Source organism: Rhizobium chutanense (assembly GCF_002531935.1).
GTDB classification, from domain to species: Bacteria; Pseudomonadota; Alphaproteobacteria; order Rhizobiales; family Rhizobiaceae; genus Rhizobium; species Rhizobium chutanense.
This window is the reverse complement of the sequence record NZ_NWSV01000009.1, coordinates 56,741-170,866: the sequence shown is the minus strand read 5'-3', so window position 1 is coordinate 170,866 and position 114,126 is coordinate 56,741. Positions and strand designations below refer to the sequence as shown.

The window sequence follows — 114,126 nt, the reverse complement described above, 5'->3', positions numbered from 1 at the left end:
TCCGCCAATCTGTCAGTCCTCGAGCGGCAGGATGGCGATTTCGAACCAGTATTCCTTCAGGCGCTGGATCGCGGCGAACAGCCCGTCGAGATCGACCGGCTTCTGCACATAGGTATTGGCGCCGAGCGCATAGCAGCCTTCGATGTCGCGTTCGTCGTCGGAGGTGGTGAGGATCACCACCGGGATCTTGCGCCAGCCGGCGTTCGATTTGATCGCCTCCAGCGTCTTACGGCCGTCAAGGCCCGGCATGTTGAGATCGAGCAGAATCAGCCCCGGCTTCGGCACCATCGCCGCGAGCATGTCGAGCGCTTCCTGCCCCGAGGCCGCCCAGCGGATCGAATTGCGCAGGTTGGTGCGTTTGAAGGCGCGCATCGTTGCTTCGAAATCGTCTTCACTGTCCTCGACGATCAGGATCGGTTGCGTGTCACGCTGCTGCATTCTGCCCCTCGCGCTTTTTTCCCAGGGTGAAATAGAATGTGGTGCCGGCGCCGACCTCCGATTCCAGCCAGATATCGCCATTGTGGCGTGCGATGATCTTGCGGACGAAGGTCAGGCCTGCTCCGGTGCCGTCGTCGGAATCCTGCGACTTTTCCAGCCGTTTGAAAATGCGGAAAATGTCCTCATGGAATTCCTGGGGAATGCCCTTGCCGTTATCCCTGACGAAAAACACGTTGCGGGCAACCGTGCCGTCCTTGCCGACGAACCGATCGAGATAGCCGATCGACACGAGCGGCGCCGGCTTGTCGTTGTATTTGATCGCATTGGTGATGAGATTGCGGAACACCTCGGTCAACCGCGGCGCGTCGCAGACCACATCCGGCAGTTGGCCGTCCATGATGACCTTGGCATGCCGCTCCTCCAGCAGGAGCTCCATCGTCGCGACTACATCCTTGACGATCAGGCCGATATCGGTGCGCTTGACCGCCAGCTGCTGCCGCCCGAGCCGGGAGAAATAAAGAAGGTCGTTGACGAGTTTCTCCATGCGCTGGCTGAGGCGCACCAGCCGGTTCAGCCGGCGCACGCCGTCGTCGTCGAGCTTGTCTTCGTAGTCCTCCAGCAGGAATCGGGAGTGGTTGTGCAGGCCGCGCAGCGGTTCCTTGAGGTCATGCGAGGCGATATAGGCGAATTCGTCGAGGTCGTGGTTGCTGCGCTCGAGTTCGGCCGTATAGGCCTCGAGCTGGGCCAGCGTCGTCTTCATCCGCTCTTCCTGCCGGGCGCGCTCGCTGATGTCGCGCACGATACCGACGAAGATCTTCGAATCGCCGGTGGCGACGGCGCTGATGGAAACGTCGATCGGAAAGACGATGCCGCTCTTGCGCCGTCCGGAAACCATGCGCGTCGTGCCGATGATGCGCTCCTCACCGGTCTGCCGGTAATGGGCGAGATAGCCGTCGTGCTCGGAATGGTAGGGTTCGGGCATCAGCATCTTGATATTCCGGCCGATCGTCTCCTGCGGGGCGTAACCGAACATGTTTTCGGCCGCCGGGTTGAAGCTCCTGATCGTTCCACTCTCGTCGATGACGATGACGGCATCGGGCGTTCCGCGCACCAGCGCGCCGAAGCGGACGCGCTCGGTTTCAAGGTTATGATTGTTGCGCATGAAATAGAAGACGAGGATGGCGATCAGCCAGAGCGTCGCCGCCGTAATCGTGCGGTTGGCGATCTCCTGCCAGAATGCCACCTCGTTGTGCCTGACGGCGAAAAAGCCGAGCATCAGGAGCACGGTGCAGACAAAGGCGAAGAAAAGCGGCGCGTTCCTGTTGCCGAACCAGAGCGCCGTCAAGACCAGCGGCACATAGAGAATGCCGTTGGCCACACCGAGCGGCGTGTAGAGATCGACGAGAAGGCCGGTGAAGCAGACCGCGGCCGGGATCCAGAGCGGAATCTCAGCCCGGTTTGCCGGCTGCCTCCACCAGGAGCGGGCGAGAAGCCCCGAGCCGAAGATCACCATGCCGACCGCCGTGTGCAGCGCCATCGCCGCATAGGGCCCCCAGCGGTAACCCTGTTCGGCATCGGTGACATAGCTGGCGAGCGCGATCATGCCGAGGGTGATGACGACGTAGCTCGTCAATTCCTGCACCACCTGGCTTTTCCGCTCCGCGTGGAGAGCGAGCAGCAGCGAAAGATTGGCGATCAGGAACACCAGCGCCGTGTTCGGCCCCATGCCGCCGCCGATCTCGGCGATGAATTCCGGTGGAACCAGGAACTGCGTGATCAACACGTCGACATTGTGGAAAGTCCGCCCGATGGTGATGATTTCCACCAGCCGGGCCGCGGCGAACGCCGCCGCAAGCCCTGCCATGATCGTTGCCGCCAACCGAAAGCGCCTGGCGGTCAGCGTCGAAGCTGCAAGCCCCAGGCCGGAAAGCACGAAGCAGAGCGCGGTGTTGAAGGCCATCGACGGGAAGCCGGGAACGAGCGAAATGATCACCTTGATCTGCAGCAACCAGCCGGCAATCGCGCTCAGCCCGAGAAGGACCATCAGGCAGCCGACCGCAATCGCAAAGCCGCGGTAGTGCTGCCGCCGCCGCTGGTCCTGAAGGTCCACGTTGCCCCTATCCTGCACCCGTCGTGTCCTCCTCGCTTCGCGTCGCCATTTTTTCCGAAATCGAGGAATACTCAATAGGCAGTGGAGGGCGGCGCCGCGCTTTTCGCGAAATGATTTTTCGATAAGATGGATCGAATTTTCGTGAAATCGCGATATCGTGACGTTGAAGGACAGCGAAGTTCATTCGAACAATATCCAATCACGGTGCTGAATGCCTACCATAATTTACGTCGATGACAGCAGGGATGATCTCTTCTATCTCGACTATATCCGCAGGAAGCAGCAGCTAGAGGTCGACCTATTCTGTTTTTCGACCGCCGAGACGGCGCTGGCGGCGCTGGAACAGCGCGCGGCGGAAGGCTGGGCTCTGCCGGAACTGCTGGTCGCCGATCTTTACATGCCGCTCGACAGCGGCATCGGTCTGGTGAGCAGGCTGCGCCTGGACGATCGTTTCAAAGCAATGCGGCTTGCCGTCTGCAGCGGATCGGATGCGGCCGAGGACCGAGCGCGCTCACTTGCCGCCGGCGCCGATGTCTATCTGGAAAAGCCGCTTGACCTTGCCGGCATTCTTCTCAATCTTGAGCTGTAGGAAACGGCGTAAGCCCGCCAAGCCGTTCCCTGTCCTTTGTCCCTGCCATATGACAAGCCGCGATTGACAAGGTCGAGGACGCATCACAAGATGCAACCGATGCGAAGGAAATGCGACGCAAAATAAGCGTTGAGAGAACCGATCAACCCGTGTTCGCCGCCACGAACATCAGCCAACCCCTTAGCTGAATGGGCTTGTCGGCTCTCTCTGGCGCTTACGTCTGGCACTGCCTTCGCGCATTCATGGATGTTGAATGCGCGAAGAATACGACACCCAGGTAAGAACTACTGCCCTCAGTAAATTAAACCCGTGCATCACCTGTAGTTGAGATAATTGATGATTTCCGCCTTAGATATCGAAAGTCCCCGTTTTCGATCTCCGTCATCAATCGTCTCGCAATTTTTGTAGCTCTTCGCGTTTAAGACGTATATCCCAAGATTTCGGGATTGGAGGCATTGGCGGAGGAGAGGACGAGTGGGAATGAATAATGCCCCGGCAATTCCCTTTCATGCCGGACCGGAGCTCAGCCGGGCGATCAACCGCACCGATTTTTTCCGGCTGCTGAAGTCGGCGGCGCAGCACTACAATTTCGATAATTTCGTGCTGGCCCGCATTTCCGAGGCTTCGGCGCCTTTCGGTGAACGCGATATCGTCATCACCAATGTCGCCGAACGGCGTGTCGGCCTTTTCATTGCGACGTTGAAGGAAACACTCGGCACTGTCCGGGCAAAATCGGCCCAGTTTCTGGCAACGCCGGTTCATGGCAGGGGCGCACGGCCGGAAGATTATCGGTCCGATCTCGTATTCAACGAGTTCCTGAGCGGCGTCTTTCTGTTCATCCCGTTGTTCACTCCGGAGGGGCGGCGCTATTGCCTGGTGCTCAGCGGCGAGCGTCAGGAGCCGGATCAGAGCGAAATCGCCGACATGCTTCTCGACGCCATGCGCATTTTCGACAAGCTTTACGAGGAAATCCTGACGCCGGAAATGTCCGGGCGGCTGACCCAGCGCGAATCGGAAATCGTCAAATGGACGAGCGAAGGCAAGACGTCGGCTGAGATCGCGATCATTCTCGGTCTTTCCGAACATACGGTCAATTCGCACATCACCGCGGCCGCGCGCAAACTTGACGCTGTCAACCGCGTTCATATGGTGGCGATCGCCTTGAGAAACGGTTTGGTTACGTGAAGCTGGTTTCGGGATTGGGGAATTAAGACGATGATCACCGAAGCGGGCCGAAGGAACGCCGTGAAGGTTCTTTTTGTCGACGACGAATTCATCGAATTCCGTGCGCTCAAGAAGAAGATCGCCGATCTCTCCGAGCCGGCCGTCGAGGTTGAATATTCACCATCGATCGGTGACGCGCTGGAAAAGATCCGCCTGGCGCGTTTCGATCTCATCCTGCTCGACAACCGCCTTCTGCCGAACGCCGATTTCCGCGAAACGGTGCCGGAACTGCGCGGTATCGGCTATACCGGCCCGATCGGCGTCGTCTCGACCGATATATCGGGCGGCTATTTCCAGGAATTCCCCGATTACGGCGTCGATTTCCGCATCGGCAAGGATGAAATCGATGCCCAGACGCTGCAGCACATCATCCGCGAATATGTGAATTATGACGTCCCGGATTTCTGGAAGGACGATTACAGCATCTAAAGCGCGACGGCAAAGGCTCAAGCCTTTCCCGAGGGAAAGGCTTGAGCCTCAGGCAATCGGAAGGCGGATGATGAAACGGCTGCCGCTTGCATCCGAATCTTCCAGGCCGATATCGCCGCCAAGCGCGGTCAGAAATTCCCGCGCCGTCGTCAATCCGAGGCCCGCGCCCTGGATCGTTCCCGCCTTCGGCAATTTCCAGAACGGCTCGAATATCCGCTCGCGATAGGCGGGATCGATGCCCGTCCCATTGTCGGAAATCCGGATGAACCAATCCGTTCCCTTTCGCTCCGCCGCAATCGCTACATGCAGCGGCGATTCGCTGCGAAAGGTCAGCGCGTTGGCCAGCACATGTCTCAGCACCAGGCCGAGCAGGGCAGGGTCGGTGCGGATGGAGGGCAGGCCCTCGCTTTCAAGCGTCGCATCGCCGATCTCGATTTCATCGGTCAGCTCGCCCCAGACATTTTCGGAGAGCGCTTGCAGATCTACCTCTTCGGGTGCCACCTGAGGAGCTCCGCCGGCAAGGCTCATCAATGCCTTGGTGAGGCGTTGCGCGGTTTGCGCTTTCTCCATGATCATCCTGAGGCTCTGAAGCTGTTCGCCATCGAGCGTTTCCCCGAGGTCGTCGAGCAACAGCTCGGCATACATGGCGATATGGCGCAGCGGCGATTGCAGGTCGTGCGAGGCGGTCGCGAGAAATCGTTTGATGCGCTCCTCGCTGTCGCCGGCAATATTGGGTTCCGATTGTCTCTTCGGGTCGGATGACATCTTACGGGTTCCCGATCTCTGTGGCAGCGCCGCGTTTCTTTTCAGACGCGCAAGGGACGCTGTAATCCTTTGAAAGGCTGCATGATTTTATCCTTGCAGTCACCGACAATAGAAAGAGGGCGCCGGCTCTGCAACCGGCGCCCTCTTCAAGCATGCGTCAACAGCAAATTTTAGCTTGCCGACTTGCGGGAGCGCCCCTGTTCCGGCGGGATGATTTCAACGGCCGTATCGTCTCCCGATGCCGCCTTGGCGTGGCGGCGGCGCCAGTCGCCGAGGAAGAGCAGGATCGGGGCTGCGATGAAGATCGAAGAGGCGCCGGCGACGAGAATGCCGAAGACCATCGGGATGGCGAAGCTCGAGACGGCGCTGCCGCCCCAGATCGCCATCGGCACCAGGGCGAGGAAGGCCGTCGCATTGGTGTAGAGGCTTCGTGCCAGGGTTTCGTTGATCGACTTGTCGATGATTTCGCGCAGCGGCATCGATTTGTAGAGGCGCATGTTTTCGCGCATACGGTCGTAGACCACCACCTTGTCGTTCACCGAATAACCGACGAGCGTCAGGACGGCGGCGATGGCCGTCAGGTTGAAGTCGAGGCCGGTGATCGCGAAGAAGCCGATCGCCTTGGTGACGTCGAGCACCAGCGTGACGATGGCGCCGACGGCAAACGGCCATTCGAACCGCACCCAGATATAGATGAGCATCGCCAGGCTGGCGATCAGGACCGATTTGATGCCGGCCGAGGCAAGTTCGCCGCTGACCTTCGGACCGATGACGTCGGTGCCTTCGACAGTGGCGTTCGGGTCGATCTTGGCGACTTCGGCCTTCAGCTTGGTCACCGCCGCAGTCTGTGCCTCTTCGCCGCCTTCCTGCCGTTGGGCGCGCACAAGAATGCTGCTGTTGTCGCCGAAGGTCTGCAGCGTGATTTCGCCGAGGCCGAGACTATCAAGACCCTCGCGGAACTTCGCAAGATCGGCCGCCCCTTGAGTCTTGACGGACATCTGGATGCCGCCGCGGAAGTCGACGCCATAGTTGAGGCCGGGATGGATGAAGAGCACGATGGAGGCGATCGACAGCAGCGCCGAAACGGTGACGCCGAAGAAGCGCGCCTTCATGAACTGGATGTGCTTGTCGTAAGGGCTGAAGGGGATCAGCGGCCGGATGTTCAGCACCTTGAACTTGCGGCGGCGGGTGATCTCGATCATCGCGACGCGAACGAAGGCGACCGAGGTGAACATCGAGATGATCAGGCCGAGCGCCATGGTCACGGCGAAGCCGCGAACCGGCCCGGAACCGAAGTAGAACAGGATGGCGGCCGCGATCAGGGCTGTCATGTTGCCGTCGATAATGGTCGAATAGGCACGGTTGAAGCCGGTATCGATGGCGGCAAAGGCGCTCTTGCCCTTGCGGGTTTCTTCACGAATACGCTCATTGATGAGGACGTTGGCATCGACCGCAAGGCCGATGCCGAGAACGACACCGGCAATGCCTGGCAGGGTCAGCGTCGCCCCCACCAGCGTCAGCGCCGAGAAGGTCAGGATCGTGTGGATCAAGAGCGCCACATTCGCCAGGATGCCCCAGGTGCCGTAGAGAACGAAGATGAAGAGTGCGACGAGCGCAAAGCCGACGAGGCCGGAATAAATACCCATCTTGATGGCATCGGCGCCGAGGTCGGCGCCGACGGTGCGTTCCTCGATGACCGTCAGTTTGGCGGGCAGGGCGCCGGCGCGCAGCATGGCGGCAAGCGTCGTTGCGCTGTCGGCCGAGAAGTTGCCGGAGATCTGGCCGGAACCGCCGGTGATCGGCTCGCGGATATTGGGGGCGCTCAACACCTTGTCGTCGAGGACGATGGCGAAGGGATTGCCGACATTCTGGCGGGTGATATCGGCAAAGCGGGTGGCGCCGGCGCTATCGAAGCGGAAGCTGACGACCGGCTCATGCGTGTTCGGATCGAAGCTGACGCGGGCGTCCGAAAGGCGGTCGCCGGAGATTTCGACACGGTCGAGAACAGCATAGGACCGGCCTTCTTCGTCCTGCATCATGGTGATGCCCGGGCCGGGCTGATTGTTCGGCGCCACCATGTGGAACGACATCTTCGCCGTGGAGCCCAGAAGCTGGCGCAGGCGCGACGGGTCCTGCGTACCCGGAAGCTGGACGAGCACGCGGTTGGCGCCGATGCGCTGGATGGTCGGTTCGGAGACGCCGACCTGGTCGACGCGCTGGCGAATGACTTCAAGGCTCTGCTGGACGGCGTTGTCGACATTGGCGGAGACGCCGGCCGGCGAGAAGCCGATGGTGATGGTGGCGCCGTTGGCGGTGACATCCAGATCCGCCTGACCGGCGCTGAGGCCGGTGCTGATCGGATTGGCGAGCGTCTTGAGGTCGGTGACGGCGGCATCGCTCTGGGTGGCATCGGCGAGCGTCACGACGATCTGGTTCTGGTTGCGCACGACGGCCTTCGGCTGGATGCCCTTTTCGCGCAGCACGCGGCGTGCGTCCTGCAGCAGCGATTGCAGCCGCTCCTTGGTCAGATCCGCTTCGTCGACTTCCAGAACGAGATGCGAGCCGCCGCGAAGGTCGAGGCCGAGCGACACCTGTTCATGCGGCAGCCATGCCGGGATGCGCTGGAGGGTGGATTGCGGCAGGACGTTCGGCAGGGCGATCAATAGGCCGAGAAAGATGATCACCGTATAGGTGAACACCAGCCATGGTGAAGTACGCATGTTGTATTCCTTAGATAATCGGGGGCCGGCGTTCGGGCGCTGGCGGCATGTCGTCAAATGTCGGAAGCGCGCTCGGCGCAGACGTCAGGCAGCCGGCGGCGCGCGCGGCTGATGGGCCTTGGAGACCGCGGCATGAAGCAGAACTTCGGATGCCGGAAAAGCGGCTGACGTGTTCCAGCCGGCGAAATCGAGAGCCGGGGCGGCCGCGAGGGCGGGCGATCCGCTGTCGTGAGCGGCCTGCTTTGGCGCAAGCTTGCGCTCGGTGGCAAGCAACCCGCGCACGGCGTCGCGCGCAGTCAGCTGCGGCGGCTGCGGATCCCGGCCGGAAGAGGACAGCGTATTGACGGCAGCAGTCGGTGAGATGATCAGATTGCCGCCGAAAAGCAGGCCGAGATAGGCAAGGATGGCGATGAGCAGGGCGGCGGCGACACGGTTGGTCAGACGGTGCTGGTCCAGCTCCATCTTCTCCGTCCCGGCGATGTCACTCCCGTATCGGCTCAAAAGCGCGCCAATCTCTCATTCTCTTTGCGGCGGAGGTTCATCCGCAGGCATAATTGTATCAGGCCCATGCCCGTCTTCATAGGGCACACTCTCATGATGCACTTGGGCGAGCCGGTCAACCATGCCAAGCGCGATTTCACGCTCACCCATGATGACGGTGTCGGCGCCATAGTGCTTCAATTCATCGACCTCGGCGTCGGAATGGGCGCGGGCGACGATGAGGATCGACGGATTGACGCTGCGCGCCTGCTCGGTGATGCGGCAGGCCTCGAAGGCGTTCGGAATGGCGATGGCAATGCTGCGGGCGCCGGCAAGATTGGCGAGGTCGAGCGTTTCCCGCATCACCGCATTGCCCATCAGGGTTTCGACGCCCTGCGCCTTCAGCTCGCCGATGCGCTTGTCGGAATCCTCGATGACCAGAAATGGTGTGGCCGAGGATTTGAGATTCTGTCCGACGATGCTGCCGACCCGCCCGTAGCCGACGAGAATGGCGTGGCCGCTGAGCGCCGTCGGGTGCACCTCGTCGTCTTCGGGCGGCGTCTCCTCCTGCGCCGCGATCGCGTCTGCAGCGGCAGGATCCGCCACGACATCTTCACGCTTTGCGCCTTCGAAAAACGGACGCATGCGGTCGCAGAGGAAGAACAGCAGCGGATTGAGGATGATCGAGATGATGGCGCCGGCAAGGATCAGATCGCGGCCTTCCCCCGGCAGCAGCCCGAGTTCGACGCCGAGGGCGGCGAGGATGAAGGAGAATTCGCCGATCTGGCCGAGGCTGGCCGAAATCGTCAGCGCCGTGCCGAGCGGCTTCTTGAAGGCGAGCACGATCAGCAGCGCTGCGACGGACTTGCCGATGACGATGATGAAGATGGTGGCCAGAATCGGCAGCGGCTTGTCGATCAGGATGTTCGGATCGAACAGCATGCCGACCGAGACGAAGAACAGCACGGCGAAGGCGTCGCGCAGCGGCAGGCTTTCCTGCGCGGCGCGATGGCTGAGCTCGCTTTCGGCCAGCACCATGCCGGCAAAGAAGGCGCCGAGCGCCAGTGACACGCCGAAGAGCTTTGCCGCCCCGAAAGCGACGCCGAGGGCGATCGCCAGCACGCCGAGCCGGAACAGCTCGCGCGACCCGGTATGGGCGATGCGGTGCATTGTCCACGGAATGAGCTTGCGGCCGAAGACCAGCATCAGCGCCACGAACAGCGCCACCTTCACCAGCGTCATGGCGATCATGCCGCCGATGCCGAGATCGAGCCCGAACAGGCGGTTGAGCCCGGCCGAGAGCGGCTCGACAGGCGCGTGACCCTCACCGCCGATGCTGGCGGCGGCCGGGATCAGCACCAGCGCCAGCACCATGGCGAGATCTTCGACGATCAGCCAGCCGACGGCGATCCGGCCGCGCTCCGTCTCGACCAGGCGCCGCTCCTGCAGCGCCTTCAACAGCACCACGGTGGAGGCGACCGAAAGCGCCAGGCCGAAGACCAGGCTGCCGCCGGTCGGCCAGCCCATGAAGGCGCCGAGCCCCCAGCCGAGCAGGGTGGCAAAGGCGATCTGGGCGATGGCGCCGGGCACTGCGATGCCGCGCACCGACAGCAGGTCTTTCAGGGAGAAGTGCAGCCCGACACCGAACATCAGCAGGATGACGCCGATTTCGGCAAGCTCCGGCGCCAGGCTCTGATCGGCCACATATCCCGGCGTATGCGGCCCGACCAGCACGCCGGCGATCAGATAGCCCACCAGCGGCGGCATGCGCAGCCGATGGGCGAAGGCGCCGAAGATGAATGCCAGCACGAGGCCGCCGACGATTGTTGAAATCAAGGGCGTGTCGTGTGGCATAATCGTCTCCCGATCTGGAAACCCCGGTCGTAACGTGACATATATGGTCTATATCGGCCAATATGGGTGAGTTGAAATCATGGGTCAAGGCGCCAGGGAAACAATTCTGAGTCCCGCTCTCTGCCGCGCGGCACGCGGGCTGCTCGACTGGACTCAGACCGATCTTGCCGAAAGGGCAGCCGTCTCGCGCAGCACCATCCGCGATTACGAGGGTCGCCACCACGACATCCACCGCGCCACGGAGGCGCAGCTGCGCCTCGCCTTCGAGGAAGGCGGCGTCAAATTCGTCGAGATCGAAGGGGCGGGCACCGGCCTCTGCTTAATTCCTTAAATCGGAATCGATCGGCTCAGGGCGCCAGGCAGGCAGCGGAGACCTTGTAGAGGGAGAGCGCCTTGCCCTTGTAGTAGCCTTCGGTCGGCTGCCAGTTCTTCACCACCTCGGGCGTCTCGGTGGCGCAGCTGAAGGACCCGAGCGTCAGGTAAAGCACCTTGCCGGTAATGTCGGCCGGCAGGGCGAATTCCTGCTCGTAATAGCTCTCGGGAAGGCCCGCCGGCGCGCGCGCATAGATCCTGTAGGATGTGTCGCGCAGCGTATAAAAAAGATCGGCGACCATGTCGCGATCGTTGGTGACGATGATGTCGGTGCCGGCCTGGCCGGCAAGGGCTGCGGCCTGGCGGCTGACCTCGGCGCGGCCGAGATAGCGCTTCATTATCTCGTCGCCGTTCGGCAGAAGCAATTGGTGCGGAAAGATTGTCGCCAGCGGAAAGAGCAGGCTGGCGATGCCGTTGATGGCGAGCGACAGCCTGAGCCCTTTCGGCCAGAACCGATGGAGCAGCCAGACGGCAAGGATGGTGCCTGCGACATAGGCGGTTACGGCCCAGTTGGCATAGGCCTTGGCGACCGTTGCCTGCAGGGTGATCAGCAGCACCACCGGTATCGACAGCCAGACCAGCAGCTTTTCCCGGTCGTCACTCCTGCCCTTGATCATGCGATAGACCGCCCAGAGCATTGCGAAGAAGACGATCGGCCCGACGACGCCGAATTGGGCAGAGAAGAATTCAAGCCCGCGACGGAGATTGATGCCAAGTTCGCTCCAATGGGCGATGTCCTGCGTATGCCGCACGGTCGTATTGTCGTGCTGCAGGTTCCACCAGAGATTCGGCAAGGCGACAATCGCGGCGACCGCGACCGCGATGATGAAATCCCGAATGGCGATGCGCGCGGCCGGAACAAGCAGGAGGGCAAGCGCGCCGCCCGGAACGACGAACAGCACGGCATATTTCGTCAGGAAGGCGAGGCCGACGCCAAGGCCCATGACCAGCGCCAGCCCGACCGAGCGCCGCTGCGTCAGGCCGAAATAGGCAAGCAGGGCGATCGCGATGAAGAACAGCAGGATCACGTCTGTCGAGAAGAACACCGAAGACAGCGCGACGCCCGGCAGCGTGATATAGGTGGCGCCCGTCCAGCCTTCGATCTCCGGCCCGACGAAACGTTTTGCAACCTTCATCAGCACCAGCGCCGCCGCCATGTGGATCAGCGGTCCGGCGAGCCTGATCCAGTAGATGGCGTCGGAACCGGAAAGCTCGGTCATTGCCCGGATCACCCAGGCAATCATCGGCGGCTTGGAATAATAGCCGAGATCGAGATTCTGCGACCAGAACCAGTACTGCGCCTCGTCGACGAAAAGGTCGGTCGCATCGAAATGCAGCGTAACGACACGCCAGAGCGTGAAGCCGAGAACGATGAGGAGACCTGATCTGGGGGACATGAATCGACTGTTCCGCTGACATGAAAAGCGCGAGTGCGATAACACCAAAGGCGCCGGGCTGCCAACGGGAAAGGGCGAAGATGCGCTTTAGAACACCCGAAGCCCGCGGATATCGCGGTTTGCGGCGAGAAAATCGAGACGGGCGACGGCGGCAAGCAGCGTCATTGCAATCAAGCAGGAACCCAATCCGAGAACAATCATTGCTCTGTCCTTGTCGACGTCATGTCTTGGTTATCGACCGGCCTATAACACGGAGCTTGCGTGTGCCTTGTAGCAGCCGTGCAACTCCGCAGCAGTATTTTTTGCCAACGGCCTTGAATTGCTTCAAAAGCCGGCACTGCGAAAAGGCTTATTAACCTTCAGGCAAGGAATTAACCATAAACATTGGTTTACACGTCGGAATGGGAAGATGCACTCGTTCCCACCAGGCATGACGCCGTCCCGCCGTACCGGGTTGATCCGGTATCCATCTCTTCAGACAGCTCCGAAACATAGCTGATCAGGGGGCTCGACCCACCGGTTGTCACCGGTGGCAAGGACCGTCTCCACGCTTGGTTCTATCGGATGCTGCGAAAGTTTTTAGCCGGGCATCGCCTGGAAAGCGGGTTGGGGACAGGTGTTGAGGCAGGACATGCCATCAGATCAGGCTCGTGGAGCGCAGGCAGGCAGCTTGCGCGACCGCCTGCGCTTTGCCGGTCTCGATGCCGAGCAGTGCGAACTGGTGCGCCGCAATCGCCCGGCCCTCGAAGTCCATCTGAAGGCGGGCCTCAGGGATCTCTTCCACCGGTTCCAGTCGTTCCCCGACGCTTCGCGCAATTTCGAGAGCGAGCGCCAGGTCGAACGCCTGCATGATCTGCAGTCCTCGCATTGGGACGTGCTGACCGATGCGCGGTTCGACAGCCTCTATGCCGAGCGCGTCAAGGTTCTCTCCGATACCGAAAGCAAGATCGGCCTCGACCCGCGCTGGCACGTGGCCGGCCATGGCGTCATGCTGGAGCATGTCGTTTCCGGTCTCGCCGAGGAAATTGCCGGCCGTCCGCTGCTGCCGTCTGCCAAGCGCCGCGCCCGCGAAATCTCCGATCTGATCACGGCGATCATCCGCATCGTCATGGTCGATGTGGAAATCGCCGTCTCGCTCCGTTTCAACGCGCAGCGCGCCGGACAGAGCCGTGCGCTCGCCAGTCAGCGCGCCGACAACGAGGCCGAGATCGCCAGGATCTTCGGCGATGTCATCGAGGGCCTGTCCGCCCGCGACCTGACGCGGCGCGCCCCCGTCGACGGCGACCATGCCGGGATCGCCGCCGCGCTGAACGGCGCGCTGGATGGTCTCCAGGCCGAATTCACAGCCATAACAGAGCGCACGCTGAAGGCCGAAGCGGCGACTGGCTCGCTTGCCGGCCTGTCACGCCAGTTCGCCGGCACGGCGTCCGGCCATGCCGACCGGCTGCAGCTTTCCGCCGCCGCCCTTGCCGGCATCGCCGGCAGCGTGCGTGACGGTGCAGCCGAAAGCCGCGCTGCCGAACAGGCGGCCGCTTCGACGCGCGCCGCAGTCGAGGAAAGCGGCGAGGTCGTCGGCCGCGCCATCAGCGCCATGGCCGATATCGAGCAGTCGGCCGAAAAAATCGGCCAGATCATCGGCGCGATCGACGAGATCGCCTTCCAGACCAATCTCCTGGCGCTGAACGCCGGCATCGAGGCCGCCCGCGCCGGAGATTCCGGCCGCGGTTTTGCCGTCGTTGCTCAGGAAGTCCGCGCGCTGGCCCAGCGCTCGGCCGAAGCCGCCCGCGAGATCAAGACGCTGGTGACGGTGACCAAGGCGCAGGTTGATGCCGGCGTGCAGATGGTCGGCCGTACGCAGGATTCGATCGGCAGCATCGTGCGCCAGGTCACCGACATCAACGCCGCCATATCAGGCATCGCCACCCGAACCGGCGAACATGCCGAAAGCCTCGACAGCGTCACTTCTGACGTCAAGAGCCTGGGCGGCGAGGTGGCCGGCAGCGCCGGCTTTGCCGAGCGCTCCGCCGAAGGTGCCGATCACCTGCACACCGTTATTGTCGAGCTCGGCCAGACGATTCGCGAATTTCGCATCGCCCGGGAAAATGCCCATACAGGGCGCTTGGGCCCGGCGCGCGTGACGCCGCGCGCCATCGAGGCCGCCGCCCGTCCGGCACCGGCCGAGAACGAATATGAAAATGATGATTTTAGCCTTCCGCAGCCTCTCGCAAGCGTCGGAGGTGGGCGGAATGTTTACTAACCTATCGGATGATTGCCTCAGCCCGTCTTCTCGGGCCGGGGACAAGGGGACAAGGAAAAGCTGATGGTAGCAAAGAAGAGTGGCAAGACGCTGGATCTGACAGCGGTGCTCGACCTCAACGAGGCTTCCGCCTTGCGCGATAAACTCCTCTCCCTCAGGGGCAGCGGTCTGTCGATCGACGCTTCCGGCGTCGAACGGATCGGTGCCCTTTGTGCCCAGGTTCTGATGTCCGCCGAGAAGACCTGGGAGCAGGACAAGCAGCCATTCACCTTTTCCAAGGTGTCCGACGCATTTCAGAAAACCATGCAGCTGGTGGGCGTCAATATTGATCACCTGCTTGCCAAGGAGATTCGGCAATGAAGAAAAAAGTTCTTACCGTGGATGATTCCCGCACCATCCGAAACATGCTTCTCGTGACGCTGAACAATGCCGGCTTCGAGACGATTCAGGCGGAAGACGGCGTCGAGGGCCTCGAGGTTCTCGAAGAGTCCAATCCCGACGTCATCGTCACCGACATCAACATGCCGCGCCTCGACGGTTTCGGCTTCATCGAAGGTGTCCGCCGCAACGAGAAATATCGGGCGATCCCGATCCTGGTCCTCACCACCGAAAGCGACGCGGAAAAGAAGAACCGCGCCCGCCAGGCTGGCGCCACGGGCTGGATCGTCAAGCCTTTCGACCCGGCCAAGCTGATCGATGCCATTGAGCGTGTAACCGCTTAAACCCAGGATTTTCTCCTATGGATATGAACGAAATCAAAGAGATCTTTTTCCAGGAGTGCGAGGAACAGCTCGCCGAGCTGGAATCCGGTCTTCTGAAAATGAATGATGGCGATCGCGATCCGGAAACCGTCAATGCGGTGTTCCGTGCCGTGCATTCGATCAAGGGTGGCGCCGGCGCCTTCGGCCTTGATGATCTGGTTGCCTTCGCCCATGTTTTCGAGACCACTCTCGATTGCGTTCGATCCAACAAGCTCGAGCCGAACCAGGACGTCCTGAAGGTAATGCTGAAGTCGGCCGACGTGCTCGCCGACCTGACGAATGCTGCGCGCGACGGCGGCAGCGTCGATGAAAGCCGCAGCCGCGGCCTCGTCAAGGAGCTCGAGGCGCTGGCCAACGGCGAATTGCCGTCTCCCTCGGCCGAGGCGCCGGCGCCGAAGGCCGCCGCAAAGCCCGTGGCCAAGGCTGCTCCGGCCCCGGCCGTCAAGCCGACCGACGACAGCGGCTTCCAGCCGATCCCCTTTTCCTTCGACGATTTTGGTGGCGAGGGCGATGCGGGTGCTGAAATGCCGGCTTATGAAATCACCTTCAAGCCGCGCTACGAACTCTATTCCAAGGGCAATGACGCCACGCTGCTGCTGCGCGACCTCTCGCGCCTCGGCGAAATGACCATCTACTGCAATACGGATGCTCTGCCCGGCCTCGAGGAACTCGATCCGGAAGGCGCCTATTTCTTCTGGAACGTCACGCTCAAGACGGACAAGGGCGAGGACGCCATTCGCACCGTCTTCGAATTCGCCGAGTGGGATTGCGAACTGACGGTGAAGCCGATCGCCGACGCAAGGGCCGGCGCGACCAGCAACGAGGAACTGCCGATGGTGCCGGTTCCCTTCGATCTGTCGATCCTGGATGAGTCGGGCGCAGCGGAAGAGGTTTCCGGCGCCGCCGCCGAGACCGCCGCCGCCGTTGCCGCTGCCGAGACGGCCTCCAACGTCACGCAGATGGCTGCTGCCGCCGCCCGCGTCGAGAAGAAGGAATCGGCAGCTGCCGCAGCGGCCGCTGCAAGCGCCGCCGCCCAGAACAACGCCGCCGGCGCCGGCCAGACGATCCGCGTCGATCTCGACCGTGTCGACCGCCTCATCAACCTCGTCGGCGAACTGGTCATCAACCAGGCGATGCTGTCGCAGAGCGTCATCGAGAACGACACGACCGGCACCTCCTCGATCAACATGGGTCTGGAAGAGCTGCAGCAGCTCACCCGCGAGATCCAGGACTCGGTCATGGCGATCCGCGCGCAGCCGGTGAAGCCGGTGTTCCAGCGTATGTCGCGTATCGTCCGCGAAATCGCCGACATGACCGGCAAATCGATCCGTCTCATCACCGAAGGTGAAAATACCGAAGTCGACAAGACGGTCATCGACAAGCTGGCCGAGCCGCTGACCCACATGATCCGCAACGCCGTCGACCACGGCATCGAAACGCCGGAAAAGCGCGCAGCCGCCGGCAAGAACACCGAAGGCACGGTCCGTCTGACCGCCAAGCACCGTTCGGGACGCATCCTGATCGAGCTTGCCGACGACGGCGCCGGCATCAACCGCGAAAAGGTCCGCCAGAAGGCGATCGACAATGATCTCATCCCGGCCGATGCCAACCTGTCGGACGAGGAAATCGACAACCTGATCTTCCTGCCGGGCTTCTCGACGGCCGACAAGATCTCCGACATTTCGGGCCGCGGCGTCGGCATGGACGTCGTCAAGCGTTCGATCCAGGCGCTCGGCGGGCGCATCAACATCACCTCGAAGCCCGGCCACGGCTCGGTCTTCACCATGAGCCTGCCGCTGACGCTCGCCGTCCTCGACGGCATGGTGGTCACCGTCGCCGGCCAGACGCTGGTCGTGCCGCTGACGGCGATCGTCGAAACCCTGCAGCCGGAAGCTTCCGCGATCCATTCCTTCGGTGCGAACCACCGGCTGATCTCGATCCGCAATTCCTTCTGCCCGCTGGTCGATGTCGGCCGCATCCTGAACTTCCGCGCGACCCAGGCCAATCCGGTCGAGGGCGTGGCGCTTCTGGTGGAATCCGAAGGCGGCGGCCAGCGCGCCCTGATGGTCGATGCCATCCAGGGGCAGCGTCAGGTGGTCATCAAGAGCCTGGAAGCCAACTACACCCATGTGCCGGGGATTGCCGCCGCCACCATTCTCGGTGACGGGCGCGTCGCTCTCATCCTCGATGTCGACGCGGTCGTCGGCGCCTCGCGCGGCCAGTCGCTCAAAGCGGAAATGTCGTTGGCAGCGGTAGGATAAGGGCATGTCGTACGCCGTAAAAAATCTGAACGAGGGGGATCGCGAGCTGATCGCGTTCCGTATCGGGCATCAGGAATTTTGCGTGAACATCATGTCGGTTCGTGAGATCCGGGGCTGGACCCCGGCAACCGCGATGCCGCACTCGCCTGCCTATATGCTCGGTGTCATCAACCTGCGCGGCGCGGTGCTGCCGATCATCGATCTTTCGGCCCGGCTCGGCATGAAGCCGGCCGATCCGACGGCCCGCCACGTGATTATTGTCGCCCAGGTCCGGCGCAAGGTCGTCGGTCTCCTGGTCGACGCCGTGTCCGATATCCTGACGGTGACCGACGAGACAATCCAGCCGACGCCCGAAATCTCCTCCGAACTCGAGCGCCAATTTGCCCGCGGCATCCTTGCCATCGACAAACGCATGATCTGTCTGATCGAACTTGAAGCCCTCTTTCCCGAGACCGAAAGCGAAGCCGCATGAGTGCAATGGGCGCAAAAGATCAGAGGCAGGGAGCCGACGAGGTCCTGGCGAGCGGAGAATATCCGCTGACGCGCCGCGACCTGACCGAGATCGCCGCGATGATCTATTCGGATGCCGGCATCTTCCTCAATGAGACGAAGGCGTCGCTCGTCTATTCGCGCCTGTCGAAGCATATCCGCAGTCTCGGTCTCTCCGGCTTCCGCGAATATTGCGACCTCGTCGCTTCGCCGGCCGGTGCTGCGCCGCGCCGCGAGATGCTGTCGCATCTGACGACCAATTTCACCCGCTTCTTCCGCGAGAACCACCATTTCGAGCATCTGCGCGACCATGTCCTGCCGGAGCTTCTGCAGCGGGCGCGATCGGGCGGCCGGGTGCGCATCTGGTCGGCGGCCTCCTCCGACGGGCAGGAGCCTTACTCGATCGCGCTCACCGTGCTGTCGCTGATGCCGAATGTCGCCGACTACGACTTCAAGATCCTGGCGACCGACATCGACCCGAAGATCCTGGCGATCGCCCGGGCCGGCGCCTATGACGAGAACGCGCTCGAAACCGTTTCTCCGGCCATGCGCAAGCAGTGGTTCAGCGAAGTCGAGGTGCAGGGCCGCAGGAAGTTCCAGGTCGACCACCGCGTCAAGCGGCTGATCACCTACAACGAACTGAATCTGATGGCGCAGTGGCCGTTTAAGGGCAAGTTCGACGTCATCTTCTGCCGCAACGTCGTCATCTATTTCGACGAGCCGACGCAGATGAAGATCTGGCAGCGTTTCGCCGGCCTGCTGCCGGAGGGCGGCCATCTCTATATCGGCCACTCCGAGCGCGTGTCGGGCGAGGCGAAACACGTCTTCGACAATATCGGCATTACGACCTATCGCTATACGACCAAAGGTCTCGGGAGGAAGGCATGAGCGCTCCGGCAAGAGTTCTCGTTGTTGACGACTCGCCGACCATGCGAGGGCTGATCACGGCCGTCTTGAGCTCCGACCCGGAGGTCAATGTCATCGGCCAGGCCGGCGACGCGCTGGAAGCGCGTGAGGCGATCAAGCGGCTGAACCCCGACGTCGTGACGCTCGACATCGAGATGCCGAACATGAACGGTCTCGATTTCCTCGAAAAGATCATGACGCTGCGTCCGATGCCGGTCATCATGGTCTCCACCATGACCCATCGCGGCGCCGAGGCGACGCTTGCGGCGCTGGAGATCGGTGCTTTCGACTGCGTCGGCAAGCCGGGGCCGGGCGACCTGCGACCCTTCGGCGACCTCGCCGAGAAGGTCAAGGCCGCCGCGCGCACGCAGCGCCCGTTCTCGCAGCCGGTGACGGCCGCAGCGGCACCGCCGCCCTCCGTCGCCGATTTCCGTGTCGGCCGCAAGATCGTCGCGATCGGCTCGTCGACAGGCGGCGTCGAGGCGCTGATCGCCGTGCTGCAGAAGTTTCCGGCCAATTGCCCGCCGACGGTCATTACCCAGCATATGCCGCCGACCTTTACCAAGAGCTTCGCCGAACGGCTGAACCGCCTCTGTGCGCCGGTGGTGCAGGAAGCGACCGATGGTGCCCGCCTGGAAATCGGCAAGATCTATCTGGCGCCCGGCGGAGAGCGTCACCTCCAGGTCAGCGGCGCCTCGGCGCCCTGCTGCCGTCTCGTCGACCGCGCACCGGTCAACGGCCACCGGCCATCGGTCGACGTGCTGTTCGATTCGGTGGCGGAGTTGGCGGGCCGGAACGCCGTCGGCGTGATTTTGACCGGAATGGGCCGCGATGGCGCCGCCGGATTGTTGAAAATGCGCCACGCCGGCGCCAGAACACTCGGCCAGAACGAAAAAACCTGTGTCGTTTACGGAATGCCAAGGGTTGCCCACGAACTTGGCGCCGTTGAGCAGCAGTTGCCCCTGTCTGCCATCGGTGAAGAAATATTGAAAATGACAGCCGCCCGAAAGGAAGGGACCGAATAAATGTCGATCGCGGAGAAAATCAAAGTTCTGATCGTCGATGATCAGGTAACGAGCCGGTTGCTGCTCAGCGATGCGCTGACCCAGCTCGGTTTCAAGCAGATCACGTCCGCAGGCGACGGCGAGCAGGGCATGAAGATCATGGCCGAGCAGCCGCACCACCTGGTGATCTCGGACTTCAACATGCCGAAGATGGATGGCATCGGCTTCCTTCAGGCCGTGCGCACCAACCCGAACACCAAGAAGGCGGCCTTCATCATCCTGACTGCCCAGGGCGACCGCGCGCTGGTGCAGAAGGCAGCCCAGCTCGGCGCCAACAACGTGCTCGCCAAGCCGTTCACGATCGAAAAGATGAAAGCGGCTATCGAAGCCGTGTTTGGAGCCTTGAAATGACCAATGAGGGGGCAGCCCGCCGCGTGCACATCATTCAGGGCGAGTACAAGGTTCTGAGCGATCCGAATGCGGTCCTCTCGACCATTCTCGGTTCCTGCGTGGCTGCGTGCCTCCGGGACCCCGTCGCTGGCATCGGCGGCATGAACCACTTCCTGCTGCCCGGTTCGGCGACGTCGCCGACATCTGGCGGCGATGCCACGCGTTACGGCGTGCATCTGATGGAACTGCTGATCAACGGTCTTCTGAAGCAGGGCGCCCGGCGCGACCGGCTGGAGGCGAAGATCTTCGGCGGCGCGAAGACGATCTCGACATTCTCCAATGTCGGTGAGCAGAACGCGGCCTTCGCCATGCAGTTCCTGAGGGATGAAGGCATTCCGGTGGTCGGTTCCTCCACAGGCGGAGAGCATGGACGCAAGCTTGAATATTGGCCGGTCTCCGGTCGTGCCCGGCAATACCCCCTGACCGGTGCCGAAACGCAGAGAACCGTCGCTCTCGAGCAGCGCCCCGCCGCTCCGTCGAAGCCCGTCGAAACCAGTATCGAATTCTTTTGATGGTGAGGATTTTTATATGACATTTAACCCGGTGATGGAGCCGCCTGCGCCTGTCGAAGCGCTGAGCGACATCCTGATGCGCATCGTTTCCGAACTTCACGATGTTGCCTACCTCATCGAGCGCATCGAGCCGCAGCTTCTCGACCTCGGCGGCGCCGAAATCCTCAATTCGCCTGATGCCATGAAGGTCATGCAGGGCATCGATCTGGCCGTGCAGAAGTCCCGCGGCCTTGCCGAGTTCATCGACACCATCACCGGCGAAATCCCGCACGGCTGGGCAGTCGACGTCGCGACCGCGCTCAGCCTCGTCAAGCTGGCGGAGATGCAGAAGGCGTTGGGCGGCGCCACCCGCCACGGCCATTCCCAGCCGCTGAGCAAGGCGGCCGGCGACTTCGATTTCTTCTAATGCATGCCGCCGCGACGTGTGCCGCGGTGCCGGGATAACGACTGCATGAAACGGGGAGCCTTTCGCTCCCGCACGCGCTTTACGAAACGCTCGCACAAGTTTCGCCGATTATTCGTCAGATGAGGCAATAAGCCTGCTTTGTCTTTGACGGATCGCGCGAGAACAGAATGAATCTGTTAAATCAATTAGTTCAGATATTTAAGAACTTCGGTTCCCTTGGCCGAACACGCCTGATGATTCTCGGAGGCGTCGGCGCCGTCTCCATCGCAATCGTCCTTGCGGCCGCCCTTTTCGTCAACAAACCGGCACAGGAAACGCTCTATGTCGGTCTGGACCAGCCGGATCTCAACCAGATCAGCATGGCGCTTGCCGAAGCCAACATCAATTTCCAGGTCGGCACCGACGGCTCCAGCATCAGCGTCCCCGCGGGCATGACGGGCAAGGCTCGCCTGATGCTTGCCGAGCGCGGCCTGCCGAACAGCGCCAATGCCGGTTACGAACTTTTCGACAATGTCGGCTCGCTCGGCCTGACCTCCTTCATGCAGGAGGTAACGCGGGTTCGAGCGCTGGAAGGCGAAATCGCTCGCACCATCCAGTCGATCTCGGGTATCACAGCCGCGCGCGTGCATATCGTCATGCCGGAGGTCGGAAACTTCCGCAAGCAGGAGCAGAAGCCGACCGCCTCCGTCATGATTCGCGCCAGCGCCGCCACTGGGCGGAGTGCGGCGACTTCGATCCGCCACCTCGTCGCCTCGGCCGTGCCGGGGCTTGACGTCGATGACGTGACGATCCTCGATTCTGCCGGTCAGTTGCTCGCCTCCGGCGACGACGCGAGCAACAGTTCGTTGAACCGCTCGCTCGGCATCGTCCAGAACGTTCAGCAGGAAGTCGAATCCAACATCGACAAGGCCTTGGCCCCCTTCCTCGGCATGGACAACTTCCGCTCCAGCGTCACCGCCGATCTCAACACGGACGCGCAGCAGATCCAGGAAACGACCTACGATCCCGAATCCAAGGTCGAACGCTCGGTCCGCTCGACGAAGGAAGCCCAGCAGTCGCAGCAGAAGCAGTCCGATAGCGCCGCGACGGTCGAGCAGAACATTCCGCAGGCCGCTCCCGAGGCCGGTGGTTCCACCGGGCCGGCATCGGAGGACAAGTCCGACAAGCGCGAAGAGCAGACCAACTACGAAATCAACAGCAAGACGACGGCGACGACCCGCAACAGCTACAAGGTCGAGAAACTTTCGATCGCCGTGGTGGTCAACAAGGGCCGCATCGCCAAGATGGTTGGCGAACCCGCCGACCAGGCCAAGATCGACGCCTATGTTGCCGAGATGAAGAACATCGTCGCTTCGGCAGCCGGCATCGACGCCAAGCGCGGCGACGTCGTCACCGTCACGGCCATGGACTTCCTCGAAAACCAGCTTCTCGAAGACGCCACCGGCGGTGTCCGCGTCATGGACATGCTGAGCCGCAACCTTGCCGGCATCATCAACTCGCTGGCCTTCGTCGCGGTCGCCTTCGTGGTGGTCTGGATGGGCCTGCGGCCTCTGGTGCGCAGCGTCAGCGGCAATGGCGCCACCTCGGTTCTCGGCGACGCGACGCCGGAAGCGGCCGGCCTCGAGCTTCCGGACTTCGCGCCGGCGGCCGGCGCCCCTGGAGGCGCCCTCATGGACGGCTTCGGCTCCGACTTCGGCTTCGACAGCACCGAAGATCTGCTCAGCCTCGGCGACGACGACGGCAACTTCAACCGCCGCGTCAAGGAAGGCCCGGAACGCAAGCTCTCCCGCATGGTCGAGATCAACGAGGAGCGCGCCGCGAAAATCCTCCGGAAATGGGCGATCGACGACGCAGCATAAGAAAAGAGGCCGGGCAACCGGCCTTTTTTCTATCGGTGCCAGGTTTCATTTCCTGTAGCGTCGTCAGTGTCCGTGATTCCCCGCGCTGCCGGGAACTCGATGGGCGGACTCGCGTAAAAGGCGAATGAAGTTGCGAGACCGCCAGAATCATCTTAGCCTCCCCATATCTTGAGGGGTGGAATTGGTCATCGAATCAGTGCATGGGCGGCAGCGGAAGTAAATCCCTAGAAGTCGGAGATGGCGATTTGCATCGTCTCGCTTACCCTTAGGTGATTCGAAGTGGGATTCGAGCGGACTTGAATTGAATCCCTTACACAAAAATTGCTGTTGCACCGATTTTGATCGTTTCTCAGCCGCAGGACATTGCCGATGGATATGGACGTAATTCTGGCGAGCAAAGGCGAGAGGCAAATGTCGAATTTCGCGAGTGCGGTGGTGCCGGATCTGTTGCCGCGCGATGAACTGCTCCAGCGCCTGCACGGTGTCGCCGACACTGGCAGGTTGCAGTCCGGTCTGCGTGCGCTGACAGAGTATGTCGGTGCTTCGCACTACCTTCTGGCGCGCTGCGATCTTCTCCAGGAAAGCGGCCTCGATTTCATCGTTTCGTCCGATTGGCCCTTCGACCTGGTCAGGGATATCGCCAATGATCTGGTGCGCGGCTATGCCCGTTCGACGGAGCTGGAAAAATGCATGCAGGTCTTCCAGCCGAATTTTGCTCTCATGCCTGACAATGCCGACGTGCCGGACGGCGCCAGCCGCCAATATTGTTCGGTGACCTTCAATGTCGGCCGGTCGCGGCTGGCCCTGATGTTCCTGTTCGGCGAGGGGTTCATCCTTTCGCCGGAGCGCCTGCGGGATGTCGGCCTGCTTGCAGGTTATGTCGCGAGTTTCCTGCGCTGCGGTGGCACCAGGGTCGATCGCGATTTCGATTTGACGGATCGCGAGCTGGAATGCCTGTTCTGGATCGCCGAGGGCAAGACCAGCGACGAGATCGCGATGATCCTCGGAATTTCCCGCAACACCATCAACAACTACATCACCAGCGTGATGCGCAAGACGGCGACCAAGACCCGGTCAGAGGCCATTGCCTTCGCCGTCCGCAATAATCTCGTATAGGGGGATCTATGGGGCACCCATCAGCCAGGACGATGAGCAGCGCCGAGCAGCTGCGCATGGTGCGTGTGAACAGGATTTCCAGCCGCTCCGATCTTTTCCCGCGGCTGATTGCGATGCAGAAGCTTGCCGACGCGCAGGGGTTCGCGATCTTTCGTGTCAGCGGCTCGGGTATTCCGGCAAAACAGCGCCTGGTCTGCGAACTCGAGAACTGGGGTTCTGCCAATGCCGGTTTCGGCAAGGCTTTCACCGATGCCTACGGCGATATTCTTCTCGACCATATCGAAAAATCCTTGTTGCCGCTCTCATGGGCCGGCGGCTACGACCGTGCTGCGCCCGGTCCTGCCGACTTCGCGCCGTTCATGACGCGGCTGCAGGACGGTATTCTGCCTTTTTCCGGCCTTGCCTTCCCGGTGCGGCTCGGCGCCGTCGGCAACGGTTTCATCCTTTTCACCGGCGACGAGATCGACCCCTCGAGCGATACGATCGTCGAGCTGCACGGTCGCTGCTGCCATATCATGATGGACCTGCTGTCGCTCGACGAACGCCGCACGGCTGCCGCCGAGGCGCTCAGCGAACGCGAGATCGCCTGTCTCCAGCTTGCCGGCGACGGCCGCATCAGCGAAGAGATCGCCGAGAAGCTCGGCCTCTCCGTGCACACCGTCAACGCCTATCTCGGCTCGGCGACCATCAAGCTCGATTCCGTCAACCGCATCCAGGCGATCGCCAAGGCAATCCGGCTCGGCTATATCAGCTGAAGCCGACGGCGCAGGAGCCCGAAAATCGGTTCCGATTTCGGGGCCATTGTTTTTATGCATGTCGCGCGAAACCGCTGCACGGTTTGGCGCGACATGCTTTATGCGCTGTCGAAGGCGGATTCAGTTGTCCTGAGAGCAGACCTCAGCCGGCCAGCGCCCGTGGCGGCTGGTTGACGTTGTAACGCGATTCCCGAAGGCTCTTTTTCAGGAAGATGGTGTTCTCGTCGGGATCGGCCGAGGGATTTTGGAAGGCGATGTGGTTGATCTCGATGCCGGCATGGTCTTCGGCAAGCGTGAGCTGGGCATAGACGGTGACGCCGCGCGGCTTGATTTCCAGATCGAGCACGACTTCGGGTTTGCCGCCCCATTCCAGCGTATAGTTGCCGCCCAGGCCGAAATTTACCGTGCCGGGATGAAAGAAAAGCTCGGCTGCCGAGGCGACGAGATCGGAAAGATTGCCGTAATACTCGAAGCGCAGCAGTGAAATAAGGTCAGAGGCATCCAGAAGGCGCAGTTCGGTGGCGACCGGGCTGATCGCTTCTGCCAGGATTTTCTCACGCTGGGTAGAGTGGGGGCATTTTTTCATTCGGCTTATCTTACCCGTTTGTTCTTGGCGTCTGCGGCGTAGACCCGGTGGATCAGCTCCGCAACGGCCTTATAGAAGACTGACGGGATGACACTATCGACCGAGACTTGCGCAAACATGGAGCGCGCAAGCGGCGGATCTTCGAACACCGGGATACCGTTCTGCTCGGCGATCTCCCTGATCTTGAGGGCGATGAGGTCCTGGCCCTTGGCCAGCACCACCGGCGCGTCGTTCTCTTCGCGCGCGTAACGCAGCGCCACCGCATAGTGCGTCGGGTTGGCGATGACGAGCGTTGCGCGGTGCACGTCGGCGATCATGCGCCGGCGCGCGCGGTCGCGCATCAGCGAGCGCTGCCGGCCCTTGACGACAGGGTCGCCCTGCGCCTGCTTGTTTTCTTCCTTGACCTCGTGCCGCGTCATCTTCAGTTCGGTGAACCAGTGATGGCGCGTCCAGAAAACGTCGGCGATCGCCACGATCGCGGTCGCGATCAGCATGACGATGATGATCTTGCGCATCGCCGCGGTGATCCGCACGAGGATCGTCTGCGGGTCGGAGAACATTGCGTCGATCGAGCTGAAATATTCGCTCCGGAGCACGAAAAACAGGATCACGCCGACGACGACGACCTTGAACAGCGATTTTCCGAACTCGATGAGACCGGGCAGGCTGAACAGCCGTTCCCAGCCTTTGACGGGAGAGATGCGCGAGGCCTGCGGACGGATGCGTTCGAGCACCGGTGTCGGCAGGTTCTGGAAGATGGAGGAGGCGATGCCGAACACCATGAACAGGATGAGAGCCGGCGCCACCAACGCCGCGGTTGCCCAGCCGAGCCGGACGAATAGCGAAAGGATATCCGGCCCCGTCTCGATCTTCCATTGGTCTGGCTGCTCGAAGATGTCGCGCAGCGTCTCCGTCATGCGCCCGACGCCCTCGGGGAGGAAAAACACCAGGTAGATGTAAGTGGCAAGGATGGTCGAAAAGATCGACAGCTCGCGCGAAAACGGGACGTTGCCTTTCTCCGCGGCATCGGTTTGCTTTTTCGCGGTCGGGGCTTCTGTTTTGCTGTCCTTGTCATCGTCTGCCAAGTCGCAGCCCTCCATAAAAGAAACAGGCCGCACCCAGTGCATGACGCCGAAACTGCGAAGCGGTGTTCGGATGGCGATCTGCATCAGCGTGAAGAGCGAAAGCGCGTCGCGTGACCGAGGTCCGTGCGACGCGCTTTAGCGCAACCTATTGCTCGAAGGGTAGTCGCCTCAGGGATGGCGATCAACAGCCGCCGTTCGGCATGCCTGATTTGTCAACAGTCTCGCGGTGCCAAAGCATGTCGCCCGGAAGGGCCGAGCGCTTCCGGGCGACATGGATGAAACGAAGGTGCTGAAGCGTGCCGCGTGACTCCGATGCGATCCGCTTTACGCGGCTGCCGAAGCGTCGCCTTCCTTCTCCTTGAGCTCGATCTGGCCCGAGTTGGCCAGGCGAATCGCTTCCTGCGCCACGGCGCGCCGCGCAATGGCAATCTCGCGCGGATTGACGCCGCCCATGCCGCTCTGCAGATCCGATTCGATCATGCGGCGCTGACGCGGGCTGATGGCGGAGAGAACAGACTCGCGGATATCGGCCGGCGAGCCGCGCAGCGCGACGGTGAGCACATCCGTCGAGATGTCGTTGAGCAGCAGGACGCGGCTGCGCTGCGGCATGTACATGAGGTCTTCGAACAGGAAGATCTTCGGGCGGACCTTGTTGACCGATTCGCGGCTGATCGATTCGAGCGAAGTGAGCAGCGTATCGACCTGCGGCTTGTCGAGCTCGTTCATGAGATCGGCGACCTTCGTCGAGCCGGCGGCGTTGCGCTCTGCCTCGATCTCGGCAAGCAGCGTCATCACCTGGTTCTCGATGATCTGCGCAGCCTTCGGGCTGACGGTCTTCATATTGACCGTTCGGTTCATGATGTCGGCACGGCGATTGTCGGGAAGCTGCAGCAGCACCTTGGCGCCGAAGTTGGACGGCATCATCGAAAGAATATAGGCAACGGTCTGCGGATGTTCGCGCAGCAGGAACTGGGCCACGAATGTCGGCTCCGCCTCGCTGAGGCGATCCCAGATCGAGGTTTCGTAGGCCTGGAATGCCGTGCGGCGGCCGAGCAGGCTGTCGACTTCGTCGGGCGTCAGGCCTTCTTCCAGAATGGCTTCGATCGCCTTGGCGTTGTCCATCAGGCCGGCGCCCTCGGTGAAGAGGTCTTCGAACTCGCCGACGAGCGAGAGCAGCTCGTCCGGCGGAATGGCGCGCAGCGACTGAGCGGATGCAATAATGGTCTGCAATTCGGCCTGGGTGAAATATTTCAACAGCCGGCCGGCGACTCCCTTTCCCATAGCGAGAAGAACAGCCGCCGCCTTTTCAGCCTGGGTCAACGGTTTCCCGGCTAGCGCGCCGCCGAAATCGTCAAAGTCCATCATGGTCTAACCTCTCCGTCCCACACAGGGATCAGGCTTTTTTCGTACTCAAAACTTCTATCAGTTTCACACCGAATCGGGTGTCGTCGTTATCAAGCACCGTAATTTCACCGCGGGCAATCCTGCGGCCGTTCACCATAATCTCGACCGGTTCGCCGATTTTCTTGTCGAGGGCGATCGTCGCCCCTTCATTGAGGTTCATCAGGCCGGAGACCTGCATGCGGCTGGTGCCGAGCATGATCTGGACGTCGATCGGGATATCCATGATCAGTTCGAAGTTGGAATTCAAGGCGCTGCCGAGCGGAGCCGGAGAAGCCTCGAAGGAGGAACTGCTGCCGAAATCCATGCCCGCCGCCGCGCCGGCATTGCCGCCGCCGAAATCGCCACCGAAATCGCCGCCGCCGAACGGCGTTTCCGAAGCCTCGCCGCCGAAAGCCGCCAGGTCCGTTCCGGTTGCGAAGGGATCGTCCTGCAGGCCGCCGCCAAACTGCGACAGGTCGCCATCGGCATCCTGCTTCAGGACGCCGCGCAGATCGTCGATCGCCTGGTCGAGATCCGCTTCGCTGCCCGGAAGATCCAGGGAGAGGTCGCTGTTCTGCTGTGTTTTCTTCGTTGCCATGAAATCACTATTCCAGTTGAAACTTGCCTCAAACTGCCTTTGCAGCCCAAAAGCCAGAGAACCGATTAATTCATTAAATGACGGATGAGTTCGTCATCCGAGTTCATCGTATCCTTGACGCGGACCATGTAGTTTTCGCCTGAACGCCCGAACTCGCACACATACAATTCCTTGCTGTTGGCACTGACCTCGACGCGCACGTCGCCGCTGTCGTGGAACGGGATGACGTCGCCGACCATCAGCTTCGATATCGTGCGCAGCGTCAGGTCCTGCAGCCTGATCTTGGCCTCGAGCGTGACGTGCGAGCGGCGGACCTGGTCGCCGAGCTGCTCGGTCCATTCGGCCGATTGGCCGGTCTGGCGCTTCGGCTTCGGCGCCGTCACCTTGGTCTTGAGCAGCGCCGTCTGTGGAACGATCAACGAAAATTCCGAAACGATGCCGGCAAGCGTGATCGACATGTTGATAGCGGCGGCGAACTCATCCGGGCGGTCCTCCGGCGGTCGGGCGCGCATCTCAAGGGCGTGCGGGGCCGAAAGGCTCGGTTCGAAACCGCCGGGCGCGTTGACGGCCGAGCGCAGCACCTTGGCGATCTTGTCGAAAACCATCACCGCCAGATCGGTTTCGATGATCGACAGCAGCCGCTCGGCCGGCTCCTCGATCGTATCGGCGGTGGCGCCGAGCAGGTGCTCCATCAGCGTGATGACAAAGCCGTTGCCACAGGCAAGCGTGATATTCTGCGACCAGTTGCGCAGCGTCGCATCGACGAGCGTGACGTTGGCGCTCAGGTCGTCGATCAGGTGGTTTTTATAGCCGATCTCGCAGCCGAGATAGTTGACCGTCACCTCGAGGCCGGTCTCGCTCTTGATCACGTCGGGAAAGAATTCGCTGTAGATTTCCCCGAAGGAGCTGCAGATCTTGGCAACCCTGCCCCTGTCGCCAAGCCCGCCTGTGAGCTTGGCGAGAAGCGCGGGATCCATTGCCGGTTTGTCATGCGAAGCATTGCTCATGGTCATTTAAGCCGCCTTGGTTTCGCCGCCTGGGTTCATCATTTCCTGTTCGACCGCATCGATCGACGGACGCTCGTAAGCCGAGATCGTCTTGCGGCCGTATTCGAGAGCGACCTGCGGCACCGAGCCGTTCATGTAGGCAAGCAGCGTCTGCTTGACGATGACGTAGAGGCGGTGCTGCTTGTTGCGGACGACCTTGATCTGGGAGACCAGCGGCGAGCAGAGGCAGTAGGACAAGAGAATGCCGAGGAAGGTGCCGACGAGCGCCGAGCCGATCAGGTGACCGAGCACCTCGGGAGAGTCGTTGATGTGGGCCATCGCCTTGATGACGCCGAGAACGGCCGCGACGATACCGATCGCCGGGAAGGAGTCGCCCATGATCTGGATGGCGTGGTAGGGTTTCATCTTGTCGTGCATGATGGTGTTGAGTTCTTCGTCCATCAGCGCTTCGATCTCGTGGCTGCGGGCGTTGCCGATGATGATCAGGCGCACGTAGTCGCAGATGAACGCCGTCAGTTCCTTGTTCTTCAGAACGGTCGGAGCCGACTGGAAGATGGTCGATTCTGCGGGATTGTCGATATGGGCTTCGATTTCGTTTCGCGACTTGGTGCGCAGGTCGCGCATCAGCGAATAGAGCACACCGAGCGTATCGAGATAATTGCGTTCCTTGGGAACTGCGTGCTTGAAGGCTTCGCCGAGCGCCTTGCCGGAATCCTTCACCACCTTCATCGGGTTTGCCATGATGAAGCTGCCGAGACCGGCGCCGCCGATGATGACGAATTCGAAGGGCTGGAACAGGGCGTCCACGTGGCCGCCCATCGCCATGAAGCTGCCGATGACACAGCCGCAAACAACTACAAATCCAATAACAATGTTCATCGTCAGCCCAATCTGAACGTTACTTTTCTCTAGGACGGATAGGGTTTCTGCCTTGCGTGAGGCTGATGAAAGGCCGCCGGCAAGGCATTTTCGCGTGCCAGCTTCGCGCAAGCATCTGCCGTCAGTCTAAAGGCGACGAATGGGTGCCCGCGCCCGTTTCTGAGATGCCGCCTCAGCGAAATCCCGGCCGAACCAGACAGACGACGCCCGGCTTTTCGTTCCGTTCATCGCCAATGCTTGGAGCTTACCGACATGCAATCCGGTCTTTATGTTTCTCTGTCGTCGCAGATGGCGCTTGAAAAGCGCCTGACCACCATCGCAGACAACATGGCGAACGTGAACACGACCGGCTTTCGCGCCACCGAGGTGAAGTTCGACGAGATGGTGGCGGCGACCAAGAACAAGCTGAACACAAAGGTCGCCTTCGTTTCCCAGGGCAATGATTATCTGAACGAAAGCAACGGCGAACTGCAGCATACCGGCAACATGCTCGATTTCGCCATCAAGGGCGATGCCTGGTTTGCGCTCGATACGCCGGCCGGCCGGGTTCTGACGCGGGACGGCCGCTTCACGCTCAAGGATACCGGCGAACTCGTCTCGATCCGGGGATATCCGGTTCTCGACGCCGGCGGCGCGCCGATCCAGCTCGACACCAAAGGCGGCGAACCGGCTGTCGGCACCGACGGCATCATCTATCAGAACAGCCGCCAGGTTGCGTCGCTCGGCCTGTTCGAGGCCGATATCAGCAAGGGTTACCTGCGCTACGAAAACAGCGGTATCATGACCACCGAACAACCGCGCGCCGTCGTCGACCGTTTCAATGTCGGCGTCGAGCAGGGTTATCTCGAAAACTCCAATGTCAACGCCATGCGCGAGATCACCCAGCTGATCGAAGTCAACCGCGCCTTCGAAAGCGTCTCGTCGCTGATGCGCGACAGTGAGGATTCGTTCAAGGAAGCCGTCCAGACGCTTGGGGGCAGCCGCTGAGCATGAACACCACGCTCCTGTCCGAGGACGGCCTTTCCCCGAAGCTGGCGCATCTTGCCGATCTCGTCGACCGATACGTATCGCCGGACTTCGCCGTTGCCCATGGCGGTCGCGTGCACACCATCGCCGCCGGTCACTACACGGTTCGCGGCCTCTCCCGCCACGTGCGCCTCGGCGAGTTCGTCGCCCATAAATCGGCAACCGGCATCCATCTCGGCGAGGTCGTTCGCGTCGAGCCGGACCTGATCTATGTCTGCCCGATCGAACCTGGCGAGCCGATCGGCATTCACGATACGGTCATCCGCAAAGGCGCCTTCCGCATCTCACCGGCAGACAGCTGGTGTGGGCGCACCGTCAACTCGCTCTGCGAGCCGATCGACGGGCTGGGGCCGATCGCCGAGGGTCTCGACCGCCGTTCGATCTCCAATACCGCGCCGCCCTCGATGACCCGCAAACGCGTTGCGACCGGCTTCAAGACCGGCGTGCGCGCGATCGACATCTTCTCGCCGCTCTGCCTTGGGCAGCGTCTCGGCATCTTCGCCGGCTCCGGCGTCGGCAAGTCGACGCTCTTGTCCATGCTCGCCCGCGCCGATGCCTTCGACAAGGTCGTTATTGCGCTTGTCGGCGAACGCGGCCGCGAGGTGCGCGAATTCATCGAGGATACGCTCGGCAGCAATATGAAGAAGGCGATCGCCGTCGTCGCAACCAGCGACGAGAGCCCGATGCTGCGCAAGATGGCGCCGCTGACGGCGGTCACCATCGCCGAACATTTCCGCGACAAGGGCGAAAACGTTCTCTTCATCGTCGACAGCGTCACGCGTTTCGCCCATGCGATCCGCGAGGTGGCGACCGCCTCCGGCGAGCCGCCGATCGCGCGTGGCTATCCCGCCTCCGTCTTCACCGAGCTGCCGCGCCTGCTGGAGCGCGCCGGCCCCGGCCCCGAGGGCACCGGCACGATCACGGCGATCATCTCGATCCTCGTCGACGGCGACAATCACAACGACCCGATCGCCGATTCGACGCGCGGCATCCTCGACGGTCATATCGTCCTGCAGCGCAGCCTCGCCGAAGAAGGGCGTTATCCGCCGATCGATCCGCTTGCCTCGATCTCGCGTCTTGCCCGCAAGGCGTGGACGCCGGATCAGGAAAAGCTGGTGTCGCGGCTGAAGGTGCTGATCCACCGCTTCGAGGAAACGCGTGACCTGCGCCTGATCGGCGGTTACCGCCAGGGCGCCGATCCCGATCTCGACATGGCGGTCAAGCAGGTGCCCATCATTTACGACGTCCTGAAACAGTCTCCGGGCGATCGCGACTCGCCCGATGCCTTTGCCGATCTCGCCGGCGCGCTCAAAGCTGCAGCCGGCATGGGCAATCAGGCCGCCGCCATCCAGAGGAGATAGACGTGGCTGAATTTGACGACGAACGCATCGCTTCCCTGAACCAGCACAGGAAGACCGTCATGCTGGATCGGTTTCTGACCTTTACCGGCCTGGCGCTTGCCGGGGCTTCCGCCTTCTTCCCCTGGTACGTCTTCTTCAACGCTGACAAGTTCGGCATGAATGTCGCCGCCAGCAGCAATTCGCGCGAACTGCCGAACTGGCCGGCGCGCAACGTCTTCAGCGTTTCGCCGCTTGCCATGGTCAACAAGAATGAGGCGGACAAGAAGCCGCCGGCAGTCGACCCGCTGACGACGGCGACGGTCTCCGATCTCGGCAAGGAACGCCAGGGCCGCGCCATATTGGAAGATCAGCCTTTCCCCGGCACATCGTCCTTCCGGCTGCTGCACGTCTCAAACGGCCGGGCGCTGATCGAGGATCCCTCCGGCATGTATGTGGTGCGCGTCGGCTCGATCCTGCCCGACCAGAGCCGCCTTGCGACAATCGAACAGCGCCAGGGCAAATGGGTGATCGTCACCTCCAAGGGAGAGACCTACCAGAACAACTGAACCTTACGGCAAAGGCTGAAGGCAAGAGGGCTCCGCCGTAAACCGGCCGGAGCCCGGTTCATTTGTAGCGGAAGCTTTCGCCGAAAAGCGTCTCGAAGCCGGAATTCCCGTAAGTCCCACGCAAGATTACCACACTAGGTTCGGGGCAGTAAAAACGGAGAGTTCTCATGCAACCGATCCAACTTTTCGACTTGGCTTCGCGACAGGCGGAATGGCTGACGATCCGTCAGCAGGTTGTTGCCGGCAACATCGCGAATGCCAATACCCCGAAATTCCACGCCAAGGACGTCACGCCCTTCGATGCGGTGCTCGATAAGTCCGACATCACCATGGCGCGCACCAATCCGGCCCATCTCAGCGGCAACGATTTCAGTGCCAGCGGCGATATCGACGTCAAGGACGCCGCACTCGACCAGGAAATCGGCGTTCAGGAATCCGGCAATACGGTCGGTTTGGCCGAGGAGCTCTCCAAATCGGGCGATATCAAGCGCCAGTACGATCTGAACACCTCGCTGGTCAGTTCCTTCAACCGCATGATGTTGATGACCGTCAGGAAGTAAAACTCATGGATCCGCTTTCAGCAGCAATGAAAATCGCCGGTTCCGGCCTCGAGGCGCAGTCGACGCGCCTGCGCATCGTTTCGGAAAACATTGCCAACGCCCGCTCGACCGGCGACACGCCGGGAGCCGACCCCTATCGCCGCAAGACGATCACCTTCGGCCAGCAGATGGATCGCGTGAGCGGCGTCGAGACGGTCAACGTCAAGAAGGTCGGCGAAGACGAAGGCGATTTCAGCACGGAATTTGATCCCAGCAATCCGGCGGCGGATCAGAAGGGCGTCGTCAAGCTGCCGAACGTCAACATCCTGGTCGAGATGGCCGACATGCGCGAAGCCAACCGTTCCTATGACGCCAATCTGCAGACCATCAAGCAGACCCGCGATCTCATCTCCTCCACGATCGACCTCCTGAAGAGCCAATAATAATGATCAGCAGCGTCCAGAATGTCAGCAACCTTTCGATGACCCGTGCGCTCGGCGCCGTCGACACCGAAAATTCCGCCTCGTCGTCCGCCGCCACCACCATGCCGGGCACCGCAGGTGCAGCCAACGGCATGAGCTTCGCCTCCGTCATGGGCAACATGGCGAGCGACGCGGTCACCAGCCTGAAGGGTGCGGAAAGCATGTCCTTTGCCGGCATCAAGGGCACGGCGACGACGCGAGAAGTCGTCGATTCCATGCTCCAGGCCGAGCAGACGCTGCAGACCGCGATCGCCATCCGCGACAAGGTCGTCTCGGCCTTTCTCGAAGTCACCAAGATGCAGATGTAACTGATTTGAGGACGAACACATGAGAGCGCTCGCCATCGCAGCAACGGGCATGGATGCCCAGCAGACCAATCTGGAAGTCATCGCCAACAACATCGCCAACATCAATACGACGGGTTTCAAGCGCGCCCGCGCCGAATTCTCCGATCTTCTCTACCAGACCGAACGGGCCAAGGGCGTCGCCAACCGCGCCAACCAGGCCGTGGTTCCGGAAGGCGCCAATATCGGCCTCGGCGTCCAGACCTCGGCGGTCCGCAACCTGCATCTCCAGGGCGAATTGACCCAGACCGGCAACGACCTCGACGTGGCGCTGATCGGCAAGGGCTTCTTCCAGATCCAGTCGACCGACGGTACGACGCTCTATACCCGCGCCGGCGCCTTCAACAAGAACGACCAGGGCCAGCTCGTCACCGTCGATGGCTACGAGGTCCTTCCCGGCATCACCATTCCGACGGGCTCGACCGAGCTGACGATCAGCCGCTCCGGCGAGGTTTCGGCCAAGCTGCCGGGCGCGACGAGCGCGACCACGCTTGGCCAGCTGACGCTTGCCGACTTCGTCAACGAGGCAGGCCTCCAGCCGATCGGCGACAATCTCTTCCAGGAAACGGCGGCTTCCGGCGATGCCGTCGTCGGCAATCCCGACGAGGAAGGCTTCGCCTACATGAAGCAGGGTTACCTGGAATCGTCGAACGTCGACCCGGTGAAGGAAATTACCGAGCTGATCTCGGCCCAGCGCGCTTACGAAATGAATTCCAAGGTGATCACCACGGCTGACGAAATGGCCTCCATCGTCAGCAAGAACCTGAAGTAAAGGGAAGGGCCGAAACATGATGTTTTGCCGGGCAGGACACATCTCAGGATGGGTGGCGGCAGCCACGATCGCAGTTGCGGGCATGTTTTTGCCCGCGAAGGTGGATGCCGGCATGGGTTATGCCGTCGTCCCGACGACGATCATCTACCCCGGCGACACATTGTCGGCCAGCCAGCTTCAGGAGGTCGAGATCACCAATCCCAACCTCGCCGGCGATTTTGCCAAATCCATTTCCCAGGTCGAAGGCCTGGTCTCCAAGCGCACGCTGCTGCCCGGCCGGACCATTTCGGTTTCGGGGCTGCGTGAAGCCTATACGGTGACCCGCGGCTCTTCGATCCGCCTGGTCTTTTCGCTCGGCGCGATGACGATCTCGGCTGCCGGCACGCCGCTCGAAGACGGCGCGACGGGGCAGCTCATCCGCGCACGCAATATGGATTCCGGTGTCATCGTCAGCGGCACGGTGCTTGCTGACGGCACGATCCATGTGAGGGCAAAATGAAATTGTTCTTCCGCTTTTTAACCCTTGTCGCGGTTCTCGCCATGAGTTTGGCGGACGTCGCGCCCGCTTGGGCGCTGACATCGCGTATCAAGGACATCGCCTCGCTTCAGGCCGGCCGCGACAACCAGTTGATCGGCTACGGCCTGATCGTCGGCCTGCAGGGAACCGGCGACGGCTTCCGGTCGTCCCCCTTCACCGAGCAGTCGATGCGGGCGATGCTGCAGAACCTCGGCATCTCGACGCAGGGCAGCCAGTCCAACGCCAAAAACACGGCGGCGGTGATGGTCACTGCCAACCTGCCGCCCTTCGCAAGCCCCGGCAGCCGCATCGACGTCACGGTGAGCTCGCTCGGCGACGCAACGTCGCTGCGCGGCGGCACGCTTGTCATGACCTCGCTTTCCGGCGCCGACGGCCAGATCTATGCCGTCGCGCAAGGGGCGGCCATCGTGACCGGTTTTCAGGCCCAGGGCCAGGCGGCGACGGTGACCGAAGGTGTCACCACTGCCGGCCGGGTTCCGGGCGGCGCCATCATTGAACGCGAGCTGCCGTCCCGCTTCAAGGATTCGGTCAATCTCGTCCTGCAGCTGCGCAACCCCGACTTCTCGACGGCAATCCGTATCGCCGACATCGTCAACGGTTATGCCTCGGCGCGTTTCGGCGGCCCGGTCGCCGAAGCCAAGGATTCGCAGGAAGTGGTGATCCAGAAGCCACGCACCGCCGATCTCACCCGACTGATGGCCGACATCGAAAATCTCATCGTCGAGACCGATACGCCCGCCAAGGTCGTGATCAACGAGCGCACCGGAACGATCGTCATCGGCTCGGATGTCCGCGTCTCGCCGGTTGCCGTCAGCTACGGCACCCTGACGGTTCAGGTCACCGAGACGCCGCAGATCATCCAGCCCGAACCCTTCTCGCGCGGCCGCACCGCGGTCCAGCCGCAGACCGATATCGCTGCCGAGCAGACAGGTGGGCGTGTCGCCATCATCGACGGTCCCGACCTCAGGACCCTCGTCGCCGGCCTCAACAATATCGGCGTGAAACCGGATGGCATCATCGCCATTCTCCAGGGCATCAAGTCGGCGGGCGCCCTGCAGGCGGAGCTCGTGCTGCAATGAAGACGATCCTCAATCCCGACATGACGGTTGTGCAACTGCTGCGCCGGCTGGCGTTGCCGGCGGCAGCCCTCGTGCTCCTGTCGATCCCGGGCGCCTTCGCGCAGGAGCATGCGCCGGCGGGCGACATCACCTCGCAGGACGAGATCAAACAGTTCTGCACCAATATCGCCGACCCCGCCCGCGACCAGCGTTACCTCCTGCAGAAGCAGGAACTTGAAAAGCTTCGCGCCGACATCGACGCCCGCGTGGCCGAGATGGACAAGCGTAAGGCCGAATATCAGGATTGGCTGAAACGGCGCGACGATTTCCTGAAGCAGGCTGAAGCCGGCCTCACCGAAATCTACAAGAAGATGAAGCCGGATGCCGCGGCGCTCCAGCTGCAGGATATGAACATCGAGGTGGCCTCAGCCGTGATCATGCGGCTCAGCCCGCGCCAGTCGAGCCTCATCCTCAACGAGATGGACGCGAAAAAGGCCGCGGCCATCGCCAGTATCATCGCCAGTGCGTCCGATCCCAATACGTCGAAGGATCCTTCATGAATATGCGTTTCCCGGCCGCGATCGCCGCCCTCGCACTCCTTGCAGGCTGCCAGTCTCCGACCGCGGTCAGCGAGATCGGCCGTGCGCCCGCCATGAGCCCGATCGGCAGCGGGCTTGCCTACGGCCAGACACCGCAGATGGCGCTCTATCCGAAGCAGCCGCGCGCCGTCGCCCAGGGTTATTCGCTGTGGAGTGATTCGCAGGCCGCCCTCTTCAAGGATGCGCGCGCGCTCAACGTCGGCGACATCCTGACCGTCGACATCCAGATCAACGACAAGGCCTCCTTCGACAACGAGACCAACCGCAGTCGCACGAATTCGAGCGGCATGAACTGGGACGTCAACGCCCAGATCTTCGGTTGGACGCCCGAGTCCAAGACCGACCTGACCTATGGCTCCGACACCAGCACCGACGGCAAGGGCAAGATCGAGCGCACCGACAAGATCACCCTTCTGGTCGCCGCCGTCGTCACCGGCATTCTCGAAAACGGCAACCTCGTCATCTCGGGCTCGCAGGAAGTCCGCCTGAACCAGGAGCTACGCATTCTGAATGTCGCCGGCATCGTTCGTCCGCAGGACGTCAATTCCGACAACCAGATCTCCTACGACAAGATCGCCGAAGCCCGCATCTCCTACGGCGGCCGCGGCCGCCTGATGGAAGTGCAGCAGCCTCCGCGCGGCCAGCAGGCCGTCGATCTTTTCTCGCCGCTTTGAGGCTGAACGACGATGGCAGACGAAGACACAAGCGCAGGCCAACCAAAGAAGAAATCCGGCCCGCTGATGACGATCATCGGCATCGCCGTCCTGACGCTCCTCGGCGCCGGCGGCGGCTGGGCGGTCGGCACGATCGTCGCGCCCAACATCAAGGGCGCCAAGGAGGCCGAGCAGGCCAAGGACGCCGAGGCAAAGAAAAAGGCCGAGGAAGGCCTAGCCCGCATCTCGACCGAGGCCAACAACATCGTCCAGCTCGAGCCGATCACCTCGAACCTCGCCTATCCCTCGGAAAACTGGGTGCGACTCGAGGTCGCGCTGCTGTTCAACGGGCCGCCTGACGTGAAGGTTTCCGAGGATATTCATCAGGATATCCTCGCCTATATCAGGACCGTTTCCCTGCAGCAGATCGAGGGGCCGCGGGGCTTTCAATATCTCAAGGATGACATACAGGAACGTGTTGACCTTCGCTCGCAAGGGCGGGTATCGAAGGTCATGTTCAGGACATTTGTCATCGAATGATTCGTCTCATAGTTTTCCTTGCCGCCATGATGGTGGTGCCGGAACTGGCGGTGGCACAGCAGCTGCCGACTGACTTGTTGAACGTGCCGGTCGATGGCTCCGTCGCCGCCTGGATCATCCGCACATTCGGCCTGCTGACCGTTCTTTCGGTCGCGCCGGGCATCCTGATCATGGTGACGAGCTTCCCGCGCTTCATCATCGCCTTCTCGATCCTGCGCTCGGGCATGGGCCTCTCCTCGACGCCTTCCAACATGATCCTGCTGTCGCTGTCGCTGTTCATGACCTTCTACGTCATGTCGCCGACCTTCGATCAGGCCTGGCAGAACGGCGTGCAGCCGCTGCTTGCCAACCAGATCAACGAGACCGAGTCGGTCCAGCGTATCGCCGAACCCTTCCGCACCTTCATGGCGGCCAACACGCGCGACAAGGATCTGGCGCTCTTTGTCGATCTGGCGCGCGAACGCGGCCAGAACATCCAGACGACCGATCCGATCGACTACCGCGTGCTGATCCCGGCCTTCATGATTTCCGAGATTCGCCGCGGTTTCGAGATCGGCTTTCTCGTCGTGCTGCCGTTCCTCGTCATCGACCTGATCGTCGCCACCATCACCATGGCGATGGGCATGATGATGCTGCCGCCGACATCGATCTCGCTGCCCTTCAAAATTCTCTTCTTCGTGCTGATCGACGGCTGGAACCTGCTCGTCGGCAGCCTGGTGCGCTCGTTCCACTGACCGGCTGCGGCCTTTGCTTTGGCCGCGAGGAACTTCGGTTCCTCGACAGAGCGGTTCCTGCTATGCGCGGCTCGCGAAATCCATCAGCAATGCCAGGCCTTCGGGCCAGTCGCCCAGATCGCTTTGGCCATTGATGTGACCGGCCGCGCCGATGATTTTCAACTCGCTGCCCCATTGCTTTGCCCGCGTTTCGGCATAGGGCAGCGAACCATAGGGATCGTTGGTGCTTGCGACGATCAGCGATCGAAAGCCGAACTGCGTTTGCGGTACATCTGCAAAGCCTGCAGCGTCCGCAGGAAAGCGCGAAGACAGAGGGTCTGGCACGGCGGCGAGGAACGCTCCCCTGATCGGCGAAGGCGCGCGCTGGTGCCAATGTGCCACAAGCAGGCAGGCAAGACTATGCGCCACGAGAACAGGTGGTGTTTTGGCTCTGTTCACCGCTTGGTCCAAGGCTTCGATCCAGTCGGAAAGATCCGGCTGATCCCAGCTCGTCGGCGCAAAACGGCGAATAGCTGGATTGGCATCCTCCCAACGGCTCTGCCAGTGCGTGTTTCCGGAATTGCCGATGCCCGGCAGATGAATGAATTCGGTCATATCTCGCCCCGTCTTTGCTACGGCGGAAGTATGGCGGTTTACACCTGCGAACCAAATTGGCATCTATCGGAAAAGTACGGGCTCATCCGATAGATTGAAGGTTGATGGCAAAGCGCACCGATACCACACCGGATCTCGATCCGACCGACATCGCCATCATCGAAGTCTTGCAGGATGATGGACGAATCAGCGTCTCCGAGCTCGGAAGGAAGGTCGGCCTTTCCCAGCCGGCCACGTCGGAGCGTCTCAAACGGCTTGAAGAACGCGGTATCATCGAGGCATACAGAGCCGTCATCGACCCCGCCGCCGTCGGGCTTGGCATGATGGCCGTTATTCGCCTGCGCACCACGCACGAGCATATCAAGACATGCCTGAAGCAATTTTCCGACATGCCTGAGATCATCGAGGTTCTAAGGCTGACAGGAGAGGATTGTTTTCACCTGAAAGTCATTGTTCCCACGCCGGCCGACCTTGAAAGCATCGTCGATGCCGTTGCGCGTTATGGCTCGGTCACGACGGCCATCGTTCTGCGCCGAGAGCCGCCTAAACGTATCGGGCGTGAACTGATCGCAAAGAGGTAAATACCCGCTGAGGCGAACAGGATCGCCTCAGCGGGTATTCCATCTCGGAAAGCCTCACTCGGCCGCAAACGGCGCCGTGCGTGGCGGCAGCGCCGCAATGTCCATGTGGTCGGGTGCGAGACCCTGCTTGGCGCGCTCGGCCATGATTTCATAGGCCCGCTCCAAATGATCGCAGAAGCGTTCGGCATCGAAGAGCGGCGCGATATAGCGCTTCTCCTTGAGGTGTGCCTTGTATTCGGCGATCCGCCCGGGATTTTCGGCCAGCTCGACGGCAAGGTCCTCGTAGGCCTGCAGGTCGTCTGCCACGAGCTCAGGCAGATCGATGGCTCTCAGCAGGCTCTCGCTGACGCGCGAGGCGAAGTTGGTGCCTTTGACGGTTAGCACCGGCAGGCCGCCCCAAAGCTGCTCCGAGGTGGTCGTATGGCCGTTGACCGGGAAGGTATCGATGCCGATATCCGCCGCCTGCTGGCGGTCGATGTGGTCTTCATAGTGAGCGCGCGGGCAGAAGATGATCCGCTTCGGCGAAATGCCCGCCGCCTGGAATTGCTTCGAGAGGTTTGCCTGGTTGCGCGGTGTGTTCGCCATCAGCCAAAGCACGCTGTTCGACGCGCGCTTGAGAATACGGCACCAGCTATGGACGACCTCAGGCGTAATCTTGCGGTTGCCGTTGAAGGACGCGAAGATGAAGGCGTCTTCCGGCAGACCGAGCTGCTCGCGGGTGACAGCGCGCGGCTTCGGACGGTGCATCGGGTCGTTCGGCTGATAGCTTTCCGGCAGCCGGCAGAATTTCTCATGGTAGAAGGGCTTGGCCACCTCGGGCAATACCGAATGGTCGCCGATGACGTAGTCGAGGTCGATATTGACGGTGCTGCCGGGAAAACCGAGCCAGCCGACATGCACCGGCGCCAGCGGCAGGTTGAAGGCTGTCGCGCGGCTGCCGGAGGTATGGCCCTTCAGGTCGACCATGATGTCGATATTATGCTCGCGCACGACCGCCAGCACCGCTTGGTCGGAGTAGCCGTGAATGTCGACGATCCGGCCCCAGCGGCTGCGGTCGGTCTCGTTGTGCTTCAGGTGTTCCGGACCCGTATGGCAGAAGAGCGTCACCTCGAACCGGTCTTTGTCGTGCAGTTCCAGGATGCGCTGAAGGAGCTTCATTGTCGCGTGGCGATCCCAGAAGTCCGATGACATGTAGCCGATCCGGATCTTGTTCGACCAGCTGTGCGGCTGGTTGCGGCGGAAGGCCACCCGTTCCGGATTAAGGGGGGTGGTGCCGATCGTTGCATAGCGGTTGTGGTCTTCGTTGCCGCACCAGTGCAGATGATAGAACGGGTTATCCTTGCGCAGGATCTCGAGATCGCCCTTTGCAAGTGCAGCGTCGATCACCGCCTGATGCTTGCTGGCCTCTTCGAACTCATTGAATTCGCGGGCGAAAACGAGATGCAGAAAGCGGAATGCGTGATTGCCGGGAAACCGCTTGAAGAGGTTGCGCGAGAGGCTCTGGTTGGTTGCGTCGTTCAGATCGTCGCTGAGCAGCAGGGCGGCGAGGCGCATATGATCGGGATTGGCACTCTGTGACAGCACCGTCTTGAACGGGCGAATGATATCCCGCTGCTGGCGCTTCAGATAGATCGCGGTGATGATGAAGGCGAGTTCCGGGTCTTCCTGTGCCTTGGCGAGGTTTCGCATGGCGATCAGCAGCGCATCGTCCTCGTTGCCGGTCTCGTAATGCAGCTTGGCAGCCTGTTTCTGGTATTCGTAGGCATTCGGTCCTTCGCAATTGCCGGCCAGACCATAGGCTTTCGCAGCATCGGCCTTGAAGCCGAGCTGCACGAGGTTTTTGGCCAGCAGCGCGTAGGTCTTGGCGTCCTGCTGGATATCCATGAGCTGGTTGAGCGTCGCCAAGGACTGTGTGTAGCGGCCCGCCTGGTAGTCTCTGGATGCCGCAGAGAACGAAACTTTGCTGTTCAAAACCCAACTCCGTAAAGGAAATCTTCTGGCATGGCTGTCGATCGCCGGGCGGGCAGGAGCCGTCCTCCACCGAAAACAGGTGGATCGATCCGATGATGCTCTCCCGGCGGCTGCCACATTGACATGCGAAGCTTGCTTGAAACCGGTGCGTCGCATGGAGACGCTTTCTTTTCGGACAGAAAACGGTTTCTTTCCCCGTATGTTAGCATGCGGAGGAATAGATTCAGCCGGCATTAACTATGCGATGTAAGGAGCCGGTGCGGGCGCTTCATTTTTAAGAAGTTGGCAAGCATTGGCTGCGAGATTGCCCTGGACATGACGGGTTTGGGCCAAACAAAAAAAAGGCGCCGAGTAGCATGAAGCTGGTCCGTCATCGCCGGTACTACAGTCCGGTATGTCCTCCTTTTTGTATCTAGTTTCCAGGGGACAGATTTATGACGAGCATTAACACCAACACTTCCGCACAGGCCGCTCTCCAGACGCTGCGCAACGTCAACCAGAACCTCGGCAGCACGCAGAGCCACGTTTCGTCGGGTTACCGCGTCGAAAAGGCTTCCGACAACGCGGCTTACTGGTCGATCGCAACGACCATGCGTTCGGACAACAAGGCACTTTCCGCCGTCTCCGACGCTCTCGGCATGGGTGCTGCCAAGGTCGACACCGCTTACACCGCCATGGACAGCGCCATCGACGTCGTCGGCGATATCAAGGCCAAGCTGGTTGCCGCCACTGAAAACGGCGTCGACAAGGCCAAGGTCCAGGAAGAAATCGGCCAGCTGCAGCAGCAGCTTCTCAGCGTCGCTCAGTCGGCTTCCTTCAACGGCGAAAACTGGGTCGCCGGCGCTTCCGGCACCAAGAGCGTCGTTTCCTCCTTCGTCCGCGACGGTTCCAACGCCGTTTCGGTCACCACGACCGACTATGTTCTCGACAGCGGCTCTGCGGGCAACGTGCTGTTCGGCATGAGCGGCGGTTCGGTCGAAACCTCGACGGGTATCCTCGGTACGTCGAATGGCGCGACCGGTTCGATCTACTCGATGGACATCACCAACTTCACCGCCGGCCAGATCCAGTCGGCTCTGACCAACGTCGAATCGGCTCTGAAGTCCATGACCAGCGCCGGCGCCGCTCTCGGCTCGCTCTCCAAGCGTATCGACAACCAGGACACCTTCGTCTCCGCGCTCAGCGACTCGATCGACTCCGGTATCGGCCGCCTCGTCGATGCAAACATGGAAGAGGAATCGTCCAAGCTCAGCGCCCTGCAGACCCAGCAGCAGCTGGCGATCCAGTCGCTGTCGATCGCGAACTCCTCTTCGCAGAACATCCTGTCGCTGTTCCGCTAAGACCGGTCGGCACAAGGTTTCCAGGTTTCGCGGCCGGGTCATCCCCGGCCGCGAAATGTTTTAAGATAAGGTTAATGAAAATCCATCTAAGTGCCCGATATTTTTACGTTATTTTCAATTTCAATTTAGCTTTCCTTAACCATCTTGCTGTTTTCTAGGCCCATCGAAACGGCGAGTTAACCTTAACGAGAATGGTTAACAGGCATGATGCTGATCGCTGTGGGCCGGCCGAAAATCCGGAATGTCCCTTCTTAAAATCTGCCAACAAGGGGCAAACAAACTATGACGAGCATCAACACCAATAACGCTGCAATGGCAGCCCTCCAGACTCTCCGCGGCGTCAACCAGGGTCTCCAGACGACCCAGGCTCACGTTTCGTCCGGCTATCGCGTCGGCAAGGCTTCCGACAACGCTGCCTACTGGTCGATTGCAACGACCATGCGTTCGGACAACAAGGCACTTTCCGCCGTTTCCGACGCTCTCGGCCTCGGCGCCGCCAAGGTCGACACCGCTTACTCCGCCATGGACAGCGCCATCGACGTCGTCGGCGACATCAAGGCGAAGCTCGTTGCCGCCACTGAAAACGGCGTCGACAAGGCCAAGGTCCAGGAAGAAATCAGCCAGCTGCAGCAGCAGCTTCTGAGCGTCGCTCAGTCGGCTTCCTTCTCCGGTGAAAACTGGGTTGCCGGCGCTTCGGGCACCAAGAACGTTGTTGCCTCCTTCGTCCGCGACGGCTCCAACGCCGTTTCGGTCGTCATGACCGACTATGTACTCGACGACACCTCCGCAGGCAACGTGCTGTTCGGCATGAGCAACGGCGCGGTCGAAACCTCGACGGGCATCCTCGGTACTTCGAACGGTGCGACCGGTTCTGTCTACGCAATGGACATCACCAACTTCACCCTCGGCGAAATCCAGACGGCTCTGACCAACGTTGAATCGGCTCTGAAGTCCATGACCAGCGCCGGCGCTGCTCTCGGCTCGATCTCCAAGCGCATCGAACTGCAGGAAAACTTCGTCTCCGCGCTCAGCGACTCGATCGACTCCGGTGTTGGCCGTCTCGTCGACGCCGACATGGAAGAAGAATCGTCCAAGCTCAGCGCCCTGCAGACCCAGCAGCAGCTGGCCGTCCAGTCGCTGTCGATCGCGAACTCCTCTTCGCAGACCATCCTCTCGCTGTTCCGCGGCTAATAACCCGCCGAAATATTTGCCCGCCGGTCTCCGGCGGGCATCCAAATCGAGCCGCGCTTCGATGGAGCGCGGCTTTTTTAATGTCTGTTAACGATCGATTAACCATAATGCTGTTTTCTCAGGTCAACGAGACGGCGGGTTAACCAAATTTAAGAGCCGGTTAACAGGCATGAGGCTGGTCCCCGTTCCCGGTAGCTTTCCGGAATGTCCCTTTTTTCCACCTGCCAACAAGGGGCAATCATTTCATGACCAGCATTTTGACGAACGTTGCGGCGATGGCCGCTCTTCAGACACTCCGCGGCATCAACGACGGCCTTGAATCGACGCAGAACCGCGTATCGTCAGGCTACCGTGTCGAAAAGGCCGCCGACAACGCCGCCTATTGGTCGATCGCAACGACCATGCGTTCGGACAACAAGGCGCTTTCCGCCGTTTCCGACGCTCTCGGCCTCGGCGCAGCCAAGGTCGACACCGCTTACTCCGCAATGTCCAGTGCCATCGACGTCATCAGCGAAATCAAGGCGAAGATCGTCGCCGCGACCGAAAAGGGCGTCGACAAAACCAAGGTTCAGGAAGAAATCGGCCAGCTGCAGCAGCAGCTGCTCAGCATTGCCCAGTCGGCTTCCTTCTCCGGTGAAAACTGGGTTGCCGGCGCTGACGGCACCAAGAGCGTCGTTTCCACCTTTGTCCGCGACGGCAACGGCAATGTCTCGGTCAAGACGACGGACTACCTTCTCGACACGACCTCCACGGGCAACGTTCTCTTCGGCATGGACTCGACCGGCGCCATCGAGACGAGCTCCGGCATTATCGGCACATCATATGGGACGATCGGTTCGATCTACTCGATGGACATCAGCACCTTTGGCTCGGTCGAGATCTCCATGGCCCTGACGTCGATCGAGGCCGGCCTGAATGCGATGACCAAGGCTGCATCGCAGCTCGGCTCGATTTCCACCCGCATCGACCTGCAGGAAAACTTCGTGGGAGCGCTGAGCGATTCGATCGACTCGGGCGTCGGCCGCCTCGTCGATGCCGATATGGAAGAGGAATCGAGTAAGCTGACGGCATTGCAAACCCAGCAGCAGCTGGCCATCCAGTCGCTGTCGATCGCCAACTCCAGCGCTCAGAACATCCTCACGCTGTTCCGCAGCTAAGCCCGGCGCTGAAGCTGGACCGAATCTTGCGGCACCGTCCGGCCGCAAGCGAAAAGCCTCCCGAACCGCGCCCGAAACGGCGCGGTTCTTTCTTTTATATCAATTGGTTAATCAGCGTCTCGATCGGCGATCCGCGCTCGCCGCTGCGCTCTTGCCCAATAGGTTGATATCGAGTTACCTTTGCCTCGAGTTGATTTGCTTTTGCGACATACGGCGGAAATCCTGCCGTAGGCATGACGCCACTTCAGTCGCTGCCGGCAATCCGGCCTGCCCTTTCACCTTATTCCGAGACCTGTCGATGACCGTTAAGATTACCAGCGCGGCCGCGGTGAATGCGCTTGCGGTGCTGCGCAGCATCAACAAAGAAGCCAGCCAGACCCAGCAGCAAGTGTCCTCGGGCTATCGTATCGAGACGGCCGCCGACGATGCGTCCTACTGGTCGGTTGCCACCGTCATGCGCTCGGACAGCACCAATCTCGGAACGATCGGGGATGCGCTCGGTCTCGGCGCTGCCAAGGTCGATTCAACCTACACGTCGATGACCTCGGCGATCGATCTCATCGGCCAGATTCGCGCCAAGCTGGTTTCGGCAAAAGAGCCTGGCACCGACAAGGACAAGATCAACGCTGAGATCAGCGAATACAAGGAACAGCTGCAGACCATCGTCGAATCGACGTCCTTTGCCGGTGAGAACTGGCTGCTGAACGGCGATTCCGCCGCGCCGCCGACATGGTCGGTCATCTCGGGCTTCGTGCGCGCGTCAACCGGCGAATATCAGGCCCAGAGCATCGATTTCCCGTCGTCGCAGACCATTCTCATCGATAAGAACGATGCGAGCGGCGGTCTGTTCACCAAGGCGGTCGATGCCAATGCAATCAATAACAGCGGTGCGACATCGCGCAATTATTACCTGCTGAACGCCGGTTCGACCACGCCGGCGACGGGTACCGAGATTGCGATCGATAAGAACACGACCGATGCGCAACTCACCGACATGCTCGATGTGACCGACTCGCTGCTCTCCACGCTGACGACGACGGCCGCTTCGATCGGCGTGATGAAGACGCGCATCGACGATCAGATGGATTACACCGCCGATCTCTCCGATTCGATCGACAAGAGCGTCGGCGCGCTCGTCGATACCGACATGGACGAGGCTTCGATCCGGCAGAAGGCGATCGAAACCCAGAAGCAGATGGCGGTCGAAGCGATCTCGATCCTCAACACGGCTTCGAGCAAGATTCTGATCCTGCTGGAGTAAAGCTGGGCGCGATCGCGGATGGCGGCGCCATTCATCCTCGCGCAAGTTTGACTTCCTAGTTTCCGGCATGAGGGCATCGTCCGAATCCGTGCCGGCGCAAGGTCAAGCCCTTGTCCGCTTCGAAGGGGACATGCCGGCGCGCAAGGTTATTTTGAGCGGAGCGAATATGCTGCCGCCTCCCGCATGGGATGGATTTTTATGAGCATTACGCTTTCCCGGTATTTGAAGGATTTCGGTGAACCGGAACCGCCAGCACCGATCATCGACATGGATGATTTCGCCAGCGATGGTTTTCCTGAAACGCCGAGCGAACCGGCGATCGACGTCGAGGCGGAGCGCCGCGATGCCTATGCGGAAGGTCATGCCGCAGCGACGGCTGATTTGACCGGGAAATACGAAGGGGAGGCGCGGGCGCTGGCTGAGACCCATGCGCGCCAGCTCGAGGAACTGAAGCTTCGCTACGAAGTCGAGGCGGCGGCGATCATTGCCTCCCGCATCCGCGATATCGCCGAAGAGGTCGCGCAGATGGTCAGTGCCGGCGCCGCCGCGGCCATCGCCCCGGTCATGACCGAAGCGCTCGCCGCCAAGGCTGCCGAAAACCTCGCCGTCCTGCTGCGCGACGCGATCCTTGAGGGTGCGGCCGGACCGATTATCGTCAAGGGTCCGGCGCGGCTTTTCGAGATATTGCAAGCCGAACTCGGCGAGCATGCCGAGGCGGTTCGCCACTTTGAGACCGACGATATCGATCTCGCCGTCGAGATCGGTGAATCCGTTATCGTCACCCGTATGTCGGCCTGGGCGGCCAGCCTGAAGAAAGTTCTCGAATGAGCGACGGCGAAAACCATCACCACGGCAAGAACGAGATCATCATCGTCAAGAGGCATGGCGGTGGCGATCACGATGGCGCCCATGGCGGCGCCTGGAAAATTGCCTATGCCGACTTTATGACGGCGATGATGGCGTTCTTCCTGGTCATGTGGCTGGTCAATGCCGCCAACGAGGAGACCAAGGCCTCGGTCGCGACCTATTTCAATCCGATCAAGCTCTCCGACGAAAAGCCGACCGAGAAGGGACTGAAGAAGCCCGTCGACAACGCCGAGGGCGAGGAGAAGCAGGAGAAGTCGAAGCAGAAGGAAGAAAATCCGAACGACGGCAAGGCCTCGGCGGATGGTGACGACCAGACATCGACATCAGGCGACCAGACCAATTATTCCGAGGCCGATTTCTTTGAAAATCCTTATTCGGTTCTCGCTGAGATCGCCCAGGAAGTCGGCCAGCAGGCCAATGTCAGCGCCAAGGGCGATGGCGGTGCGGCCGATTCCGGCCCGGCCACCGGCGCCGATGGCGGCGAGGCCTATCGTGATCCCTTCGATCCGGATTTCTGGACGAAGCAGGTCGAAGTCACGACGGCCGGCAAGTCTGCGCCTCCCGGCAAGAGCGACGAGCAGGCGGCCGAGAGCGGGACAACCGAGGTCGCCAAGGTAGAGGATATGAAGCCGATACCGCTGACCACGGATCAGAAGGCCGCCGCCCAGGAGACTTTGGAAACCAAGGAAACGGCGGAAACCAAGGGCGCGGCCGAGGCCAAGGACGGCAAGGCGCCGGAGGATAAGAAGGCTGACGACAAGAAGGCTGGAGATAAGAAGACCGGCGACAAGAAGGCTGGCGACAAGAACGCCGGCGCGCAAAAGGACGCCGATCACCAGAAGGATGCGGACAAGAGCGCGGTCGAGGCCCAAGAGCAGAAGCAGGCAGAGCAGCTGCAGGCCGAGATCGCCCAGCAGATCGGCGGCGTTGCCGGCAAGCTTGCCGAAGGCCTGACCGTGACGGCATCCGAAGGCGGGCTTCTGGTCAGCATCTCCGACCAGACGGACGATTCGATGTTCAATATCGGTTCGGCGGTTCCACGCCAGGAAATGGTGCTCGCCATGCAGAAGATCGGCGCGATCCTGAAGGAGAGGGGTGGGGCGGTCGCCATCCGCGGCCACACCGACGGGCGCCAGTATAAGGGCGCGCAGAACGAGAACTGGCGGCTTTCGATGGATCGCGCCCAGAGCGCCTACTACATGCTTGTGCGCGGCGGTCTCGACGAGAAGCGCATCTCCCAGGTCTCCGGCTTTGCCGACCGTCGGCTGAAGCTGCCGGACGACCCGTTCAACGCGACCAACCGCCGGATCGAGATTCTGGTGCAGGCGGATAAGGGATAGTCGGATGGCGCGTCGGCAGCATCGCTATATCGGATGTGTGGCCCTCGGCCTGGCGATGCTTTCGCCCGCCGCAGGCAAGGCGCAGGATCCGGATGATCTTGCGCCGTACAAGATGCTGCGGTCGCTGCAGTTCGTGCAGGATTCCGTCGTCGGCGGCGATCATTCGGCCGGTGAGATGCAGCGCTTCATGCTGGGCACGATCGACCAGCGGCTGCGCACCGTCGAGACTTCGGTTTTCGAGGACGACCGCAATGTCGACGCGGCGCTGATCTATGCGATGAGCGGCGGCAATCCGCAGACGCTCGAATATCTGATCGCCCATGACGTCAACGGCTATTTCGACAACCGTGTCACCGATGTGCTCAGGAAATATCTGAGCGGCAAGGGGCTGCTCGTCGCCAAGACGCTGGAGGAGATGGCCAGGGAATATCGCGACAAGAAGATCGGTCCTTACCTTGCGCTGATCGGCGGCAACGTGCTGATCGCGACGAAACCGACCGACGCGCTGGATCTCTACGACCAGGCGCGCCTTGCGGCACCCGGTACGATTGTCGAGGAAGCGGCGTTGCGCCGCTCCGTCGCCATCTGCGTCGACAAGGGGATGCTCGACAGGGGGATGGCCTATTCGCAGCGTTATGTCAGGCGCTTTCTGCATTCGCCCTATGCCAGCCAGTTCGCCGATCTTTTCGTCGCACTCGTCGTCGGCCACGACCACGACGTGAAACCGCAGGATGTCGTCGACATCCTCTCTTTCATGGATGCGCCGCGCCAGCGCGAGGTCTATCTGCGTATCGCCCGCGCGGCCGCAATATCAGGCAAGCCTGACCTGGCCCATATGGCGGTCGAGCGTGTGCAGTCGCTTGGCGCCGGCACGGACAATGCGTTCGGTCCGCTGGCGGATTTCTATGGCGGCATGGCCGGCCTTCCCACCGACGATATCGACCGGGCGGCGAAGAATGTCAGCGGCATCGCCGGCGACGCGCTTTCGCCGCGCGATCAGGCACTGCAGGCGGCGGCGCGGTCGGTTGCCGACCAGATCCTGCGCGCTCCCGACCCGGCAAGCCTGACGCAAGCCTCGAATCCTAACACTGACCATCAAGAAATCACTTCTGAAAAGGCTGCGGCTATTGCTCCGCAACCGGGAGCGCCGGGCGCGCTTCCCGAGCCTGTTCCGGGAGGCGTGGCATCGACTGGCCAGAGCCAGGGTACCGACCCCTCATTCAACGCATTTGTGACGACCAATCGGTCCAAGCTCGACGAGATCGACGGTCTTCTGGCGCAGGAAGGCAACGAACAATGATGGATATGAGCGTCACGGGCGGAGCCGCCGGTGCGGAGTCCGCCGCAGTTGCGAAATCCGCGCGGCCGGCCGGAAAAGATGATGCCGCCGGCCAAAAGAACGGCTTCTCCGACGTGCTTGCCAAGGCAAGCGGCGGCGCCGTCAATGACGAGGCGAACGATGGACAGCCGGGTCAGGGTGCGGTCGCCGATGCCGCTGTCGCCGCCGAGAAAGTGGCGCGGACGATCCGCAGCCGCAACGGCGCAAAGCCGTTGATCGATCTCAGCGACGCCGCACTGAAGGCGCAGGCGCAGGTGCAGCCTGAGAGCGTCCCCGAGATCGTCAATGTCGACAAGGCCGGGGCAAAGTCCGTAAAGGCCGAGGTCAAAATGCCGGCGGATCTCACCTTTGGCAAGCTCGACCCGAAGGACCGCTCGGCCGACGAGATCGCCCAGGCCGTCAAAGGCGGCAGGCACACCAAGGCCGACGCGCTGGAAACCGAAACGGACGAGGACAGCGCCGATGACGACGGCGGCATTTCCGACGTCCTCGGCCTGTTGAAGCGGGATTCTGGCGACGGTACGGTGGCTTTGCCGGCGGTAGGGGCGCATCACGCCTCTGCCGGAGCCGATGAGGTCAAGCCCGCCGACAAGAAGGTCGACGGTATCGAAGCCAAGGCAGCCGGTCATGCTTCCGACGCCCTGGCAGCTGTCAGCGGCAGCCTCGAAAGCGCTAAGACGGATGTTCCCGGAGCGGAGAACGCCGAAGCCGCCGATGGCAGGACGTTCAGGATCAGCCGCGCCGACGGCCGCGGCGTGTCGATGGATGTGCACCTCGGCACCGATCAGGCAGAGGCAAAGGATGGCGCGAAGAAGACCGATGTCGAAAACGTCTCGGTGCTGGAATCGCGCCGCTATATCGGTCTGATGCAAAATTCGAATTCCGCCGCCGTCACCGCCGCTCTCTCGGGCGATTCGGAATGGGCGCGCGCCATGGAACCGAGCTCGGCGCTCTCCAACGCAGCGGAGTGGACGAGCACCGGCAAGGTGGTCAACACGCTGAAGATCCAGATGAACCCGCTCGATCTCGGCCTTGTGACCGCGACCATGCGCCTGTCCGGCGACGCCTTGAACGTCGATCTCAAGGTCGAAACCGGGGCGGCTTATCGTCAGATCAAGGAAGATCACGACAAGATTCTCGAAGCTCTGCGCAGCCAGGGTTATGCTGTCGACAACGTCACCATCAGCATGGCGCCGGTCGAGCGTAGCGATGCCGGCAACCAGGCAGGCAGCCAGGGCCAGGCCTCCCAACAGCAGTCGCTTCCCCAACAGGGGCAGGGCGGCGAGGCGCGCGAGCGCCACAATCAGACGGCACAGCGGACGGGCGGGGGCTTCAATGGCGCAGGCGAGACCGGTATTGAAGACGTTTCTGCTGGCCGCAGCAGCGGCACTGGCGGCGTTTACCTCTGAGGCCAAGGCCTCCACCGGCGCCTGCGAACGCGAAATCCAGTCGGCGGCTGCCAAATACGGCATCCCCGTCGGCATCCTCTATTCGGTCGGTCTGACGGAGACCGGCCGCAAGGGATCGCTCTATCCTTACGCCATGAATGTCGAAGGCAAGGCGATTTTTCCGCCCTCGGAACAGGACGCGATGAGGCAGTTCGACGTCGCTCGCAGCAGCGGCGCCAAGCTCATCGATATCGGCTGCATGCAGATCAACCACTATTATCATGGCGAAAATTTCGCCTCGGCCGAAGACATGTTCGACCCGCATCGCAACGTGGAGTATGCGGCAAAATTCCTGCGCAACCTTCATGACCGTCACGAGACATGGACGATGGCGGTAGCCAGATACCATGCAGGGCCCAACAATGACCCCGCGCAGAAGCAATATGTCTGCCGCGTCATCGCCAATCTGGTCGCCACCGGCTACGGCAAGTGGACTCCCAATGCGAGTAACTTTTGCCAAAATTGATTCAACCGAAGATGGAAGAGGCCTATTGTGACGAAACTGTGTCACAATATGGCAGGAATCCGGCATGAATCGCCTGCGCAAGTCATAATTAAGGGAGCGTTAACTTTTCCACGAATTTTTGGTGTGCATAATCAACCGTACCCACTAGATGTAGATCAAATCGCTACCCGGATCTTAATCAATTATTAATTTCTGCCATTAACTTTAACGAGTTGTCGCCGATTCGCACGATTCGTACCCATAGATCATTGAAGTGCCACACTGATTCGGAGGCGGACGAATGATCGTCGTGGTTGATGAGCGTGAGCTCGTGAAAGATGGATATACATCTCTGTTCGGCCGTGAGGGCATTCCCTCCACTGGCTTTGATCCAACCGAATTCGGCGAATGGGTGCAGACCGCCGCCGATTCCGATATTGCGGCAGTCGAGGCGTTCCTGATTGGTCAGGGTCAGCGCAACTACGAACTGCCGCGGGCGATCCGAGATCGCTCGATGGCGCCGGTGATTGCGGTCAGCGACCAGCACTCGCTCGAAAACACTCTTGCGCTGTTCGATTGCGGCGTCGACGATGTCGTGCGCAAACCGGTGCATCCCCGCGAAATCCTCGCCAGGGCGGCTGCGATCCGGCGCCGGCTGAAGGCGATCGCCAATTACACCGAGATCGGCGGCATCCGCGTCTTCTCCGATGGCCGCGACCCCGAGATCAACGGTGAAGTCTTCGCGCTTCCCCGGCGCGAGCGCCGCATCCTCGAATATTTGATCGCCAATCGCGGTCGCCGGGTCACCAAGACCCAGATCTTCAACGCCATCTACGGCATCTTCGATGAAGAGGTCGAGGAAAATGTCGTCGAAAGCCACATCTCGAAGCTGCGCAAGAAGTTGCGCAAGAAGCTCGGTGTCGATCCGGTCGATTCCAAGCGCTTCCTTGGCTACTGCATCGACTGGGGCTGATTTTTTGGGCCGGGCGGCGGCGCCCGGCTGAACCTCGATATTGGCCTCGCAGCTCGCCATGACAGACAGCTTCACGCAAGGCCCGGCAAATACTCTTGAGCTTAACAGGTAAAACGAGGTTTTCAGATGAGCATTTTCGGCAGCATGAAGACGGCGGTATCGGGAATGAATGCGCAGGCGAACCGCCTCAGCACCGTCTCCGACAACATCGCCAACGTTAACACGACCGGTTACAAGGCCGTGTCGACGAGCTTCTCGTCGCTGGTTCTTCCCTCCTCGGGCGGCAATTACAATTCCGGCGGCGTTCAGACCTCCGTCCGTCAGGCGGTCTCCGACCAAGGCGATATTTCCTACACCACCTCCACCACCGACCTTGCAATCTCGGGCGACGGCTTCTTCATCGTGCAGGGTGCGGACGGCACGCCGGTTCTGACCCGCGCCGGCGACTTCCAGAAGGATGATGAAGGCAATCTCGTCAATGCCGCCGGCTTCCAGCTGATGGGCTATTCCTACGATTCCGGCTCTCCCGCCGTCGTCGTCAACGGCTTTGATGGCCTCGTGCCCGTCAACGTCAACCAGGAAGGGCTGACCGCCATCGCCTCGACATCGGGTGTCTTCAAGGGCAACCTCGATTCCGGCGCCAACGTCGCTCCGGTCGCTCCCGCGACGGCTCCGAGCGCCAACCTCGGCACCACGACAACCGATACCAAGAAGTTCTCGATGGTCGCCTACGACACTCTCGGCAACAAGGTGATGTACGACTTCTACTTCACGAAATCCTCGGTCGCGGCGGCGCCGCCCCCGACCCCTCCCGCCGTTAACAGCAGCTGGGAAGTTGCGATCTTCCGCAATGCCGATGCGGCGACGGGCGGCACGACTTCCTTCCCGTATAGCACCACAGGCGGCACCGTCGGCCTGACCCAGCTCGATTTCGATGCCAACGGCAAAATAACCAACTCGACGGGCGCCGTTAACATCGTCGATCCGGTGACCGGCCAGACGATCGCCATGGACCTCTCCGGCTTCACGCAGCTCGGCGCCGCGTTTGCCGGCACCGGCACGCCCGACGGCCAGGCTGCAAGCCCGGTCAAGGACGTCACGATCGACGGCGACGGCATCGTCTACGCCAAGTACGAAGACGGCAGCACCAAGCCGCTCTATCGCATTCCGCTCGCCAACGTTGCGAGCCCGGACAAGCTGACGCTGATGAGCGGCAACGTCTACAGCGCCAACGGCCAGTCGGGCGTCACCGTCACCGGCTTCCCGCAGACCAACGGCCTCGGTACGATCAAGTCAGGCGCTCTCGAAGGTTCGAACGTCGACCTCGCCGGTGAACTCACGGAGATGATCGAGGCGCAGCGCAGCTATACCGCCAATTCCAAGGTGTTCCAGACGGGGTCCGACATTATGGACGTCCTCGTCAACCTCAAGAGATAATCGGGCTCAAGAGATAATCAGGGTAACGGGTAAGCCATGTCGCTCACGTCAGCACTTAATACCGCGCAGGGAATATTCAACAATACCGGCACGCAGAGCAGTGTCGTATCGAACAATATTTCGAATGCCGGCAACAAGGATTACGTGCGCCGGCAGGCGATGCTCACCACGTCCCTGAACGGCGCACAGGTCGTCAAGATCGACCGGGCGCAGGAAGATGCCCTGCTGCGCCAGTATCTGAAGTCGTCCTCTCAGGACAGCGCCCAGCAGACCCTGCTCAGCGGTCTCGAGGATCTCAAGTCGATCGTGGGTGGCAACGACTACGAAACGGCGCCATCCACCTATCTCGGTGTTTTCCAGCAGAAACTTCAGGCCTTCCGCACGACGCCGGGCAGCACCGTCGCCGCCCAGGGCGCCATCACCGCCGCCCAGGACGTCGCCAACTCGCTGAACAACGCGTCGACTTCCGTTCAGGACGTTCGCGCCAACGCCGACAAGCAGATCGCCACCGACGTCGAGAAGCTGAATACGCTGCTCAGCCAGTTCGAGACGGCCAACAATGCGGTGAAGACCGCGACGGCTTCGGGCACGGATGCATCCGGCGCTCTGGATGAGCGCGAGAAGGCTCTCAAGCAGATTTCGCAGATCGTCGGCGTCAGCGCGACGACGCGCGACAACAACGACATGGTGCTGAGCACCTCTGACGGGACGATTCTGTTCGAAACGATCCCGCGTACGGTGACGTTCCAGGCGAAGGATGCCTACAACGCCACCATATCAGGCAATTCGGTCTATATCGACGGCGTCGCGCTTGCGCGCGGCAGCGGATCGACGGCGACGGGCCAGGGGAGCCTTCAGTCGCTGCTGCAGGTCCGTGACGAGATCGCCCCGAACTTTCAGAAGCAGCTCGATGAAATCGCTCGCGGCCTGGTCTCGCTCTTCAAAGAGCAGAGCATCTCGGGCACCCCGACCTATGTGACCGGTCTCTTCACCTGGAGCGGCGACACGGTGGAGGCCGGCAGCTCTGCTGTTGCCGGCATGGCATCGACCATCACCGTCAGCAGCACCGTCATCACCTCGCAGGGCGGCGACCCGATGCGCCTGCGCGATGGCGGCGTCAACGCCGACGGCGTCGTCAACAATCCGACTCACCTCAGCGGTTATACGACGGACCTCGATAGTCTTTATAATGCCTTGGGCTCCGACATGGATTTCGACCCGGCAACGGGAACGACGGTCGGCTTCGACGCCACGACGGGCATCGATTCCAACGTCAGCATCATGGAATATGCCACGAATTCCCTCGGCTGGCTCGAGCAGTACCGCAGCAACGCCACGACGGCGGCGGAGAACACCTCGGCGGCGCTGTCGCGCTCCGACGAAGCCTATTCCAACGAGACGGGCGTCAACCTCGACGAGGAACTGACGCTGCTTCTCGACATTGAGCAGTCCTACAAGGCTGCGACCAAAATCCTTAATGCCGTTGACGAAATGTTGAAGTCACTGCTGGATATTGCGAGTTAAGCCATGAAGAGCTCATTTATTTCAAGTTCAGCCATTCAGAATGCGATGCGCCTGACGATCCGTCAGGGGCAGAACCAGATGACGAAGGCGACGATGGAAGCAACGACGGGAGTCTACGCGGATATCGGTGTCTCGCTCGGCGGCAATGCCGCCCGAAGCGTGGATTTCAGCCGCGAGGTCGACAGGATCGACTCGATCAAATCGAGCAATTCGCTGGTCACCGCGCGCATGGAATCCTCGCAGCTCGGCCTTTCCAAGATGAAAGACGTCGGCGACGGCCTCGTTTCGAAGCTGACGGCGCTTCAGGGCAGCCACGATCCCGGCAGCATCACCGTCGCCGTCCAGTCGGCGACCAGCGCGCTCTCCACCATGATGGACACGGCCAATACCATGGTGAACGGCGAATATCTGTTCTCCGGCATCAATACGGATGTGCAGCCGCTGAGCGACAAGACGACCGCCACGAGCGCGGACATCGACACTGCGCTGAACACCTATGCGACCGGCCTCGGCAAGGCCGTCAGTGATCTGACCGGCGATGAAATGGAGACCTTCATAACCTCGACGGTCGAGCCGATGTTCAGCGAAGCGAACTGGACCGATCCGACGACCGGCTGGTCGCAGGCATCGAGCCAGAACATGACGAGCCGCATCAGCAACTCGGAAGTGATCGAATCCTCGACCAACGCCAATTCCGAAGGCATGCGTTACTTCGCGCTTGCCTCGGTCATGACCTCGGCGCTGTTCAGCCAGGATCTCAGCAGCGATGCGATGAGCACGGTCTCCAAGCAGGCGATCAGCTACACGACGAAGGCGACCAGCGGCCTCGTGACGCAGGCAAGCCAGCTCGGCCTTTCCCAGGAGCGCGTCAAGAAGTCCAACGACGCTCTCGACGCCCAGTCGAACATTATCAAGAATAAGCTCGTCGATCTCCAGGGCGTCGATCCCTACGAAGCCTCGACCCTCGTCAAGACTTTGGAAACGCAGCTTGAAACGGCTTACACAATCGTTTCGAAGATTCAGCAGTTGAGTCTCGTAAACTACCTTTGATGATCAAAGGCGCGCACAGAAGGATGCATGAATGTATCAGTTCTCCTATGCCGAAGTCATGCAGGACTCGGTGGCCGACGCGAAAGAGCGGGAATGGCAGGTTCTCGACCGGTCCATAGATCTGCTGTCGTTGGCGCGCGATAAGGAAAAATACGGTCGGGAAGCCATCGAAGCCCTGTTTTATACGCGCCGGGTGTGGATCAGCTTCATTGAGGATCTGAAACATCCCGACAACCAGCTGGAAATCGAGCTGAGGGCGAACCTCATTTCGATTGCGATCTGGATATTGAAGGAATGCGACAGGATACGAAAACGTCTGTCTAATAACTACCAGGGCATCATCGACGTTACCACCATCATCAGGGATGGACTTAAATGAAAAGTACACTTCGAATTTCTCTGAAAGCCGGAGAAAGAATCTTCATCAACGGCGCTGTCCTGCGCGTTGACCGCAAGGTCGCGCTGGAATTCCTGAATGATGTGACGTTCCTTCTCGAAAACCACGTCCTCCAGCCGGAAGGCGCCACCACGCCGCTGCGCCAGCTCTATTTCATCGCGCAGATGATCCTCATCAATCCCGAGGGCAAAGACCATTCGACGGCGATGTTCCGCAAGTCGATCACCATGCTGCTTGCCTGCTTCAAGAACGAGGAAATCCTCGCCGAACTGAAGCGCATCGATGCGCTCGTCTCGACCGGCCGCGCTTTCGACGCGCTGAAGGCGATCCGCGGCCTCTACGCGATCGAAGACAATATCCTCAACAACCACGAAATGCCGCCGACGATGGTGGAGCAGATTCGCAGGGAGATTGCACCATGGCGGTAGATGCAACATCAAGCGTGACGAGCTCGACCTCGACGAGCACGTCGAGTGCTACCCAGAAGGCAACGCTCAACTACGACAATTTCCTTCAGTTGCTCATCGCCCAGATGAAGAACCAGGATCCAACCAGTCCGATGGATGCCAGCGAACAGGTCGCGCAGCTTGCAACTTTCTCGCAGGTCGAGCAGACGATCCAGACCAACACCAAGCTGGACACGCTTCTGGCGAGCTCGAGCCTGACCCAGGCCAGCAGCTATGTCGGCAAATACATGGAAAGCGCCGACGGCACCGTCAAAGGCATCATCGATTCCGTCAAAGTTTATTCCGACGGTGTCATTGCGACGACCGAGGATGGCGGTAAGATACTCGTGCAGGCGGGAATCACTGTTTCCAACGAAGCGCCGACCACCACCACGACGACGACGAGCAGCGATACCTGATACCGCGGCGCCGATGCGTCGAGGGGTCACCAATCAATCGCGGCCCTGATATGGCGGGGCCGCCTCAAGGCGATATGAGGTTGCCTTCGGATGAATGAAGCTGATGCATTGGATCTGTTCCAGGCCGCGATCTGGACCGTCCTGATTGCCTCCGGTCCCGCCGTCCTTGCCGCGATGGTGGTGGGTCTCGTTATTGCCTTGATCCAGGCGTTGACCCAGGTGCAGGAAGCGACATTGACCTTCGTGCCGAAGATCGTCGCCGTGCTGGTCGTGGTCGGTGTCACCGCGCCTTTCGTCGGCTCGCAGGTTTCGATTTTTACCAATCTCGTCTTCTCGCGCATTCAGTCGGGCTTCTGAGCCACCTTCGCGCAAGCTTCGCCATTTAATTCTCGATCCGAATTGGCGGACCTCATGTCCGCTCCTCTCATGAAGAGACGGAACAGTTATGGCGCAACCACCTGCAATACCCCTTCCGAAAGTCGTTCCGAGTCTGCGCGATGTCGGTTTCGCCCTCGGCATCATCGGCATCATCTGCATTCTCTTCCTGCCGATCCCGCCATTCCTGATCGATATGGGACTGGCCTTCTCGATCGCCTTCTCGGTGCTGATCCTGATGGTCGCGCTGTGGATCCAGAAGCCGCTCGATTTCTCGTCTTTTCCGACCATTCTGCTGATCGCGACGATGACCCGGCTGGCGCTGAACATCGCCACGACCCGCGTCATCCTGTCTCACGGCAATGAAGGCCACGATGCGGCGGGCGGCGTCATCGCCGGTTTTGCAAGCCTTGTCATGTCCGGCGACTTCGTCATCGGTCTGATCGTCTTCCTGATCCTCATCACCATCAACTTCATCGTCATCACCAAGGGCGCCACGCGTATCGCCGAAGTCGGCGCGCGTTTCACTCTCGATGCCATCCCCGGCAAGCAGATGTCGATCGACGCCGATCTTTCGGCCGGCATCATCGACGAGAAGGAAGCCCAGCGCCGGCGCAGGGAACTCGAAGAGGAAAGCTCCTTCTTCGGTGCGATGGACGGTGCCTCGAAATTCGTGCGCGGTGACGCCGTCGCCGGCCTCATCATCACAGCCATCAACGTCTTCGGCGGCATCATCATCGGCTATTTCCGCCACGGCATGCCGATCGGCGAAGCGGCCGACGTCTTCGTCAAGCTCTCGGTCGGCGACGGTCTCGTCTCGCAGATGCCGGCCCTCATCGTCTCGCTCGCCGCCGGCCTGCTCGTCTCGCGCGGCGGCACCACCGGCTCTACCGACCAGGCCGTCGTCAATCAGCTGAGCGGCTACCCCCGTGCGCTCTCGGTGTCGGCCGTGCTGATGTTCGTGCTCGCCCTGATGCCGGGTCTGCCGTTTGTCCCCTTCGTCATCCTCGGCAGTCTTCTCGCCTTCGGCGCCTGGTTCATCCCGCGTCAGGTCGAGGCGGAAAACATGCTTCGCCGCGAACAGGAGGAAAAGAAGGTCGTCCAGAACAAGGAGCTGGAAAAGGATTCGGTCAAGTCGGTGCTGCGCACCTCCGAGATCGAACTCGCGCTCGGCAAGATGGTCTCGACGCGTCTGCTCGGCGCCCACCAGGAGCTCGCCTTCCGCGTCGGCAAGATGCGCAAGAAGTTCGCCACGCAATATGGCTTCGTCGTGCCCGAGATCAAGGTGACCGACGATATCGCCATCGCCGAGAAGTCCTACCAGATCCGCATCCACGGCACGACGGTCGCCTCCAATCTCCTGCGCGTCGGCGAAGTCCTCGTCGTCACCGGCGCCGGCCGCCGGCCGAGCATTCCAGGTGACGAAATTCGCGAACCCGCTTTCGGCATGCCTGCCGTCTCGATCCTCGAAAACTTCGCCGACGATCTGAAACGCGAAGGCTTCCAGCCGATCGACAACGTCTCCGTGGTGCTGACCCATATGAGCGAGGTCATCCGCAACAACCTGCCGCAGCTTCTGTCCTACAAGGACGTCAAGGTGCTGATCGACCGGCTCGACCCCGAATACAAGAAGCTCGCCGACGAGATCTGCTCGTCGCACATGTCTTATTCCGGCCTGCAGGCGGTCCTCAAGCTGCTGCTTGCCGAACGCGTCTCGATCCGTAACCTGCATCTCATCCTCGAAGCGGTGGCCGAACTCGCCCCGCATGTCAGGAAGACGGAACAGATCGTCGAGCATGTCCGCATCCGCATGGCCCAGCAGCTTTGCGGCGACCTCGCCGACAACGGCGTGCTGCGCGTGCTGAGACTCGGCAGCAAATGGGATCTCGCCTTCCACCAGGCGCTGAAGCGCGACCCCAAGGGCGAAGTGATCGAATTCGACATCGATCCGCGCAGCCTCGAGGAGTTCAGCGAACAGGCCACTAAAGTTATCCGTGAGTTCATGGACCGCGGCCTGCCATTCGCCCTTGTCACGTCGCCGGAAACACGCTCCTATGTGCGCATGATCATCGAACGGCTGTTCGCCACGCTGCCGGTCCTGTCGCATGTCGAACTGGCCAAGGGCATCGAGATAAAGATTTTGGGCTCTATTTCATGATAACAGACCCGCAAGGGACCGTTCTCGCGCTGTTCCTGGTTTTCTGCCGGATCGGTGGATGTGTGCTGGTTCTTCCGGGTTTTTCCTCGGCGCGCGTGCCCGAACAGCTGCGCGTCTTCATCGCCGGTGCACTCTCGATTGCGGTCATGCCGCTGCTGTGGGACACGGTCTACCCGGCTGTCCACACGGGTTCGCCAACCTATATCGGCCTGATTTTCAGCGAATCGCTGGTCGGCGTGATGTACGGCTTGCTGGCACGGATCTACACGCTCGGCATGCAGTTCGCTGCGACGATCCTTGCCACGATGGTCGGCTACACCCAGCCGGGTTCGGCCGACATCATCGAAGACACGCCGGAGAGCAGTCTGTCCGGCTTCATCACCTTTGCCGGCATCATGATTCTCTTCATGATGGATTTCCATCACATCGTCTTCCGGGCGCTGATCGATTCCTACACCACCATGCCCTTCGGCGGCCTGACGCAGATGCGCGCGACGCTGATCTCCTTTACCGACACGCTGGAGCAGACCACCTACATCATGCTGCGGCTGTCGAGCCCGTTTCTGATCTACGGCATGATCTTCAACGTCTCGATCGGCTTCATCAACAAGCTGGCGCCGCAGATCCCCGTCTACTTCATCTCCACGCCCTATCTGCTGATGGGCGGGCTCTTCCTGATCTACTTCTCGATTGCGGCGATGGTCAGCCAGTTCGGCCAGTCCTTCGGCTCGATCTATATCGGGCGATGAGGCGGATATGGTCGAAAAGAACCGCTCCCAGAAACTCAAGCGACTGCTCTTGGTGCAGCGGCATCTCGAAAGGATGGCCGAGAACGACCTGGCCGAAACCAGCCGCCAGCGCGTCGAGGTCAATGCGGCGATGGACGACGTCATCCTCGCGCTCGGCTCGATGGATCCGGTCCACCACGCCTTCTCGCAGAATTATGCGGATCGATTCGGCCGGCTTTCCATCAAGGACAAGCAGTTGACCGGTATGCAGGAGATCCACGAGATGCGGCTGGCGCGCGAGCGCGCCAAGGGCGATCGTTTCGAAGAAAGCATGAACGACGCCCTCGAGGCCGAGCGCCGCGAGGCCGATGACAACGCCGTCTACGATGTCATCGATCAACAATTCGCAACACCAGCCTCCAGCAAGCTTCGAAACCCATAGTCGTTACGATCTTAAATTAGAGGATTGTAACGTGGCTATTTCGCCCCCCAGTGACCTCGTCCTGGACGTTGTCAAAGCCGCCGACCCCATGGAGGTTCAGGCGGCCCAGGAAAAATTGAAGGCAAATCGTGCGGCCTTTGCCGCAACGAGCCTCGCCGAAAACGGCAAGGGCTTCTCCAATACGGTCGATATTCTCGACCATATCGGCCAGAAGAGCGGCGTCAATAACATCCAGAACCGCACCAAGGCCGAGGAAGTGCCGGAAAGCTACCGGAAATTCGAGGCCATGGTTCTGCAGAATTTCGTCAAGTCCATGCTGCCGAGCGAAAGCGAAGACGTCTACGGCAAGGGCGCGACCGGCGATATCTGGAAAGGCATGATGGCCGAACAGCTCGGCAACACCATGGCCAAGGGTGATGGCATCGGCATCGCCAAGCAGATGTACAGCGAGCAGCTGCGCCGGCAGGAAGGCAAGATCGCCAATGCCACAACCGATGATCGTGACCGCAATACTGCACTCAGCATGATCGACGACTTCCAGCGCAAGACATTTGGCACGCCGACCGCCGACGCCAAGTCGGCAAGCGACGCATAACCGAGGGTACCATGGAAATAGTTTCGAACGAATACAGGATCAAATCCGTTCTCGGACGCCTCGAAATGATCATCGACAATGAGAACACCCGGATCGGCAGCGATCCGCAGTTCGATCTCAAGGTCTCCAATGCGCACAAGAGCCGCTGCCTCTACGAGCTGTCGATGCTTTTCCGTGACACCGATCCGGCCGAGCTTGCCGCTACCCATCTCGATCAGCTGCACGGCCTGAAGAAGAAGCTGGTTCTCAATGCCCGCCGGGTCGAGGCGCATCTCGAAGCGGTTCGCGCTGTCGCCGACCTGCTGAAGAACGCCGTTCAGGACGCCGATGCCGACGGTACCTATTCCCAGGAACAATTCGCCGCGCGTGGTAACTGATGATCAAGCTCGTCCTCACCGGCGTCTGGGTTTGCGCCATCACCTTGGCATCGGTCTATTTCTCGGTGTACCTGGCGACCGCGCCGGCGCCTGCTGCGACGGATTCCAAGCAGAACGCGCTCGAACTGGTGAAGGGTGAAACGATCACGGTGCCGATCATCGGCGACGGCGCGATCACCGGCTATTTCCTTGGCCGCGTTTCCTTCATGATGAACAAGGAGATGTTGAAGGGTGTGACGCTGCCGCTGGCCGAGATGACGACGGACGAGCTTTTCAGCCTGCTCGTCGGCAACAAGATGGTCGATATCGCCCACATCAAATCCTTCGATCCGAAGGCCTTCCGCGATGAGATCAAGAAGGGCATGAACGAGCGGCTCGGCGGCGAATATGTCGCCGACGTGATGCTGGAGCAGCTCGACTATCTCTCCAAGGAAGATGTCAAGGAAAGCTCCGCCGGGCAGCCGAAGAAGGTGAACACACCCGTCAAGATCGTCGAGACCGCACCGGCCGGCGATGCGCCGGCACCGGCCGCTCACTAAAGCGCGTTGTTTTTAGGCATGTCGTTATCCCGGAGCCGCTGACGCTTCCGGGCGGCATGCATTCATCCCATCCTATCATCGAGATAAGCGGCGCCGCAGGGCGCCGTTTGCTGTTGGCTGATGTGGTTAATAAACTACTTATGCGCGCATGGAAATCCAAGGAATTTTCCTAAGGGTTGTTTGAAACCGTCCTGTTATATCAGGTGCCACAGCTTGGCACGTGCCGCTTCCGGGTTCCGGGAGCGCCGATGCGGGAAGTGTGGGCTTGTTTTCCGGGATGTCGGGCGGATGAAGCATCCTCGGCAGGAGGTTGGAATGAATCTGATTGCAAACTTCGCGGTGCTCGCATCGCGGCGGACGATCTTCGATCTGCCGGTCTGCGACCTCGGCTGGGACGACGCCCTCGTTTTCATCAACGAGCTGGCCTCCATTCCCGTCGGCCAGACCGTGGTTTGCTTCGTCAATGCCCACAATATGCTGACCGCGCTTCGCGACGACGAATATTACCGAATCATGTCGCACAATCTGGTGCTGCCGGATGGCATCGGCCTGAACATCGCGTCGCAGATCGCTCATGGTTCGCCGTTTCCCGCCAACCTGAACGGCACCGATTTCGTGCCGGCCTTCCTCACCTTCATGGAGGCCCCGCGTCGCATCGGCCTCGTCGGCGGCACGCGTTCGGTTGTCGAGGCAGCGGCGGAAAATTTCCGCAAGCATACGCCCTGGCATGAATTCGTCGTCATTTCCGACGGTTATTTCGACAAGGACGATCCCTCTCTCGTCATCGAGGAGCTCGAGCGGCAGAAGGTTGATATCCTGATCGTCGGCATGGGGACGCCGCTGCAGGAGAAATGGGTTCACGACCACATCCGCGCCGATCATGCGCGCCTGGTGCTGACCGTCGGCGCGCTCTTCGACTTCGTCTCCGGCGCCGTTCCGCGTGCGCCGAAGACGGTGCGGATGATGCGCATGGAATGGGCCTATCGCCTGATCCAGGAGCCGGCCCGGCTCTGGCGCCGTTACATCATCGGCATCCCGGTCTTTCTCTACCATGTGCTGCGCTATCGCTTCCAACGGCGGGAAAGAATTCTCAGCCATCCGGAAGAACACCCAACCGTGCTGCAGCCGCCGTCGAGCCACAAGAAGGCGAGCTGAATCGAACAATTCAGCAAAACTGTGCTGCGGGTTTGCGTAAAATTAAGAGATGAGCAATGCTCTCATTTCTTGCCGGCTCGGTTAACCATTTCTTTGCCATGAATATTTAGAGTCGTTTAATCATCCGCATCACATGCGGATGAGCGAACTCGGCCATCCCCGTGCATGAGATGTGGCGCAAATGTACGATAGCAGAGCCAGAAGCAGCTTTCCCGATCGCGCCGCCGCCCGGCCGACGGCGCCCGCAATGGCGCGCACTGAGGACGCTTCCCACGGATTGCCCCGGTCCAACCGGCCTGATATCGCGCCGCCCGAGGTCGAACTGCTGCGCGCCATCGGCCGGGCGCTGGAAGAGCAGCGGGCAAGAGCGGCGCTGGCGGCGCCGCTGGTCGACCGCATCGAAACCATCCTCGGCAATCGCCTGCGGGCTGCCAATGATGTCGGCCATCCACTTCCTCAGGAACCGGCGCGCCATACGGAGCTTGCTGCTCCGGCCAGCGAGCCGATGATCTCGCCCGAACCGCCGGCGGCGCTGCGTGAGGGACCTGCAGCGCCATTGCGGCGCGTCGGCGGCATTGGCCTTGCGATGACGGTCGCCGCTGCGACGATCATCGGCGCGGGCCTGCCGGCGCTGATGCCGGCTTCGCCAGCGCTCTACCGCGCCGAAGCGACGCTCGGCGTGAAGACCGATGCCGCAAGCCGCGCCGCCTTCACCCAGGCAGCAGTGAAAGGACTGCTGTCGGCGCGCGTGGTTGCTTCGACGGTCGCCGCTCTGAAACTCGATCACGATCCCGAATTTGCCGGCCGCAGCGCCGATGCGTTCGGCATTGTGCTCGATCTCCTCTCGGCGACCGGTGCTGCTGCCGACCCGGCGTCGCGCGCCGAGGCGACGTTGAAACATGCGGTCGAGATCCTGCCGGATGCCGCCGCCGGCACGATCCTCATCAGGGTGACGACAGGCGACAGCGGCAAATCCATGCGCATCGCCGCAAGGCTTGCCGAGGCGGTTTCCGCCGGAGACGGATCCGGCGGCAACGCCGAAGCCGATGCCGCCCTGCGCAAGGCCTATGACGAGGCGAAGGCCGAACTGACAGCTTTCACGGCAAAGAGTGGCGAAGGCAACGTCAAGGTGGCAATCGATCTTCGCCGCCAGATCGACCGGCTCGATGCCGATCTGAAAGAGGCCGACCAGACTATCCTGACCGCCAAGGCACAGGCGGATCGGCTGAAGGCGGCAAAACTTGCCGAAGTGCTCGCTGGTTCGTTGCCCGCCGATATGCTTTCGCCGGCGCTGCAGGATTGGCGAGACAAATATGCCATCGCCAAGACGGCGCTGGCGCAGCTTTCGGCCGAACTCGGCCCGCGTCATCCGCGCCTCGTGCAGCAGCAGGCCGAGACCGATGGCCTGAAGGAGAATATGAGCAAGGAACTTACCCGTCTTGCTCAGGCTGCCAACGCCGCTGCCAAGGCCGCCGTCGATGCGCGCAAGGGCCTGAACGACCGCCGCAACACGCTGATCGCTCAAAGCCGCGATACCGGCGTCGATCTTTCCCGACTGACCGAGCTCAGCGAGAAGGCGGCTGCGGCGCGGTCGCGCCTGGACGATGCGGCGTCCGTGTCGGCGGGAACGGCCGCCGACGGCCATATCGCTCTCATTAAGCCGGCGCTGGCAACGGCGGTATCGGCAACCGATGGCCGGACCGGGCGCTCGCTCGCCGGCGCTGCCGCGGGTCTCGCCACAGGTCTTGTCGCGGCTTTCCTGCTGCGCCGGCGTAAGCGCACGTCTGTCGTCGAAGTGGAGATGCCGGTGCCGCCATCACACTCGTCCGTGCGCGCATCTCAACCGGCCCCGCCGCCGGTCGATGAGGTGGAGGTGCTGCGTTCCGAGATCTCCGGCCTGCGTGACCGGCTGCGTGTTCATGTGCTCGAAGGGCGGCAGCCGCTGCGCTGAACGAACATTTCCTTGCAAGTTTGATATTGCATTGCGGCTTCCCGACAGGATAGGGCGTTAGCGGGCATTTGACGCTCGTCAACTATCCCTAGATTGACGCAAAACAGGGCGGAGAGACGCGTGACGACAGTAATCGATGGCAAGAACGTAGCTGCATCCGTAATTCAGACGGTCAAGAGTGCGACGGCATCGCTGGAAAAGGCGAGCGGCGTCACCACCGGCCTTGCCGTCATTATCGTCGGCGACGATCCGGCGAGCCACGCCTATGTCGGCTCCAAGGGCCGCATGGCCAAGGAATGCGGCTTCAAGTCGATCCAGCACACGCTGCCGGCCGAGACGAAGCAGGAGGATCTGGCTGCCCTCGTCGCCACCCTCAACGCCGATCCGTCGATCCACGGCATTCTGGTGCAGCTGCCGCTGCCGAAGCCGCTCGACAGCGAGCCGATCATCCAGTCCATCCTGCCGGAAAAGGATGTCGACGGCCTCAGCGTCGTCAATGCCGGCAAGCTTGCCACCGGTGACCTGAAGACCGGGCTGGTCTCCTGCACGCCGGCCGGCGCCATGGTCTTCGTCCGCCGCACGCATGGCGAGGATCTCTCCGGCCTCAACGCCGTCGTCATCGGCCGCTCCAATCTGTTCGGCAAGCCGATGGCGCAATTGTTGCTCAACGCCAATGCGACCGTGACGATCGCTCACTCCAGAACCAAGAACCTCGCCGAGGTCTGCCGCAACGCCGATATTCTGGTCGCCGCAGTCGGCCGGCCGGAAATGGTCAAGGCCGATTGGGTGAAGCCCGGTGCGACGGTCATCGACGTCGGCATCAATCGCGTGGCGGCCCCTGAACGAGGCGAGGGCAAGACCCGGCTCGTCGGCGACGTCGCCTTCCAGGAGGTTTCCGCGGTCGCCAGCACCATCACCCCGGTTCCCGGCGGCGTCGGCCCGATGACCATTGCCATGCTGATGGCCAACACGGTCATTGCCGCCCATCGCACCGCAGGGCAGACCCCGCCGCAGTTTTGATCATATCTGCGGAACAGGGCCGGTCGAAGCCCTGACGATCAACTCGGTCTTCCAGAGTTCCTGGTCGGGGAAGGGGCCGGCCTGTTTCACCGTGCCGATCAGCCGCTGGGCGATGCGAGCGCCGGCGGCCCTGAGCGAGGAGCGCGTCGTCGTCAGCGGCACGGAGAAGTTTTCCGGCTTCAGGAGCGGCAGCACGTCGTCGTGGGCGATCAGCGAAATATCTTCGCCGAGCCGCAATCCCGCCTGGTTGACCGCACGGATTGCGCCAAGCGCCAGCACCGTGCTGGAGCAGAGGATCGCCGTCGGCCGCTCCGGCAGCTGCAGGAATTGTTCCATCGCCAGCAGCCCCTGTTCGTCGGTCATCAGCGCGTGGCTGACGCAATCTTCCTCGAGCGCGAGCCCGCGCTCGGCAAGCGCCGCCACGACGCCGTTTTTCCGGCGAATGGCGAAATCGAGATGCATCGGTCCGTTCATCAGCGCAAAGCGCGTATGGCCGAGCTGCAGGAGAAGCCGCGTCGCATCGTAGAAGGCACCTTCATTGTCGATGTCGAGATAGGGATAGTCGGGCTCCGAGCCGAAGGAGCGGCCGTGCACGACATAGGGAATGGACAGCGATTTCAGCATCGGAAGCCGCGGATCGTGGCCGCGCATATAGGCGACGAACAGCGCGTCGACATTGCCGCTGATCGCAAGGCGCCGGAGTGCTGCCACCTCGTCGTCCGGGTCGGCCGGCATGATGACGAAATGGAAATCGTGGCGTACCGCCTCCTCGCCGAGCCCGGCCAGGAATTCGCCGAAATGCACGTCGGACTGGTGGCCGGGCGCCGTCGGCATGACAAGGCCGATCGAGCCCGCCTTGCCGGTCGCCAGCCTCTGCGCCGCCTTGTTCGGCCGGTATCCGGTTTCCTTGACGGCCTGGAGCACGCGCTCCCGGGTCGCCTCGTTGACCTCGGGATAGCCGTTGAGCGCTCGGCTCACCGTCGTCTGCGATAGTCCCAGCAATTCCGATAGCTGCTTGAGATTCACCTGCTATGCTTCCTCCCCGCCCGCTCTTTAGCCGTGTTGAAAAGGCTTGTCGCCTCCCCGGGGCATCCAAAGCGCTTTCAATTATGTAGCATTTGGTGCGCTTGACTCAAGAAAAATCGCTCCATATTTCCCGATAGGCGCTGCTGCGCTGCGATATTCCGCCTGTGCACAGCCGGTTTTTCGCGAAATGACTTGACTCCATTCCACTGAAAGTGAAATGAGTTGGGTGTCAAAGCGCTTTGAAATTTCTTTTTGAGGGAATTCGGCGCGGTTGGGATTGTGATGGGAGGATGATCACATGAAAAAGTCATTTTTGATGGGCGTTGCCGTGGCGGCGCTTTTTGCCGGTGCTGCGTCGGCGGCCGATCTGAAATTTGCCCCGGGACAGGATTCCAAATTCAATTGGAAGAGCTATGACGAATTTAAGGCTGCGCATGCCGATCTGAAGGGTCAGCCGCTGACGATCTTCGGGCCGTGGCGCGGCGAGGACGAGGCGTTCTTCATGAGCGTTCTTGCCTATTTCACCGAAGCCACCGGCATCGAAGCCAAATATTCTTCTTCCGAAAATTACGAACAGCAGATCGTCATCGACACGCAGGCGGGCTCGCCGCCGAACGTCGCCATCCTGCCGCAGCCGGGTCTGCTCGCCGATCTCGCCAGCAAGGGCTTCCTGACGCCGCTCGGCGACGACAACTCCAAGTGGATCAAGGACAATTACGGCGCCGGCGACAGCTGGGTCGGTTACGGCACCTACAAGGGCAAGGACGGCAAGGAAGCCTTCTACGCCTTCCCTTACAAAGCCGACGTAAAGTCGCTGGTCTGGTATGTTCCGGAGAATTTCGAAGAGGCCGGCTACAAGATCCCGACGACGATGGAAGAGCTGCATGCGCTCACCGATCAGATCGTCAAGGACGGCGGCGTTCCCTGGTGCATCGGTCTCGGTTCCGGCGGCGCCACCGGCTGGCCGGCGACCGACTGGGTCGAGGACATCATGCTGCGCACCCAGCCGCCGGAAGCCTATGACAAGTGGACGACCAACGAGCTGAAGTTCACCGACCCGGCCGTCGTTGCCGCGATCGACGAATTCGGCAAGTTCGCCAAGAACGAGAAATACGTCGACGGCGGTGTCGCGGCCGTAGCCTCGACCGATTTCCGCGACAGCCCGAAGGGCCTCTTCGCGGTTCCGCCGAAGTGCTACATGCACCATCAGGCCTCGTTCATTCCGTCCTTCTTCCCGGAGGGCACGAAGCTTGGCCAGGATGCCGACTTCTTCTACATGCCGACCTTTGCGTCGCATCCCGAACTCGGCAAGCCGGTTCTCGGCGCCGGCACGCTCGTCTCGATCGCCAAGGACTCGAAGACGGCCCGTGCCTTCATCGACTTCCTGAAGACCCCGATCGCACATGAGGTCTGGATGGCGCAGTCGAGCTTCCTGACCCCGTATAAGGGCGTCAGCACCGAGGCCTACGCCAACCCGCAGATGAAGAAGGAAGGCGAGATCCTGACGTCTGCCACCACCTTCCGCTTCGACGGTTCCGACCTGATGCCGGGCAAGATCGGCGCCGGCGCCTTCTGGACGGGCATGGTCGATTTCGTCGGCGGCAAGTCCGCGCAGGATGCAGCAGCCGAAATCCAGAGCGCCTGGGACGGCATCAAGTAATCTCAAAACGGTGCCGCCGGCTTGCCGGCGGCATGGCCTGCATGACTGGCCGGGTTCGCAAGGAGCCCGGCCAACGCGGCATATATATTTTGGGCAATCAATGATTGACGATGACCGGCGCTGACCCGTCAGAATAACAACCGGTCGGAATAAGATCAGGGGAAGCAGGGGAGGGGCGAAATGCTGTTGCAGATTGTGTCCGCTTTGGGCGTCGTGGTCGGGGCCGTTATCGCGTGCTCGGCCTATTTCTTTTTCTCGAACATGATTCTCGATCGCGCTCTGCCGGTGAAGGACGGTGATATCCGTCAGGCCTCGCGCAATCTGAACCGGCGCGCGATGATCCGCCCATGGCTATTCCTCGGACCGGCGCTGTTCCTGCTGATCGTCTACCTCGTCTATCCCGTCGTGGCGACCTTCATCCTGTCCTTCTACGACCGGTCGGGTAACCAGTTCGTCGGCGCGACGAACTATCTGTGGGCCTTGAACGACCGCGAATTCCGTCAGTCGATCTTCAACAACATCCTCTGGCTTGCCGTCGTGCCGGCCGCCTGCACCTTCTTCGGCCTCGTCATCGCGGTGATGACCGATCGCATCTGGTGGGGCAATATCGCCAAGAGCATCGTCTTCATGCCGATGGCGATCTCCTTTGTCGGCGCCTCGGTCATCTGGAAATTCATCTATGAATATCGCGGCGGCAACGACGTCCAGATCGGCCTTTTGAACGCCATCGTCCAGACCTTCGGCGGCACGCCCGAGGTGTGGATCTCCATTCCCTTCTGGAACAACTTCTTCCTGATGATCATCCTGATCTGGATCCAGACGGGTTTTGCCATGGTCATCCTGTCGGCTGCGCTGCGCGGCATCCCCGAGGAGACGATCGAGGCCGCCGTCATCGACGGCGCCAATGGCTGGCAGATCTTCTGGCGCATCATGGTGCCGCAGGTCTGGGGCTCCATTGCCGTCGTCTGGACGACGATCACCATCCTCGTCCTCAAGGTCTTCGATATCGTGCTGACCATGACCAACGGCCAGTGGCAGACGATGGTGCTGGCCAATCTGATGTTCGACTGGATGTTCCGTGGCGGCGGCGACTCCGGCAGATCGGCCGTCATCGCCATCATCATCATGCTCGCCGTCACGCCGATCATGGTCTGGAACGTGCGCCGCGCCAATCGCGAACTGAAGGGGCATTGAGATGACCGCTGCCGGAAGCTACTTCAAGATTGGCCCCGCCCGTCTCTTCGTTCACGCCGCCGTTCTGCTGATCGTCATCGTCTGGCTGATCCCGACGCTCGGCATCTTCGTCAGCGCGCTGCGCGACAAGGACCAGATCGTCGTCTCCGGCTGGTGGACGGCCTTCGTCGGCTCGACGCAGACCGTCGCCGTCCGTCTGGGCACGCCGGACCAGCAGAAGCAGGAAGGGACCGTCTACGTCATTTCAGGCAACGTGCTGGAAGGCCAGACCGGTCGCTCGGTCAAGGCCTTCGGCAACCGCGTGCAGCAGCCGGCTGCCTTCGAGGCCGGCGAGACCGCCGATCTCGGCGACGGCGAAACCCTGCAGATCAACAGCGACGGCAGCTACCGCTATGTGAAGAACGCCGCCTTTTCGCCCGACGAACGCCCGCGGCGCATCTATGCCTCCGTCTCGGCCCCGCCGGAATTCACCATGCAGAACTATAAGACCGTTCTGACCGGCGAGGGCATCGGCCAGTCCTTCATCAATTCGCTGACGGTGACGATCCCGGCGACGATCATTCCGATCCTGATTGCCGCCTTTGCAGCCTACGCCTTGAGCTGGATGGAGTTTCCCGGCCGGGCGCTGTTGATTGCACTCGTCGTCGGCCTCATCGTCGTGCCGCTGCAGATGTCGTTGATCCCGCTGCTGCGTCTCTATAACGAGATCGGCAACATGCTCGGCCAGCCGTCGAAGACCTACCCCGGCATCTGGCTGGCCCATACCGCCTTCGGCATGCCGCTCGCCATCTATCTCCTGCGGGCCTATATCGCCGGCCTGCCGAAGGAGATCATCGAATCCGCCCGCGTCGACGGCGCCAGCGATTTCGAGATCTTCACCCGCATCGTTTTGCCTCTGTCCTTCCCGGCACTCGCCTCCTTCGCCATCTTCCAGTTTCTGTGGGTGTGGAACGACCTTCTCGTCGCCATGGTCTTCCTCGGCACCGACAAGGACCACCTCGTGCTGACCGGCAGCCTGAACGCGCTGCTCGGCTCGCGCGGCGGCAATTGGGAGATTTTGACGGCGTCGGCCTTCGTCACCATCATCGTGCCGCTGCTCGTCTTCTTCGGGCTGCAGCGTTATCTGGTGCGCGGTCTGCTGGCCGGTTCGGTCAAGGGAGGCTGACCATTTCCGAACGTGACTTCAGACAGGATATCCCATGAACGTGGCTTCCCAATCGATCTCGACCCCTGACAAGGACTGGTGGCGCGGCGCGGTGATCTATCAGATCTACCCCCGCTCCTACCAGGATTCGAACGGCGACGGCATCGGCGACCTGAAGGGCATCACCGCCCGCTTGCCGCATGTGGCAAGCCTCGGCGTCGATGCCATCTGGATCTCGCCCTTCTTCACTTCGCCGATGCGCGATTTCGGCTACGATGTCTCCGACTATGAGAACGTCGATTCGATCTTCGGCACGCTGGTGGATTTCGACACGATGATCGCTGAGGCCCATCGCCTCGGCATCCGGGTGATGATCGATCTGGTCATCTCCCACAGCTCGGATCAGCACCCCTGGTTCGTCCAAAGCCGCTCCAGCAAGACCAACGCCAAGGCCGACTGGTATGTCTGGGCCGACGCCAAGCCGGACGGTACGCCGCCGAACAATTGGCTGTCGATCTTCGGCGGCTCGGCATGGGCGTGGGATCCGACGCGCATGCAGTATTATCTGCATAACTTCCTGACCTCGCAGCCGGATATGAACCTGCATAATCCGGAAGTGCAGGATCGCCTGCTCGATGTCGTGCGCTTCTGGCTCAATCGCGGCGTCGACGGCTTCCGCCTCGACACCATCAATTTCTATTTCCACGATCCGCTTTTACGCGACAATCCCGCCCTGGCTCCCGAGCGCCGCAACGCCTCGACGGCGCCGGCGGTCAATCCCTATAATTTCCAGGAGCATATCTACGACAAGAACCGCCCGGAGAATCTTGCCTTCCTGAAGCGCTTCCGCGCCGTTCTCGAGGAGTTTCCGGCGATCGCCGCCGTCGGCGAGGTCGGCGACAGCCAGCGCGGCCTCGAAATCGTCGGCGAATATACCTCCGGCAACGACAAGATGCATATGTGTTATGCCTTCGAGTTCCTGGCGCCCGATCCGCTGACGGCCGAACGCGTCGAAGAGGTGATGCAGGATTTCGAAGCCGCGGCGCCCGATGGCTGGGCCTGCTGGGCCTTCTCCAACCACGATGTCGTGCGCCATGTCAGCCGCTGGGGCGGGCTGGTCGCCGATCACGACGCCTTCGCCAAGCTCTATGCCTCGCTGCTATTGACGCTGCGCGGCTCCGTCTGCCTCTATCAGGGCGAGGAACTGGCATTGACCGAGGCCGATCTCGCCTATCAGGATCTGCAGGATCCCTACGGCATCCAGTTCTGGCCGGAATTCAAGGGCCGCGACGGCTGCCGCACGCCGATGGTCTGGGACAGCCAGGTTGCCCAGGGCGGTTTCTCCACCGTCAAGCCCTGGCTGCCGGTGCCGGTCGAGCATATCCTGCGCGCCGTCAGCGTCCAGCAGGGCGATGAGACTTCGGTGCTGGAGCATTACCGCCGCTTCATCGCCTTCCGCAAGCTGCATCCGGCTTTCGCCAAGGGCGAGATCGAATTCGACGAGCCGCAGGGCGACGCGCTGGTCTTCACCCGTGAATACGGCAATGAGAAGCTGCTCTGCGTCTTCAACATGAGCCCGGCCGAAACAGGTGTCATCTTGCCCGCGGGAGAATGGCAGGCGTTGACGGGGCATGGCTTTATCAGCAACAACTATGGCGACAAGATCGATATTCCGGCCTGGGGCGCGTATTTCGCCCGTCTGGCTTAAGGATCAGGGGAGAGAGACATGACTGGACTGACGCTGAAGGATATCCGCAAATCCTACGGTTCCGTGGACGTTCTGCACGGGATCGACCTCGATATCAAGCAAGGCGAGTTCATCGTCTTCGTCGGTCCGTCCGGCTGCGGCAAGTCCACGCTGCTGCGCATGATCGCCGGTCTCGAGGCGATCACCGGCGGCGAGATGTATATTGACGGCCACCTCGTCAATGACGTGCCGCCCTCCAAGCGCGGCATCGCCATGGTCTTCCAGTCCTATGCGCTCTATCCGCACATGACCGTTTTCGACAACATGGCCTTCGGCATGAAGATCGCCGGCGAAAACAAGCAGGAGATCGACCGCCGTGTGCGGGCCGCGGCCGAGAGCCTGCAGCTGACCAAATATCTCGACCGCCTGCCGAAGGCGCTCTCCGGCGGCCAGCGCCAGCGCGTGGCGATCGGCCGCGCCATCTGCCGTGATCCGAAGGTCTTCCTGTTCGACGAGCCCCTGTCCAACCTCGATGCGGCGCTGCGCGTCGCCACCCGCATCGAGATCGCCCGCCTGAACGAACAGATGGCCGATACGACGATGATCTACGTGACCCACGACCAGGTCGAGGCGATGACGCTTGCCGACCGCATCGTCGTTCTCTCCGCCGGCAATATCGAGCAGGTCGGTGCGCCGCTGGAGCTCTACGAGCGCCCCGCCAACCTTTTCGTTGCGAAATTCATCGGCTCGCCGGCCATGAACATCATCCCGGCGACGGTCGCCGGCACCGGAAGCCAGACGACGGTAACGCTGACCGGCGGCATGTCGGTGACATTGGATGTGGCGACCGACGCGGTCGAGAAGGGCAAGCAGGCGAGCTTCGGCGTCCGCCCGGAGGATCTGAGGATTGCCGACGGCGCCGATTATCTTTTCGAGGGCGAGGTGTCGATCGTCGAAGCGCTCGGCGAAGTGACGCTGCTCTATATCGAGGGCCTGGTCCCGGGTGAGCCGATCGTCGTCAAGCTGCCCGGCATCTACGATGTCCACAAGGGTCAGAGAATGCGATTTGCCGCCGACCGGCAGAAGCTGCATCTCTTTGATGCGAGCGGCCACACCTATCGAAAATGAGGCAACCATTTTTGGGGGAATATTACCAGAAATTGTGTGGGACGGGCCGAATTCTCACTTTCTGTTAAAGATCGGCTGCTACCTTTTCCCAGTCAATTTATGAGGGGGATAAGCAAGTGGCCGCTTCCAATCCGTCACAGCCAAAGTCTCATTTCCTGAGCAAGGAAGAATCCTTCATGTACGACCGCGAGGCGCGGTTCAAAATGGAGGACACGATGAATGCCGCGCGCATCGAATATACGGAAAAGGGTGTCATGCACGCGGCTTCGCGTCGCTGCGATATTGTCCGGATTTCGATGAGCAGCGCCACACTGGCGATCCTGACCCAGTTCAACCTGCCGAAGCAGTTCTATCTGGATATTCCGGATGCTCGCATCACCAAGGTCGGCTGCCTGCTGATGAAGGTCAACGCCAACAATACGGTCGAAGTTCGCTTCCTGCGCCTGCTGACGCAGAAGGAACTGAACAAGATCTTCGTCTACAGCACCCATCCGGCGCATCGCGACTACGTTCTCGACATCCGCGCCTGACAGATCGCAAAACTGATAACAAAAAACCCGCGGGGTGCTGCGCGCGCCTCGCGGGTTTTTGTTTGCCTGGAGCGTCTTTGCTCAGCTGTGGAAGAGCACGCTCGCCCCCTGATCCGAAGCGCCAACGGCGCGGCGGAAGGGTGCGAAGAGCTCGCGGCCCATGCCGAATTCATTGTCGGAGAGATCGGCGCTCACCGGCTCGCGCTCGGCCAAGTCGGCCGCATCGACGAGCAGCTCGAGCGTGCCCTTGATGGCGTCCAGACGAATGATGTCGCCGTCCTTGATGCGGGCGATCGGGCCGCCGTCGACTGCTTCCGGGGTGACGTGGATCGCCGCCGGCACCTTGCCGGATGCGCCGGACATGCGCCCGTCGGTTAGCAACGCCACGCGAAAACCGCGGTCCTGCAGCACGCCGAGCGGCGGCGTCAGCTTGTGCAGTTCCGGCATGCCGTTCGCCTTCGGGCCCTGGAAGCGGACGACCGCGATGAAATCGCGATTGAGCTTGCCTTCCTTGAAAGCGTCCTGCAGTTCCTGCTGGCTGTGGAAGACGATCGCCGGCGCCTCGATGACGTGGCGCTCCGGCTTGACCGCCGAGATTTTGATAACAGCCTTGCCGAGATTGCCGCGTAGCATCTTCAGCCCGCCATTCGCCTGGAAGGGTGTTTCGATGCTGGAGAGCACCTTGGGGTCGTGGCTTTTTTCCGGCGACGGCTCGCGCAGCACGGTCCGGTTCTCGCCGAGCCGGGCATCGACCGTATAGGCTTCGAGGCCCTGGCCGAAGACGGTGCGCACATCGTCATGCACCAGGCCGTGCTTCAACAGTTCCTTGATCAGGAAGCCCATGCCGCCGGCCGCCTGGAAATGGTTCACGTCGGCAAGCCCGTTCGGATAGACGCGGGCCAGCAGCGGCACCACTTCCGAAAGCTCGGCAATGTCCTGCCAGGTGAGCTGGATGCCGGCCGCCCGCGCCATGGCGACGAGGTGCAGCGTGTGATTGGTCGAGCCGCCGGTCGCATGCAGGCCGACGACGCCGTTGACGACCGAGCGCTCGTCGATCATCTCGCCGGCCGGCGTGAACTCGTTGCCGAGCGCGGTGATCGCCAAGGCCCGCTTGGCGGCTTCGCGTGTCAGCGCTTCGCGTAGCGGCGTGCCGGGATTGATGAAGGAGGAGCCGGGCATATGGAAGCCCATGATCTCCATCAGCATCTGGTTGGAGTTGGCGGTGCCGTAGAAGGTGCAGGTGCCCGGGCCGTGATAGGACTTCGATTCCGCCTCCAAGAGTTCGGCGCGGCCGACCTTGCCTTCGGCGAAAAGCTGGCGCACGCGCGATTTCTCGTCGTTCGGCAGCCCCGTCGTCATCGGACCGGCGGGAACGAAGATCGACGGCAGGTGCCCGAAGGACAATGCCGCAATGACGAGGCCCGGCACGATCTTGTCGCAGACGCCGAGGAAGAGGGCGGCATCGAACATATTGTGCGACAGGCCGACGCCCGCCGACATGGCGATCAAATCGCGCGAGAACAGCGAAAGCTCCATGCCCGGCTGTCCCTGGGTGACGCCGTCGCACATGGCCGGCACGCCGCCGGCCACCTGCGCCACGCCGCCGGCCTGAGCGGCCGCTTCGCGGATGATGGCCGGATAGGTCTCGAAGGGCTGGTGGGCCGAGAGCATGTCGTTATAGGCGGTGATGATGCCGAGATTGGGGATACGGTCACCGGCCAGCGCATCCTTGTCGGCGGGGGAACAGACCGCGAAGCCGTGGGCGAGGTTGGCGCAGCCGAGCACCGAGCGAGCGACACCCTTGGACGCTGCGGCGCGCAGGCGTTCCAGGTAGCGCTCTCGGGTCGGCTTCGAGCGTTCGACAATGCGATCGGTGATCGCAGAAATGCGTGCGTGAGCGGACATGGAAGATCCCTGCCTTGTTCGTTGTCTTATCTGTTTCGGCGGCTCCGGCCATCCGGATCCGGGTCTGGGGCCGATCAGGGAGCCCAGTAGATCTCGACCGGGGAAGTGGCCCGGCGCAGAACGGCGCGGATCGGCATGTCTGCCTCGTCTCCGTTGCCTTCCGCCTTGGCGAGAACGTCTTTTTTGCCTTCGCCCTCGATATGGAGAACCAGGAGTGCGGCATCCTGAAGACTGGAGAAGGTGAAGGTCAGGCGCGGCTCGCCGGCCCCTTCCGCTTCCATGGTGATGATGCCGCGCGGCGTCGATGCATCGAGCGCCTTGGCAAGATTGCTGCCGCCGGGAAAGAACGAGGCCGTGTGGCCGTCGCCGCCCATGCCGAGGATGACGACATCGAAGGGAATGCCGATCTCGGCGCTCTTTTCCGTCGCCAGCCGGGCGGCGACCTCAACGGAGGCGGCGGGCTGGTAAAGCGGCACGAAACGCGCCGACTTCGCCTTGTTCTGCAAGAGATTGGCATCGACCAGCAGATGGTTCGAGCGCGGATTGTCGGCCGGCACGAAACGCTCGTCGACGAGCGTGATCGTCACCTTTTCCCAGGCGAGGTCGCGGGTCGACAGCGCCTGGAAGAAGGCTTTCGGCGTCGAGCCGCCGGAAACGGCGATGGACGCCGTTCCGCGGGCTGAGATTGCCGCCGAAAGCGTGCTCGCGACCTTGTCGGCGAGACTGCCGGCGAGGTCTGCGGCGCTGGCGAAGGAATGCAGGGTCGATGCCATCGGTTTCGTCCTAGATATCGTCGTGCCAGGTGCGGCCGTCGCGCTCGATCAGCGCGATGGCCTGGCTCGGGCCCCAAGTGCCGGCCGTATAGCCCTGCACCTGCTGGCCGGTCGTCTCCCAACCCTTGAGGATCGGATCCACCCATCTCCATGCCGCTTCGACTTCGTCGCGGCGCATGAACAAGGTCTGGTTGGAGCGGACCACGTCCATCAGCAGACGTTCGTAAGCGTCGGGATTGCGGACGTTGAAGGCCTGGGCGAAGCTCATGTCGAGCGAGACGTTGCGCAGGCGCATGCCGCCCGGGCCCGGATCCTTGATCATCAGCGACTGCTTGACGCCCTCATCCGGCTGCAGCCGGATGATCAGCTGGTTGGCGACAATGCGCCCGGCTGCCTGGTCGAAGATCGCATGCGGGATCGGCTTGAAGGTAATGACGATCTCGGACATGCGGCCGGTCAGGCGCTTGCCGGTTCTGATGTAGAAGGGAACGCCCGCCCAGCGCCAGTTGTTGATCTCCGCCTTGATGGCGACGAAGGTCTCGGTGTTCGAGACGCCGCCTTCGAGTTCTTCGAGATAGCCTTTGACGGGGCCGCTGCCCGATGCGCCGGCGCGATACTGGCCGCGCACCGTCGCCTGCTCGACATTGGAGGCATTGAGCGGCTTCAGGGCGCGCAGCACCTTCAGCTTCTCGTCGCGAACCGCTTCCGAATCCATCGACGAGGGCACTTCCATCGCCGTCAGGCAGAGCAGTTGCAGGATGTGGTTCTGCACCATGTCGCGCAATGCGCCGGCCGTATCGTAATAGCCGGCACGACCTTCCAGGCCGACCGCTTCGGCCACGGTGATCTGCACGTGATCAATGTAGTTGGCGTTCCACAGCGGCTCATAGAGCGCATTGGCAAAGCGCAGCGCCATCAGGTTCTGCACCGTCTCCTTGCCGAGATAGTGATCGATGCGGAAGATCTGTTCTTCCTTGAAGGCGCGGCCGATCGTATCGTTGAGCTGCAGCGCCGAGGCCAGGTCGCGGCCGATCGGCTTTTCGACAACGATGCGGGTCGACTTGGTGATCAGCTTGTGGTCGTGGATCTTCTGCGAAATATCGCCGAAGATGCCGGGCGCGACGGCAAGGTAGAAGGCACGCACGCGCTCCTTGCCCTCGTCGAGCAGCTTCTTCAACTGATCCCAGCCGGCATCGGTGCGGGCATCGACCGAGACGTAGTAGAGGCGGGCACAGAACTTCTCCACCTCGGCTTCGTCATATTCACCCTTCTTCAGGTGCTCCTTCAGCGCGTCCTTGGCGAACTTGCGGTATTCCTCATGCGAAAGCGGGCTGCGCGAGGCGCCGATGATGCGGGTCGGTTCGGAGAACTGGCCCTCGATCTGGCGATGATAAAGGGCGGGCAGCAACTTGCGTTCGGCAAGGTCGCCGCTGCCGCCGAAGACGACGTAATCAAAAGGCTCAACGGGAATGATCTGGCTGCTCATGAGCTTATCTCTCAATCATGCTGGTTGGCGGCCCTTTTAATCTAATCGATTTAAAAAAGCCAGTGTGCAGTGCAATGAATCTGTCAGGCACCGGTTTTAGAGCGAATTCCGCAAAGAGGAAATCCGCAATCGGACTAAAACTTGTCGCGAAGAGCAAACCACGACAAGGCAAGAAAAAGCAGCGGAGCCCGCATGCGCGCACCGCCGGGAAAGGCCGGAATATCGAGCGATTCGAACAGGTCGAGATCGCGGGATTTTCCCAGCACCGTTTCCGCGTAAAGCTTGCCACAGTAGTTTGACAGCATGACGCCATGGCCGGAATAACCGCCGATCGAGATGACGCCGGGCATGACCTCGCGCACGAAAGGCTGGCGCGGCATGGTGATACCGACGTTGCCGCCCCAGGCATGGGTGATCTCGATATCTTTCAGCGCGGGATAGATCTCGGCGATCTGCCGGCGGATATGCTGCGAAATGTCCTTCGGATTGTCCGATGTATAGGCCTCGCGTCCGCCAAATAGCAGGCGGCCGTCGCCGAATTTGCGGAAATAGCGCACGACGAAGCGCGAATCGGCGACGGCTTCGCCGCCGGGCAGCACATCGGGATGCCCGTCGAGCGGAACGGTGGCGCCGATGAAGGACCGGATCGGCATGACATGGCTTGCCGTCACCGGTTCGAGTCCGTCGATATGGCCGTCGCAGGCGATCAGCGCGCGGTCGGCGGTGATCGTTCCCTTTTCGGTTTCGACCGTCACCTTGCCGCCGCCTTGGCGGATCGCCGTAGCCTTGGTCATCTCGAAGAGATCGGCGCCGGCATTGGCGGCGACCCGTGCCAGCCCGATCAGCAGTTTCAGCGGGTGGATATGGCCCGTGCCGACATCGCGCACGCCGCAATAAAAACGCTTCGAGCCCAGCCGCTCCTGCGTTTCCCTCTCGTCCATGAAGCTCAAATGCGGATAGCCGTAGCGCTCTGCGGCGATCTCGGCATTTTCCTGATAGTCACGTCGGTAGCTTGCCTTGTGCGCGACATTGAGCTGGCCGGGCGCATAATCCATCTCGATCTGGTGCTCGCGGGAAAAATCGAGGAGATGGCGCTTGGCCGCCTCGGCAAGATCGAACAGCGCCTTCGAGCGTTCGTAGCCGATCTTCTCCTCGAGTTCTTCCGGCCACCACCGCTGGCCGGTGCCGAGCTGGCCGCCATTGCGCCCGGACGCCCCGTCACCGAAGCGGCAGGCCTCGATGAGCACCACCGAAACGCCCGCTTTGGCCAGATGATAGGCGGCCTGCAGGCCGGTATAGCCGCCGCCGATAATGGCGACGTCTGCGGTTCTCGACCCGTCGAGGGCGGCATAGGTCGGCCGCTCCCCCGCGGTTGCCTGATACCAGGATAGCCCGGGCGCGATCGGGCTCTGCCACGTCTCCTGCAATGCCATGACGGTCCCTTACACGTTGAGCAGAAGGAATTCCCGCTCCCAAGGGCTGATCACCTGCATGAAAGTCTCGAACTCGCCGCGCTTGACGCCGGCATAAAGGCCAATGAACTGAGAGCCGAACATTTCCTCGAAGGCCGGCTCGTCCTCGAGCAGCGCCACGGCTTCCAGCAGGCCGCGCGGCAGGTCGATCGAGCCTTCATTGGCCGAATCCTCCGTCGGCGCCGTCGGCTCGATCTCTTTCATGATGCCGAGCAGGCCGGCGGCGAGCGAGGCGGCGAGCGCCAGATAGGGATTGGCATCCGAGCTCGGCAGCCGGTTTTCGACGCGCCGGGCCTGCGGATCGGAAACCGGAACGCGAAAGGCCGTCGTGCGGTTGTCGTAGCCCCAGGCATTGTTGACGGGGCAGGACATGTCGGGCTGCAGGCGCCGGTAGGAGTTCACATAGGGCGCCAGCATCGCCATCGCGCTCGGCACGAATTTCTGCATGCCGCCGATGAAATGGAAGAATTCCTTCGATGCCGATCCGTCCGGATTGGAGAAGACGTTCCTGCCGGTCTCGATATTGACCACCGACTGATGGATATGCATCGCCGAACCCGGCTGGCCCTGCATCGGCTTGGCCATGAAGGTCGCATAGATGTCGTGTTTCAGCGCCGCCTCGCGGATCGTGCGCTTGAACAGGAACACCTGGTCGGCAAGCTCGATCGGGTTGCCGTGGCGCAGGTTGATCTCGAGTTGCGCCGGTCCTTCCTCGTGGATCAGCGTGTCGATCTCCAGGCCCTGCTTCTCCGAGAAATGGTAGATGTCGTCGATCAACTCATCGAACTCGTTGATGCCGGCGATCGAATAGCCCTGGCCGCCGAGGATCGAGCGGCCGGACCGCCCCTTGGGCGGGTGCAGCGGATAGTCGGGATCGTCATTCTTGGCGACCAGATAGAATTCGATCTCCGGTGCCACGATCGGCTTCCAGCCGCGCTCGTGATAGAGGCTCAGGATGCGTTTCAAGACGTTGCGCGGCGTATAAGATACTTCGCCACCGTCCGAATCGACGATGTCGCAGATCACTTGCGCCGTCGGGTCGGTCTCCCAGGGCACGACGGACAGCGTCGAAAGATCGGGCATCAGCTTCAGGTCGCTGTCGCGCGGCTCGTAGCGGAAGCTCTCGGTCTCATCCGGATATTCGCCCGAAATCGTGTGCCTGTAGATCGCCGACGGCAGCGCCAAGGACGTGTTCGAGGTGAATTTCGAGCTCGGCATCATCTTGCCGCGCGGCACGCCGGCAAGGTCCGGCGTGATGCATTCGATATCTTCGATGCCCCTGTCCCTCAGCCACCGCGCTGCTTCCTTCCAGTTCGCAACGCCGCGCAGGGATCCGGGGTCCGGGGGTGTCTGCTTCGAGGCGGGTACGTTTCTGGCAGGCTTCAGCGTCGTCTTTTTTGGGGACATGACACACCGGTTTGGTTGATCGTGGCGCCATCATAACCGGACTTTGCCAATTGGCGAGAGGTTGAGAACGTTGACTTTCGCCCTTCGATGGAAAAAGAAGACGCTGTCTTGATCGGGGAAACGGGTTTGCAGCGCAAAAGCGACGTCATCGTCATCGGCGCCGGGGCGGCGGGCATGATGGCGGCTATCCGGGCCGGAAAACGCGGCCGCTCGGTCGTGGTCCTCGACCATGCAAGGGCGCCCGGCGAGAAGATCCGCATCTCCGGCGGCGGCCGCTGCAATTTCACCAATATCCATGCCGGGCCGAAGAACTTCCTCTCCGCCAATCCGCATTTCTGCAAGTCCGCGCTCGCCCGTTTCACGCCCGCCGATTTCATCGCCATGGTCGACCGCCACGGCATTGCCTGGCACGAGAAGACGCTCGGCCAGCTTTTCTGCGACGACAGCGCCAAGGACATCATCCGCATGCTGCTGGAGGAGATGCGCGCAGCTGGTGCTATGCTGCATCTCGGCGCCGAAATCTCAAGCGTCGAAAGGACGGAGGCGGGCTTCCGCGTCTCCACAGGTGAGGGCGTCTATGAAGCATCGTCGCTGATCATCGCCACCGGCGGCAAGTCGATCCCGAAGATGGGCGCCACCGGCTTTGCCTATCGCCTCGCCGAGCAGTTCGGTCTTCCCGTGCTCGAAACCCGCCCCGGCCTCGTGCCGCTGACGCTGGATCCCGGCCTGCTCGAGGCCGTCGCCCCGCTTGCCGGCATCGCCGCGCCGGCCGAAATCCGCCATGGCAAGACGGCTTTCCGCGAAGCGCTGCTCTTTACCCATCGGGGCTTGAGCGGCCCCGCCATCCTGCAGATCTCCTCTTTCTGGCGCGAGGGAGACGAGATCGTTGTGGCGATCGAACCGGATATCGACATCGCGGCGCATCTGAAGACGGCAAAACAGCGCAATGGCCGCCAGTCGCCGCAGACCGCTCTTGGCGACATCCTGCCGAAGCGCCTGGCGCAGTTTCTCGCGGAACGCGAAAAAATCTCCGGCAACATGGCCGATCTGCCCGACAAAGCGTTGCTGCGCCTTGCCGCCAGCGCCCAGAATTTTGCGCTCAAGCCATCCGGCTCGGAAGGCTACCGCACCGCCGAAGTGACGCTCGGCGGTATCGATACGGCAGCGCTCGATTCCCGCAGCATGGAGGCAAAGGCCGTGCCCGGGCTTTATTTCATCGGCGAATGCGTCGACGTCACCGGCTGGCTCGGCGGCTATAATTTCCAGTGGGCCTGGGCCTCCGGATTTGCTGCGGGCGAATGCGTCTGAGGCGGTGTTGTCAGCCGGTCTCCGAAACCGCTGCGCCATATATTAGTAATAGTGATTCAAGACTTCTTAAGAGAGGTGCGCCATCCTGTCTCAATTGGCGGTTTGCAAGATCGTTCCTAGATAATGCTTTACCGGCAAGCTGTTTTGTTGGATTGTTGTGTCAGACAGAAGTGAGGTTTCGAGCATGACCGGAAACACACGACGCGCCCGCGCCATCGCAATTGCCGAGGCAAAGCCGAACGCCCGGATGGTGGCCCTGCGTTATCTGATGCTTGCCGCCGGCGCCACCGCCGCCAGCCTCGCGCTGCTGCTGTCGCACCTCATCTGATCCCGTCTGCCGGCCTTGAAAGAACATTGCGGCATGTCGATTGCCGCGCTGCGGTGTTGCGGCCGGCAATTTGCAACTATTTCACTGCCTTGGCTTAACCTGCCGTCACCGCTTATCCGAAAATTAATACCTAATCTGACACAATTGCTCGCGATTATTTGGGCATCTCCAAGTTGTTTGGACATGAACTGGCAATGACTGCCGCCTGGCTTCCGGGTTCCCCAATGTAAATTTAAAAAACAGCTCGATGTGCACCCGGCTGGCGCCCTATGGCCGCCTGCGGGAGGAGTGGTGTATGAAAGGCCCGGAACGCCATGTTGATTGACAAGATTCTTTCCCGCTTCAGGATCAAGACCAAGGTTCTGATCTTCGTTCTGCCTTTCGTCGTCACCATTTCGGCGGTCGGCCTGACGGGCCTTTACGCCTCGGGACTTCTACAGGGCCGCATGGAAATATCCAACAGCGTGCTGCAGTCGCTGAGCGGCTTCAAGGATCTTTACGGTTCGATGGACGATTTTCTGCGCGTCACCAGCCCGGAGGCGCGCGACAAGCTGACCGCGGAACTGAAGACCCAGCAGGGCGTGCTCGACCAGACGCTGAACCAGGTGGGCGACGAGGCCGCCGGCCGCGACAGCCTTGCCGAGGCATCGCGCCGCACCAAGGACATTTCAGGCGTCGTCGACAAGCTCTGGTCGCTGCATGAGCAGGAACAGGCGTTGCATGAGCAGATCGACGCCGCGCAGAAGAGCCTGATCAGCACCCGCTTTACGGTCTCCTACCAGGCCGAGGAATTGCAGACGGCGCTGCAGAACGACGAGGGTGCCGCCACCATCACGCTGCGCACCGCCGACCGCCTGCTGAAGGGCGGCGACTTCCTCGGCACCGTCGCCAGCGGCTACAGCAAGCCGCAGACGCCGCAGGACAAGATCGCCTACATCAACGAACAGATGCCTGCGATCATCAAAGCCCAGCGGCAGATCGCCATTTCGGTTCCGACCAATCAGAAGAACGTCATCGACGCGCTGACCGCAACGATCGACAGCATCAAGGCGATCGCCCAGATGCCTACGCCGACCGACGAGGACATCGCCGAACTCGGCCGTCTGGTCTCGCGTTTCCGCCAGACCTCGACCTATACGCAGCTGACGGCAACGCAGAAGATGCGCGAGGCGACACAGCGTTTCGCCGAGCTCGAAGGCCGCATCGCCCAGACCAATTCCGTGCTTCAGGATACGCGCCGCCTCGAAAATTCCGTCTATGCGCTGCAGATCGTCCTTTCCGATTTCCTCGCCAATTCAAGCAAGGATAATCTCGTGCGCCTGCAGCAGCAGGCCGGCACGCTCGGCAAGGACATGCAGGTGCTGATCACCAGCGCCAAGGGCATGGGCTTTGCCGAAGGCATCTCCGGCGCGATCCAGCCGGCGCTCGACGCCATCTCCGGCGGCGGCTCGAAGATTGTCGACACGATCGGCGAGCGCGTCACGGCCTATGCTGCGGCCCGCCAGGAACTCGACGGCATCTGGAAGAAGCTGACCGATTTCGCCGAGCTGCAGAAGCAGACGGCCGGCACCGAGCGCACCCAGGCAAACAGCATCTCGGTCATGACCACCGGTCTCGGCATCCTCCTGTCGATCCTCGGCGGCATCGCCCTGGTGCTGACGCTGCAGCGCCCGATCAGCCAGATCACCGGCGCCATGCGCCGCATCGCCGAAGGGGCGCTCGACACCAGCATCTCCGGTGAGCAGCGCTACGACGAAATCGGCGACATGGCCCGCGCGCTCGGCATCTTCAAGGAAAACGCCATCTCGAAGATCCGCATCGAGGAGCAGAGCGACGAGGAACGCGCCGCCGCCGAACACGAGCGCCAGCGCAACGACGCCGAAAAGCGCGAAATGGATCGCCAGATCGAATTCGCCGTCAACCAACTCGCCGCCGGCCTCGAACGCATGTCGCAGGGCGATATCTCGACGACGATCGAAACGCCCTTCATCGGCCGCCTCGAACAGCTGCGCCAGGATTTCAACGGTTCGATGATGCGCCTGCAGGCGACGATGAGCCAGATCCGCGACAATGTCGAACTGATCCAGGGCAACGGCAATCAGATGGCCCAGTCGGCCGAGGATCTGTCGAAGCGCACCGAACAGCAGGCCGCTTCGCTCGAAGAGACCGCGGCCGCCGTCGACGAGATCACCGTCACCGTCCGCTCGTCGGCCGAACGCGCCAAGGATGCCGACCAGATCGTCCGCCAGGCCAAGCGCAGCGCCGACGATTCCGCCGTCGTCGTCAGCAATGCGATCGACGCGATGGGCCGCATCGAGGATGCCGCGCGCCAGATCGAGCAGATCATCGGCGTCATCGACGAGATCGCCTTCCAGACCAACTTGCTGGCCCTCAACGCCGGCATCGAGGCGGCCCGTGCCGGTGAAGCCGGCAAGGGCTTCGCGGTGGTGGCGATGGAAGTCCGGGAACTCGCCCAGCGTTCCGCAGCCGCCGCACAGGAGATCAAGGGCCTGATCAACAAGTCGACCAACGAGGTCAGCTCCGGCTCGCAATTCGTCCAGGAGACCGGCACGGTGCTCGCCAAGATCAGTGCCCAGATCGTCACGATCAGCCAGCATGTCGAGATGATCGCCCGCGCCAGCCACGACCAGTCCAACGCGCTGCAGAGCGTCAACGCCACCGTCAACCAGATGGACCAGATGACGCAGCAGAACGCCGCCATGGTGGAGGAGACGACCGCCGCCAGCCGCGAACTGGCCGACGAGGCCGACTCTCTGCGCAGGCTTATCCAGCAGTTCAAGATCGACGGCGAGACGGCGGTGGCGCCGGTCTATCGCGCGGCCTGACCGCCGCCTGATGTGTCTTCATTCGAACGGCCCCGGCTTTTCCCGGGGCCGTTTCTGTGTTTCACAATCGCGCGGCCGGCGGCCCTGATTTACGGAAAATTTTCCTTAACGCTTTTCGCTTAATTTAGCCTTGGTTTCTCCCGGGGGTCCTGATGCTGCGCCTTTTCTCCACCTCGATCGTTCGCCAGATCGTTGCGATCACATTGTTTCTGCTGGCGATCAGCACGGCCGCCATCGTCGGCGCGACCTACTACAATCTGAGCCGCTATGTCATGGACGGTGCGGTTGCCGATGCCAGGGAAGCCACCCGCGCCATGGCCGTCCTCTATGGGGCGGCCGATCAGGCGGCCAAGATCGAGCTGAAGGACAACCAGATCTCCGCCGTGACCGAAGACGCCGTTCCCACGCTTGCCGATCATTCGCTGGTCGACCGCACGGCACAGTCGATCGCCGGCGTCGCCACCATCTTCCAGAAGCAGGGCAGCGACTACGTTCGCATTTCCACGAACGTCAAGAAGGAAAACGGCGACCGCGCCGTCGGCACCAAGCTCGTCGCCGAGCACCCCGCCCAGCCGGTTCTCGCCAGGGGCGAAGCCTATTATGGCCCGGCGGATCTCTTCGGCCGCAAATTCATGACCGGCTATTTTCCGATCAAGAATGCATCGAATGCCAATGTCGGCATTCTCTTCATCGGCATTCCGATGGAACTCTATTACCAAAGGCTGAATGAGCTGCAGATGCTGGTTCTCGGCGTCGGCCTCGTCGTCATGCTCATCGTCGGCGTCCTCGCCTTCTATGCGATCCGCCTGTCGGTGAAGCCGTTGCAGGCGCTGACCGCGAGCGTTCGCTCGATTTCATCAGGCGATCTCGATGGCGCAATCCCTTGCGTCGACAAGAACAACGAGTTCGGCGATATCGGCCGGGCTTTGGCATTGTTTCGCGACAGCGCCCGCGCCAGGCGCGACCTGGAAACGCAGGCGGCCGAACAGCGTGCCTTGAGCGATGCAGAACGCGCCAGGAACGATGCCGACAAGCGCTCGCTCGACAGCCAGATCGACTTTGCCGTCAACCAGCTTGCCGCCGGCCTCGGACGCCTGTCGCAGGGTGATGTCTCGGAAACGATCGGCACGCCCTTCGTCGGCCGGCTGGAGCAACTACGCGTCGATTTCAACGCTTCCCTGCTGCGGCTCCAGGATACGCTCTCCGGCATCCGCGACAGCGCCTCGACCATCCAGCGCAACAGCGGCGCCGTCTCGGTTTCGACAGGCGAGCTTTCCAAGCGCACCGAGGCGCAGGCGGCAAGTCTCGAAGAGACCGCCGCGGCGGTGGAGGAGATCACCGTCACGGTTCGCTCGTCGGCCGAGCGCGCCCGCGAAGCCAACAATGTCGTCGCCGCCACCAAGAAGACCGCCGACAATTCCGGCGCCGTCGTCGGCGATGCCGTCGCCGCCATGGAGCGCATCGAGCAGGCCTCGCAGCAGATCGAGCAGATCATCGAGGTGATCGACGATATCGCCTTCCAGACCAACCTTCTGGCGCTGAACGCTGGCATCGAGGCGGCGCGCGCCGGCGAGGCAGGCAAGGGTTTTGCCGTCGTCGCCCAGGAGGTCCGCGAACTCGCCCAGCGTTCGGCCGATGCGGCGCGCCAGATCAAGTCGCTGATCGAGACCTCGAGCCGGGAAGTGACGGTGGGCTCCGAGCTGGTTCAGAAGACCGGCAGCGTCCTGGCCTCGATCAGCCAGGAGATCATCGCGATCAGCGGTCATGTCGAGACCATCGCCACCGCCAGCCGCGACCAGTCGGCAGCACTTCAGGAGGTCAACGGTTCGGTCAACGCCATGGACCAGATGACCGAGAAGAACGCTTCGATGGTGGCCGAGACGACGCAGGCAAGCCGCCTGCTTGCCGGCGAAGCCGATACGTTGATGGCGCTGATCGAGCGGTTCCGCATCATCGCAGAGCCCGCCACGGCTCACCGCGGCGCAAGGAAAGTCGCCTGAGGCACGCGGCCAGAGCCGCCGCAGGATCGCGCCGCCGCTTTGCGGCGTAGTCCCTTCGACGCAACGTGCTTCAAAATGAGTTCGATCGAGGCCAGCCAGGTGGCGAAGCGGATGACGCTATCGTCTCCGAATTCGGCATAGAACCGATCCTCCTCCGCCTTGCCGCCGCCCGGCCTGCGATCGTGCCGAAATCCCTGGATGCCTCCGATGATGATCATGTCGATCATGGCGATGTCCTTTCCTGTAGAAGACATCCCATGATTTAGGCTTCGAATTTCTCTTCATAAACAGAGAAAATCCCGCTATGTTTTTCATTAATGAAAAATGCGAATTGGGATTCCTATCAGCTTTTCCTGCAGGTCGCCCGCCTCGGCGGCCTGACGGGGGCAAGCACGGCAAGCGGGCTCAGCCCCGCAACCGTCGGCCGGCGCATGCTTGATCTCGAACAGGAGATCGGCCGCGCCTTGTTTTCGCGCAGCCAGACCGGCTACCGCCTGACCCGGGATGGCCAGGCGCTGCTCGACCACCTTCAGGAGATGGAGGCAGCCGCCCGCAAGGTCGACGCCTGGCGCCAATCGGGCGAGGGCGGCACGACGGTCCGGATCGCCGCCGGCACCTGGGTCGCCTGGCTGCTGACGGAGAATTTCACGGCAATCCGCATGCCGGGCGATGCCTTCGCCATTTCGCTCACCATTGGCGAGGCGCGGGCGAGCCTTGCCTATCGCGAGAGCGATATCGGCATTCGCGCCTTCGAGCCGGAGGAGGCCAATCTGGCCGCACGCCGGCTCGGCGAGGTGGCCTATGCCTGTTATATCAGGCGCAACGCCGCCGAGACCGACGAACGCTGGATCGCGGTCGCCGAGGAGGAGGCGATCTCGGCCTATCTGCGCTGGCCGCACGCCCATGCCGCAACGGATATCGTCGCCACCGTCAACCGGCCGCGGTCGCTGCCGGATCTGGTGCGCGCCGGCGCCGGCAAGACCGTGCTTCCCTGTTTCGTCGGCGATCTCGATCCGCAATTGCAGCGGCTTGGCGGCGAGTTGCCGGAATTGCGCCACGCGCAATGGATCGTCATGAATGCCGAGGACCGCCATCGCCCGGAGATCCGTACGGTCGCCGACCGCATGACCAAGCTGATCAGAAGTTATTCCGATCTCTTCGCCGGAAAACGGCCGAGCCGCGGCTGAAATTTACGATGAACCGCCCGCGCATCTCTTCGGATGCGCGGGCGGTTCTCCTCAGTGCCGGTTGGTGACGACGACGGGGATCAGCAGGTCGCCCCAGTTGCCGTCGCCGCCGTGATGGCGGGCCGAGCGCACCAGCTCGACCGAGACGCCGGCCTCGACGGCCTTCATGACCGATTGGTTCAGCCGATGCAGGTCGTTGGCGAGCATGCGGATCGTCGTCTGCTGATCCTCGCTCATGCTGGTTGCCTGCTCCTCGGCCCGTTCCCTGACGCGTGAAATGGATGCCATGATCGTCTCCTCTTCTTCGGGTTATTCCGCAGCCGGTTTGAACTGCGCATGTTCGGTCGAGCCGTGCATTGCCGTGGTCGAAGACCGGCCGCCGGTGATGGCGAGCGACACGGCATCGAAATAGCCGGTGCCGACTTCGCGCTGATGTTTGGTGGCGGTATAGCCGTTGACCTCGGCGGCGAACTCGGCCTGCTGCAGCTCGGAATAGGCCGACATCTGCCGCTGCTGGTAGCCGCGCGCCAGTTCGTACATGCCGTAATTCAGCTGGTGGAAGCCGGCGAGCGTGATGAACTGGAACTTGTAGCCCATCGCACCGAGTTCGCGCTGGAACTTTGCGATCGTCGCCTCGTCGAGGTTTTTCCTCCAGTTGAAGGACGGCGAGCAATTATAGGCAAGCAGCTTGCCGGGGTGGACCTTGTGCACGCCTTCGGCAAAACGCCGCGCCTGCTCGAGGTCGGGCTTCGAGGTTTCGCACCAGATGAGATCGCAATGCGGCGCATAGGCGACGGCCCGGGCGATGCAGGGCTCGATGCCGTTCCTGACCTGATAGAAGCCCTCGACCGTGCGCCCGGCATCGTAATCGACGAAGGGCTGATCGCGCTCGTCGATATCGGACGTCAGCAGCTTTGCCGCTTCCGCATCGGTGCGGGCGATGACCAGTGTCGCCACCCCCATGACGTCGGCGGCAAGCCGCGCGGCGTTGAGATTGCGGATATGGGCGGCCGTCGGGATCAGCACCTTGCCGCCGAGATGGCCGCATTTCTTCTCCGAGGCCAGTTGGTCCTCGAAGTGGACGCCGGCCGCACCCGCCTCGATATAGGCCTTCATGATCTCGAAGGCATTGAGCGGTCCGCCGAAACCGGCCTCCGCATCGGCGACGATCGGCGCGAACCAGGTGTCGACCGAAAGTCCCTGGCCCTCCGAAGTCTCGATCTGATCGGCGCGCTGCAGGGTGCGGTTGATGCGTTTGGCAAGTTCCGGCCCGGCATTGGCCGGGTAGAGCGACTGATCGGGATACATGGCCGATGCCGTATTGGCGTCGGCCGCCACCTGCCAGCCGGAGAGATAGATCGCCTTCAGCCCGGCGCGGACCATCTGCATGGCCTGGTTGCCGGAAAGCGCGCCGAGCGCATTGACGAAATCCTCCTGGCGCAGCAGCCGCCACAACCGGTCCGCCCCCATTTCGGCGAGCGTGTGGGTGAGCGCCACCGAGCCCCTGAGCCGCTGCACATCATCGGCCGAATAAGGCCTGTCGATGCCGTCGAAGCGGCCCGCCGGTGCATTTGGAACGAGCTTGTAAAAATCGGTCATGCTGATCTCCTCACGAAAAACCGATGTCAGGGGTGTTGATGACAAGATTGACAATTTCGCGCGGCATAGCCAGAAAAACCTTTGATTTCCTGGCTGGAAAGAGGTTAAGATGACGAGGATTGACAGGGCGGCGCTGTGAAATTGTAAAATTTTGTAAAAGCTGGCGCCGCTTTCTTGTCAAAGGGTGTGACAATGGCGGAACGAAAGATATTCGCAGGCCCGAAATTGCGGCGCATCCGCAATGCGCTGGCGCTGACGCAGACCGCCATGGCCGAGGCGCTGGAAATATCGCCTTCCTACCTGAACCTGATCGAGCGCAACCAGCGGCCGCTGACGGTGCAGCTGCTTTTGAAGCTTGCGGCCGTCTACAGGGTGGATCTGGAGGAGTTGCGCGGACAGACCGGCGGCAGTCTCGGCCAGCTCAAGGAAGTCTTTGCCGATCCGCTGCTGGCGGGCGAATTGCCCGGCGACCAGGAACTGGTCGAGGTGGCGGAAGCCGCGCCCAACGCCGCAAGCGGCATGATCAAGCTCTATCGCGCTTATCGTGAGCAGGCCGCACGGCTGTCCGATCTGACGGCGCTGATGGCCGCCGAGGGCCATGCGCCCGTTGCCGCCGGCCGGTTGCCGCTCGACGAGGTACGCGAGACGCTGGAGCGCCGGTCCGGCTATTTCGGGCGGATCGAGACGGCGGCGGAAGCCTTTGCCGCGACGCTACCCGGCGGTGTCGATCTTGCCGCCGGCCTGAAGGATTGGCTGCGTGCCGAGCGCGGCATCGCGGTGCGGATCCTGCCGGTCCACGTCATGCCGGATCTGCGCCGCCGTTTCGACCGGCATTCGATGCGGCTTTTCATCTCCGAGCGCCTGTCGCCGGCCGACCGTGCGCACGAGATGGCCGTCGAGGCGGCGACCCTTGCCTTGGCGCCGGCCATCGATGCCGAACTCGACGATCTGCAGCTCTCCTCCGCCGAGGCCCGCCGCATCGCCCGCTTCGAGCTTGCCCGCATCGCCGCCCTAGCGCTCGCCATGCCCTACGAAGCCTTTCTGTCCGCGGCCAAGGCGACGCGTTACGATATCGATATTCTCAGGGCGCGTTTCGGCGTCTCCTTCGGCCATGCCGCCGCGCGCCTTGCCATGCTGCAGCGGCCGGGGGCAGCCGCAATCTCCTTCTTCCTGATCGAGATCGATGCCGCCGGCCACCGGCTGCGCCGGGCGGGCGCCCAGGGCTTTCCGCAGGCCCGTTTCGGCGGCGGCTGTCCGAAGCTCAATATCCACGCCGCCTTCCTGCAGCCGGGCCAGATTCTGGCCGAAACGGTCGTCATGCCGGACGGCGCATCCTTCCTGACGGTCGCCCGCACCCTGGAGGGGCCAAGCGTCGAATTCGGCGAAAGGCTGCGGCGCACCGCAATCCTGATCGGCTGCGACGCTGCCCTCGGCGAGGCCCTGGTCTACGGCCAGGCGACGGCGCTCGATCCGGTTGAAATCGGTCCGGCCTGCCGGCTCTGCGAGCGGCGTGGCTGCCTTTCCCGGGCCGAGCCGCCGGTGACACGGCCGCTCGGTCTCGACGAGATGGTGGCCGGGCTCAGCGCCTTCGATTTCCAGTGATTGTGAAATCGTTGAAGCGGCAGGATTTTGCGCTTGTGGGCTGCGAAATTCCTTCTTAGTCTGCGAGCAAAACCAGAGGGAAAAGATCTCCGGGGGTGCGGAATCTTTGAACAAACAGGAGAAGTCATGAGGTCAATCATCCCAAGCGTGACGGCCGCCGCCGTTGCCGCACTCCTTGCCGCCGCTCCGGCCTTTGCGCAGGAGCGCGTGGTCAACGTCTACAACTGGTCGGATTATATCGACGACTCCATCCTGACCGACTTCACCAAGGAAACCGGCATCAAGGTCGTCTACGACACCTTCGATTCCAACGAGACGGTGGAAACCAAGCTGCTTGCCGGCGGCACGGGTTATGATGTCGTCGTTCCCACGGCCGACTTCCTGCAGCGCCAGATTCAGGCCGGAGTCTTCCAGAAGCTCGACAAGTCGAAACTGCCGAACCTTTCCAACATGTGGGATGTGATCCAGCAGCGCACCGCCGAATACGACCCGGGCAACGAACACGCTGTCGATTACATGTGGGGCACGGACGGCATCGGTTACAACGTCAAGAAGGTCGCCGAAATCCTCGGCCCAGATGCCAAGCCGGGCCTCGAAGTGATCTTCGATCCGAAGGTCGCTGCAAAGTTCAAGGATTGCGGCATTTACGTTCTCGACACGCCGAAGGACGTCATCACCACCGCGTTTCGTTATCTCGGCCTCGACCCGAACTCCACCAAGGCCGAGGATTTCAAGAAGGCCGAAGAACTGCTGACGGCCGTCCGCCCCAATATCCGCAAGTTCCACTCGTCCGAATATATCAATGCGCTTGCCAATGGCGACATCTGCATCGCCTTCGGTTATTCCGGCGACATGCTGCAGGCGCGCGACCGTGCCGCCGAAGCCAAGAACGGCGTCGAGGTCAATTATTCGGTGCCCCCGCAAGGCGCCCAGATGTGGTTCGACATGATGGCGATCCCCGCCGATGCGCCCCATGTCGCCGAAGCCCACGAATTCCTGAACTACATGATGCGGCCCGAGGTCATCGCCAAGGCGAGCGACCACACCTTCTATGCCAACGGTAACAAGGCTTCGCAGCAACTCGTCAGCAAGGACATTCTGGAAGACCCGGCCGTCTATCCCACAGAAGCGGTGATGAAGAACCTCTTCACGGTCAAGCCGTGGGATCCGAAAACGCAGCGCCTGGGGACGCGCCTCTGGACGAAGATCGTCACCGGCCAGTAATTATTTCAGTCTTAGGCCCGGACGGAAACGTCCGGGCCTTTCGATTACCGGCCTGGGGTGGAGGCCGGAAAAACCTTTATTCGGGGAATAATATGAAGTCTCTCGGCAATATCCGCCGCGCTTTTGCGCCTTGGACCGATCCGTCTGCAAAACCCTTCATTGCTTTCAAGAATGTCACCAAGCGCTTCGGCGATTTTACTGCCGTCGACGATCTGTCGCTGAATATTTATCACCGCGAGTTCTTCGCGCTGCTCGGCGCTTCGGGTTGCGGCAAGTCGACGCTGCTGCGCATGCTAGCCGGCTTCGAGCAGCCGACTTCGGGCGAGATCGTTCTCGATGGCACCGACATGGCCGGCACGCCGCCCTACAAGCGGCCGGTCAATATGATGTTCCAGTCCTATGCGCTTTTCCCGCACATGACGGTGGAGAAGAATATCGCCTTCGGCCTGAAACAGGACGGCATGGCCAAGGATGAGATGACCGACCGCGTCTCGCAGATGCTGAAGCTCGTCAAGCTCGAGCAGTTCGCCTCCCGCAAGCCGAACCAGCTTTCCGGCGGCCAGCGCCAGCGGGTGGCGCTCGCCCGCTCGCTCGCCAAACGCCCGAAGGTGCTGCTGCTCGACGAACCGCTCGGCGCGCTCGACAAGAAGCTGCGCGAGGAAACCCAGTTCGAGCTGATGGACCTGCAGCAGAGCCTCGGTCTCACCTTCGTCGTCGTCACCCACGATCAGGAAGAGGCGATGACCATGGCCGACCGCATCGCCGTCATGAGCCAAGGCAAGGTCGTGCAGGTGGCCACACCGGCGGAGATCTACGAGGCGCCGAATTCCCGCTTCGTTGCGGATTTCATCGGCGACGTCAACATCTTCGACGGCAAGGTCGCCGCATCGGGCAATGGTGCCGTCGAGATATCCGTCGACAGCGGCTTCAGCGTGCGCGTCGCCGCGTCCGAGACGCCGCCGGCCGGCAGCGCCGTCGGCTTCGCCATCCGGCCGGAGAAGATGCGGGTCGGGCGTGCAGCACCCGCCAATGCTTCGGTCAACGCCGCCAGGGGCGAACTCTGGGACATCGCCTATCTCGGCGACATGACCGTCTTTCATGTGAAATTGCAGAGCGGCAAGATCGTCAAGGCCTCGTCCCTCAATGCCCAGCGGGCGGTCGACGACCCCTTCACCTACGACCAGGAAGTCTGGATCTCGTTCGACGAGAACGCCGGCGTGCTGCTGAAGGATTGACCTCATGGGCAAGCTCGCCTCCGGCCTCTACAATCGTCTCGTCATCACCATCCCTTATGCTTGGCTGCTGCTCTTCTTCCTGGCGCCGTTCTTCATCGTCTTCCGCATCTCGCTGTCGACGACGGCGATCGCCATGCCGCCCTACGAGCCGGTCTTCTCGCTGGCCGACGGCTGGGCCGGGCTGTGGAGCAAGATCGGCGAGCTTTCCCTGGACAACTACACCTACCTCACCGAGGATTCGCTTTACATCAATGCCTATATCTCGAGCGTGGTGATTGCCGGCATCTCCACCTTCCTCACCCTGCTGATCGCCTATCCGATTGCCTACGGCATGGCGCAGGCGCCGCGCACCATCCGCCCGACGCTGGTCATGCTGGTCATCCTGCCGTTCTGGACGAGCTTCTTGATCCGCGTTTATTCCTGGATTGCCATCCTGAAGCCGGAAGGGCTTCTCAACCAGCTTCTCCAATCGCTGCACATTATCGACAGCCCGCTGATCATCCTCAACACCAATACCGCCGTCTATATCGGCATCGTCTATTCCTATCTGCCCTTCATGGTGCTGCCGCTCTATTCGGCGCTGGAAAAGATGGACGGGACGCTGATCGAGGCGGCGCAGGATCTTGGCTGCACGCCGATCCGGGCCTTCTGGCGCGTCACCTTTCCGCTGTCGATCCCCGGCGTGGTGGCCGGCTGCATGCTGGTCTTCATCCCCGCCGTCGGTGAATTCGTCATTCCCGACCTGCTCGGCGGCTCGCAGACGCTGATGATCGGCAAGACGCTCTGGAACGAATTCAACGCCAACCGTGACTGGCCGGTCTCCTCGGCGGTCGCCACGATCCTGCTGATGATCCTGGTGATCCCGATCGTCTTCTTCCAGAATGCGCAGGCCAAGGCCGAAGAGCGGGGGAAATAAGTCATGCTGAAATGGACCCGTTTCAACATCGTCTCCGTCACGCTCGGCTTTGCCTTCCTCTACCTGCCGATCGTGCTGCTGGTGATCTTCTCCTTCAACGAATCGAAGCTCGTCACCGTCTGGGGCGGTTTCTCCACCAAGTGGTATGTCTCGCTGCTTTCGAACCAGGGCCTGCTCGACGCCGCCTGGGTGACGCTCCGCGTCGGCCTGCTCTCGGCGACGCTCGCAACCGTCCTCGGCACGATGGCCGCGCTGACGCTGGTGCGCTACACCCGCTTTCGCGGCCGCATGCTGTTTTCGGGCATGATCTACGCGCCGCTCGTCATGCCCGACGTCATCACCGGCCTGTCGCTGCTGCTGCTCTTCGTCGCGATCGGCTTCGACCGCGGGTTCTGGACGATCACGCTGGCGCATACGACGCTCACCATGTGCTTCGTCGCCGTCGTCGTGCAATCGCGCCTGCTGAGCTTCGATCGGTCGATCGAGGAAGCGGCCCAGGATCTCGGCGCGCCGCCGTTGCGCACCTTTTTCGAGATCACCCTGCCGATCATCGCGCCCGCAGTGATTTCAGGCTGGATCCTTGCCTTCACCCTGTCGCTCGACGATCTCGTGATCGCCAGTTTCACCTCGGGGCCCGGCGCCACCACGCTGCCGATGCGGATCTACAGCCAGGTCCGGCTCGGCGTGACGCCCGAGATCAACGCGGTCTGCACGATCCTGATCGGCATCGTCACGATCGGCGTCATCTGCGCCTCGATCGTCACCAAGCGCCGCGAAATCCAGCGCCAGCGGGACGAGCGTGCGGCCGCCGCCGTCGCTTAAACTAATTCTATTGCGCGTGGGGCGTATTGCCGAACAGCGGAACCGGCGAGATCACCGGGTTCGGCCATGAGCCGCCGATGAAGAACGGCAGCAGCGGCAGCTCGGCCGCCCTGGCCGGATCGGTTGCCTCAAGCGATCCCGAAAGCGCCAGCCCGTTCGACTGATAGGTGATGACGCCGGAAAGCGTCAGCGTCTCCGAGGGGCCGGCGATACGGACATCGTGCATCTCGGCGGAGCCGTTGGCGAAATCGGCCTGAAGGTTGAGCTGGTTGAACGCTAAGGCGCCGGCGGCTGCAGCGCTCAGCGGAAAGAACGGCTTTCCGGCTGCCTGCGTCCTCAGGGCTGCTGTATCGATGCCGGGAATCGTGCCTTCCCTTGTCCAGAAGTGCAGCCGGCCGGTGACGTCGGCAAGGCCGGTCGTCCAGATCGCCTTCGGCGACTGCAGGTCGAGATCGAGCGATCCGGTTGCCAGCGGCAGCGGTCCCTTCAGCCGCAGGCGCTCGGCAAGGGCTGCGAAGTCGGCATCGCGGATCGACAGTTGCAGCTTGCCGCCGCCGTCGAAATCGCGCTGGGTCGCTTCCAGATGCGCGGTCATCTCGCCGCCCTCGAAGCGGCTGTCGCCAATGTCGAATTTCGCTTCGCCGCCTGAAACGATCACGCTGGCGCCGACGTCGGAAAGTTCGAAGAGACCCATCTGCGCGCGCCGCGCCGAAAGCCTGACATCGACATCGAGCAGCTGCAGCGGCCCGTTGATGCCGGCGGAGATTTCCTCTGCCTCGCCGGCGGCCAGCCTGAGCGCGAAGGCGTCGAGAAACGGCTTGAGGTTCATCTCGTCGAAGGCGAGCGTGCCGCCGATCTTCGGTCGTTTGCCGGGCTGGGTGAAAAGGTCCATCACCCCGGTGGCGCTCGCCTCGTTCAGCGACAGGCTGAGATTGTTGAAGCGCAGCCCGTTGCCCGACGACATGATGTCGGATTCCAGCGAGGCGCTCTTCAGCGTTCCGATGCCGGGGATCGATTTGCCCGACCATGTGAGAAGCGCCGGCATATCGGGAATGCTGGCACTGATATTGCCGGAAAGGGCCGAAAGGCTGGCAATGCTGGCAATCCCCTGGAAGCGCGCCGTCAAAAGGTTCGATGTCAGCGACGTCCGTGTTTCGGCATTCTTGCCGGCAAAGGCGAGCAGCGGCTGGCGCGAGGCGAAATCGACCTTCAGGTCCTCGCCGTTGATGCGGGCGATGACCACAGCCGAAATCGCGCCCGACAGTCGCGGCCAGGCGATATCGGCGGTGACGCTGTCGAAATGATAGGCCTTGGCGGTCTTGACGTCGGTCACCACAAGCGTGCCGTCTTCGACCGTCACCGCGCCGATCTCGGCATCGAGATCGGGATCGAGCACCTCGGCGCCGTTTTCGGTGCGTACGCCGCTGATCGCGCGCGCGAGCAGGCCGGCATAACTCCAGTCGATCAGCCCCTTCTCGTCGCGTGTCAGTGCCAGATTGGGGCGAACCAGATGGAATTCGTGGAAGCTGGTGCGGCCTCTCAGCGCATCGATGAGGCTGAAATCGGCCGACAGGCTTTCGATGCTGCCGAGCAGCTTGTCGCCGCTTTCGCGCGGCTGGCGGATGGTGACCTGGTTCAGCGTGATGCGCGGCGTCGGCCAGAATTCCAGAACCGGGCTGCCCTTGATCTCGGCATGATAGCCCGTCCATTTCGACAGTGCGTCCTCGATGCCCGAGCGCACGAAACCGGTCGAAATGAGATAGGGCGCGGCGACCCTCAGCGCCACGAAAAGCCCAAGCGCAATCAGCAGGAAGACAGTCGACAGACGGGCGAAGGCCGGAAGCCAGCGCGAAACGGGTCCGATCTTCCTGCGCCACCTGCGATGTCTTGACGTGCTCATGATCTCCGCCGGCAATTCAGCCGGTCATCCCTTTATGCGCTGGTTCGCGGATATAGGAAATATCTGGCATATGCAAATCCCCTGCGAGGCGCCGCGCGTCTTTTCAGATACGGGTTCCACACTTTATAATGCAATGCAGCATGATATAAGGACGGCATTGGGGAGGAGGATTGAATGCAGGATAACAGACCACTTTGGGTGCCCTCGGAAGATGCGGTCGCAACAAGCCCGATCCATGCCTTCATGGAGCGCTGCAATGCCGATTTCGGGCTTTCGCTTTCCGGCTTTGAGGATCTGCATGCCTGGTCGGTGGCCGAGCGGGAGAATTTCTGGTCGGCCGTCTGGGATTTCTGCGGCGTGAAGGGAGAGCGCGGCGCAGAGGTGCTGGTCGATGGCGAGCGCATGCTGGAGGCCCGCTTCTTTCCCGATGCGACGCTGAACTTTGCCGAGAACCTGCTGTCGCGCCGCGGCGAGGGTGACGCCATCATCTTCCGCGGCGAAGACAAGGCCGAAGACCGCTGGTCGTGGGACCGGCTGCGCGCGCTGGTCTCGAAGCTGCAACAGGCCTTCAAGGCGTGCGGCATCGGCGAAGGCGACCGCATTGCCGCCATGATGCCGAACATGCCGGAGACCGTCGCCGCCATGCTGGCGGCCGCCTCGATCGGCGCCATCTGGTCGTCCTGCTCTCCCGATTTCGGCGAGCAGGGCGTCCTCGACCGCTTCGGCCAGATCGGCCCCAAGCTGTTCATCGCCTGCGATGCCTATTGGTATTCCGGCAAACTGCAGGATGTCGGTCCCAAGGTCGCCGCCGTCGCCGAAAGCCTTGGCGTGCCTGTTGTCGTCGTCCACTATGCCGGCGATGCCGAAGCGGTGGCGGCCAAGACATCAGGTGCTTCGACGCTCGAGGCCTTTATCGCGCCCTATCAGGCAAAAGAAGTCGAGTTCACACGGCTTGCCTTTTCCCATCCGCTCTACATCCTCTTTTCCTCAGGCACGACGGGCGTGCCGAAATGCATCGTGCATTCGGCCGGCGGCACGCTGCTACAGCACCTCAAGGAGCAGCGGCTGCATTGCGGCCTCGAGGCCGGCGAGAAGCTGTTCTACTTCACCACCTGCGGCTGGATGATGTGGAACTGGCTGGTCAGCGGCCTTGCCAGCGGCGCCACCCTCTGCCTGTTCGACGGCTCGCCGTTTGCGCCCGACGGCAACGTGCTGTTCGATTATGCCGAGGCCGAAAGCTTCGCGATCTTCGGCACCTCGGCGAAATATATCGATGCGGTGCGCAAGGGGGGCCTGACGCCGCGCGCCAGCCACGATCTCTCCAGCCTGCGGCTGATGACCTCCACCGGTTCGCCGCTGTCGCCGGAAGGCTTCACCTTCGTCTACGAGGGCATCAAGGAGGATGTGCAACTCGCTTCGATATCCGGCGGCACCGATATCGTCTCCTGCTTCGTGCTCGGCAATCCGCTGCAGCCGGTCTGGCGCGGCGAGATCCAGGGGCCTGGCCTCGGCCTTGCCGTCGATGTCTGGAACGATGACGGCAAGCCGGTGCGCGGCGAGAAGGGGGAGCTCGTCTGCACCAAGGCTTTTCCCTCGATGCCCGTCATGTTCTGGAACGATCCCGGCGGCGCCAAATACCGCGCCGCCTATTTCGACCGGTTCGACAATGTCTGGTGCCACGGCGATTTCGCCGAATGGACGGAGCATGGCGGCCTTGTCATCCACGGCCGTTCGGATGCGACGCTCAATCCCGGCGGCGTGCGCATCGGCACGGCCGAGATCTACAATCAGGTGGAGCAGATGGAGGAGGTGGCCGAGGCGCTGTGCATCGGCCAGGAGTGGGACGACGATGTGCGCGTCATCCTCTTCGTCCGCCTTGCCGCCGGTGTGACGCTGAGCGAGGATCTCGTCAAGGCGATCAAGACACGCATTCGCACCGGCGCCTCGCCGCGGCATGTGCCGGCAAAGATCATCGCGGTCGCCGATATCCCCCGCACCAAATCCGGCAAGATCGTCGAGCTGGCGGTGCGCGAGGTCGTTCACAACAGGCCGGTGAAAAACCAGGAGGCGCTCGCCAATCCCGAGGCGCTGCGGCTCTTTGCTGACCTGAGCGAATTGAAGGATTGACGGAACTCGTAAACCACAAGCTTTCACCCTCTATCAATCTCTTGTCATGGAAACCTTTCGTTAAGAAACCTTTGTCAAAGGTGAAGCTAACTTAGGGGCCGCACATGAACGAGGCGGCTGAGGCCTTCGGGCCTACGACATGACGTTGATCGACTGAGCTCTTGTTGAACAGCACCAAATTCAAAGGCAGCCTGGTGGCTGCCTTTTCTTTATGGCGACCGCTTTCTTGCGCTGATTAAGAGCCTTTCCGGGTTGGATTGAAGCATTCTTCCGCCCCTTGCCGGCCAAAAGAAAGACCCCTCCCCAACCCCTCCCCACAAGGGGGAGGGACTAACCCGGAGCGCCCGCCTCGTTCTACTCGAAACGTCGCAGATATGGAAACGGGTGCGGCAAGTTAAGCCCCTCCCCCTTGTGGGGAGGGGTTGGGGAGGGGTCTTGGGTGGGTACAACCAGCCATGGAATGCTGCAATCTACCCCGGAAAGGCTAGCCGGCCAGCACCCGCTGCGACGGGAAGGTGATCTCGACGAGCGTGCCCTCGTTCGGCGCCGAATTGATCGAGAACACCGCCCGGTTGGCATCGACCATCGCCTTGGTCAGCGGCAGGCCGAGCCCGGTGCCGTCGCCGCGATGGCGCGATTGGGTCGAGGAGACCTGCCGGAACGGCTTCATCGCCTGGTCGAGTTCGCTGCGCGTCATGCCGATGCCGGTATCGCGCACCCTCAGCACGACGCTGCCATTCGTCTCGTAGGAGGTGGAAACGACGATCTGCCCGCCCGATGGGGTGAAACGGATGGCGTTCGACAGGATGTTGAGGGCGATCTGCTTGATCGAGCGCAGATCCGCCACGACCTCCGGCACCGCATGCGACAGCGCCGTGCGGATAATGACGCGCTGGCCGTTCGCCTGCGGCTGGACCAGCGCCACGGCTTCCGAGACCGCCTCGTTGAGGCCGACGGCAGCAAAATCGAGATCCATCTCGCCCGCCTCGATCTTCGAAATGTCGAGCAGGTCGTTGACGATATCCAGCACGTGCCGGCCGGAACGGCCGATATCGTTGGCATATTCGATGTAACGCGGATGGCCGATCGGCCCGAAGCGCTCGCCGGCCATCATGTCGGAAAAGCCGATAATGGCGTTGAGCGGCGTGCGGATCTCATGGCTGACGCGGGCGAGGAAATCGGTTTTGTGGGCATTGGCGGTTTCGGCCGCACCCTTGGCGTTGCGCAACTCGTCCTCGGTGCGCTTCCACTGGGTGATATCGCGGATGACGGCGCAATAGCCGTTGGAGGAGGTGAGCTGACCCATCGTCATGAACAGCGGCACGAAGCCGCCGGCGGCCTCGCGGCCGATCACTTCGCGCCCGTCGTTCAGCACGCTGGCGACGCCATGGCCGGAGAGGCCGTTCAGATAGTCGAGCACGGCCTTCTGGCTCTCATGGGCAAACAGCATGACGAAGGGTTTGCCGCGCGTCTCCTGCTCGTCGTAATTGAAAAGCGCGCTGGCCGACCGGTTCATCGAGCGGATGTCGCCCTCCGTGCCGATGACGACGACGCCGTCGGTTGCCGTTTCCAGGATCGAACGCAGTTCCTCCACCTCGACCTGCAGCTTGGCGACCTTCTCGACCATCCGCTCCGGACGCGCTTCGGACCTGCCGTCGGAGCGGTTTGCTTCGCCGCGTCCCTCTTCCTTGCCTTCCACCGGCATCAGCGCCAGCATCAGGGCATTGGCGTCTTCCCAGCGCACCGATTGCAGCCGCGCCGTCACCGGCACCAGCCTGTCGTCGGCCTTGACCAGCATCATGGTGCCGGCGCCGGCGGCCTTTTCCTCAAGTTCGCGGCGCTGCAGCAGCGCTTCGATGCCGCCCACCTCACGCAATGCGTCAAGCGAGGTGTAGCCGGTCAGCCGCATGAATTCCGGATTGGCATGGAGCAGCGCATCGCCGACATGGATCAACACCGCGACAGGCAATTGGTCGACCGTTCCGACCGAAAGCCCGTCGGTCATCTTGACGCGCGGCGGGATGAAGCTCGTGAGAACGTCGATCTGGCTGACCGTCTCCTCCAGCCCTTCCGTCGCCTCGTCCTCGGTTGCGACATCGGGCTCGTCATCGCCGACGTCGTCGCGCTGGGCATCCGCCGCGTTCTCGAAGATCGCTTCCTGCGGCGCGATCTCTTCGCGCGAAGCCATATCGGCCTCGTCCCCAACGGCCGTTTCGGCCTCGACCTCAGCGGGGTCGGAAGCCTCTTCGAAGCTGGCCATTTCCGCGCCGGTAGGTTCCGCCGGCGCCGTGGCGGCGAGCTCCACCGGTGCCGGCGCGGCAGGTTCGCCCTTGCTGGCGCCGAAGGCCTCGAGCCGCCTGGCGATTTCGCGGAAATTGGCCTGCTCGGCGGCCGTCAGTGCGGCGCCGCTGTTGTGCAGCTGAACGATCTTGTCGGAGAAGCGGCGATTGGGCGTTTCCGAAATGCGCAGCGCCGGCGGCTCGTCCGCCGGTTCCGTTGCCGGCTCGGCGGCGGAAACATCACGAGCATCGGCACTCTCTGCAGCTTCTTCCGAAGCGCTTTCCTGGAACGTCTGCTCGGCGACAATCTCTTCGGGCGCCGTTTCCGTCTCCGTCTGCGGCTCGGTCGCCGCAAGCGTCTCGTCCTCGGTCTCTTGCGTCAGCGCAGGTTCGATCGCGGCCTCGTCATGCGTTGCCGGCGCTTGGAATGCCGTCTCGGCAATGATCTCGGCAGACGGGCCAAGGCTTTCCGCATCATGCTCGACGCCATCGGGGCCGAATGTCAGGCCGAGCGCCAGCGGATCTTCCTGCGCATCGGAAAGCCGGACGACGCCGAAGCCGCGGAAACCGTCGAAGTCGCGGTTGCGGGTATAGGTCGGCAGGGCTGCCAGATCGACCGGAACGACGAGGCTGGTGCCTTCGACCGGCCAGAGGATCGTCTTGCCCGACCATGTGTCGCGGCGGGCGAGCGCCTCGGCAAGCTTGCCGTCGGGATCGAGATTGAAGAGGGCGGCGATATCGCCGAAGGCCGAGCCGATGATGTCGGAGGCGTGCGGACCGACCGCCTCGGCAAATTCGTGGCTGACCTCGGTGAAGCGGCCCTCGGCATCGATCTTCCAGACGAAGCGCGTGGCGCGGCTGTTCGGCCTGAAGACGAAGCCGGGCTCGACCGCAAGCGCGGGGGCAGGGGGCGCTTCGGGAACGAAAGTCGGGGCGACGGCGGGTTCTTCGTGAGCCGCTTCCGGCGCCTCTTCGACCGGCGTTTCGCTGGCCTCGACAAAGGGTTCGGTTTCCACCGGCTCGGTGAGGGCGGCAAGGTCGTCCTCGATGACCGCGGCAGGCACGTCGGCCTCATCCGCGCTGCTGTCGATCGCGCTGTCGGTGCTCTCCGGTTCGCCATCTCCGGCGAGACCGAGCTCCTCGTCCGTGGCTGCCGTCTCGGCCGGCCGTTCGCTTTCGCCGGTGATGTCCTCGAGCGTCTCTTCGACCTCTTCGATCTCCGACACGGCCTCGATGATGTCGGTGAAGCCGGTGGCGGCCACAGGCTCGTCGCGAAGCCGTTCGGCCGGCGGCGTGCTGTCTTCCTGCGCATCGATCGCGTCGAGCGCGGGCGCATCGATCGGGCCGAGCGGGGGCGCATCGACCACGTCGAGCGCGGGTGTCTCGATCGGGTCGAGATGGCCGATCGCGGTCTCCACCGCAAAGAGCAGATTGAGCGCCGGCTCGTCGCTGAGCTTGCCGACGGCAGCCGGGAGATTGCCTCTGCCGGTGGCGACGGGACGCTTCACCAGCCGGTCGGGATGGGCGCCGGCAAGATTGATGAGGGTCTTTGCGGTCTGCTCGGAAATTCCGAGCGAGGCAAAGCCCGGCGAGGCGGCGATGACCTCGCCATGGGCACCGATGACGGCCATATGCGTGTCGGGATCATCGAGCCCCTGCAGCATCTGCGCCGCCGAGGCGCCTGATGCCAGCGGCTTTGCCGAGACCGGCACTGAAAACAGGATGGCCTTTTCGCCTGAGGAGAGCCGGATCAGTTCGGCCGCCGCCTGCACCTGTGCGCGCTGAAAGCCCTTGGCGACGCGGATCGTCAGGCTTCTGGTGTCCCCGATATCGGCAAGCTGGCGCGCCGCCGTTTCCAGCTGGCGGAAGGTGATGTCGGTGCGGTCGGCGCCCTGATCGAGCAGATCATAGACGGCCGAATGGCCAAAAAGCTCCGCGCCGGCGCCGTTCGCCCAGAGCAGCCGGGTCAGATCCGCTGAAAACAGCACCATCGCCTCGCCGCGCGAAAAGCGTTCCCGCACCCGTGCGTGCACGGCGATATCGATGAACGGATATTGGACTGCGGGCATGATCGAACCTTGTCGCTGTCGGCCTTCTTAAATTAACGGCTTATTAATAACTGCGGGGCGCATGCCGGTCCAGAAGAACAGGGTGTTTTCGGCCGGCAAGGTTAACGGATTGTGCGTCGCACAATAATTGTTGCAATGCACAATGAAATGCCTTATATGAGCATCATCCAACTAACACAGGCAGCGACTGCCTCAGCCCAAAGGATGCGACCCATGGCTACCATAAAGACCGACGACGTTTTTTCAATCGCTTCTTTCGACCCGTCCAAGTTCGCGGAATCCTTCCGTGATTTCGCCGAAAAGGGCGCTCAGCAGTCGAAAGACGCCTATGCCAAGCTGAAGACCGCCGGCGAAGAAGCCGGCAAGACCCTCGAAGCCACCGTCCAGACGGCACAGGCCGGCAGCGTCGAGCTCGGCCTCAAGGCAATCGACGTCCTGCGCGTCAATGCCGAGAGCTCGCTCTCGCACCTGGAAGCGCTGCTCGGCGTCAAGTCGCCGGCTGAATTCTTCGAGCTGCAGACCACTTTCCTGCGCAAGCAGGCCGAACTCGCCGTCGAACAGGCGAAGTCGATCCAGGAAACCACCAAGCAGGTGGCCGAAAAGCTGGCAAAGCCCTCCAAGGACGCCGCCGAAAAGGCCATGGCTTCCTTCAAGAAGGCCTGATCGGTCTTACCCTTCAGTGACAAAAGGCTGGACCTCGCGTCCAGCCTTTTTGTATATTGACGAGGAATGGGGCTTGAATTCATCGCCAAGTCCTCGTATGTGACCCCCGTCGCGCCAAGCGTGATTTATGCGGTTGTAGCTCAGTTGGTTAGAGCGCAGGTTTGTGGCACCTGAGGTCGGAGGTTCGAGACCCCCCAACCGTACCATTTCTTCCACATTGAAATCAGGCGAGTGGTAATACGGTCATTCAGGCGGGAAGGGCGTATGTTCCGAAACGTCGCTGTGGAAGCCGTCTTGAACATCTCGCATGCTGCTAAATGACAGTCAGAATTATTAGAGTCTGATCCGTCGCGCTGAAATCTTGAGAAAATCGTCTTTCGAACGGAGACTCGAGACATACCCTCAGACCCAAACCTTCTGCAACGGGCAGTAAAGTCGCTTGCGGAGAGTATAGCTGCTGCTTCTGAAGTGTTATTGTGAGTGTGTAATGAATTTCATCGCGGTGAAAGGCGGGGATAATCTTCGGAACTATGGGCATAAATTAGTATTGCCTCGGATTGTTTGGCGTACCAATTCAGGTGAGGCATTTACCAATTCGCTTCACTTTACAATGTAGATTTTGGCTGGGAAATTTCTCGATGAACGATGTCGATCTGTTCGACATACTTGATCGTAAATGACGGACGAGAAAACCGTTTGCCGAAGATGCCTTTGAGTAATCTATATCCGGGTTCAGATGCCAACCTCTTGGAAGTTCTAAATTTGGCGAATGCTTATTTTCGCGCTTCGAGCGTCCTGTTCAGCGAGAGTCAGAAAGAGGCACCCCTCTCCATTGCACCTGCACGTATGTGCGCAATTCACGCTATTGAACTGTACTTGAATGCCTTCCTGCGGCATGAGGGCGTTGCGCCGGAGGAAATACGCAAGCGGATGCACAGCCTCGCTGAGCCAACGTTCGTTGCCAAACTCAAATTGAGAAAAAAGACCGCCCTGCATTTGGAAGAAATGACAGCAAAGCGGGAGTATCTCATTTCGCGCTATGCTCCGGAGCGGATAACAGAGCACACTCAGCTTAATCGCTTGGCCGCCACTCTGAGGGAGGTCAAAGCAAAGGTTGGCAAACACCTGCAGTCGCCTAGCTTCTGAACACACAAACGATCAGATAATTGACGTAGATATCTGCTATCTCGGAACTGGTTCCTGCCCTTTCCATGGAACCCACGCCGTCTCGCGCCGTTCTCCACGTTAGCGGGAGAATATGCATGTCGAAAACCCTTCTCTACGGTGCGACCAAGATCGACGAGACGAACAGCGCCTATGCGCCGGTCGAAAGCCTTGCGGCGTTCCAATGGAAGAACCGTGTCTTCGTCCTTTTCGCCGATAGCGACAATGCCCGTGCCGCCCGCCAGGAAAATCAGCTGCTGGCCGACCGGAGCGGGCTCGATGAGCGCGATATGGTGGTGCTGAAGGTTTCGGGTGGCAGTGTCCGGCCGCTTTTCGGTGCGGCCGACGCTCTCGACGGCAAATCGATCCGCCGCGAATTGGAGGCGCCCGAGGCGGGCGAATTCGCGGCCTTCCTTGTCGGCAAGGACGGCACGGTCAAGCTCAAGGTCAGCGAGCCCGTTACCAATGGCGAGCTCTTCGCCATCATCGACAGCATGCCGATGCGGGCTGCCGAATCGATGAAGCCGGACAAATAGCCTCGGCCGGACACAACATTGATCACAACATGAAAAGGGAGACGGTTATGTCCGTGCCCAACGAACCCATTCCCGACCAGCCGCCGATGCCGGCGCCCGGCTGGAAGCCGGTGCCGCCGATCAAGGAGCCGGAGCCTGACCGACTGCCCGACGAGGCGCCGGTTCCGAACCCGGATGAGAACGACGGGCCGGCCAAGCACGTTTCCGCCTCCTGTTAAAGGAAGATCTGCCGTTCGGCGCCGACCAGTTCCTGCAGGAAATCGGCAACGCTCCTAACGCGCACGAGGTCGCGCGCTGTTTCGTGATAGGTCGTCCAGTAGGCGCGCCGGATCGAAATCTCCGGCAGGATGCGCTGGAGTTCCGGATATTGCCGGGCGATATAATCGTGCAGGATGCCGATGCCAGCGCCGGATCGGACCGCCTCCGTCTGCCCGATCGCCGTCGAGATCTCGAAGCTGGCATCCCAGCTGCGCATCACCTCGCCGGAGAAATTCAGCGAGGCGGTGAAGATCAGATCTTCGACATAACCGATCCGCGGATGCGCCTTCAACGCGTCGATATCGCCGGGTGTGCCGTGGGAGGCGAGATAGTCGCGCGAGGCATAGAGGCCGAGCGTATAATCGGTGAGCTTGGAGGAGACGAGCCGGCCCTGTTCGGGCCGCTCCAGGGTGATGGCGATATCGGCCTCGCGCTGCGACAGTGAGAAGGAGCGCGGCACCGGGACGAGCTGGATCTTCAGCTCGGGATGGCGCTCGATCAGCCGGCCCATGCGCGGCGCCAGAAAGGAAACGCCGAAGCCATCGGGCGCGCCGACGCGCACCGTCCCGGCAATGGCCGTATCGGTATGGCCGAGGCTCGCCTGCACGGCGAGCATTTCGGTTTCCATCCGCTCTGCCGATGCCAGGAACATTTCGCCTTCGGCCGTCAGTTCGCAGCCATTCGTGCGGCGGATGAAAAGCCGCGTCTTCAGCGCCTCTTCCAGCGACGTCAATCGGCGCGAGAGCGTGGCGTGATTGAGCCCCAGCCGCTTCGAGGCGGCGAGAATCTGCCCGGTGCGGGCGACGGCGAGGAAAATCCGAACATCGTCCCAGTTCATGGCTTGGCACGCATGGCGATCGGATCGACCTCGATCAGCGTCAGCGATGTCACCATATCAGCCGTCAGCTTCTTGTATTTGAGGAAATGCGGCGCCTGCAGATGGGCCTCGTAGGCCTCCTGGCCGGCATAGATCTCGAGAATACGGATGTGGTTCGGCTTGTCTCTGATGGAAACGGCGCTGAGCGAAAGCACGCCGTCTTCCAGCGCCACCGATGCTTCGATCTCTTCGGTCAGCAATTCGCGATAGGTTTCCAGCCTGTCCGGATCGATCTCCAGCTCAGCCATTCTGACGACGGGTTTCCGGCTCATCGGTTTGACCTCCCCAGGGTTTGACGTGTCGGCATTTGACTTGTCGGCGCGCCGTGCCAAGTTTGGAAGCAGCAGCGCTTGATGCAATGATAGGACTATAATTCACGCACAACAGTTCCTTATATCAGCGCATTGATTTGTGCAAATTGAAGTGCGATTGTAGGCCATCCCAAAAACAGGAGGAGCATCCCATGCGTGAGATCGGTCATTTCATCGGCGGCAAGCATGTTGCCGGCACCAGCGGCCGCGTCAGCAACGTCTACAATCCGGCGACCGGCGAAGTGCAGGCGACGGTCGCGCTTGCAAGCGTCGAGGAACTGCGCGCCGCAGTCGAAAACGCCAAGGCCGCGCAGCCGAAATGGGCTGCCACCAATCCGCAGCGCCGCGCCCGCGTCTTCTTCAAGTTCGTCGAACTCCTGAACAAGCACATGGACGAACTTGCCGAACTGATTTCCAAGGAACACGGCAAGACGATCGAAGATGCCAAGGGCGATGTCATCCGCGGCCTCGAAGTCTGCGAATTCGTCTGCGGCATTCCGCATCTCGCCAAGGGCGAATTCACCGAGGGCGCGGGTCCGGCGATCGACATGTACTCGATCCGCCAGCCGGTCGGCATTGGCGCCGGCATCACGCCGTTCAACTTCCCGGGCATGATCCCGATGTGGATGTTTGCGCCGGCGATCGCCTGCGGCAACGCCTTCATCCTGAAGCCTTCCGAGCGTGATCCCTCCCTGCCGATCCGTCTCGGCGAGTTGATGATCGAGGCCGGCCTGCCGGCCGGCATCCTCAACGTCGTCAACGGCGACAAGGGTGCCGTCGATGCGATCCTCACCGATCCCGATATCGGCGCCGTTTCCTTCGTCGGCTCGACGCCGATCGCCCGCTACGTCTATGGCACGGCGGCGATGAACGGCAAGCGCGCCCAGTGCTTCGGCGGTGCCAAGAACCACATGATCATCATGCCGGATGCCGATATGGATCAGGCCGTCAACGCGCTGATGGGTGCGGGCTACGGTTCGGCCGGCGAGCGCTGCATGGCGATCTCGGTTGCCGTCCCGGTCGGCGAAGAGACCGCCAACCGCCTCGTCGAGGCGCTGACGCCGAAGATCGAATCGCTGCGCATCGGCCCCTATACCGACGACAAGGCCGATATGGGCCCGCTCGTCACCAAGGACGCCTATAACCGTGTCCGCGGCCTGATCGACCGCGGCATCGAGGAAGGCGCCAAGCTCGTCGTCGACGGCCGCGATTTCAAGCTCCAGGGTTATGAAGACGGCTATTTCGTCGGCGGCTGCCTGTTCGACCACGTCACGCCCGAGATGGACATCTACAAGACCGAGATCTTCGGGCCCGTCCTCTCCGTCGTTCGCGCGCAGAACTACGAAGAAGCGCTGTCGCTGCCGATGAAGCACGAATATGGCAACGGCGTCGCGATCTACACCCGCGACGGCGATGCCGCCCGCGATTTCGCCTCCCGCATCAATATCGGCATGATCGGCATCAACGTTCCGATCCCGGTTCCGCTCGCCTACCACTCCTTCGGCGGCTGGAAGGCCTCGAGCTTCGGCGATCTCAACCAGCACGGCACGGATTCGATCAAGTTCTGGACGAAGACCAAGACCGTCACCGCCCGCTGGCCCTCCGGCATCAAGAGCGGCGCCGAATTCGTCATGCCGACGATGAAGTGATCTGCACGATCATCGATCTGCAATCTGTCGTTCGGGGGCCTTTTGGCCCCCGAATTCTTTGATTTCAACGTGTTGATTTTTGCGCGTATCGATTTCAGATGAGCTGCCGATTGATGTCGCGGCAAATGGCCTCATAAGCTGAATGCGAATTTCATATTTTGGAATTGTTCAAAACTGCCAAACCGCCTATATAGGTCCGAACAGGCACGAGTCAGGAGATCGGCATGCGGTTGACGAAGCAGACCAACTATGCGGTTCGCATGTTGATGTATTGTGCTGCCAATGACGGGCACTTGAGCCGGATTCCGGAAATCGCCAAGGCCTACGGTGTTTCCGAACTCTTTCTTTTCAAGATCCTCCAGCCGCTCAACAAGGCGGGTCTGGTCGAGACGGTGCGCGGCCGCAATGGCGGCGTACGCCTGGGCAAGCCGGCCGCCGATATCACCCTCTTCGATGTCGTGCGGGTGACGGAAGACAGTTTCGCCATGGCCGAATGCTTCGAGGATGACGGCATGGTCGAATGCCCGCTGGTCGATAGCTGCGGCCTGAATTCGGCGCTGCGAAAGGCGCTCAACGCCTTCTTCGCCGTGCTGTCGGAATATTCCATCGACGATCTCGTCAAGGCGCGTCCGCAGATCAATTTCCTTCTCGGAATCACCGGCGAGCAGCCCTATCGCAAACCCGCGATCGTTGCGCCGGCCGCCTGAATCTAAGCGACCAGCAAAGAGTTTGTGAAACCGCGATTGCCCCGGCAATCGCGGTTTTTCTTTTGCTGGGTTGAGCCGGCTTGGCAGGAAGAAATGCCGCAAGC

The 114,126-nt window shown here is 61.7% G+C and carries 109 protein-coding genes and 1 tRNA gene (1 of these 110 running past the window's edge); 81 read left to right on the top strand and 29 right to left on the bottom strand.

Translation table 11 applies throughout. The features are described from left to right. The 3 genes in view from CO666_RS16710 to CO666_RS16700 are tightly spaced (at most 4 nt apart) and all read right to left on the bottom strand, a layout consistent with a single transcriptional unit that may run on beyond the window. Positions 1-8 carry the start of a response regulator gene (locus CO666_RS16710; RefSeq protein ID WP_097613197.1) on the bottom strand. It extends 1,588 nt beyond the left edge of the window, so only the first 8 of its 1,596 coding nucleotides appear in the window; the start codon lies at positions 6-8; its stop codon lies beyond the left edge, outside the window. A gap of 4 nt (positions 9-12) precedes the next feature. Continuing rightward, positions 13-438, bottom strand: coding sequence for a response regulator (locus CO666_RS16705; protein WP_085736129.1), 426 nt, complete (start codon positions 436-438; stop codon positions 13-15). Then, positions 425-2,566 (bottom strand): sensor histidine kinase, encoded by a 2,142-nt coding sequence (locus tag CO666_RS16700; protein WP_097613196.1) that lies wholly within the window; start codon positions 2,564-2,566, stop codon positions 425-427. The genes CO666_RS16705 and CO666_RS16700 overlap by 14 nt, the downstream gene beginning before the upstream one ends. 193 nt (positions 2,567-2,759) lie before the next feature. Between CO666_RS16700 and CO666_RS16695 the strand changes: the two genes are divergently transcribed. The 3 genes from CO666_RS16695 (at position 2,760) to CO666_RS16685 (ending at position 4,790) form a co-directional block, all read left to right on the top strand. Further along, positions 2,760-3,137: a response regulator gene (locus CO666_RS16695; protein ID WP_097613195.1), complete on the top strand. Its 378-nt coding sequence runs from the start codon at positions 2,760-2,762 to the stop codon at positions 3,135-3,137. 480 nt (positions 3,138-3,617) lie between these two features. Then, on the top strand, positions 3,618-4,322 hold the full coding sequence (locus CO666_RS16690) for a helix-turn-helix transcriptional regulator (protein WP_097613194.1): 705 nt from the start codon (positions 3,618-3,620) through the stop codon (positions 4,320-4,322). Between the two features lie 30 nt (positions 4,323-4,352). Further along, a complete protein-coding gene (locus CO666_RS16685; RefSeq protein WP_097613193.1) occupies positions 4,353-4,790 on the top strand; it encodes a response regulator in 438 nt (145 codons plus the stop codon). Between the two features lie 48 nt (positions 4,791-4,838). Here CO666_RS16685 and CO666_RS16680 read toward each other — a convergent pair whose 3' ends face one another. The 4 genes from CO666_RS16680 to ybaL form a co-directional block, all read right to left on the bottom strand. Further along, positions 4,839-5,555: a sensor histidine kinase gene (locus tag CO666_RS16680; protein ID WP_097613192.1), complete on the bottom strand. Its 717-nt coding sequence runs from the start codon at positions 5,553-5,555 to the stop codon at positions 4,839-4,841. A gap of 170 nt (positions 5,556-5,725) precedes the next feature. Continuing rightward, positions 5,726-8,275, bottom strand: coding sequence for a protein translocase subunit SecD (secD, locus tag CO666_RS16675; protein WP_097613191.1), 2,550 nt, complete (start codon positions 8,273-8,275; stop codon positions 5,726-5,728). Between the two features lie 84 nt (positions 8,276-8,359). Beyond that, the gene (locus CO666_RS16670) at positions 8,360-8,737 is read right to left on the bottom strand and encodes a hypothetical protein (RefSeq protein ID WP_097613190.1); all 378 of its coding nucleotides are present in this window, start codon (positions 8,735-8,737) and stop codon (positions 8,360-8,362) included. A gap of 54 nt (positions 8,738-8,791) precedes the next feature. Then, entirely contained in the window at positions 8,792-10,609 is a 1,818-nt protein-coding gene (gene ybaL, locus CO666_RS16665) for a YbaL family putative K(+) efflux transporter (RefSeq protein WP_097613189.1), read from the bottom strand. A 79-nt stretch (positions 10,610-10,688) separates the two neighbouring features. Between ybaL and CO666_RS16660 the strand changes: the two genes are divergently transcribed. Continuing rightward, a complete protein-coding gene (locus tag CO666_RS16660; protein WP_097613188.1) occupies positions 10,689-10,940 on the top strand; it encodes a helix-turn-helix transcriptional regulator in 252 nt (83 codons plus the stop codon). 16 nt (positions 10,941-10,956) lie between these two features. On the opposite strand, the gene CO666_RS16655 is transcribed toward CO666_RS16660, so the two are convergent. Further along, on the bottom strand, positions 10,957-12,378 hold the full coding sequence (locus CO666_RS16655; protein WP_097613187.1) for an ArnT family glycosyltransferase: 1,422 nt from the start codon (positions 12,376-12,378) through the stop codon (positions 10,957-10,959). 631 nt (positions 12,379-13,009) lie between these two features. On the opposite strand from CO666_RS16655, the gene CO666_RS16650 reads away from it, so the two are divergent. The 13 genes from CO666_RS16650 (at position 13,010) to visR (ending at position 25,154) form a co-directional block, all read left to right on the top strand. Next, complete coding sequence (locus CO666_RS16650) at positions 13,010-14,635, top strand: globin-coupled sensor protein (protein WP_097613186.1); 1,626 nt, start codon at positions 13,010-13,012, stop codon at positions 14,633-14,635. Between the two features lie 63 nt (positions 14,636-14,698). After that, the gene (locus tag CO666_RS16645; RefSeq protein WP_003588585.1) at positions 14,699-14,995 is read left to right on the top strand and encodes an STAS domain-containing protein; all 297 of its coding nucleotides are present in this window, start codon (positions 14,699-14,701) and stop codon (positions 14,993-14,995) included. Next, positions 14,992-15,357: a chemotaxis response regulator CheY1 gene (cheY1, locus tag CO666_RS16640; protein ID WP_003570362.1), complete on the top strand. Its 366-nt coding sequence runs from the start codon at positions 14,992-14,994 to the stop codon at positions 15,355-15,357. The genes CO666_RS16645 and cheY1 overlap by 4 nt, the downstream gene beginning before the upstream one ends. A gap of 17 nt (positions 15,358-15,374) precedes the next feature. Next, on the top strand, positions 15,375-17,657 hold the full coding sequence (locus CO666_RS16635) for a chemotaxis protein CheA (RefSeq protein ID WP_097613185.1): 2,283 nt from the start codon (positions 15,375-15,377) through the stop codon (positions 17,655-17,657). Positions 17,658-17,661: 4 nt separating this feature from the next. After that, the gene (locus tag CO666_RS16630) at positions 17,662-18,129 is read left to right on the top strand and encodes a chemotaxis protein CheW (protein ID WP_097613184.1); all 468 of its coding nucleotides are present in this window, start codon (positions 17,662-17,664) and stop codon (positions 18,127-18,129) included. Continuing rightward, positions 18,126-19,034, top strand: a complete 909-nt coding sequence (gene cheR / locus CO666_RS16625; RefSeq protein WP_097613183.1) for a protein-glutamate O-methyltransferase CheR — start codon at positions 18,126-18,128, stop codon at positions 19,032-19,034. The genes CO666_RS16630 and cheR overlap by 4 nt, the downstream gene beginning before the upstream one ends. Then, positions 19,031-20,077, top strand: a complete 1,047-nt coding sequence (cheB, locus tag CO666_RS16620; protein ID WP_097613182.1) for a protein-glutamate O-methylesterase CheB — start codon at positions 19,031-19,033, stop codon at positions 20,075-20,077. Before cheR ends, cheB begins: the two co-directional genes overlap by 4 nt. Further along, positions 20,078-20,467 carry a response regulator gene (locus tag CO666_RS16615; protein WP_003556488.1) on the top strand — a complete coding sequence of 130 codons (390 nt, stop codon included), beginning with the start codon at positions 20,078-20,080 and terminating at the stop codon, positions 20,465-20,467. Continuing rightward, positions 20,464-21,018 carry a chemoreceptor glutamine deamidase CheD gene (cheD, locus tag CO666_RS16610; RefSeq protein WP_097613181.1) on the top strand — a complete coding sequence of 185 codons (555 nt, stop codon included), beginning with the start codon at positions 20,464-20,466 and terminating at the stop codon, positions 21,016-21,018. Before CO666_RS16615 ends, cheD begins: the two co-directional genes overlap by 4 nt. 16 nt (positions 21,019-21,034) lie before the next feature. Beyond that, positions 21,035-21,424 (top strand): chemotaxis protein CheT, encoded by a 390-nt coding sequence (gene cheT, locus CO666_RS16605; protein WP_003584234.1) that lies wholly within the window; start codon positions 21,035-21,037, stop codon positions 21,422-21,424. 167 nt (positions 21,425-21,591) lie between these two features. Further along, positions 21,592-23,283 (top strand): flagellar basal-body MS-ring/collar protein FliF, encoded by a 1,692-nt coding sequence (gene fliF, locus CO666_RS16600; protein WP_097613180.1) that lies wholly within the window; start codon positions 21,592-21,594, stop codon positions 23,281-23,283. 369 nt (positions 23,284-23,652) lie between these two features. Next, positions 23,653-24,399 (top strand): transcriptional regulator VisN, encoded by a 747-nt coding sequence (gene visN / locus CO666_RS16595; protein ID WP_097613179.1) that lies wholly within the window; start codon positions 23,653-23,655, stop codon positions 24,397-24,399. An 8-nt stretch (positions 24,400-24,407) separates the two neighbouring features. After that, positions 24,408-25,154, top strand: coding sequence for a transcriptional regulator VisR (gene visR / locus CO666_RS16590; protein WP_097613178.1), 747 nt, complete (start codon positions 24,408-24,410; stop codon positions 25,152-25,154). Positions 25,155-25,296: 142 nt separating this feature from the next. On the opposite strand, the gene CO666_RS16585 is transcribed toward visR, so the two are convergent. From CO666_RS16585 to motA, 6 genes are all read right to left on the bottom strand, one after another. Continuing rightward, positions 25,297-25,740, bottom strand: coding sequence for a hypothetical protein (locus tag CO666_RS16585; RefSeq protein ID WP_097613177.1), 444 nt, complete (start codon positions 25,738-25,740; stop codon positions 25,297-25,299). A gap of 5 nt (positions 25,741-25,745) precedes the next feature. Then, positions 25,746-26,825, bottom strand: a complete 1,080-nt coding sequence (gene flhB, locus CO666_RS16580) for a flagellar biosynthesis protein FlhB (RefSeq protein ID WP_097613251.1) — start codon at positions 26,823-26,825, stop codon at positions 25,746-25,748. A gap of 324 nt (positions 26,826-27,149) precedes the next feature. After that, entirely contained in the window at positions 27,150-28,190 is a 1,041-nt protein-coding gene (fliG, locus tag CO666_RS16575) for a flagellar motor switch protein FliG (protein ID WP_097613176.1), read from the bottom strand. A 28-nt stretch (positions 28,191-28,218) separates the two neighbouring features. Further along, a complete protein-coding gene (gene fliN, locus CO666_RS16570; protein WP_097613175.1) occupies positions 28,219-28,806 on the bottom strand; it encodes a flagellar motor switch protein FliN in 588 nt (195 codons plus the stop codon). Between the two features lie 65 nt (positions 28,807-28,871). Next, on the bottom strand, positions 28,872-29,819 hold the full coding sequence (locus CO666_RS16565) for a FliM/FliN family flagellar motor switch protein (protein WP_097613174.1): 948 nt from the start codon (positions 29,817-29,819) through the stop codon (positions 28,872-28,874). After that, positions 29,820-30,692, bottom strand: a complete 873-nt coding sequence (gene motA, locus CO666_RS16560) for a flagellar motor stator protein MotA (RefSeq protein WP_097613173.1) — start codon at positions 30,690-30,692, stop codon at positions 29,820-29,822. Positions 30,693-30,944: 252 nt separating this feature from the next. Here motA and flgF point away from each other — a divergent pair, with 252 nt between their 5' ends. From flgF to fliP, 13 genes are all read left to right on the top strand, one after another. Continuing rightward, positions 30,945-31,679, top strand: coding sequence for a flagellar basal-body rod protein FlgF (gene flgF / locus CO666_RS16555; protein WP_097613172.1), 735 nt, complete (start codon positions 30,945-30,947; stop codon positions 31,677-31,679). A gap of 2 nt (positions 31,680-31,681) precedes the next feature. Then, entirely contained in the window at positions 31,682-33,079 is a 1,398-nt protein-coding gene (gene fliI / locus CO666_RS16550) for a flagellar protein export ATPase FliI (RefSeq protein ID WP_097613171.1), read from the top strand. 2 nt (positions 33,080-33,081) lie between these two features. Further along, complete coding sequence (locus CO666_RS16545) at positions 33,082-33,624, top strand: flagellar protein (protein WP_085736179.1); 543 nt, start codon at positions 33,082-33,084, stop codon at positions 33,622-33,624. 167 nt (positions 33,625-33,791) lie between these two features. Beyond that, a complete protein-coding gene (gene flgB / locus CO666_RS16540) occupies positions 33,792-34,184 on the top strand; it encodes a flagellar basal body rod protein FlgB (protein ID WP_085736181.1) in 393 nt (130 codons plus the stop codon). 5 nt (positions 34,185-34,189) lie between these two features. Then, a complete protein-coding gene (flgC, locus tag CO666_RS16535) occupies positions 34,190-34,606 on the top strand; it encodes a flagellar basal body rod protein FlgC (RefSeq protein WP_085736183.1) in 417 nt (138 codons plus the stop codon). A gap of 2 nt (positions 34,607-34,608) precedes the next feature. After that, complete coding sequence (gene fliE, locus CO666_RS16530) at positions 34,609-34,953, top strand: flagellar hook-basal body complex protein FliE (protein ID WP_097613170.1); 345 nt, start codon at positions 34,609-34,611, stop codon at positions 34,951-34,953. A 19-nt stretch (positions 34,954-34,972) separates the two neighbouring features. Further along, on the top strand, positions 34,973-35,761 hold the full coding sequence (gene flgG, locus CO666_RS16525) for a flagellar basal-body rod protein FlgG (protein ID WP_085736187.1): 789 nt from the start codon (positions 34,973-34,975) through the stop codon (positions 35,759-35,761). 16 nt (positions 35,762-35,777) lie between these two features. After that, positions 35,778-36,260 carry a flagellar basal body P-ring formation chaperone FlgA gene (flgA, locus tag CO666_RS16520; protein ID WP_097613169.1) on the top strand — a complete coding sequence of 161 codons (483 nt, stop codon included), beginning with the start codon at positions 35,778-35,780 and terminating at the stop codon, positions 36,258-36,260. Then, positions 36,257-37,378, top strand: a complete 1,122-nt coding sequence (locus CO666_RS16515) for a flagellar basal body P-ring protein FlgI (protein ID WP_097613168.1) — start codon at positions 36,257-36,259, stop codon at positions 37,376-37,378. Before flgA ends, CO666_RS16515 begins: the two co-directional genes overlap by 4 nt. Next, positions 37,375-37,917, top strand: coding sequence for a MotE family protein (locus CO666_RS16510; RefSeq protein ID WP_097613167.1), 543 nt, complete (start codon positions 37,375-37,377; stop codon positions 37,915-37,917). Before CO666_RS16515 ends, CO666_RS16510 begins: the two co-directional genes overlap by 4 nt. Then, the gene (flgH, locus tag CO666_RS16505; RefSeq protein ID WP_028755544.1) at positions 37,914-38,630 is read left to right on the top strand and encodes a flagellar basal body L-ring protein FlgH; all 717 of its coding nucleotides are present in this window, start codon (positions 37,914-37,916) and stop codon (positions 38,628-38,630) included. Before CO666_RS16510 ends, flgH begins: the two co-directional genes overlap by 4 nt. Positions 38,631-38,642: 12 nt before the next feature. Then, complete coding sequence (locus CO666_RS16500) at positions 38,643-39,149, top strand: flagellar basal body-associated FliL family protein (RefSeq protein ID WP_085736197.1); 507 nt, start codon at positions 38,643-38,645, stop codon at positions 39,147-39,149. Next, positions 39,146-39,883, top strand: coding sequence for a flagellar type III secretion system pore protein FliP (gene fliP / locus CO666_RS16495; protein WP_097613166.1), 738 nt, complete (start codon positions 39,146-39,148; stop codon positions 39,881-39,883). The genes CO666_RS16500 and fliP overlap by 4 nt, the downstream gene beginning before the upstream one ends. 60 nt (positions 39,884-39,943) lie before the next feature. Here the strand turns inward: fliP and CO666_RS16490 are convergent, their stop codons facing one another. After that, positions 39,944-40,477 carry an RBBP9/YdeN family alpha/beta hydrolase gene (locus tag CO666_RS16490; protein ID WP_097613165.1) on the bottom strand — a complete coding sequence of 178 codons (534 nt, stop codon included), beginning with the start codon at positions 40,475-40,477 and terminating at the stop codon, positions 39,944-39,946. 104 nt (positions 40,478-40,581) lie between these two features. Here CO666_RS16490 and CO666_RS16485 point away from each other — a divergent pair, with 104 nt between their 5' ends. Further along, positions 40,582-41,058 (top strand): Lrp/AsnC family transcriptional regulator, encoded by a 477-nt coding sequence (locus tag CO666_RS16485; protein WP_097613164.1) that lies wholly within the window; start codon positions 40,582-40,584, stop codon positions 41,056-41,058. Positions 41,059-41,112: 54 nt separating this feature from the next. Here the strand turns inward: CO666_RS16485 and CO666_RS16480 are convergent, their stop codons facing one another. After that, a complete protein-coding gene (locus CO666_RS16480) occupies positions 41,113-43,029 on the bottom strand; it encodes an O-linked N-acetylglucosamine transferase, SPINDLY family protein (RefSeq protein WP_097613163.1) in 1,917 nt (638 codons plus the stop codon). 434 nt (positions 43,030-43,463) lie between these two features. On the opposite strand from CO666_RS16480, the gene CO666_RS16470 reads away from it, so the two are divergent. From CO666_RS16470 to folD, 26 genes are all read left to right on the top strand, one after another. Continuing rightward, positions 43,464-44,369 (top strand): flagellin N-terminal helical domain-containing protein, encoded by a 906-nt coding sequence (locus CO666_RS16470; RefSeq protein ID WP_097613162.1) that lies wholly within the window; start codon positions 43,464-43,466, stop codon positions 44,367-44,369. A 282-nt stretch (positions 44,370-44,651) separates the two neighbouring features. Further along, entirely contained in the window at positions 44,652-45,560 is a 909-nt protein-coding gene (locus CO666_RS16465; protein WP_097613161.1) for a flagellin N-terminal helical domain-containing protein, read from the top strand. A 245-nt stretch (positions 45,561-45,805) separates the two neighbouring features. Further along, positions 45,806-46,717 (top strand): flagellin N-terminal helical domain-containing protein, encoded by a 912-nt coding sequence (locus CO666_RS16460; RefSeq protein ID WP_097613160.1) that lies wholly within the window; start codon positions 45,806-45,808, stop codon positions 46,715-46,717. Positions 46,718-47,015: 298 nt separating this feature from the next. After that, positions 47,016-47,978, top strand: a complete 963-nt coding sequence (locus tag CO666_RS16455; RefSeq protein WP_097613159.1) for a flagellin N-terminal helical domain-containing protein — start codon at positions 47,016-47,018, stop codon at positions 47,976-47,978. Positions 47,979-48,176: 198 nt separating this feature from the next. After that, a complete protein-coding gene (locus tag CO666_RS16450) occupies positions 48,177-48,806 on the top strand; it encodes a hypothetical protein (protein WP_097613158.1) in 630 nt (209 codons plus the stop codon). After that, positions 48,803-50,185, top strand: a complete 1,383-nt coding sequence (locus CO666_RS16445; RefSeq protein ID WP_097613157.1) for a MotB family protein — start codon at positions 48,803-48,805, stop codon at positions 50,183-50,185. The genes CO666_RS16450 and CO666_RS16445 overlap by 4 nt, the downstream gene beginning before the upstream one ends. A 4-nt stretch (positions 50,186-50,189) precedes the next feature. Then, complete coding sequence (gene motC, locus CO666_RS16440; protein ID WP_097613156.1) at positions 50,190-51,485, top strand: chemotaxis protein MotC; 1,296 nt, start codon at positions 50,190-50,192, stop codon at positions 51,483-51,485. After that, positions 51,482-52,933, top strand: a complete 1,452-nt coding sequence (gene fliK / locus CO666_RS16435) for a flagellar hook-length control protein FliK (RefSeq protein WP_097613155.1) — start codon at positions 51,482-51,484, stop codon at positions 52,931-52,933. The genes motC and fliK overlap by 4 nt, the downstream gene beginning before the upstream one ends. Next, positions 52,881-53,438 (top strand): lytic transglycosylase domain-containing protein, encoded by a 558-nt coding sequence (locus tag CO666_RS16430; RefSeq protein WP_097613154.1) that lies wholly within the window; start codon positions 52,881-52,883, stop codon positions 53,436-53,438. Before fliK ends, CO666_RS16430 begins: the two co-directional genes overlap by 53 nt. Positions 53,439-53,718: 280 nt before the next feature. Beyond that, on the top strand, positions 53,719-54,390 hold the full coding sequence (rem, locus tag CO666_RS16425) for a transcriptional activator Rem (protein ID WP_085736218.1): 672 nt from the start codon (positions 53,719-53,721) through the stop codon (positions 54,388-54,390). Between the two features lie 126 nt (positions 54,391-54,516). Beyond that, positions 54,517-55,827, top strand: coding sequence for a flagellar hook protein FlgE (locus CO666_RS16420; protein ID WP_097613153.1), 1,311 nt, complete (start codon positions 54,517-54,519; stop codon positions 55,825-55,827). 36 nt (positions 55,828-55,863) lie between these two features. Continuing rightward, positions 55,864-57,351, top strand: a complete 1,488-nt coding sequence (gene flgK, locus CO666_RS16415; protein WP_097613152.1) for a flagellar hook-associated protein FlgK — start codon at positions 55,864-55,866, stop codon at positions 57,349-57,351. 3 nt (positions 57,352-57,354) lie between these two features. Further along, positions 57,355-58,401 carry a flagellar hook-associated family protein gene (locus CO666_RS16410; RefSeq protein ID WP_097613151.1) on the top strand — a complete coding sequence of 349 codons (1,047 nt, stop codon included), beginning with the start codon at positions 57,355-57,357 and terminating at the stop codon, positions 58,399-58,401. Between the two features lie 31 nt (positions 58,402-58,432). Then, entirely contained in the window at positions 58,433-58,780 is a 348-nt protein-coding gene (gene flaF, locus CO666_RS16405) for a flagellar biosynthesis regulator FlaF (RefSeq protein WP_003570294.1), read from the top strand. Next, entirely contained in the window at positions 58,777-59,226 is a 450-nt protein-coding gene (gene flbT, locus CO666_RS16400; RefSeq protein ID WP_085736226.1) for a flagellar biosynthesis repressor FlbT, read from the top strand. The genes flaF and flbT overlap by 4 nt, the downstream gene beginning before the upstream one ends. After that, positions 59,217-59,663, top strand: a complete 447-nt coding sequence (gene flgD, locus CO666_RS16395; protein WP_097613150.1) for a flagellar hook assembly protein FlgD — start codon at positions 59,217-59,219, stop codon at positions 59,661-59,663. Before flbT ends, flgD begins: the two co-directional genes overlap by 10 nt. A gap of 90 nt (positions 59,664-59,753) precedes the next feature. Further along, complete coding sequence (gene fliQ, locus CO666_RS16390; protein ID WP_010067422.1) at positions 59,754-60,020, top strand: flagellar biosynthesis protein FliQ; 267 nt, start codon at positions 59,754-59,756, stop codon at positions 60,018-60,020. A gap of 88 nt (positions 60,021-60,108) precedes the next feature. Beyond that, positions 60,109-62,196 (top strand): flagellar biosynthesis protein FlhA, encoded by a 2,088-nt coding sequence (gene flhA / locus CO666_RS16385; protein WP_097613149.1) that lies wholly within the window; start codon positions 60,109-60,111, stop codon positions 62,194-62,196. Further along, positions 62,193-62,945 (top strand): flagellar biosynthetic protein FliR, encoded by a 753-nt coding sequence (locus CO666_RS16380; RefSeq protein WP_097613148.1) that lies wholly within the window; start codon positions 62,193-62,195, stop codon positions 62,943-62,945. The genes flhA and CO666_RS16380 overlap by 4 nt, the downstream gene beginning before the upstream one ends. 7 nt (positions 62,946-62,952) lie before the next feature. Further along, on the top strand, positions 62,953-63,366 hold the full coding sequence (locus CO666_RS16375) for a hypothetical protein (protein WP_097613147.1): 414 nt from the start codon (positions 62,953-62,955) through the stop codon (positions 63,364-63,366). Between the two features lie 31 nt (positions 63,367-63,397). Further along, on the top strand, positions 63,398-63,961 hold the full coding sequence (locus CO666_RS16370; RefSeq protein ID WP_097613146.1) for a rod-binding protein: 564 nt from the start codon (positions 63,398-63,400) through the stop codon (positions 63,959-63,961). An 11-nt stretch (positions 63,962-63,972) separates the two neighbouring features. After that, positions 63,973-64,338 (top strand): hypothetical protein, encoded by a 366-nt coding sequence (locus CO666_RS16365; protein WP_085736230.1) that lies wholly within the window; start codon positions 63,973-63,975, stop codon positions 64,336-64,338. Beyond that, positions 64,338-64,877: a hypothetical protein gene (locus CO666_RS16360; protein ID WP_097613145.1), complete on the top strand. Its 540-nt coding sequence runs from the start codon at positions 64,338-64,340 to the stop codon at positions 64,875-64,877. The genes CO666_RS16365 and CO666_RS16360 overlap by 1 nt, the downstream gene beginning before the upstream one ends. A gap of 315 nt (positions 64,878-65,192) precedes the next feature. Continuing rightward, the gene (locus tag CO666_RS16355) at positions 65,193-66,032 is read left to right on the top strand and encodes a WecB/TagA/CpsF family glycosyltransferase (protein WP_097613144.1); all 840 of its coding nucleotides are present in this window, start codon (positions 65,193-65,195) and stop codon (positions 66,030-66,032) included. A gap of 181 nt (positions 66,033-66,213) precedes the next feature. Then, positions 66,214-67,983: a GumC domain-containing protein gene (locus CO666_RS16350; protein ID WP_097613143.1), complete on the top strand. Its 1,770-nt coding sequence runs from the start codon at positions 66,214-66,216 to the stop codon at positions 67,981-67,983. A gap of 120 nt (positions 67,984-68,103) precedes the next feature. Continuing rightward, positions 68,104-69,003 carry a bifunctional methylenetetrahydrofolate dehydrogenase/methenyltetrahydrofolate cyclohydrolase FolD gene (gene folD / locus CO666_RS16345; RefSeq protein ID WP_097613142.1) on the top strand — a complete coding sequence of 300 codons (900 nt, stop codon included), beginning with the start codon at positions 68,104-68,106 and terminating at the stop codon, positions 69,001-69,003. Here folD and CO666_RS16340 read toward each other — a convergent pair whose 3' ends face one another. Next, on the bottom strand, positions 69,004-70,029 hold the full coding sequence (locus CO666_RS16340) for a LacI family DNA-binding transcriptional regulator (RefSeq protein ID WP_097613141.1): 1,026 nt from the start codon (positions 70,027-70,029) through the stop codon (positions 69,004-69,006). It lies immediately after the preceding gene. A gap of 298 nt (positions 70,030-70,327) precedes the next feature. Between CO666_RS16340 and CO666_RS16335 the strand changes: the two genes are divergently transcribed. The 6 genes from CO666_RS16335 (at position 70,328) to CO666_RS16310 (ending at position 77,372) form a co-directional block, all read left to right on the top strand. Next, complete coding sequence (locus CO666_RS16335; protein ID WP_097613140.1) at positions 70,328-71,689, top strand: ABC transporter substrate-binding protein; 1,362 nt, start codon at positions 70,328-70,330, stop codon at positions 71,687-71,689. A 180-nt stretch (positions 71,690-71,869) separates the two neighbouring features. Then, positions 71,870-72,883, top strand: coding sequence for a carbohydrate ABC transporter permease (locus CO666_RS16330; RefSeq protein WP_097613139.1), 1,014 nt, complete (start codon positions 71,870-71,872; stop codon positions 72,881-72,883). Position 72,884: 1 nt separating this feature from the next. Then, positions 72,885-74,048 (top strand): carbohydrate ABC transporter permease, encoded by a 1,164-nt coding sequence (locus CO666_RS16325; protein ID WP_097613138.1) that lies wholly within the window; start codon positions 72,885-72,887, stop codon positions 74,046-74,048. A 34-nt stretch (positions 74,049-74,082) separates the two neighbouring features. Continuing rightward, entirely contained in the window at positions 74,083-75,735 is a 1,653-nt protein-coding gene (gene bglA / locus CO666_RS16320; RefSeq protein ID WP_097613137.1) for a beta-galactosidase BglA, read from the top strand. Between the two features lie 18 nt (positions 75,736-75,753). Further along, positions 75,754-76,842: an ABC transporter ATP-binding protein gene (locus CO666_RS16315; protein WP_097613136.1), complete on the top strand. Its 1,089-nt coding sequence runs from the start codon at positions 75,754-75,756 to the stop codon at positions 76,840-76,842. 176 nt (positions 76,843-77,018) lie between these two features. After that, positions 77,019-77,372 carry a hypothetical protein gene (locus tag CO666_RS16310; RefSeq protein ID WP_008523602.1) on the top strand — a complete coding sequence of 118 codons (354 nt, stop codon included), beginning with the start codon at positions 77,019-77,021 and terminating at the stop codon, positions 77,370-77,372. An 81-nt stretch (positions 77,373-77,453) separates the two neighbouring features. On the opposite strand, the gene edd is transcribed toward CO666_RS16310, so the two are convergent. The 5 genes from edd to CO666_RS16285 all read right to left on the bottom strand — a co-directional run bounded on the left by edd (position 77,454) and on the right by CO666_RS16285 (position 84,415). Next, positions 77,454-79,277, bottom strand: coding sequence for a phosphogluconate dehydratase (gene edd / locus CO666_RS16305; RefSeq protein ID WP_097613135.1), 1,824 nt, complete (start codon positions 79,275-79,277; stop codon positions 77,454-77,456). Positions 79,278-79,351: 74 nt separating this feature from the next. Then, entirely contained in the window at positions 79,352-80,050 is a 699-nt protein-coding gene (gene pgl / locus CO666_RS16300) for a 6-phosphogluconolactonase (protein ID WP_097613134.1), read from the bottom strand. A gap of 10 nt (positions 80,051-80,060) precedes the next feature. After that, positions 80,061-81,536 carry a glucose-6-phosphate dehydrogenase gene (gene zwf / locus CO666_RS16295; protein ID WP_097613133.1) on the bottom strand — a complete coding sequence of 492 codons (1,476 nt, stop codon included), beginning with the start codon at positions 81,534-81,536 and terminating at the stop codon, positions 80,061-80,063. 134 nt (positions 81,537-81,670) lie between these two features. Beyond that, a complete protein-coding gene (locus CO666_RS16290; protein WP_097613132.1) occupies positions 81,671-82,969 on the bottom strand; it encodes an NAD(P)/FAD-dependent oxidoreductase in 1,299 nt (432 codons plus the stop codon). A 9-nt stretch (positions 82,970-82,978) separates the two neighbouring features. Continuing rightward, positions 82,979-84,415 carry a glutamine synthetase family protein gene (locus CO666_RS16285; RefSeq protein WP_097613131.1) on the bottom strand — a complete coding sequence of 479 codons (1,437 nt, stop codon included), beginning with the start codon at positions 84,413-84,415 and terminating at the stop codon, positions 82,979-82,981. An 87-nt stretch (positions 84,416-84,502) separates the two neighbouring features. Here CO666_RS16285 and CO666_RS16280 point away from each other — a divergent pair, with 87 nt between their 5' ends. The 4 genes from CO666_RS16280 to CO666_RS16270 all read left to right on the top strand — a co-directional run bounded on the left by CO666_RS16280 (position 84,503) and on the right by CO666_RS16270 (position 90,897). Then, a complete protein-coding gene (locus CO666_RS16280) occupies positions 84,503-85,723 on the top strand; it encodes a BaiN/RdsA family NAD(P)/FAD-dependent oxidoreductase (protein WP_097613130.1) in 1,221 nt (406 codons plus the stop codon). A 184-nt stretch (positions 85,724-85,907) separates the two neighbouring features. After that, the gene (locus CO666_RS34180; RefSeq protein WP_010067509.1) at positions 85,908-86,051 is read left to right on the top strand and encodes a hypothetical protein; all 144 of its coding nucleotides are present in this window, start codon (positions 85,908-85,910) and stop codon (positions 86,049-86,051) included. A 314-nt stretch (positions 86,052-86,365) separates the two neighbouring features. Beyond that, positions 86,366-88,897, top strand: a complete 2,532-nt coding sequence (locus CO666_RS16275; protein ID WP_097613129.1) for a methyl-accepting chemotaxis protein — start codon at positions 86,366-86,368, stop codon at positions 88,895-88,897. 152 nt (positions 88,898-89,049) lie between these two features. After that, complete coding sequence (locus CO666_RS16270; protein ID WP_097613128.1) at positions 89,050-90,897, top strand: methyl-accepting chemotaxis protein; 1,848 nt, start codon at positions 89,050-89,052, stop codon at positions 90,895-90,897. On the opposite strand, the gene CO666_RS16265 is transcribed toward CO666_RS16270, so the two are convergent. Further along, positions 90,870-91,124 (bottom strand): hypothetical protein, encoded by a 255-nt coding sequence (locus tag CO666_RS16265; RefSeq protein ID WP_179869700.1) that lies wholly within the window; start codon positions 91,122-91,124, stop codon positions 90,870-90,872. The genes CO666_RS16270 and CO666_RS16265 overlap by 28 nt on opposite strands. Before the next feature lie 90 nt (positions 91,125-91,214). On the opposite strand from CO666_RS16265, the gene CO666_RS16260 reads away from it, so the two are divergent. Next, positions 91,215-92,084, top strand: a complete 870-nt coding sequence (locus CO666_RS16260) for a LysR family transcriptional regulator (protein WP_097613126.1) — start codon at positions 91,215-91,217, stop codon at positions 92,082-92,084. 51 nt (positions 92,085-92,135) lie between these two features. Here CO666_RS16260 and CO666_RS16255 read toward each other — a convergent pair whose 3' ends face one another. Further along, entirely contained in the window at positions 92,136-92,372 is a 237-nt protein-coding gene (locus CO666_RS16255) for an SMc00767 family acetate metabolism repressor (protein ID WP_003570242.1), read from the bottom strand. 21 nt (positions 92,373-92,393) lie between these two features. Beyond that, positions 92,394-93,683, bottom strand: coding sequence for an isocitrate lyase (gene aceA / locus CO666_RS16250; RefSeq protein ID WP_097613125.1), 1,290 nt, complete (start codon positions 93,681-93,683; stop codon positions 92,394-92,396). Between the two features lie 192 nt (positions 93,684-93,875). On the opposite strand from aceA, the gene CO666_RS16245 reads away from it, so the two are divergent. The 5 genes from CO666_RS16245 to CO666_RS16225 all read left to right on the top strand — a co-directional run bounded on the left by CO666_RS16245 (position 93,876) and on the right by CO666_RS16225 (position 99,482). Further along, the gene (locus CO666_RS16245) at positions 93,876-95,285 is read left to right on the top strand and encodes a helix-turn-helix domain-containing protein (RefSeq protein ID WP_097613124.1); all 1,410 of its coding nucleotides are present in this window, start codon (positions 93,876-93,878) and stop codon (positions 95,283-95,285) included. A gap of 126 nt (positions 95,286-95,411) precedes the next feature. Beyond that, on the top strand, positions 95,412-96,509 hold the full coding sequence (locus CO666_RS16240; RefSeq protein WP_097613123.1) for a polyamine ABC transporter substrate-binding protein: 1,098 nt from the start codon (positions 95,412-95,414) through the stop codon (positions 96,507-96,509). Positions 96,510-96,601: 92 nt separating this feature from the next. Next, positions 96,602-97,744, top strand: a complete 1,143-nt coding sequence (locus CO666_RS16235) for an ABC transporter ATP-binding protein (protein ID WP_097613122.1) — start codon at positions 96,602-96,604, stop codon at positions 97,742-97,744. A 4-nt stretch (positions 97,745-97,748) separates the two neighbouring features. Beyond that, complete coding sequence (locus tag CO666_RS16230) at positions 97,749-98,660, top strand: ABC transporter permease subunit (RefSeq protein WP_097613121.1); 912 nt, start codon at positions 97,749-97,751, stop codon at positions 98,658-98,660. A gap of 3 nt (positions 98,661-98,663) precedes the next feature. After that, positions 98,664-99,482: an ABC transporter permease gene (locus CO666_RS16225; protein WP_097613120.1), complete on the top strand. Its 819-nt coding sequence runs from the start codon at positions 98,664-98,666 to the stop codon at positions 99,480-99,482. A gap of 7 nt (positions 99,483-99,489) precedes the next feature. Here CO666_RS16225 and CO666_RS16220 read toward each other — a convergent pair whose 3' ends face one another. Further along, complete coding sequence (locus tag CO666_RS16220) at positions 99,490-101,382, bottom strand: AsmA family protein (RefSeq protein WP_097613119.1); 1,893 nt, start codon at positions 101,380-101,382, stop codon at positions 99,490-99,492. A 174-nt stretch (positions 101,383-101,556) separates the two neighbouring features. Here CO666_RS16220 and CO666_RS16215 point away from each other — a divergent pair, with 174 nt between their 5' ends. After that, positions 101,557-103,509 (top strand): acetoacetate--CoA ligase, encoded by a 1,953-nt coding sequence (locus CO666_RS16215; RefSeq protein ID WP_097613118.1) that lies wholly within the window; start codon positions 101,557-101,559, stop codon positions 103,507-103,509. Between the two features lie 484 nt (positions 103,510-103,993). Here the strand turns inward: CO666_RS16215 and CO666_RS16210 are convergent, their stop codons facing one another. Next, positions 103,994-107,857, bottom strand: a complete 3,864-nt coding sequence (locus tag CO666_RS16210) for an ATP-binding protein (protein WP_097613117.1) — start codon at positions 107,855-107,857, stop codon at positions 103,994-103,996. Between the two features lie 213 nt (positions 107,858-108,070). On the opposite strand from CO666_RS16210, the gene CO666_RS16205 reads away from it, so the two are divergent. The 5 genes from CO666_RS16205 to CO666_RS34175 all read left to right on the top strand — a co-directional run bounded on the left by CO666_RS16205 (position 108,071) and on the right by CO666_RS34175 (position 110,438). Further along, positions 108,071-108,520 (top strand): phasin, encoded by a 450-nt coding sequence (locus CO666_RS16205; RefSeq protein ID WP_097613116.1) that lies wholly within the window; start codon positions 108,071-108,073, stop codon positions 108,518-108,520. Positions 108,521-108,649: 129 nt separating this feature from the next. Continuing rightward, a tRNA-His gene (locus CO666_RS16200) sits at positions 108,650-108,726 on the top strand. Between the two features lie 439 nt (positions 108,727-109,165). Continuing rightward, complete coding sequence (locus CO666_RS16195; protein ID WP_245436798.1) at positions 109,166-109,666, top strand: hypothetical protein; 501 nt, start codon at positions 109,166-109,168, stop codon at positions 109,664-109,666. A 116-nt stretch (positions 109,667-109,782) separates the two neighbouring features. Further along, entirely contained in the window at positions 109,783-110,220 is a 438-nt protein-coding gene (locus CO666_RS16190; protein ID WP_097613115.1) for a DUF4174 domain-containing protein, read from the top strand. Between the two features lie 47 nt (positions 110,221-110,267). Next, entirely contained in the window at positions 110,268-110,438 is a 171-nt protein-coding gene (locus tag CO666_RS34175) for a hypothetical protein (RefSeq protein WP_097613114.1), read from the top strand. Here the strand turns inward: CO666_RS34175 and CO666_RS16180 are convergent. Next, positions 110,435-111,316 carry a LysR family transcriptional regulator gene (locus CO666_RS16180; protein WP_097613113.1) on the bottom strand — a complete coding sequence of 294 codons (882 nt, stop codon included), beginning with the start codon at positions 111,314-111,316 and terminating at the stop codon, positions 110,435-110,437. The two genes, CO666_RS34175 and CO666_RS16180, sit on opposite strands and share 4 nt — an antisense overlap. Next, a complete protein-coding gene (locus tag CO666_RS16175) occupies positions 111,313-111,627 on the bottom strand; it encodes a putative quinol monooxygenase (RefSeq protein WP_097613112.1) in 315 nt (104 codons plus the stop codon). The genes CO666_RS16180 and CO666_RS16175 overlap by 4 nt, the downstream gene beginning before the upstream one ends. Positions 111,628-111,818: 191 nt before the next feature. Between CO666_RS16175 and CO666_RS16170 the strand changes: the two genes are divergently transcribed. Continuing rightward, on the top strand, positions 111,819-113,315 hold the full coding sequence (locus tag CO666_RS16170; protein ID WP_097613111.1) for a CoA-acylating methylmalonate-semialdehyde dehydrogenase: 1,497 nt from the start codon (positions 111,819-111,821) through the stop codon (positions 113,313-113,315). 224 nt (positions 113,316-113,539) lie between these two features. Further along, positions 113,540-114,022: an iron-responsive transcriptional regulator RirA gene (gene rirA, locus CO666_RS16165; RefSeq protein ID WP_064836783.1), complete on the top strand. Its 483-nt coding sequence runs from the start codon at positions 113,540-113,542 to the stop codon at positions 114,020-114,022. The last annotated feature ends 104 nt before the right edge of the window (positions 114,023-114,126 follow it).

What these genes read in the sequence shown, in the direction of transcription:
- CO666_RS16705 (WP_085736129.1), bottom strand. Translation starts at nt 438, where the DNA reads ATGCAGCAGCGTGACACGCAACCGATCCTGATCGTCGAGGACAGTGAA.
- CO666_RS16695 (WP_097613195.1), top strand. Translation starts at nt 2,760, where the DNA reads ATGCCTACCATAATTTACGTCGATGACAGCAGGGATGATCTCTTCTAT.
- CO666_RS16690 (WP_097613194.1), top strand. Translation starts at nt 3,618, where the DNA reads ATGAATAATGCCCCGGCAATTCCCTTTCATGCCGGACCGGAGCTCAGC.
- CO666_RS16685 (WP_097613193.1), top strand. Translation starts at nt 4,353, where the DNA reads ATGATCACCGAAGCGGGCCGAAGGAACGCCGTGAAGGTTCTTTTTGTC.
- CO666_RS16680 (WP_097613192.1), bottom strand. Translation starts at nt 5,555, where the DNA reads ATGTCATCCGACCCGAAGAGACAATCGGAACCCAATATTGCCGGCGAC.
- secD (WP_097613191.1), bottom strand. Translation starts at nt 8,275, where the DNA reads ATGCGTACTTCACCATGGCTGGTGTTCACCTATACGGTGATCATCTTT.
- CO666_RS16670 (WP_097613190.1), bottom strand. Translation starts at nt 8,737, where the DNA reads ATGGAGCTGGACCAGCACCGTCTGACCAACCGTGTCGCCGCCGCCCTG.
- ybaL (WP_097613189.1), bottom strand. Translation starts at nt 10,609, where the DNA reads ATGCCACACGACACGCCCTTGATTTCAACAATCGTCGGCGGCCTCGTG.
- CO666_RS16660 (WP_097613188.1), top strand. Translation starts at nt 10,689, where the DNA reads ATGGGTCAAGGCGCCAGGGAAACAATTCTGAGTCCCGCTCTCTGCCGC.
- CO666_RS16655 (WP_097613187.1), bottom strand. Translation starts at nt 12,378, where the DNA reads ATGTCCCCCAGATCAGGTCTCCTCATCGTTCTCGGCTTCACGCTCTGG.
- CO666_RS16650 (WP_097613186.1), top strand. Translation starts at nt 13,010, where the DNA reads ATGCCATCAGATCAGGCTCGTGGAGCGCAGGCAGGCAGCTTGCGCGAC.
- CO666_RS16645 (WP_003588585.1), top strand. Translation starts at nt 14,699, where the DNA reads ATGGTAGCAAAGAAGAGTGGCAAGACGCTGGATCTGACAGCGGTGCTC.
- cheY1 (WP_003570362.1), top strand. Translation starts at nt 14,992, where the DNA reads ATGAAGAAAAAAGTTCTTACCGTGGATGATTCCCGCACCATCCGAAAC.
- CO666_RS16635 (WP_097613185.1), top strand. Translation starts at nt 15,375, where the DNA reads ATGGATATGAACGAAATCAAAGAGATCTTTTTCCAGGAGTGCGAGGAA.
- CO666_RS16630 (WP_097613184.1), top strand. Translation starts at nt 17,662, where the DNA reads ATGTCGTACGCCGTAAAAAATCTGAACGAGGGGGATCGCGAGCTGATC.
- cheR (WP_097613183.1), top strand. Translation starts at nt 18,126, where the DNA reads ATGAGTGCAATGGGCGCAAAAGATCAGAGGCAGGGAGCCGACGAGGTC.
- cheB (WP_097613182.1), top strand. Translation starts at nt 19,031, where the DNA reads ATGAGCGCTCCGGCAAGAGTTCTCGTTGTTGACGACTCGCCGACCATG.
- CO666_RS16615 (WP_003556488.1), top strand. Translation starts at nt 20,078, where the DNA reads ATGTCGATCGCGGAGAAAATCAAAGTTCTGATCGTCGATGATCAGGTA.
- cheD (WP_097613181.1), top strand. Translation starts at nt 20,464, where the DNA reads ATGACCAATGAGGGGGCAGCCCGCCGCGTGCACATCATTCAGGGCGAG.
- cheT (WP_003584234.1), top strand. Translation starts at nt 21,035, where the DNA reads ATGACATTTAACCCGGTGATGGAGCCGCCTGCGCCTGTCGAAGCGCTG.
- fliF (WP_097613180.1), top strand. Translation starts at nt 21,592, where the DNA reads ATGAATCTGTTAAATCAATTAGTTCAGATATTTAAGAACTTCGGTTCC.
- visN (WP_097613179.1), top strand. Translation starts at nt 23,653, where the DNA reads ATGGATATGGACGTAATTCTGGCGAGCAAAGGCGAGAGGCAAATGTCG.
- visR (WP_097613178.1), top strand. Translation starts at nt 24,408, where the DNA reads ATGGGGCACCCATCAGCCAGGACGATGAGCAGCGCCGAGCAGCTGCGC.
- CO666_RS16585 (WP_097613177.1), bottom strand. Translation starts at nt 25,740, where the DNA reads ATGAAAAAATGCCCCCACTCTACCCAGCGTGAGAAAATCCTGGCAGAA.
- fliG (WP_097613176.1), bottom strand. Translation starts at nt 28,190, where the DNA reads ATGATGGACTTTGACGATTTCGGCGGCGCGCTAGCCGGGAAACCGTTG.
- fliN (WP_097613175.1), bottom strand. Translation starts at nt 28,806, where the DNA reads ATGGCAACGAAGAAAACACAGCAGAACAGCGACCTCTCCCTGGATCTT.
- CO666_RS16565 (WP_097613174.1), bottom strand. Translation starts at nt 29,819, where the DNA reads ATGACCATGAGCAATGCTTCGCATGACAAACCGGCAATGGATCCCGCG.
- motA (WP_097613173.1), bottom strand. Translation starts at nt 30,692, where the DNA reads ATGAACATTGTTATTGGATTTGTAGTTGTTTGCGGCTGTGTCATCGGC.
- flgF (WP_097613172.1), top strand. Translation starts at nt 30,945, where the DNA reads ATGCAATCCGGTCTTTATGTTTCTCTGTCGTCGCAGATGGCGCTTGAA.
- fliI (WP_097613171.1), top strand. Translation starts at nt 31,682, where the DNA reads ATGAACACCACGCTCCTGTCCGAGGACGGCCTTTCCCCGAAGCTGGCG.
- flgB (WP_085736181.1), top strand. Translation starts at nt 33,792, where the DNA reads ATGCAACCGATCCAACTTTTCGACTTGGCTTCGCGACAGGCGGAATGG.
- flgC (WP_085736183.1), top strand. Translation starts at nt 34,190, where the DNA reads ATGGATCCGCTTTCAGCAGCAATGAAAATCGCCGGTTCCGGCCTCGAG.
- fliE (WP_097613170.1), top strand. Translation starts at nt 34,609, where the DNA reads ATGATCAGCAGCGTCCAGAATGTCAGCAACCTTTCGATGACCCGTGCG.
- flgG (WP_085736187.1), top strand. Translation starts at nt 34,973, where the DNA reads ATGAGAGCGCTCGCCATCGCAGCAACGGGCATGGATGCCCAGCAGACC.
- flgA (WP_097613169.1), top strand. Translation starts at nt 35,778, where the DNA reads ATGATGTTTTGCCGGGCAGGACACATCTCAGGATGGGTGGCGGCAGCC.
- CO666_RS16515 (WP_097613168.1), top strand. Translation starts at nt 36,257, where the DNA reads ATGAAATTGTTCTTCCGCTTTTTAACCCTTGTCGCGGTTCTCGCCATG.
- CO666_RS16510 (WP_097613167.1), top strand. Translation starts at nt 37,375, where the DNA reads ATGAAGACGATCCTCAATCCCGACATGACGGTTGTGCAACTGCTGCGC.
- flgH (WP_028755544.1), top strand. Translation starts at nt 37,914, where the DNA reads ATGAATATGCGTTTCCCGGCCGCGATCGCCGCCCTCGCACTCCTTGCA.
- CO666_RS16500 (WP_085736197.1), top strand. Translation starts at nt 38,643, where the DNA reads ATGGCAGACGAAGACACAAGCGCAGGCCAACCAAAGAAGAAATCCGGC.
- fliP (WP_097613166.1), top strand. Translation starts at nt 39,146, where the DNA reads ATGATTCGTCTCATAGTTTTCCTTGCCGCCATGATGGTGGTGCCGGAA.
- CO666_RS16490 (WP_097613165.1), bottom strand. Translation starts at nt 40,477, where the DNA reads ATGACCGAATTCATTCATCTGCCGGGCATCGGCAATTCCGGAAACACG.
- CO666_RS16485 (WP_097613164.1), top strand. Translation starts at nt 40,582, where the DNA reads ATGGCAAAGCGCACCGATACCACACCGGATCTCGATCCGACCGACATC.
- CO666_RS16470 (WP_097613162.1), top strand. Translation starts at nt 43,464, where the DNA reads ATGACGAGCATTAACACCAACACTTCCGCACAGGCCGCTCTCCAGACG.
- CO666_RS16465 (WP_097613161.1), top strand. Translation starts at nt 44,652, where the DNA reads ATGACGAGCATCAACACCAATAACGCTGCAATGGCAGCCCTCCAGACT.
- CO666_RS16460 (WP_097613160.1), top strand. Translation starts at nt 45,806, where the DNA reads ATGACCAGCATTTTGACGAACGTTGCGGCGATGGCCGCTCTTCAGACA.
- CO666_RS16455 (WP_097613159.1), top strand. Translation starts at nt 47,016, where the DNA reads ATGACCGTTAAGATTACCAGCGCGGCCGCGGTGAATGCGCTTGCGGTG.
- CO666_RS16450 (WP_097613158.1), top strand. Translation starts at nt 48,177, where the DNA reads ATGAGCATTACGCTTTCCCGGTATTTGAAGGATTTCGGTGAACCGGAA.
- CO666_RS16445 (WP_097613157.1), top strand. Translation starts at nt 48,803, where the DNA reads ATGAGCGACGGCGAAAACCATCACCACGGCAAGAACGAGATCATCATC.
- motC (WP_097613156.1), top strand. Translation starts at nt 50,190, where the DNA reads ATGGCGCGTCGGCAGCATCGCTATATCGGATGTGTGGCCCTCGGCCTG.
- fliK (WP_097613155.1), top strand. Translation starts at nt 51,482, where the DNA reads ATGATGGATATGAGCGTCACGGGCGGAGCCGCCGGTGCGGAGTCCGCC.
- rem (WP_085736218.1), top strand. Translation starts at nt 53,719, where the DNA reads ATGATCGTCGTGGTTGATGAGCGTGAGCTCGTGAAAGATGGATATACA.
- CO666_RS16420 (WP_097613153.1), top strand. Translation starts at nt 54,517, where the DNA reads ATGAGCATTTTCGGCAGCATGAAGACGGCGGTATCGGGAATGAATGCG.
- flgK (WP_097613152.1), top strand. Translation starts at nt 55,864, where the DNA reads ATGTCGCTCACGTCAGCACTTAATACCGCGCAGGGAATATTCAACAAT.
- CO666_RS16410 (WP_097613151.1), top strand. Translation starts at nt 57,355, where the DNA reads ATGAAGAGCTCATTTATTTCAAGTTCAGCCATTCAGAATGCGATGCGC.
- flaF (WP_003570294.1), top strand. Translation starts at nt 58,433, where the DNA reads ATGTATCAGTTCTCCTATGCCGAAGTCATGCAGGACTCGGTGGCCGAC.
- flbT (WP_085736226.1), top strand. Translation starts at nt 58,777, where the DNA reads ATGAAAAGTACACTTCGAATTTCTCTGAAAGCCGGAGAAAGAATCTTC.
- flgD (WP_097613150.1), top strand. Translation starts at nt 59,217, where the DNA reads ATGGCGGTAGATGCAACATCAAGCGTGACGAGCTCGACCTCGACGAGC.
- fliQ (WP_010067422.1), top strand. Translation starts at nt 59,754, where the DNA reads ATGAATGAAGCTGATGCATTGGATCTGTTCCAGGCCGCGATCTGGACC.
- flhA (WP_097613149.1), top strand. Translation starts at nt 60,109, where the DNA reads ATGGCGCAACCACCTGCAATACCCCTTCCGAAAGTCGTTCCGAGTCTG.
- CO666_RS16380 (WP_097613148.1), top strand. Translation starts at nt 62,193, where the DNA reads ATGATAACAGACCCGCAAGGGACCGTTCTCGCGCTGTTCCTGGTTTTC.
- CO666_RS16375 (WP_097613147.1), top strand. Translation starts at nt 62,953, where the DNA reads ATGGTCGAAAAGAACCGCTCCCAGAAACTCAAGCGACTGCTCTTGGTG.
- CO666_RS16365 (WP_085736230.1), top strand. Translation starts at nt 63,973, where the DNA reads ATGGAAATAGTTTCGAACGAATACAGGATCAAATCCGTTCTCGGACGC.
- CO666_RS16360 (WP_097613145.1), top strand. Translation starts at nt 64,338, where the DNA reads ATGATCAAGCTCGTCCTCACCGGCGTCTGGGTTTGCGCCATCACCTTG.
- CO666_RS16355 (WP_097613144.1), top strand. Translation starts at nt 65,193, where the DNA reads ATGAATCTGATTGCAAACTTCGCGGTGCTCGCATCGCGGCGGACGATC.
- CO666_RS16350 (WP_097613143.1), top strand. Translation starts at nt 66,214, where the DNA reads ATGTACGATAGCAGAGCCAGAAGCAGCTTTCCCGATCGCGCCGCCGCC.
- CO666_RS16335 (WP_097613140.1), top strand. Translation starts at nt 70,328, where the DNA reads ATGAAAAAGTCATTTTTGATGGGCGTTGCCGTGGCGGCGCTTTTTGCC.
- CO666_RS16330 (WP_097613139.1), top strand. Translation starts at nt 71,870, where the DNA reads ATGCTGTTGCAGATTGTGTCCGCTTTGGGCGTCGTGGTCGGGGCCGTT.
- CO666_RS16325 (WP_097613138.1), top strand. Translation starts at nt 72,885, where the DNA reads ATGACCGCTGCCGGAAGCTACTTCAAGATTGGCCCCGCCCGTCTCTTC.
- bglA (WP_097613137.1), top strand. Translation starts at nt 74,083, where the DNA reads ATGAACGTGGCTTCCCAATCGATCTCGACCCCTGACAAGGACTGGTGG.
- CO666_RS16315 (WP_097613136.1), top strand. Translation starts at nt 75,754, where the DNA reads ATGACTGGACTGACGCTGAAGGATATCCGCAAATCCTACGGTTCCGTG.
- CO666_RS16310 (WP_008523602.1), top strand. Translation starts at nt 77,019, where the DNA reads ATGTACGACCGCGAGGCGCGGTTCAAAATGGAGGACACGATGAATGCC.
- edd (WP_097613135.1), bottom strand. Translation starts at nt 79,277, where the DNA reads ATGTCCGCTCACGCACGCATTTCTGCGATCACCGATCGCATTGTCGAA.
- pgl (WP_097613134.1), bottom strand. Translation starts at nt 80,050, where the DNA reads ATGGCATCGACCCTGCATTCCTTCGCCAGCGCCGCAGACCTCGCCGGC.
- zwf (WP_097613133.1), bottom strand. Translation starts at nt 81,536, where the DNA reads ATGAGCAGCCAGATCATTCCCGTTGAGCCTTTTGATTACGTCGTCTTC.
- CO666_RS16290 (WP_097613132.1), bottom strand. Translation starts at nt 82,969, where the DNA reads ATGGCATTGCAGGAGACGTGGCAGAGCCCGATCGCGCCCGGGCTATCC.
- CO666_RS16285 (WP_097613131.1), bottom strand. Translation starts at nt 84,415, where the DNA reads ATGTCCCCAAAAAAGACGACGCTGAAGCCTGCCAGAAACGTACCCGCC.
- CO666_RS16280 (WP_097613130.1), top strand. Translation starts at nt 84,503, where the DNA reads ATGGAAAAAGAAGACGCTGTCTTGATCGGGGAAACGGGTTTGCAGCGC.
- CO666_RS34180 (WP_010067509.1), top strand. Translation starts at nt 85,908, where the DNA reads ATGACCGGAAACACACGACGCGCCCGCGCCATCGCAATTGCCGAGGCA.
- CO666_RS16275 (WP_097613129.1), top strand. Translation starts at nt 86,366, where the DNA reads ATGTTGATTGACAAGATTCTTTCCCGCTTCAGGATCAAGACCAAGGTT.
- CO666_RS16270 (WP_097613128.1), top strand. Translation starts at nt 89,050, where the DNA reads ATGCTGCGCCTTTTCTCCACCTCGATCGTTCGCCAGATCGTTGCGATC.
- CO666_RS16265 (WP_179869700.1), bottom strand. Translation starts at nt 91,124, where the DNA reads ATGATCGACATGATCATCATCGGAGGCATCCAGGGATTTCGGCACGAT.
- CO666_RS16260 (WP_097613126.1), top strand. Translation starts at nt 91,215, where the DNA reads ATGAAAAATGCGAATTGGGATTCCTATCAGCTTTTCCTGCAGGTCGCC.
- CO666_RS16255 (WP_003570242.1), bottom strand. Translation starts at nt 92,372, where the DNA reads ATGGCATCCATTTCACGCGTCAGGGAACGGGCCGAGGAGCAGGCAACC.
- aceA (WP_097613125.1), bottom strand. Translation starts at nt 93,683, where the DNA reads ATGACCGATTTTTACAAGCTCGTTCCAAATGCACCGGCGGGCCGCTTC.
- CO666_RS16245 (WP_097613124.1), top strand. Translation starts at nt 93,876, where the DNA reads ATGGCGGAACGAAAGATATTCGCAGGCCCGAAATTGCGGCGCATCCGC.
- CO666_RS16240 (WP_097613123.1), top strand. Translation starts at nt 95,412, where the DNA reads ATGAGGTCAATCATCCCAAGCGTGACGGCCGCCGCCGTTGCCGCACTC.
- CO666_RS16235 (WP_097613122.1), top strand. Translation starts at nt 96,602, where the DNA reads ATGAAGTCTCTCGGCAATATCCGCCGCGCTTTTGCGCCTTGGACCGAT.
- CO666_RS16230 (WP_097613121.1), top strand. Translation starts at nt 97,749, where the DNA reads ATGGGCAAGCTCGCCTCCGGCCTCTACAATCGTCTCGTCATCACCATC.
- CO666_RS16225 (WP_097613120.1), top strand. Translation starts at nt 98,664, where the DNA reads ATGCTGAAATGGACCCGTTTCAACATCGTCTCCGTCACGCTCGGCTTT.
- CO666_RS16220 (WP_097613119.1), bottom strand. Translation starts at nt 101,382, where the DNA reads ATGAGCACGTCAAGACATCGCAGGTGGCGCAGGAAGATCGGACCCGTT.
- CO666_RS16215 (WP_097613118.1), top strand. Translation starts at nt 101,557, where the DNA reads ATGCAGGATAACAGACCACTTTGGGTGCCCTCGGAAGATGCGGTCGCA.
- CO666_RS16210 (WP_097613117.1), bottom strand. Translation starts at nt 107,857, where the DNA reads ATGCCCGCAGTCCAATATCCGTTCATCGATATCGCCGTGCACGCACGG.
- CO666_RS16205 (WP_097613116.1), top strand. Translation starts at nt 108,071, where the DNA reads ATGGCTACCATAAAGACCGACGACGTTTTTTCAATCGCTTCTTTCGAC.
- CO666_RS16195 (WP_245436798.1), top strand. Translation starts at nt 109,166, where the DNA reads ATGTCGATCTGTTCGACATACTTGATCGTAAATGACGGACGAGAAAAC.
- CO666_RS16190 (WP_097613115.1), top strand. Translation starts at nt 109,783, where the DNA reads ATGTCGAAAACCCTTCTCTACGGTGCGACCAAGATCGACGAGACGAAC.
- CO666_RS34175 (WP_097613114.1), top strand. Translation starts at nt 110,268, where the DNA reads ATGTCCGTGCCCAACGAACCCATTCCCGACCAGCCGCCGATGCCGGCG.
- CO666_RS16180 (WP_097613113.1), bottom strand. Translation starts at nt 111,316, where the DNA reads ATGAACTGGGACGATGTTCGGATTTTCCTCGCCGTCGCCCGCACCGGG.
- CO666_RS16175 (WP_097613112.1), bottom strand. Translation starts at nt 111,627, where the DNA reads ATGAGCCGGAAACCCGTCGTCAGAATGGCTGAGCTGGAGATCGATCCG.
- CO666_RS16170 (WP_097613111.1), top strand. Translation starts at nt 111,819, where the DNA reads ATGCGTGAGATCGGTCATTTCATCGGCGGCAAGCATGTTGCCGGCACC.
- rirA (WP_064836783.1), top strand. Translation starts at nt 113,540, where the DNA reads ATGCGGTTGACGAAGCAGACCAACTATGCGGTTCGCATGTTGATGTAT.